The sequence below is a fragment of the Flavobacterium sp. KACC 22761 genome (genome assembly GCF_034058155.1).
Taxonomy (GTDB): domain Bacteria; phylum Bacteroidota; class Bacteroidia; order Flavobacteriales; family Flavobacteriaceae; genus Flavobacterium.
The window spans coordinates 2,883,574-2,998,916 of the sequence record NZ_CP139148.1; the positions used below are offsets into that span (position 1 = coordinate 2,883,574).

The 115,343-nt window shown below is 33.4% G+C and carries 104 protein-coding genes (1 of these 104 running past the window's edge); 47 read left to right on the forward strand and 57 right to left on the reverse strand.

The window, feature by feature from the left end:
• Positions 1-29 precede the first annotated feature (29 nt).
• From SCB73_RS12460 to trmD, 14 genes are all read right to left on the reverse strand, one after another.
• A complete protein-coding gene (locus SCB73_RS12460; protein ID WP_320566550.1) occupies positions 30-674 on the reverse strand; it encodes a hypothetical protein in 645 nt (214 codons plus the stop codon).
• Positions 675-898: 224 nt separating this feature from the next.
• Positions 899-1,996: a YbjQ family protein gene (locus SCB73_RS12465; protein ID WP_320566551.1), complete on the reverse strand. Its 1,098-nt coding sequence runs from the start codon at positions 1,994-1,996 to the stop codon at positions 899-901.
• 201 nt (positions 1,997-2,197) lie between these two features.
• The gene (locus tag SCB73_RS12470) at positions 2,198-3,289 is read right to left on the reverse strand and encodes a type I restriction enzyme HsdR N-terminal domain-containing protein (protein ID WP_320566552.1); all 1,092 of its coding nucleotides are present in this window, start codon (positions 3,287-3,289) and stop codon (positions 2,198-2,200) included.
• A 149-nt stretch (positions 3,290-3,438) separates the two neighbouring features.
• Positions 3,439-4,095 carry a hypothetical protein gene (locus SCB73_RS12475; RefSeq protein ID WP_320566553.1) on the reverse strand — a complete coding sequence of 219 codons (657 nt, stop codon included), beginning with the start codon at positions 4,093-4,095 and terminating at the stop codon, positions 3,439-3,441.
• A 166-nt stretch (positions 4,096-4,261) separates the two neighbouring features.
• Positions 4,262-4,735 carry a hypothetical protein gene (locus tag SCB73_RS12480; RefSeq protein WP_320566554.1) on the reverse strand — a complete coding sequence of 158 codons (474 nt, stop codon included), beginning with the start codon at positions 4,733-4,735 and terminating at the stop codon, positions 4,262-4,264.
• A 138-nt stretch (positions 4,736-4,873) separates the two neighbouring features.
• Positions 4,874-5,959 carry a site-specific tyrosine recombinase/integron integrase gene (xerA, locus tag SCB73_RS12485; protein ID WP_320566555.1) on the reverse strand — a complete coding sequence of 362 codons (1,086 nt, stop codon included), beginning with the start codon at positions 5,957-5,959 and terminating at the stop codon, positions 4,874-4,876.
• 45 nt (positions 5,960-6,004) lie between these two features.
• Complete coding sequence (locus SCB73_RS12490) at positions 6,005-6,667, reverse strand: thiamine diphosphokinase (RefSeq protein ID WP_320566556.1); 663 nt, start codon at positions 6,665-6,667, stop codon at positions 6,005-6,007.
• A 120-nt stretch (positions 6,668-6,787) separates the two neighbouring features.
• Positions 6,788-7,234, reverse strand: a complete 447-nt coding sequence (locus SCB73_RS12495) for a DinB family protein (protein WP_320566557.1) — start codon at positions 7,232-7,234, stop codon at positions 6,788-6,790.
• A gap of 14 nt (positions 7,235-7,248) precedes the next feature.
• On the reverse strand, positions 7,249-7,731 hold the full coding sequence (locus tag SCB73_RS12500; RefSeq protein ID WP_320566558.1) for a GyrI-like domain-containing protein: 483 nt from the start codon (positions 7,729-7,731) through the stop codon (positions 7,249-7,251).
• 9 nt (positions 7,732-7,740) lie between these two features.
• Entirely contained in the window at positions 7,741-8,562 is an 822-nt protein-coding gene (locus SCB73_RS12505; RefSeq protein ID WP_320566559.1) for a DUF4249 domain-containing protein, read from the reverse strand.
• 29 nt (positions 8,563-8,591) lie between these two features.
• Positions 8,592-10,976, reverse strand: coding sequence for a TonB-dependent receptor (locus SCB73_RS12510; protein WP_320566560.1), 2,385 nt, complete (start codon positions 10,974-10,976; stop codon positions 8,592-8,594).
• A 152-nt stretch (positions 10,977-11,128) separates the two neighbouring features.
• Positions 11,129-13,351 carry an NADP-dependent isocitrate dehydrogenase gene (locus tag SCB73_RS12515; RefSeq protein WP_320566561.1) on the reverse strand — a complete coding sequence of 741 codons (2,223 nt, stop codon included), beginning with the start codon at positions 13,349-13,351 and terminating at the stop codon, positions 11,129-11,131.
• A 281-nt stretch (positions 13,352-13,632) separates the two neighbouring features.
• On the reverse strand, positions 13,633-13,983 hold the full coding sequence (gene rplS / locus SCB73_RS12520) for a 50S ribosomal protein L19 (RefSeq protein WP_320566562.1): 351 nt from the start codon (positions 13,981-13,983) through the stop codon (positions 13,633-13,635).
• A 220-nt stretch (positions 13,984-14,203) separates the two neighbouring features.
• Positions 14,204-14,878: a tRNA (guanosine(37)-N1)-methyltransferase TrmD gene (gene trmD / locus SCB73_RS12525; protein WP_320566563.1), complete on the reverse strand. Its 675-nt coding sequence runs from the start codon at positions 14,876-14,878 to the stop codon at positions 14,204-14,206.
• A 259-nt stretch (positions 14,879-15,137) separates the two neighbouring features.
• Between trmD and SCB73_RS12530 the strand changes: the two genes are divergently transcribed.
• From SCB73_RS12530 to SCB73_RS12570, 9 genes are all read left to right on the forward strand, one after another.
• Positions 15,138-15,497 carry a hypothetical protein gene (locus SCB73_RS12530; protein WP_320566564.1) on the forward strand — a complete coding sequence of 120 codons (360 nt, stop codon included), beginning with the start codon at positions 15,138-15,140 and terminating at the stop codon, positions 15,495-15,497.
• 613 nt (positions 15,498-16,110) lie between these two features.
• Entirely contained in the window at positions 16,111-16,572 is a 462-nt protein-coding gene (gene tnpA / locus SCB73_RS12535; protein WP_320566565.1) for an IS200/IS605 family transposase, read from the forward strand.
• Between the two features lie 18 nt (positions 16,573-16,590).
• The gene (locus SCB73_RS12540; RefSeq protein WP_320566566.1) at positions 16,591-17,136 is read left to right on the forward strand and encodes an NADPH-dependent FMN reductase; all 546 of its coding nucleotides are present in this window, start codon (positions 16,591-16,593) and stop codon (positions 17,134-17,136) included.
• A gap of 50 nt (positions 17,137-17,186) precedes the next feature.
• Entirely contained in the window at positions 17,187-18,059 is an 873-nt protein-coding gene (locus SCB73_RS12545; RefSeq protein ID WP_320566567.1) for a sugar phosphate isomerase/epimerase family protein, read from the forward strand.
• 15 nt (positions 18,060-18,074) lie between these two features.
• Positions 18,075-18,974, forward strand: a complete 900-nt coding sequence (locus SCB73_RS12550) for an archaemetzincin family Zn-dependent metalloprotease (RefSeq protein WP_320566568.1) — start codon at positions 18,075-18,077, stop codon at positions 18,972-18,974.
• A gap of 2 nt (positions 18,975-18,976) precedes the next feature.
• Positions 18,977-19,318 (forward strand): cupin domain-containing protein, encoded by a 342-nt coding sequence (locus SCB73_RS12555; protein ID WP_320566569.1) that lies wholly within the window; start codon positions 18,977-18,979, stop codon positions 19,316-19,318.
• Positions 19,319-19,451: 133 nt separating this feature from the next.
• Positions 19,452-20,588 (forward strand): MFS transporter, encoded by a 1,137-nt coding sequence (locus SCB73_RS12560; RefSeq protein ID WP_320566570.1) that lies wholly within the window; start codon positions 19,452-19,454, stop codon positions 20,586-20,588.
• A gap of 60 nt (positions 20,589-20,648) precedes the next feature.
• Entirely contained in the window at positions 20,649-21,581 is a 933-nt protein-coding gene (locus SCB73_RS12565; protein WP_320566571.1) for a peptidylprolyl isomerase, read from the forward strand.
• Between the two features lie 100 nt (positions 21,582-21,681).
• Complete coding sequence (locus SCB73_RS12570) at positions 21,682-21,978, forward strand: cytochrome c (RefSeq protein ID WP_320566572.1); 297 nt, start codon at positions 21,682-21,684, stop codon at positions 21,976-21,978.
• Positions 21,979-22,093: 115 nt separating this feature from the next.
• Here SCB73_RS12570 and SCB73_RS12575 read toward each other — a convergent pair whose 3' ends face one another.
• Positions 22,094-22,489, reverse strand: a complete 396-nt coding sequence (locus SCB73_RS12575; RefSeq protein ID WP_320566573.1) for a GreA/GreB family elongation factor — start codon at positions 22,487-22,489, stop codon at positions 22,094-22,096.
• Positions 22,490-22,964: 475 nt separating this feature from the next.
• Between SCB73_RS12575 and SCB73_RS12580 the strand changes: the two genes are divergently transcribed.
• Positions 22,965-23,300 (forward strand): tRNA-binding protein, encoded by a 336-nt coding sequence (locus tag SCB73_RS12580; protein ID WP_320566574.1) that lies wholly within the window; start codon positions 22,965-22,967, stop codon positions 23,298-23,300.
• Positions 23,301-23,468: 168 nt separating this feature from the next.
• Here the strand turns inward: SCB73_RS12580 and SCB73_RS12585 are convergent, their stop codons facing one another.
• The 4 genes from SCB73_RS12585 to SCB73_RS12600 all read right to left on the reverse strand — a co-directional run bounded on the left by SCB73_RS12585 (position 23,469) and on the right by SCB73_RS12600 (position 27,247).
• The gene (locus SCB73_RS12585) at positions 23,469-24,017 is read right to left on the reverse strand and encodes an RBBP9/YdeN family alpha/beta hydrolase (RefSeq protein ID WP_320566575.1); all 549 of its coding nucleotides are present in this window, start codon (positions 24,015-24,017) and stop codon (positions 23,469-23,471) included.
• 19 nt (positions 24,018-24,036) lie between these two features.
• Positions 24,037-24,867: an alpha/beta hydrolase gene (locus SCB73_RS12590; RefSeq protein ID WP_320566576.1), complete on the reverse strand. Its 831-nt coding sequence runs from the start codon at positions 24,865-24,867 to the stop codon at positions 24,037-24,039.
• 163 nt (positions 24,868-25,030) lie between these two features.
• The gene (locus SCB73_RS12595; RefSeq protein ID WP_026728980.1) at positions 25,031-25,399 is read right to left on the reverse strand and encodes a PUR family DNA/RNA-binding protein; all 369 of its coding nucleotides are present in this window, start codon (positions 25,397-25,399) and stop codon (positions 25,031-25,033) included.
• Between the two features lie 69 nt (positions 25,400-25,468).
• The gene (locus SCB73_RS12600; RefSeq protein WP_320566577.1) at positions 25,469-27,247 is read right to left on the reverse strand and encodes an ABC transporter ATP-binding protein; all 1,779 of its coding nucleotides are present in this window, start codon (positions 27,245-27,247) and stop codon (positions 25,469-25,471) included.
• Between the two features lie 203 nt (positions 27,248-27,450).
• On the opposite strand from SCB73_RS12600, the gene SCB73_RS12605 reads away from it, so the two are divergent.
• The 3 genes from SCB73_RS12605 (at position 27,451) to yajC (ending at position 30,021) form a co-directional block, all read left to right on the forward strand.
• Positions 27,451-28,560 carry a Glu/Leu/Phe/Val family dehydrogenase gene (locus SCB73_RS12605; RefSeq protein WP_320566578.1) on the forward strand — a complete coding sequence of 370 codons (1,110 nt, stop codon included), beginning with the start codon at positions 27,451-27,453 and terminating at the stop codon, positions 28,558-28,560.
• 234 nt (positions 28,561-28,794) lie between these two features.
• On the forward strand, positions 28,795-29,706 hold the full coding sequence (gene nusB, locus SCB73_RS12610; RefSeq protein WP_320566579.1) for a transcription antitermination factor NusB: 912 nt from the start codon (positions 28,795-28,797) through the stop codon (positions 29,704-29,706).
• Positions 29,707-29,742: 36 nt separating this feature from the next.
• On the forward strand, positions 29,743-30,021 hold the full coding sequence (gene yajC, locus SCB73_RS12615; protein ID WP_320566580.1) for a preprotein translocase subunit YajC: 279 nt from the start codon (positions 29,743-29,745) through the stop codon (positions 30,019-30,021).
• A 200-nt stretch (positions 30,022-30,221) separates the two neighbouring features.
• Here the strand turns inward: yajC and SCB73_RS12620 are convergent, their stop codons facing one another.
• The 5 genes from SCB73_RS12620 to SCB73_RS12640 form a co-directional block, all read right to left on the reverse strand.
• On the reverse strand, positions 30,222-30,782 hold the full coding sequence (locus SCB73_RS12620; RefSeq protein ID WP_413927830.1) for a YdeI/OmpD-associated family protein: 561 nt from the start codon (positions 30,780-30,782) through the stop codon (positions 30,222-30,224).
• 27 nt (positions 30,783-30,809) lie between these two features.
• The gene (gene pepT, locus SCB73_RS12625) at positions 30,810-32,087 is read right to left on the reverse strand and encodes a peptidase T (RefSeq protein WP_320566582.1); all 1,278 of its coding nucleotides are present in this window, start codon (positions 32,085-32,087) and stop codon (positions 30,810-30,812) included.
• Between the two features lie 118 nt (positions 32,088-32,205).
• Positions 32,206-33,345 carry a formylglycine-generating enzyme family protein gene (locus SCB73_RS12630; protein WP_320566583.1) on the reverse strand — a complete coding sequence of 380 codons (1,140 nt, stop codon included), beginning with the start codon at positions 33,343-33,345 and terminating at the stop codon, positions 32,206-32,208.
• A 108-nt stretch (positions 33,346-33,453) separates the two neighbouring features.
• Positions 33,454-34,440, reverse strand: coding sequence for a DUF6515 family protein (locus SCB73_RS12635; protein ID WP_320566584.1), 987 nt, complete (start codon positions 34,438-34,440; stop codon positions 33,454-33,456).
• An 87-nt stretch (positions 34,441-34,527) separates the two neighbouring features.
• The gene (locus SCB73_RS12640) at positions 34,528-35,733 is read right to left on the reverse strand and encodes an OprO/OprP family phosphate-selective porin (protein ID WP_320566585.1); all 1,206 of its coding nucleotides are present in this window, start codon (positions 35,731-35,733) and stop codon (positions 34,528-34,530) included.
• A 238-nt stretch (positions 35,734-35,971) separates the two neighbouring features.
• Between SCB73_RS12640 and SCB73_RS12645 the strand changes: the two genes are divergently transcribed.
• The gene (locus SCB73_RS12645; protein ID WP_320566586.1) at positions 35,972-37,006 is read left to right on the forward strand and encodes a quinone-dependent dihydroorotate dehydrogenase; all 1,035 of its coding nucleotides are present in this window, start codon (positions 35,972-35,974) and stop codon (positions 37,004-37,006) included.
• Here SCB73_RS12645 and SCB73_RS12650 read toward each other — a convergent pair.
• Positions 36,992-37,708, reverse strand: a complete 717-nt coding sequence (locus SCB73_RS12650; protein ID WP_320566587.1) for a DUF3307 domain-containing protein — start codon at positions 37,706-37,708, stop codon at positions 36,992-36,994. The genes SCB73_RS12645 and SCB73_RS12650 overlap by 15 nt on opposite strands.
• Positions 37,705-38,316: a SatD family protein gene (locus SCB73_RS12655; protein WP_320566588.1), complete on the reverse strand. Its 612-nt coding sequence runs from the start codon at positions 38,314-38,316 to the stop codon at positions 37,705-37,707. The genes SCB73_RS12650 and SCB73_RS12655 overlap by 4 nt, the downstream gene beginning before the upstream one ends.
• 293 nt (positions 38,317-38,609) lie before the next feature.
• Between SCB73_RS12655 and SCB73_RS12660 the strand changes: the two genes are divergently transcribed.
• From SCB73_RS12660 to guaB, 4 genes are all read left to right on the forward strand, one after another.
• Positions 38,610-39,476 (forward strand): beta/alpha barrel domain-containing protein, encoded by an 867-nt coding sequence (locus tag SCB73_RS12660; protein ID WP_320566589.1) that lies wholly within the window; start codon positions 38,610-38,612, stop codon positions 39,474-39,476.
• Between the two features lie 81 nt (positions 39,477-39,557).
• Positions 39,558-40,115, forward strand: a complete 558-nt coding sequence (locus SCB73_RS12665; protein ID WP_320566590.1) for a hypothetical protein — start codon at positions 39,558-39,560, stop codon at positions 40,113-40,115.
• Between the two features lie 62 nt (positions 40,116-40,177).
• A complete protein-coding gene (locus tag SCB73_RS12670) occupies positions 40,178-41,512 on the forward strand; it encodes a DUF5723 family protein (RefSeq protein ID WP_320566591.1) in 1,335 nt (444 codons plus the stop codon).
• A gap of 204 nt (positions 41,513-41,716) precedes the next feature.
• Positions 41,717-43,189 carry an IMP dehydrogenase gene (gene guaB, locus SCB73_RS12675; protein ID WP_320566592.1) on the forward strand — a complete coding sequence of 491 codons (1,473 nt, stop codon included), beginning with the start codon at positions 41,717-41,719 and terminating at the stop codon, positions 43,187-43,189.
• Between the two features lie 52 nt (positions 43,190-43,241).
• Here the strand turns inward: guaB and SCB73_RS12680 are convergent, their stop codons facing one another.
• The 18 genes from SCB73_RS12680 to SCB73_RS12765 form a co-directional block, all read right to left on the reverse strand.
• On the reverse strand, positions 43,242-44,072 hold the full coding sequence (locus SCB73_RS12680) for a hypothetical protein (RefSeq protein ID WP_320566593.1): 831 nt from the start codon (positions 44,070-44,072) through the stop codon (positions 43,242-43,244).
• Positions 44,073-44,127: 55 nt separating this feature from the next.
• A complete protein-coding gene (locus SCB73_RS12685; protein ID WP_320566594.1) occupies positions 44,128-45,270 on the reverse strand; it encodes an FAD-dependent oxidoreductase in 1,143 nt (380 codons plus the stop codon).
• 231 nt (positions 45,271-45,501) lie between these two features.
• Positions 45,502-46,386, reverse strand: coding sequence for a L,D-transpeptidase (locus tag SCB73_RS12690; RefSeq protein ID WP_320566595.1), 885 nt, complete (start codon positions 46,384-46,386; stop codon positions 45,502-45,504).
• Positions 46,387-46,513: 127 nt separating this feature from the next.
• Positions 46,514-46,756: a hexameric tyrosine-coordinated heme protein gene (locus SCB73_RS12695; protein ID WP_320566596.1), complete on the reverse strand. Its 243-nt coding sequence runs from the start codon at positions 46,754-46,756 to the stop codon at positions 46,514-46,516.
• Between the two features lie 467 nt (positions 46,757-47,223).
• A complete protein-coding gene (locus SCB73_RS12700; protein WP_320566597.1) occupies positions 47,224-47,688 on the reverse strand; it encodes a hypothetical protein in 465 nt (154 codons plus the stop codon).
• Between the two features lie 44 nt (positions 47,689-47,732).
• Positions 47,733-48,314, reverse strand: a complete 582-nt coding sequence (locus SCB73_RS12705) for an NUDIX domain-containing protein (protein WP_320566598.1) — start codon at positions 48,312-48,314, stop codon at positions 47,733-47,735.
• 55 nt (positions 48,315-48,369) lie between these two features.
• Complete coding sequence (locus SCB73_RS12710; protein WP_132988549.1) at positions 48,370-49,641, reverse strand: adenylosuccinate synthase; 1,272 nt, start codon at positions 49,639-49,641, stop codon at positions 48,370-48,372.
• 94 nt (positions 49,642-49,735) lie between these two features.
• Positions 49,736-50,194, reverse strand: coding sequence for a Fur family transcriptional regulator (locus tag SCB73_RS12715; protein ID WP_057119866.1), 459 nt, complete (start codon positions 50,192-50,194; stop codon positions 49,736-49,738).
• A 269-nt stretch (positions 50,195-50,463) separates the two neighbouring features.
• Positions 50,464-50,919, reverse strand: a complete 456-nt coding sequence (locus tag SCB73_RS12720) for a hypothetical protein (protein ID WP_320566599.1) — start codon at positions 50,917-50,919, stop codon at positions 50,464-50,466.
• 70 nt (positions 50,920-50,989) lie between these two features.
• On the reverse strand, positions 50,990-53,209 hold the full coding sequence (locus SCB73_RS12725; RefSeq protein WP_132988551.1) for a RelA/SpoT family protein: 2,220 nt from the start codon (positions 53,207-53,209) through the stop codon (positions 50,990-50,992).
• A gap of 185 nt (positions 53,210-53,394) precedes the next feature.
• Positions 53,395-54,183, reverse strand: coding sequence for a TrmH family RNA methyltransferase (locus SCB73_RS12730; RefSeq protein ID WP_320566600.1), 789 nt, complete (start codon positions 54,181-54,183; stop codon positions 53,395-53,397).
• Positions 54,184-54,318: 135 nt separating this feature from the next.
• Positions 54,319-55,404: a phosphoglyceromutase gene (locus SCB73_RS12735; RefSeq protein ID WP_320566601.1), complete on the reverse strand. Its 1,086-nt coding sequence runs from the start codon at positions 55,402-55,404 to the stop codon at positions 54,319-54,321.
• Between the two features lie 109 nt (positions 55,405-55,513).
• Entirely contained in the window at positions 55,514-56,134 is a 621-nt protein-coding gene (locus SCB73_RS12740; protein ID WP_320566602.1) for a hypothetical protein, read from the reverse strand.
• A 39-nt stretch (positions 56,135-56,173) separates the two neighbouring features.
• Entirely contained in the window at positions 56,174-57,505 is a 1,332-nt protein-coding gene (locus SCB73_RS12745; RefSeq protein ID WP_320566603.1) for a DUF58 domain-containing protein, read from the reverse strand.
• Positions 57,506-57,700: 195 nt separating this feature from the next.
• Positions 57,701-58,714, reverse strand: coding sequence for an AAA family ATPase (locus SCB73_RS12750; RefSeq protein ID WP_320566604.1), 1,014 nt, complete (start codon positions 58,712-58,714; stop codon positions 57,701-57,703).
• Positions 58,715-58,755: 41 nt separating this feature from the next.
• Positions 58,756-59,961, reverse strand: coding sequence for a DUF4350 domain-containing protein (locus tag SCB73_RS12755; protein WP_320566605.1), 1,206 nt, complete (start codon positions 59,959-59,961; stop codon positions 58,756-58,758).
• Positions 59,954-60,727: a glycosyltransferase family protein gene (locus SCB73_RS12760; protein WP_320566606.1), complete on the reverse strand. Its 774-nt coding sequence runs from the start codon at positions 60,725-60,727 to the stop codon at positions 59,954-59,956. The genes SCB73_RS12755 and SCB73_RS12760 overlap by 8 nt, the downstream gene beginning before the upstream one ends.
• A 22-nt stretch (positions 60,728-60,749) precedes the next feature.
• Positions 60,750-61,721, reverse strand: a complete 972-nt coding sequence (locus tag SCB73_RS12765; RefSeq protein ID WP_320566607.1) for a stage II sporulation protein M — start codon at positions 61,719-61,721, stop codon at positions 60,750-60,752.
• 20 nt (positions 61,722-61,741) lie between these two features.
• Here SCB73_RS12765 and SCB73_RS12770 point away from each other — a divergent pair, with 20 nt between their 5' ends.
• The 8 genes from SCB73_RS12770 to SCB73_RS12805 all read left to right on the forward strand — a co-directional run bounded on the left by SCB73_RS12770 (position 61,742) and on the right by SCB73_RS12805 (position 69,031).
• The gene (locus SCB73_RS12770; RefSeq protein WP_320566608.1) at positions 61,742-62,491 is read left to right on the forward strand and encodes an RDD family protein; all 750 of its coding nucleotides are present in this window, start codon (positions 61,742-61,744) and stop codon (positions 62,489-62,491) included.
• 240 nt (positions 62,492-62,731) lie between these two features.
• Entirely contained in the window at positions 62,732-63,580 is an 849-nt protein-coding gene (locus SCB73_RS12775; protein WP_320566609.1) for a hypothetical protein, read from the forward strand.
• Positions 63,581-63,591: 11 nt separating this feature from the next.
• Positions 63,592-64,011, forward strand: a complete 420-nt coding sequence (locus SCB73_RS12780; protein ID WP_320566610.1) for a PH domain-containing protein — start codon at positions 63,592-63,594, stop codon at positions 64,009-64,011.
• Positions 64,012-64,062: 51 nt separating this feature from the next.
• On the forward strand, positions 64,063-64,665 hold the full coding sequence (locus SCB73_RS12785) for a trimeric intracellular cation channel family protein (RefSeq protein WP_320566611.1): 603 nt from the start codon (positions 64,063-64,065) through the stop codon (positions 64,663-64,665).
• A 7-nt stretch (positions 64,666-64,672) separates the two neighbouring features.
• A complete protein-coding gene (locus SCB73_RS12790; protein WP_320566612.1) occupies positions 64,673-65,617 on the forward strand; it encodes a GNAT family N-acetyltransferase in 945 nt (314 codons plus the stop codon).
• 76 nt (positions 65,618-65,693) lie between these two features.
• Positions 65,694-66,794: a DegT/DnrJ/EryC1/StrS family aminotransferase gene (locus SCB73_RS12795; protein WP_320566613.1), complete on the forward strand. Its 1,101-nt coding sequence runs from the start codon at positions 65,694-65,696 to the stop codon at positions 66,792-66,794.
• A 4-nt stretch (positions 66,795-66,798) separates the two neighbouring features.
• Complete coding sequence (locus SCB73_RS12800; protein ID WP_320566614.1) at positions 66,799-68,298, forward strand: O-antigen translocase; 1,500 nt, start codon at positions 66,799-66,801, stop codon at positions 68,296-68,298.
• A complete protein-coding gene (locus SCB73_RS12805; RefSeq protein ID WP_320566615.1) occupies positions 68,285-69,031 on the forward strand; it encodes an acyltransferase in 747 nt (248 codons plus the stop codon). The genes SCB73_RS12800 and SCB73_RS12805 overlap by 14 nt, the downstream gene beginning before the upstream one ends.
• A gap of 124 nt (positions 69,032-69,155) precedes the next feature.
• On the opposite strand, the gene SCB73_RS12810 is transcribed toward SCB73_RS12805, so the two are convergent.
• Positions 69,156-70,058, reverse strand: coding sequence for a glycosyltransferase (locus SCB73_RS12810; protein ID WP_320566616.1), 903 nt, complete (start codon positions 70,056-70,058; stop codon positions 69,156-69,158).
• 233 nt (positions 70,059-70,291) lie between these two features.
• Between SCB73_RS12810 and SCB73_RS12815 the strand changes: the two genes are divergently transcribed.
• The 3 genes from SCB73_RS12815 to SCB73_RS12825 are packed head-to-tail and all read left to right on the forward strand — an operon-like array spanning position 70,292 to position 72,889.
• Entirely contained in the window at positions 70,292-71,389 is a 1,098-nt protein-coding gene (locus SCB73_RS12815) for a glycosyltransferase (RefSeq protein ID WP_320566617.1), read from the forward strand.
• 4 nt (positions 71,390-71,393) lie between these two features.
• On the forward strand, positions 71,394-71,798 hold the full coding sequence (locus SCB73_RS12820) for a sugar 3,4-ketoisomerase (protein ID WP_320566618.1): 405 nt from the start codon (positions 71,394-71,396) through the stop codon (positions 71,796-71,798).
• Entirely contained in the window at positions 71,795-72,889 is a 1,095-nt protein-coding gene (locus SCB73_RS12825) for a glycosyltransferase family 4 protein (RefSeq protein ID WP_320566619.1), read from the forward strand. Before SCB73_RS12820 ends, SCB73_RS12825 begins: the two co-directional genes overlap by 4 nt.
• A 151-nt stretch (positions 72,890-73,040) precedes the next feature.
• Here the strand turns inward: SCB73_RS12825 and SCB73_RS12830 are convergent, their stop codons facing one another.
• Positions 73,041-73,925, reverse strand: coding sequence for a glycosyltransferase family 2 protein (locus SCB73_RS12830; RefSeq protein ID WP_320566620.1), 885 nt, complete (start codon positions 73,923-73,925; stop codon positions 73,041-73,043).
• Entirely contained in the window at positions 73,925-74,608 is a 684-nt protein-coding gene (locus SCB73_RS12835) for a cell division ATP-binding protein FtsE (protein ID WP_320566621.1), read from the reverse strand. The genes SCB73_RS12830 and SCB73_RS12835 overlap by 1 nt, the downstream gene beginning before the upstream one ends.
• A gap of 308 nt (positions 74,609-74,916) precedes the next feature.
• On the opposite strand from SCB73_RS12835, the gene SCB73_RS12840 reads away from it, so the two are divergent.
• The 12 genes from SCB73_RS12840 to secDF all read left to right on the forward strand — a co-directional run bounded on the left by SCB73_RS12840 (position 74,917) and on the right by secDF (position 96,206).
• Positions 74,917-77,934 carry a tetratricopeptide repeat protein gene (locus tag SCB73_RS12840; protein ID WP_320566622.1) on the forward strand — a complete coding sequence of 1,006 codons (3,018 nt, stop codon included), beginning with the start codon at positions 74,917-74,919 and terminating at the stop codon, positions 77,932-77,934.
• A gap of 104 nt (positions 77,935-78,038) precedes the next feature.
• Positions 78,039-78,902, forward strand: coding sequence for a PhzF family phenazine biosynthesis protein (locus tag SCB73_RS12845; protein WP_320566624.1), 864 nt, complete (start codon positions 78,039-78,041; stop codon positions 78,900-78,902).
• Positions 78,903-79,045: 143 nt separating this feature from the next.
• Complete coding sequence (locus SCB73_RS12850; RefSeq protein WP_320566625.1) at positions 79,046-80,797, forward strand: TonB-dependent receptor; 1,752 nt, start codon at positions 79,046-79,048, stop codon at positions 80,795-80,797.
• 127 nt (positions 80,798-80,924) lie between these two features.
• Positions 80,925-81,455 carry a GNAT family N-acetyltransferase gene (locus SCB73_RS12855; RefSeq protein WP_320566626.1) on the forward strand — a complete coding sequence of 177 codons (531 nt, stop codon included), beginning with the start codon at positions 80,925-80,927 and terminating at the stop codon, positions 81,453-81,455.
• 62 nt (positions 81,456-81,517) lie between these two features.
• Entirely contained in the window at positions 81,518-81,967 is a 450-nt protein-coding gene (locus SCB73_RS12860) for a hypothetical protein (RefSeq protein ID WP_320566627.1), read from the forward strand.
• A 630-nt stretch (positions 81,968-82,597) separates the two neighbouring features.
• Positions 82,598-84,274, forward strand: a complete 1,677-nt coding sequence (gene asnB, locus SCB73_RS12865; protein WP_320566628.1) for an asparagine synthase B — start codon at positions 82,598-82,600, stop codon at positions 84,272-84,274.
• Between the two features lie 315 nt (positions 84,275-84,589).
• The gene (gene asnB / locus SCB73_RS12870; protein WP_320566629.1) at positions 84,590-86,197 is read left to right on the forward strand and encodes an asparagine synthase B; all 1,608 of its coding nucleotides are present in this window, start codon (positions 84,590-84,592) and stop codon (positions 86,195-86,197) included.
• A 219-nt stretch (positions 86,198-86,416) separates the two neighbouring features.
• Positions 86,417-89,161, forward strand: coding sequence for a M16 family metallopeptidase (locus SCB73_RS12875; protein ID WP_320566630.1), 2,745 nt, complete (start codon positions 86,417-86,419; stop codon positions 89,159-89,161).
• 148 nt (positions 89,162-89,309) lie between these two features.
• Positions 89,310-89,747 carry an IS200/IS605 family transposase gene (tnpA, locus tag SCB73_RS12880; RefSeq protein WP_320566631.1) on the forward strand — a complete coding sequence of 146 codons (438 nt, stop codon included), beginning with the start codon at positions 89,310-89,312 and terminating at the stop codon, positions 89,745-89,747.
• A gap of 270 nt (positions 89,748-90,017) precedes the next feature.
• Entirely contained in the window at positions 90,018-91,958 is a 1,941-nt protein-coding gene (gene gyrB, locus SCB73_RS12885) for a DNA topoisomerase (ATP-hydrolyzing) subunit B (RefSeq protein WP_320566632.1), read from the forward strand.
• Positions 91,959-92,070: 112 nt separating this feature from the next.
• The gene (gene mdh / locus SCB73_RS12890) at positions 92,071-93,006 is read left to right on the forward strand and encodes a malate dehydrogenase (protein WP_132988579.1); all 936 of its coding nucleotides are present in this window, start codon (positions 92,071-92,073) and stop codon (positions 93,004-93,006) included.
• A 227-nt stretch (positions 93,007-93,233) separates the two neighbouring features.
• Entirely contained in the window at positions 93,234-96,206 is a 2,973-nt protein-coding gene (gene secDF, locus SCB73_RS12895) for a protein translocase subunit SecDF (RefSeq protein ID WP_320566633.1), read from the forward strand.
• 461 nt (positions 96,207-96,667) lie between these two features.
• On the opposite strand, the gene lgt is transcribed toward secDF, so the two are convergent.
• The 7 genes from lgt to SCB73_RS12930 all read right to left on the reverse strand — a co-directional run bounded on the left by lgt (position 96,668) and on the right by SCB73_RS12930 (position 102,830).
• Positions 96,668-97,600, reverse strand: coding sequence for a prolipoprotein diacylglyceryl transferase (gene lgt, locus SCB73_RS12900; protein ID WP_320566634.1), 933 nt, complete (start codon positions 97,598-97,600; stop codon positions 96,668-96,670).
• A gap of 66 nt (positions 97,601-97,666) precedes the next feature.
• Complete coding sequence (gene yidD / locus SCB73_RS12905) at positions 97,667-97,906, reverse strand: membrane protein insertion efficiency factor YidD (protein ID WP_035649040.1); 240 nt, start codon at positions 97,904-97,906, stop codon at positions 97,667-97,669.
• 20 nt (positions 97,907-97,926) lie between these two features.
• The gene (gene cysS, locus SCB73_RS12910) at positions 97,927-99,405 is read right to left on the reverse strand and encodes a cysteine--tRNA ligase (protein ID WP_320566635.1); all 1,479 of its coding nucleotides are present in this window, start codon (positions 99,403-99,405) and stop codon (positions 97,927-97,929) included.
• 55 nt (positions 99,406-99,460) lie between these two features.
• The gene (locus SCB73_RS12915; protein ID WP_320566636.1) at positions 99,461-99,850 is read right to left on the reverse strand and encodes a four helix bundle protein; all 390 of its coding nucleotides are present in this window, start codon (positions 99,848-99,850) and stop codon (positions 99,461-99,463) included.
• Between the two features lie 37 nt (positions 99,851-99,887).
• Complete coding sequence (gene folE, locus SCB73_RS12920) at positions 99,888-100,559, reverse strand: GTP cyclohydrolase I FolE (protein ID WP_320566637.1); 672 nt, start codon at positions 100,557-100,559, stop codon at positions 99,888-99,890.
• Between the two features lie 168 nt (positions 100,560-100,727).
• Positions 100,728-101,480: a hypothetical protein gene (locus tag SCB73_RS12925; protein ID WP_320566638.1), complete on the reverse strand. Its 753-nt coding sequence runs from the start codon at positions 101,478-101,480 to the stop codon at positions 100,728-100,730.
• A 153-nt stretch (positions 101,481-101,633) separates the two neighbouring features.
• A complete protein-coding gene (locus SCB73_RS12930; protein ID WP_320566639.1) occupies positions 101,634-102,830 on the reverse strand; it encodes a pyridoxal phosphate-dependent aminotransferase in 1,197 nt (398 codons plus the stop codon).
• A gap of 123 nt (positions 102,831-102,953) precedes the next feature.
• On the opposite strand from SCB73_RS12930, the gene SCB73_RS12935 reads away from it, so the two are divergent.
• From SCB73_RS12935 to SCB73_RS12955, 5 genes are all read left to right on the forward strand, one after another.
• Positions 102,954-104,279 (forward strand): PDZ domain-containing protein, encoded by a 1,326-nt coding sequence (locus SCB73_RS12935; RefSeq protein WP_320566640.1) that lies wholly within the window; start codon positions 102,954-102,956, stop codon positions 104,277-104,279.
• Between the two features lie 151 nt (positions 104,280-104,430).
• The gene (locus tag SCB73_RS12940; RefSeq protein WP_320566641.1) at positions 104,431-107,067 is read left to right on the forward strand and encodes a T9SS type B sorting domain-containing protein; all 2,637 of its coding nucleotides are present in this window, start codon (positions 104,431-104,433) and stop codon (positions 107,065-107,067) included.
• 30 nt (positions 107,068-107,097) lie between these two features.
• Complete coding sequence (locus SCB73_RS12945) at positions 107,098-108,027, forward strand: PorP/SprF family type IX secretion system membrane protein (protein ID WP_320566642.1); 930 nt, start codon at positions 107,098-107,100, stop codon at positions 108,025-108,027.
• A 10-nt stretch (positions 108,028-108,037) separates the two neighbouring features.
• On the forward strand, positions 108,038-110,170 hold the full coding sequence (locus tag SCB73_RS12950) for an OmpA family protein (protein ID WP_320566643.1): 2,133 nt from the start codon (positions 108,038-108,040) through the stop codon (positions 110,168-110,170).
• Positions 110,171-110,317: 147 nt separating this feature from the next.
• Positions 110,318-110,800, forward strand: coding sequence for a hypothetical protein (locus SCB73_RS12955; protein WP_320566644.1), 483 nt, complete (start codon positions 110,318-110,320; stop codon positions 110,798-110,800).
• Between the two features lie 127 nt (positions 110,801-110,927).
• Here SCB73_RS12955 and SCB73_RS12960 read toward each other — a convergent pair whose 3' ends face one another.
• Positions 110,928-111,308 (reverse strand): DUF1573 domain-containing protein, encoded by a 381-nt coding sequence (locus SCB73_RS12960; RefSeq protein ID WP_320566645.1) that lies wholly within the window; start codon positions 111,306-111,308, stop codon positions 110,928-110,930.
• A gap of 270 nt (positions 111,309-111,578) precedes the next feature.
• Here SCB73_RS12960 and SCB73_RS12965 point away from each other — a divergent pair, with 270 nt between their 5' ends.
• Positions 111,579-114,212: a valine--tRNA ligase gene (locus SCB73_RS12965; protein WP_320566646.1), complete on the forward strand. Its 2,634-nt coding sequence runs from the start codon at positions 111,579-111,581 to the stop codon at positions 114,210-114,212.
• 196 nt (positions 114,213-114,408) lie between these two features.
• Here the strand turns inward: SCB73_RS12965 and SCB73_RS12970 are convergent, their stop codons facing one another.
• The gene (locus tag SCB73_RS12970; protein ID WP_320566647.1) at positions 114,409-115,032 is read right to left on the reverse strand and encodes a GyrI-like domain-containing protein; all 624 of its coding nucleotides are present in this window, start codon (positions 115,030-115,032) and stop codon (positions 114,409-114,411) included.
• Positions 115,033-115,136: 104 nt separating this feature from the next.
• Positions 115,137-115,343 carry the 3' portion of an APC family permease gene (locus SCB73_RS12975; RefSeq protein ID WP_320566648.1) on the reverse strand. 1,107 nt of this gene lie beyond the right edge of the window, so the window shows 207 of its 1,314 coding nt (coding positions 1,108-1,314); its start codon lies off the right edge, out of view; the stop codon is at positions 115,137-115,139.

Genomic DNA, 115,343 nt, shown 5'->3' on the forward strand with positions numbered 1-115,343 from the left:
GTAGTGGCTGTTATGTGTCGCTTTTCTTGTCATTTATAATAATAATACCAATTACTTTCGTAATTCTTGTCAAAGTTTTCTTTACTGTCAATAAAAACCTGAATATCATTCCTATTGAAGTAATTAAACTCGTCAAATGGTTTTACAAACTCATAATACTTGTCAGCCCACATTTTTTTGATTTCAGATCTGTCATATTCTTTTACCTTTTCATCTGTGAACATAAAAAAGGTTGGAATGGTAAAGCCAATCGAGATTGTCCAAATATCTTTATTATGAAATGAATTAATGAACTTGTCTGTCTGTTCTTTTTTAATTTTATATGTCGCCTCAATTTTGGCAATAGGTTCAAATGCACCATAAACTACAAATACATTATCTGTCAAATAAATACCGTTGTTGTTTGAGTTTAATATTTTTGAAATTAAGTTATTGCTTTTGGAAAGCCCTTGTTGGTTGATTATTTCAGCAAACTTTTCTCCAATAGCTTTTTGTTTTGTTTTGTCAAAATATGAAATGCCTTGAGTTAAAAATTTACTCTTCTCTTTCTCAAACTCAAAACAAATCTGAATTCTTGGCGTCTTGTTGTCTAATGTGTCGTAGATAATGTTAATTGTTTTTACTTCATAGGTTTTGTCTATCCACTCAGCAAGGGGCACAAATTCTGCTTTCATCTTTTCAGTCCCAAGGATAATTCGCTTTGTCTGTATATATTCTTTGTCAGATGGTAAAATCATATTGCAGTTGTTGTTCTAAAGTGACACATAACGTCCCCGCGCTACAAGCAGTTTGGGATTAAATTAAAACCATTCTTCGGATTTACCAAATCATCCCAAATACAAAACCATTTTCCATTAAACTAATTGCCCAAATCCGTTGTAGTAGCTGTTGGGCATCGTTATTTTATATACTCGTTTATTAGTTCAATTTTTTGGTCAATATATTTCACAATTTCTGTTGGTTTCATTTCTGATTCTTTAAATCCAAAAATATTATTGTTACAACTTCCGCAATATTCTCCAATTTCAACTGATTTATTTCCGCATTCACAATTCCAAACATCTTTTTCTTTTGAAGACAAAAGTTGTTTTTTAGTTGTTATTTCTCCTCGTTCTTTAAAAGTAGAATGAATAAAATTTTTGGTTTGATTGAAGTTTTCAATATCATTCTTGTCATAGAATGATTTGTCATAGGTTGCTATTCTTAAACCAATTTTTTGCTTTTTGAAATCTGAATTTCTAAGTAAACTCATATTTTTTTCATAATCAAATAGGTTTAATTCCTTGATTACTTTAGATAAATATAAAGCGACTTGCTGATTGGTTTCGGTTTCAATTTTATCGTAAAGTAAACTTACTCTTTGGGTTTCTTCCAAAGCATCTATATAACTTGTGAAATTTTTATGAAACACATTATAAGAATCTGGCATTGATTGAAAGTTCTCAATTAAGTGGGTATACCTTTTTAATATGAATGGAAAAATTTCTTGAACCTGATTCGAAGTTATAAAACTCCAAATTTCATCATCATAATCTAATTCTCCATTTTCAGCTCTTTCAATAATATTTTTTCTTTGTCTTAAATTGTTTATTCTTTCAACACCAACATTTTCAAACTTTTCATTTGTATTTGATAATGAATTTAATTTTTCGTCTTTTTCAATAATTACTGCTGTTCCGATTGCAGTTAACATAAACATTGATTTTCCCTTTCCTGATATTTCATCCATATCAATATTTAAACCTATAACACAATTTCCACCAATCTCGTGTGCGTTGTATTTTATTCTCTCTATTGCTTCATTATAAAGTGAGGATAATTGTTTTTGATATGAACTTGAACGACCTCCGAAGACATCTGTTAATCCTCCTAAAAAATCGCTAAATAAATTTGTACCTGCTACGATATGAGCTGAAACTGGTTTTAGATGTTTTTTAATTTTTAAGCCATCTGCAGAAGAAGTTGTTATTACTAAAATGTCTTTAGGATTTGCCATAGTTTTGTTTTTTTGTTTTCTTATTTAGTACGATTGGTTATAATGATGCCCAACGTCCCCGAGCTACAAGCAGTTTGGGATTAAATTAAAACCATTCTTCGGATTTGCCAAATCTTCCAAATACAAAACCATATTTAAATTAAGCCAATTACCCAAATTGCTTGTAGCGTGTGTTGGCAGTAGGCTTTTTGTAGATTTCGTTTATACTTCTTCAATTTTAAATCCTTGCTTTTTAGCCAAATTAACAATATTATCAATATTGAATTTTCCCCATTCAGTAGAGACAACAAATTTTACATTATCACTACTTGTTAAAATGTTTTTATCATCAATAAAGTGTCTTTTATTCGATTTATTAGCATATTTCGTTTCTACTAATTTAAGCTCATTAATCACACCTGTTGAGCCTTGATATTCATCAAGAAAAATATTTTTAAGATTACTGAAACTTGAAGGATTTTCTTTTAAATAAGCTCGAACAAATTCCAACACAAATTTATTTTTTGCAAGTTTTATTCCTGATTCGTTTATAATGTATTTTGTTTTATCCCTTGCACTTAGAGTTTCAGAATACTGTTCGTATTTAGTTGGTGGAGTTTTTATAATTTCTGAAACGATTGCGTTTTTTGTTGTAATTTTTAAAGCTAAACCTTGCAATACATTATCAATTATTTCGCCATCATATTCTTTTTGTAAATCCTGCTTTATTAATTCTAATATTTTTAATTCGTAATCTGGTGATATGATTTTATTCAACAATACTTTTTGTTCATTCTTTCTATTAATACTTTTAAGAATGTTTTTTGTAAAGTTATTTAATGCATCGTAATTAAAATTCTCTTTATTAAAAAGTTCCACAAACTTAATTCCTTTCTGACTATCTTTTTCGAAATCAATAGTTTCAAGCAAAATAGGGTCATCATATTCGGTTAAGTCTCCATCATAAAATATTTGTATCATTTGACCGATTAAAATTCCATATTGAAGTTTTAATTGACGCATGTAAGAAAATAACTGTTGTTGAAATTTAGTGTTTAGAGGAATACTTGGTTGTTTAATTTCAATTACAAATAAGTTTCTTTTTTCTACTGAATTTACAATAATGTCTGGGATGATTCTGTTTGATGCACCAATTGCAAATGAAGGACGAATTTGCAAATCTCCCGAATATTCTTTCCAATCCAAAACTCTTAAAGCTTGAATTACATTTAGTTCAAAGTCATTTTCGCTAATTTCTGCTCTTATATTTTCGGAAAGCAAAAAGCATATCTCATTCCATTTTTCGTTATTCATCTCTTCAGTTTTTTTAAGCTTACTACCAACGTTCTGGTACTACAGCGGGTTTGGGACTAAATTAAGTCCATTCTTCGGATTTGCCAAATCATCCAAATACAAAACCAACTTTCCATTAAGCCAATTGCCCAAATCCGTTGTAGTAGCTGTTAGTGGCTGGTTTTTCTGAGTTTGTTATTTAATATATGCTTAATTATTCCTGTTCCAATTAGATAAGGACCTTCATTAAATTCAAATTTCATTTTTTCTTTTAATTGTCCTGCAAAATATTCAACACCAAGAATTTTAATTTCAGCTTCTACAGTTTCACCAGGGAAAACGATATTTCTTTCAATAAATTTCTGGTAGCCTGTAGTTTGCATTTCAGCAAAATCAAATTTTATACTTGGTTTATAGCCAGAATGTGCTGGAGTTTTTCTGCCTCCATCTTCAGTTTTTCTATAATTTAAAATTGCGATAAAGTCGGCATCACTACTTTCAATTTCCGCTTGGTTATTATGGAAATAATCATACGCATAACCTTCTATTTCGCCTCCTGCAATTTCATTATTCTCTTCATCCAATAGTTTATATGCGTGTTGTTCATGACCAATACTTGCTTCTCCATCTAAACCTAAAAGTATTGTATAAAAAGTGTCTGTTAGCAAAACAGAAATTAGATGTTTTAATTTTTCATTATTTTCTGCATCAAGATTTAGTTGATTTATTAATGATGAAACATAAGTCTCATTATTTCCGCTAAATGCAGAATTAATTGTCAACTTTCTTTCTAAATAAAACCCTTTTACAAATTCTTCTGATGTCATTTCTTCTGCTTCTTTTATGGTAAACTAGCCACTAACGTTTCCGCGCTACACGCAGGCTGGGATTAAAAATGCGTAATCTTTCGGTTAAAACCTAATTTTTCAAATACAAAACCATCTTTAAATTAAACCAATTGCCCAGCTTGCTTGTAGCGTGTGTTGGCAGTAGTTAATTTTCTCTTATTGCTTTAATTCCGCTGTATTTCTCCAATTTTGAAATAATTTCAGCGTCAAATCTATTTTCAATTCTTTCTTTTTCATCAACACTAAAGTCTTCTTCTTTCAGCCACTTATTATGTCTTTTAGTGAAAATGGAACGAATGGCTAATATAGTTGGTCCATTTTCATCTTGTTTTTCATTTCCGTCCGTAACAAATGACACATAATACATTTCTTCAGGCTCTGATTGAAAATAAAAAATCCTCGTATCCAAAAAGTCATAACCTCTTTTTTTCCAATTATCATACTCTTTCCATTTCTCAGGAATTTCAAGTTCAGCATTTTTATTGAACAAAGTATCAATTGCTTTTTCAATATTCTTTTTGGGTGTCGCAAAATTTCTGCTATCAAAACCACCCAAAGTTCCGTCACAACTAATTAACAAATAACCGAATAAAAGAATAAAAAAGATTTTAATTTTCATATATTTTCTCAATTCTGCGGGTTAATTACTGCCAACTAGTATATATGTATGACAAAACCATACAAAGCCACTAAATTTTGGGTAGATATGTATGATAAACGTCGTACTTTATTTTTAAATCAAATATATGATAATTCTTTATAATTCATCAAAGGGACTTTTAATTTGTTGAATGTTTTTAGTACTTACATGCGTATAAATTTCAGTAGTTTTGCTACTACTATGACCTAATAATTCTTGTATATAACGCAAATCAGTTCCGCTTTCTAATAAATGCGTGGCATAGCTGTGGCGCATCCAGTGAAGGGTTACTGGTTTTGTATTGCCAACTTTTTGAAGAGCTTGTTTCAAAACACTTTGTAAGCTTTGTTCTGAATACTTTTCTCCAGAACTTTGACCTTCAAACAGCCAAATGCTCGGTTTGTATATCGTATAATATTCTCTAAGCATTTCTAATATTTTAGGGGATAAGGGCGAAATTCGGTCTTTTTTGCCTTTAGCTTGTTTAATAATAACAATTCCTCTCTTAGAATCAATATCAGCAGGTTTTAAATTTAGAAGTTCACTTCGGCGTAAGCCACAACTATAAATCAATGAAAGCATTGTTTTGTGTTTGATGTTAGAATGTGCATTCAAAATCAATTTTATTTCTTCTTTACTCAAAACGTTAGGTAAAATTTTTGACCTTTTGGGGCGATGAATTTTGTCAATTTCAATTTTAGTTCCGCATACTGTAGTGAAAAATAATTTCAAGGCATTGACGATTTGATTTTGATAAGAAGAAGAAAGGTTGTTTTTAAGAATATATTCGTTGTTGTAAATTAATACATCCTCATTGGTAATTTCGGAAATATTTTTTTCTCTATAAAATATCAAAAAAGATTTTAAAGCTTCGGAGTACGTTTTGATAGTGTTTGGACTGTATCTCTTAGAAGAAAGCCATTGAACGAATTTTTTTATTTGCTCAAAACCCTTCTCCGAAGGAAAAGAATGAGAAAGAGGAATTAAATGAAATTTTACCCTGTTTTCAGTCGTGTCAGGGAGATGCCAAACGCCTAAAGTTTGACTCCAACGCGAACCTGCCAACTTTTTTATTCGAGTTATTAATGCAGCATTTTTTTCAAAATAAACTGCAATTCTTTTTTCTTTTTTATGGATGATAATTTTAGCTTCCCAATTCATAATTATACAATTTAGGTTACTAAAGTAAGAAAAAAGCTTCATTTTTAAAAGTACAACCTTGGAATCAACATGCTCAAAAGTTAAAATTTAATCAAAACATTCCATCATTAAAAGATCGCCTTCGCGATGTGATATCATTACAAGTCCGTCCTGTTCAACAGAATTACTGCTCCCAGTTCTGTAGCCCATTGTAAGCGTATCGTTTTGCAATTCGTATTTTAAATTCGTGGAATAAATACCATTTACGGTACCAATTGGAATCAGCGAAATTGGAGTTTGCGCTGTGTACCATTTCTCAAATTTTCGTGGCAAAAGAAATATTTTTGAATGATCATCGAGAATTACGATTTTAAGCGAATCACGATGACGAACAATATTCGTGAGGTTTGTAATGGTATGATCAGCACGTTTTCCTGTTGCCCAAACCACATTTACAGCTGGAATTCCTCGTTCAACAAGATAATCGCAAGCTTTTTCAAGATCAGTTTTGTCTTGATCTTCAGTATGAACAATTTCAATAGGATATTGTGATGTTCTGTAAATTTCGGGATCAAACCCACGATCAAAATCGCCAAGAAGCACATCGACTTTTATGCCCAATTCAAGAACTCTTTCAATAGCAGAATCCAGAACAACAACCAATGGCGACCATTCCAGCAATTGTCCTAATAGTTCAGGACTGCAGGCAGCTCCATTGGCAATAATTAAAGCAGGTTCCTGATCGTCGCGAACTATATGATGTGATGACATATGGGTATTTTTGATTGTGATGCAAAGGTAAGGTTAGAATTTTAGATTTTAGTTTTTTTTGCCACAGATTAGATGGATTAAAAAGATTAATCCATTTAATCTGTGAAATCTGTGGTCTAATTAAAAATCCAGCAATCTTCTGTGGTAATTAATTTGTCCTAAGTGATACGCCAAATGTGTTGCAAGGTGAACCAAAAAGAATCCTGTTGTCATTTCTTTTTCGAAAACAATCTGCGGATAAATGGCTTCTAAATCAGTTTCTGTTAAAGAATCTAAGGCATTGTTTACGACAATTAATGTTTCCTCAATTTTTTGAATCAATTCTGCCTTAGGGATATCTTTTAAAGAAAATTCTAATGGGCGATTTCGTACATAACCAGTTTTTCCAATTTCTGCACCAATAAATGTATTGATATTTCCGATAAGATGAAGGCAAAGATTTCCAGCCGAATTTGAAATGTTTTTGTCAATTTTCCAAAGATTGCTTTCGTTTTGATACGATTCGATTTCAATTTTTAATTTGTTGAGATCGCGCTCAAATAATGATTTTAGGGTTTCGATCAGCATGATTTTATTTTTAGTTAAGGTCTGTTTTTTATTGGAATCCAGATTTCTTCTTCAGAGTCGGGATCGTCTTTTTTGTATTTTTCATCCATTACGGCAAAATGAGGTCGATCGTCAACAGTATATTCAGAATTTGGAAGCCATTCTGCAAAAATAGAATGGTATGTTTTATGACCTTCGCTTGCCGGACCTTTGTGAATAAAAACAGCATAAATTCCTGTTGGGATTATTAGAGTTTCCATTTCTTCGGGTATTACAGGAAAGTTTTTTACTTCAATAGCGGCCCACTTTTGAAAAGTTTTACTTGCATCAAAATTGTCAAAATACCCATTTGGGAAAACCTCTAGAGAATATAAATTAGCATCGACTGTATTTTTTATTTCCTTTCTTCTGGGCATAAAACTGCTCCACAATTGAAAGGTTTGATTTTCCATAAATGACATTATGATATATTTCCCGACTAACTTTTTTTCGGTTAAAATTTTAATTTGGGCTTCCATTTTGGTGGTTTATTTTATGGTGTATTTTTTAAGATCGGTTTCACTCAATGAAAAATATCCCAACGGATAATTTTCTTTATTTGTGCTATTTATGATATTTCCTTTTACAGTTGCCGGAGGGGATTGAAAAGGCCCGCCAACATTGCTTCCCGCAATGCTTACGAGAATATTCATATAGTTGTAGTACTGTTTTGAGATTCCAATATGCGTTATTTCAATTTCATCGCCAGATTTTAATTCGTCATCATCGGAAAGACTGAAAAATTCGTTGCCTTGAAAAAATTTATCTTCATCAACATAATAATTGGATTTGATTTTATTCGAATAAACATATTTGTACAAATAGAAATTATCAGCATCTGCAGGATCATTAAAGTAAGCCTTGATTTCGATATCTTTTCCTGTAAAACCGCCTTGATTGTTTTGCTCAATATGTGTAATAGGTGCCACAGATTGCATGGTTTCAGTTGCTGTGTAAGTCTGCCCGTTTGTGATTACAGTCAAAGTATATTCCTGATTTAAAACCGGTTTGAAATTGGTGCAAATGTAGCGGCCAGATTTTGGGACTTCTATAAAATTAAATTGTTCATTAGCGCTGTTTTTTATAAAAATCCTTGCGCCAGAAACTGTCGGAATTACATTTTCAAAATAACCCGTTGTAGTGGTTAATTTTATGGTTTGCTGTCTTCCAGTTGTACCTTTTTGCCAATTAATTGCGGCTTCAATCACTAATTTTGGAGGTGCAGTATCTAGCTCGACATCAACAACTTCTTCACAACTTGTAAAGAAAATCGAAACAAAAATGATCAATAATAAGGCAACTTTTTTCATAGTTTTCTTTTTTTAACAAAAAGTGATATTTAAAATCTAAAATTATAACTCACCGCAGGAACAATTCCGAAAATTGATGTTTTGACTGCTTCATTATCGCCTGTATCCGTGTTTTGGCGAAAATTGATTGAAGCTGCATTTTTGCGATTGTATAAATTATAGATGCTAAAAACCCATTCTCCTTTCCAGTTTCGGTCTTTGTTTTTTCTAGGAGTCAAAGTCGCCGAAACATCTAAATGATGATAAGCTGGCAAACGGTTTTCGTTTCTCAAGCCATAACTCGGAACCGTGATTCCTAAATATTGATATTGTCCGTTCGGGTAAGTGACCGGCATTCCCGACTGTAAAGCAAAGTTAGCACCAAACGACCATTTTTCGTTTAAATTATAAGCCGAAGTTATGGCTAAATTGTGTGTTTTGTCATAAGCCGAGCTGTACCATTGGCCATTGTTGATTCCAGTTTCTTCTGGAGTTCTGCCCGGCGTCTGTTGTTCTGATTTTGATAAAGTATAAGAAATCCATCCGTTGAATTTCCCTTCGTTTTTCTTTACCATGATTTCCAAACCATAAGCGCGCATTTGCCCGTTTAAAATTACTTGTTCAATAGCATTATTTGCTATTAAATCGGCTCCATCAATATAGTCGAGTCGGTTTTGAATTTCTTTGTAATAGGTTTCAACTTCTAACGAATAAGCACTGTTTTTAATATTTCTAAAATAACCTAGCGCCACCTGATCAGCAATTTGAGGTTTGATGTAATTGTCGCTCGGCATCCAAACATCAAGCGGAGTAGGTGATGAGGTATTTGAAATCAACTGAAGATATTGCGCCATTCGGTTGTAACTAGCCTTTATCGCTTGTTCGTCGTTCAATTGATACGAAACAGAAAAACGAGGTTCTAGATTATTATAGTTTTTGATTGATTTGTTTTTACCATAATATTCGGTACCAATAGGCGTCGCTTTTTCATAAATCTGCATATCAGTATTGAAAATTACTGGATTGTTGTTTTCGTAAAGATTTACAGAAGAAGGTCCCAAACGATAAAACAAACTGTATCGCAATCCGTAAGCAATTGTGATTTTTTTCGAAAGCTGATTTTCGGCATCAATATAAATAGAAGGCTCAAAAGCATATTTTTTATCCAATTGATCTGGATTAATTCCTGATTCTGGATTGCTTGGTTTAATGGTTCCGGGGTTGAATTTGTAATAAATTCCGTTTAAGCCATAGCTCAATTTAAATTTATCTGAAATGTAATGTTTGAAATCGTATTTGATATTGTAATTCTGAATTCCTGAATCCCATTTGAAGCCAACAAAATCAAGATCCAATCCGTAATAATAATCGCTGTAAATTAAAGATAGATTCGAAAACAATTTATCAGAATACAAATGATTCCATCGCAAATTTAAAGTAGAATTTCCGTAAATATTCGTAAAGCTTTTATTTAAACTGAAAACATCGCGCCCAAAATATCCTGATAAATATAAACTGTTGTTGTCGTTTAATTTATAGCTCAATTTGGTATTCAAATCATAAAAATAAGCCGAATTGTCTTTTTGGTCTTCAGAAAGTTTTAGAAATAAATGGGCATAAGAAGCGCGTCCGCCAATTAAAAAAGAACCTTTGTCTTTTACCAAAGGACCTTCAGCTAAAAGTCGGCTGGAGATTAATCCAATTCCTCCGTTTACATGAAACTCTTTGCTGTTTCCATCTTTTTGATAAATATCCAAAACAGATGAAGCCCTTCCTCCAAAGCGCGCTGGAATTCCGCCTTTATAAAGTTTTAAATCTTTGATAGCATCCGGATTAAAAACAGAGAAAAAGCCAAAAACGTGCGAAGAATTAAAAATAGTTGCTTCGTCTAATAAAATCAAATTTTGATCAGCACCACCACCGCGAACATTAAATCCAGACGCGCCTTCGCCAGCATTTGTAACACCGGGAAGCAATAAAATAGATTTTAGAACATCAACTTCTCCCAAAACTACGGGCATTTTTTTGATGGTAGCAATGGAGAGCTTGTTGGCACTCATTTCGGGCGATTTAATATTTATTTTGCCTTTGTTTTCCTTGATTACAACTTCCTGTAATTCCTGACCTGCGCCTTCACTTAGGCTAAAATTCATTTTGGTATTTTGATTTAAAAGAACGGTTTGTTGCAATGTTTGATAACCTACATAACTGATTTCGATTTGATGTTCTCCTTTCGGAATTGTCAGCGAGTAAAATCCGTATTCGTTTGTGGTAGTTCCAATTTTTAAAGAAGGAATATAGACATTGACAGCAATTAAGGTTTCATTGCTTTTATTATCTTTTATAGTGCCGCTAAGGGTGAATTTTTCTTGAGAATACGATGTAAACGCAGTTAGAACTAAAAAAATAAGTATGCCAATCTTTCGTATAATCATCTTTTTTATTTTGGTTTACATAGTTAAGAATTCTTACTAATATATTAAAACGAATTGGTTGTTAAATGTTAGTTAAGATAAACAAAAAAGACAACCGTGTGAGGTTGTCTTTTTTTATTTATTTGCAGCAGCACATTTGTAATGCTCTGAAATTATTTGATTTTAGCAATAATTGCATTGAATGTTTCGCTAGGACGCATTGCTTTGCTTACTAATTCTGGAGTTGGTTGGTAATAACCTCCAATATTCTGAGCTTTTCCTTGAGCGCCAATTAACTCTGCATCGATTTTAGCTTCATTAGCTTCAAATTCAACAGCAATTGGAGTAAAGATCGCTTTCAATTCAGCATCTTTAGTTTGAGCAGCCAAAGCTTGAGCCCAGTAGAATGCTAAATAGAAGTGAGAACCACGGTTATCAATTTGACCCACTTTACGAGCTGGCGATTTATCGTTTGCTAAGAATTTATCGTTTGCTTGGTCTAAAGTTTCAGATAAAACAATCGCTTTAGAATTATCTAAAGTTTGTCCTAAATGCTCTAAAGAAGCACCAAGAGCTAAAAACTCTCCTAATGAATCCCAACGTAGGTATCCTTCTTCTGTAAATTGCTCAACGTGTTTAGGGGCAGAACCTCCAGCACCAGTTTCAAACAATCCACCACCGTTCATTAACGGAACGATAGAAAGCATTTTTGCAGAAGTTCCTAATTCTAAGATTGGGAATAAATCTGTTAAGTAGTCACGTAAAACGTTTCCTGTTACAGAGATAGTATCTAAACCTTTGATGATTCTGTTTAAAGTAAATTCTGTAGCAGCAACTGGGTTTAAAATACGGATATCTAAGTTTGTAGTATCGTAGTCCTTAAGGTATTTTTGAACTTTTACGATCAATTCTCTATCGTGTGCTCTGTTTTCGTCTAACCAGAAAACAGCAGGAGTGCTAGATAAACGAGCTCTGTTTACAGCCAATTTAACCCAGTCCTGAATTGGAGCGTCTTTTGCTTGACACATTCTGAAAATGTCATTAGCTTCAACGTTTTGCTCCATTAATACAGTTCCGTTTGCATCAACAACACGAACAACACCGTCACCTTTAATTTGGAAAGTTTTGTCGTGAGATCCGTATTCTTCCGCTTTTTGAGCCATTAATCCAACGTTAGGAACACTTCCCATTGTTTTTGGATCAAAAGCACCATGTTTTTTACAGAAATCAATAGTTGCAGTATAAACTCCAGCATAAGAACGGTCTGGAATAACCGCAAATGTATCTTGTGCTTTTCCTTCTTTGTTCCACATTTGTCCAGAAGTACGGATCATTGCTGGCATAGATGCATCAACAATAACATCAGAAGGAACGTGTAAGTTTGTAATTCCTTTATCAGAATTCACCATTGCCAAAGCTGGCCCGTTAGCGATAGCTTGATCGATAGCAGCTTCAACTTCTGCTTGCTCAGGTCTTCCAGCAATTTTAGCATAGATATCACCTAAACCGTTTCTTGTATCAACATTTAATTCAGCGAATAAAGAAGCGTATTTTTTGAAAACATCTGCAAAATATACTTCAACGATAGCGCCAAAGATAATTGGGTCAGAAACTTTCATCATTGTAGCTTTTAAGTGCACAGAAAGTAAAACTCCTGCAGCTTTAGCTTCAGCGATAACATCAGCAGCAAAAGCTTTTAATTTGCTAACACTTAAAACTGAACTGTCAATGATTTCTCCAGCTTTTAATGGCGTACTTGCTTTAAGAACAGTTGTAGTTCCGTCTTTAGCAACAAATTCGATTTTTACATCATTTGCTTCAGCAACAGTTAATGATTTTTCACTTCCGTAAAAATCACCGCCTGACATTGAAGCCACTTTAGTTTTTGAGTCAGCAGACCAAGCACCCATTGAGTGAGGGTTTGCTTTTGCAAAGTTTTTAACTGCTCTTGGAGCTCTACGGTCAGAGTTTCCTTCACGTAAAACTGGGTTTACAGCAGAACCTAATACTTTTGCATATTTTGCTTTAATTTCTTTTTCAGTGTCGTTTTTAGGATCTTCAGGATAATTTGGAACATTGTATCCGTGAGATTGTAATTCAGCTATAGCTGCTTTTAATTGTGGTACAGATGCTGAAATGTTTGGCAATTTGATGATGTTAGCTTCTGGTTTTGTAGCTAATTGACCAAGTTCAGCTAATGCATCTCCTGTTTTTTGAGCATCTGTCAAGGATTCAGGAAAGTTAGATAAAATTCTTCCTGCTAAAGAGATGTCTCTTGTTTCAATAGCGATACCTGCTGTAGAAGTAAACGCCTGCACAATTGGTAACAAAGAATAAGTCGCTAATAATGGCGCCTCATCAGTTAAGGTGTAAAAAATTTTTGAATTCTGTGTCATTTTTTTTTTTTTTTATAATCGTGTCGTCAAAGGATGACGATATGAAAAGTATAGTCGGCTCAAAACGAGCGGAGCAAATATAATAAAAACAGTCCGAAAACGGTGTAGTTTTATTTTGAAAAGAAGGATTTATCAGATTGTTATTTCGCGGGTATTAAATTGTCAAATCGATGATTTTGATATTAAAAAATTACAGTTTTGATAGTTGCTGAAATAAAGACATAAAAAAAACTCGTTTCAAATGATATGAAACGAGTTTTTTATAACAATTAGATAAATGATTATCTTCTTTTATCTTTAATCTTAGCTTTTTTACCAGTAAGTTCTCTGAAGTAGAAAATTCTAGCTCTACGTACGTGACCTTTCTTGTTGATTTCGATTTTTTGCAAAGCTGGCAAGTTTACTGGGAAGATACGCTCAACACCAATAGCTCCTGACATTTTACGAATTGTAAAAGTTTCTGTGTTTCCAGAACCTCTTCTTTGAATAACAACTCCTTTAAAAAACTGAGTTCTTGTTTTTTCACCCTCTTTAATTTCGTAGAAAACAGTGATTGTGTCTCCAGCTCCGAAATCTGGGAAATCTTTTTTAGCAACGAATTCGTTTTGAACGAATTTTAATAAATCTGCCATGATAATGTAAATTATAGTTTTATTTCGAACAACATTCACGGATCTCGCCAGAGGTTGGTCAAATTCGGGTGCAAATGTAAAAAATAATTATAAATTATGAATTATAAATTGTGAATTATTTTTTTGAGTCATAAAGCCGAAAGTCATAAAGTCTTAATGTTTTAAGAATGAAGCTAGTAAATGCTTGACTTTATGACTTTCGACTTTAAAAATTTTAAGACTATTCAAGTAAATCTGGACGTCTATTTTTAGTATGTTCAAAAGCCATGTCTTCGCGCCATTTGTCAATTTTGGCGGCGTGACCGCTGGTTAAAACTTCTGGCACTTTCCATCCTTTATAATCGGCAGGTCTTGTGTATATTGGTCCTGATAACAAATTATCTTGAAAACTGTCTGTCAATGCTGAGGTTTCGTCGCTTAAAACACCAGGAATCAATCGGATTAATGCATCAGATAAAACGATGGCGCCCAATTCTCCGCCAGACAAGACATAATCGCCAATTGAAATTTCCTTTGTAATAAAATGATCTCGAACTCTTTGGTCAACCCCTTTATAATGGCCGCATAAAATAATAATGTTTTTGTACATCGACATTTTATTTGCCATTTTTTGATTCAAGGTTTCGCCGTCAGGTGACATATATATAACTTCGTCATAATCGCGCTGACTTTTTAAATGCGTAATGCAGTCGTCAATTGGCTGAATTGTCATGACCATTCCAGCACCTCCGCCAAATGGATAATCATCAACACTTTTTTGTCTGTTGGTGCTATAATCACGCAGATTGTGAAAATGTACTTCGACCAAACCTTTGTCAATGGCACGTTTCATAATCGAAGCTTCAAACGGACTTCTTAATAATTCAGGTAAAAGTGTAATAATATCGATTCGCATTTCTCTTTTTCAAAAGTTTGGGTGCAAAGATACAAAGTAAAAATGGAGAAATTTTGAAAAAAGAAAATTCAAAAGTATTGTTTTAGGATTCTTACAGATGAATTTTTGGTTTTGGTTTAATCATTTGTTTGTTAGGTAAATAAATAATAATTATATAACATTAAAAAGTTTTTATGTAAGAATTAATATTTAATTTTAATTAGTATTACATAATTTTTATTTATAAAAGTAATGCCTTAAATCTAAAATCAATGATCTAATGAAAAATATAGTTTTATGGTTTGCTGTAATAATGTTATATGCATGCTCAAGTTCGAAAAGTACCGGAGATAAATGGATTGGAAAAACCAAACAAAATTTGGTAAAAAGCTGGGGAACTCCAGTACGGACATTCGATAATGCAGCTAATGGCGAAATTCTAGTTTATGCAGATCAGGTTTTTGAAAAAGATAAAGATCATGATTCAAGAATGGCCGGCCCAATGTATTGGAACTATATTTATATGTATGTTGATAAAACCGGAAAAATATCTTCTTTCAGAAATGAGAAACAAAATTATTCTCCACAATCTATAGATTCCAATAAATTGGCGGGAATGAATTTGTTGACGGTGAAATAAATATAGTCCCTACGGGACAAAATTGCTTTGTGATACTATTTTTTTTCTACCAACATTTTGTTCCTAACGGAACGTATAGTTTTTTGTAATTATTTCTTTTTGAAATAAATATGGTCTAGTACCTAACGGGACAACATTGCTTTGTCGTAATACTTTTTTCTACCAACATTTTATTCCTAACAGAACATCTTTGTTGTCGCCTTTTTTGCCAAATATTAAGTTTCCTTTGAAGTTTTTTGATTGATCTGTTGGAAATCAAATAAATTTATTAAAAGATAATTCTTTCTTTTTTATGTTTACAACGATATGATTATTCCGCTAGGAATAAAATGTTGGTAGAAAAAGATAACGGTTTACAATAATGTCCCGTAGGGACTGTATTTATTGCTGCCAACATTTTGTTCCTAGTGGAACATCTTTGTTGTCCCCTTTTTTTACCAAATATGAAGTTTCCTTTGAAGTTTTTTGACTGATCTGTTAGAAATCAAATAAATTTATTGAAAGATAATTCTTTCTTTTTTATATTTACAGCGATGTGATTATTCCGCTAGGAATAAAATGTTGGTAGAAAAAAAATAACGGTTTACAATAATGTCCCGTAGGGACTATATATATGGCAAATACATATACACAAATACATATTCACTTTGTTTTTGCGGTCAAGTATAGAAATGCAACCATACACAAGAATTGGAAAGAGGAATTGTATAAGTATGTTTCAGGAATTATTAAAAACAATAATCATAAGCTTCTGGCTATAAATGGAGTCGAAGATCATATTCATATTTTAATTGGAATACGACCTGCACAATCGATTTCTGACTTAATGAAAATTGTAAAACAAAATTCCTCAAAATGGATCAATGATAATAATTTTTTTAATTATCATTTTGAATGGCAAGAAGGATATGGTGCATTTTCACATAGTAAATCACAGTTGAATGCGGTTGTAAATTACATTCAGAATCAAGAAGAACATCATAAAAAGAAAACATTTAGAGAAGAATACATTAATTTTCTTGAAAAGTTTGAAGTTGAATATGATGAAAAGTTTATTTTTAAAGAATTAATCTAATTTTTTTTAATCTGAACAATGTCTCCTCAAAAAATAAAAATCTTTGCTATTGTTGGTAGTACAAGAAAAAAATCCAGTAATTATAAAATACTGAAATACATTTCAGAAAAAATAAATCCACAATTTCAAATTGAAATATTTGAAGAAATAGATCGATTACCACATTTTAATCCCGATTTAGATCAGGAAACTCCTCCACAGAAAGTTACTGAATTCAGAAATAAAATTAGTCAGGCTAATGGAATTCTAATTTGCACGCCCGAATATGTTTTCAGTTTGCCAGGAACTTTGAAAAATGCATTAGAATGGTGTGTTTCTACAACTATTTTCTCTGGAAAAAGAACCGGTTTGATCACTGCATCGGCTTCTGGAGAAATGGGACATGAGCAACTTTTGCTTATTATGAAAACCGTTGAAGCTAAATTTGATAATACTATACAGCTCTTAATACAAGGTATTCGCGGAAAAGTTAATGATGAAGGAAAAATTGTAAATATAGCGACCGAAGCAGCTCTGGCATCTTTTATTCATAATTTTGAAAATCAATTTTTGAGCGAATTGTAGCGCGTTTCAATAAAAAGAGTAGATTTACTTTTAGATTTTTTAAAATTAAAATGGTAACCAGAAGAAACTTTATTATAAACACAAGCTTGGCTGCAGCCGCAGTTTTAGCCGCTCCATCATTAGCTTTTACTATGAACAAAAAAGAAATTGGATTACAGTTATACACTTTGCGTGATGAATTGCCAAAGGACGTAAAATCAACTTTAGAGAAAGTCGCAAAGGCAGGTTACTCAACCGTTGAAACGTATGGTTTTTCTATGAAAGATCAATTTTGGGGATTATCGCCAAAAGAATTGAAAAAGATTCTCGATGATAATAATCTAAAGGCAGTGAGCGGACATTATAATTTAGGCAGCTTTTTATACGATGGAAATACGGATGAGCTTGTTGCAGCAATTGAAGCTGCTAAAATCTTAAAGCATGAATTTTTGACCGTTCCGTGGGTCGAGGAGCATTTTAGAAAAAGCATCGAAAATTATAAAATAATAGCAGCGCGTTTAAATGAAGCAGCAAAAATGTGCCAAAAAGCTGGCTTAAAATTAGCGTACCATAATCATGATTTTGAGTTCCAAAAGCATGATGGCATTACAGGCTATGAAATTCTGTTGAAAGAAACAGATAAAGATTTGGTTTATTTTGAGTTGGATTTGTACTGGGTGGCACGATCTGGAAATGATTCTTTAAAATTATTTAAAGAAAATCAGGGACGTTTTAAAATGTGGCACGTAAAAGATATGGACAAAGCAAATCAGGCGCTGAACACTGAAATTGGTTCAGGATTAATTGACTTTAAGCCTTTATTCAAAGAAGCGAAACAATCTGGAATGATTCATTTTTTTGTAGAGCAAGAAAATAATTATGTGCCAAATGCTTTTGAATCTATAAAAACGAGCTGTGATTTCATTTCAAAAAATATAATTTAATTCGTAGTTGATTTTATGAAGAAACTTCTTTTTCTCGTTTTTCTTATTCTGAATGCATGCCAATCCAATAAAAAAGAAAATCCCGAGTTAAATCTTCCAATAGATCCTTATTTTACAGAAATTAAAACAAATGACGTAAAGCTTGGCGAACCTGTTTTTGGTGACTGGTTGTATTCACATCCAGAAAAAGGGCAAAGTTTTGAGCAATTCATGAATACAAAGCATGTTGTCCCAACGAAAGAAGAAAATATTATTTATTTACAGCCTATAGGAAAATTTGATAAACAGCAAGTGAAACAAATTGAATTGGTTCGTCAATATTTAGAACTGTTTTTTCAGTTGAAGACGAAAGTTTTAAAAGAAGTTTCAAATGATATAATTCCGAAAAATGTCAGAAGAAAAGGTGATTTGGGTCAGGAACAATTTTTGGCAGGTTATATTTTAGACAGTGTTCTAAAGAAAGAAAAACATGAAAAAGGCATTGCTTTGATGGCAATAACAGAAATGGATTTGTATCCAAAACCAGAATGGAATTATGTTTTTGGGCTAGCATCTTACAGAGATAAAATTGCAGTAAGTTCGATTCACAGATTGTACGATAAAAGAGTAGAAGGAGCAGATTTCAGTTTGTGTTTAGAGCGATTATTGAAAATTTGTTCTCATGAAATTGGGCATATGTTTGGTTTGCATCATTGCATTGAGGCCGATTGTGTCATGAATGGAACAAATAGTTTATCCGAAACAGATGAGCATACGCTCCGATTGTGTTCGGTTTGCCAAAGAAAACTGAATTCTGGATTCAAATATGATAATGAAAAAAGGCTGAAAGAGCTGGAGCAATATTTTAAAGAGAATAACTTGGCAGAAGGCCAGGAATTGATGAAAAAAGACATTGATAAAATTAAAAATAAATAAAAATGGCAACGAGCAAAGAATTTATAAAAGGAGACGAAATAGAATGGGAAGTAGTTGGTGAAGGAATAAAAAGAAAAATACTTGCTTTTGATGACCGAATCATGCTTGTAAATGTTCGCTTTGAAAAAGGAGGAATTGGAGTTTTGCACGATCATTATCATTCTCAAGTTACCTATATCGCGAGCGGAAAATTTGATGTAACAATCAGCGGTGTAACGCAAACATTAAAAGAAGGAGACAGTTTTTACATTCCGCCTCATGCTGTTCATGGCGTTGTTTGTCTAGAAGAGGGGATGCTTACAGATGTTTTTAGTCCTGCACGAGAAGATTTTTTGAACTATTAAAAGTTTAAAAAATCACTATGTTCTGTTCAATAAGTCATTTAAACTTTGAAAATTTATAGTTTTTTTAAAGTCTTGCTAAAGATTAGATTGGTATTTTTGCACCATGAATTTATCTAAAACAAATGTCCTGTTTATGGCAGTTTGCACTGGTCTTATAGTTGCAAATCTGTATTACTGCCAGCCTTTGATCGTATTAATTGCCAACGAATTTAAAATTCCCGAAGCAGATGCTGGAACGATAACTTATTTAACTCAGGCAGGTTACGCTGTAGGGTTGTTTTTTATGGTGCCACTTGGAGATAAAATCGAGCGAAAAAAGCAAATTTTAATGACCACTTTTGCTTCTGTAATTGCATTATTAATTGCAGCTACGGCAAAAAGCTTTTTGATTTTGCAAATTGCTTCCTTATTAATCGGAATTACTTCGATTGTGCCTCAACTTATTCTGCCTTTGGCGGCCTCTTTAAGTACGCACGAACAGCGCGGAAAAGTCATTGGAACCATCATGAGTGGTCTTTTGGTCGGAATTTTGCTTTCGCGAACATTAAGCGGCTTTATTGGCCAAGTTTTGGGTTGGAGATCAATGTTTTATATCGCTGCCGGAATTTGTCTTTTGATCTTTTTTGTAATTCAGAGCAAATTTCCAGTTAATAAACCACAGTTTCAAGGAACTTACGGACAGTTGATCCAATCCTTGTTTACGCTTATCAAAACACAGCCTGTTTTGCGTGAAGCAACTGCAATAAATGTTTTCAGTTTTGCCCAGTTTGGTGCTTTCTGGACTACAATGGTTTTATTGCTTTCTGGCGAACCGTTTGGTTTTAATAGTGCTACAATTGGTTTATTCGGAATTGTGGGTGCTTCTGGAGCTTTGGCTGCGCCTTTGGTTGGAAAAATTGGAGATAAAGGAAATTCAAGAATTGCAGTTGGTTATGGATGTTTGTTGATTTTAATCAGTTTTTTGATTTTTTATTTTTCGATCGAAAGTGTAATCGGAATTGCAATCGGAATTGTGTTTATTGATATCGGAATCCAAGGTGTTCACATTTCAAATCAAACGCGAGTTTATTCTTTATTGCCAGAAGCCAGAAACCGATTAAATACCGTATTTATGTCGTTCAGCTTTTTAGGAACCGCTGCAGGATCAGCATACGGATTATTGCTTTGGAAACTTGGCGGATGGCACGCTGTAGCAATAGGCTGTATGCTTTTATCACTAATGTCATTGGCCGTTTACGGACTTACTTATAAATCAAAATCTAAAAAATAGAAAGACAAATTGATATAAAATTAATTTGTAAATTTGCATTCAAATAAAAAAAATACAATAATGGAAAACGGAATATACGCTAAATTCAATACTAGCAAAGGTTCGATTTTAGTAAAATTGACACATGATTTGACACCAGGAACTGTAGGGAACTTTGTGGCTCTTGCAGAAGGAAATATGGAAAATAAAGTAAAACCTCAAGGACAAAAATTCTATGATGGATTGAACTTTCACAGGGTAATCGCTGACTTTATGATTCAAGGTGGGTGTCCTAAAGGAACTGGAACTGGAGATCCAGGTTATAAATTTGATGACGAATTTGTTTCAAGTTTAAAACACGATCGTCCAGGAGTTTTATCTATGGCTAACTCTGGTCCTGGAACTAACGGTTCTCAATTTTTCATCACTCACGTTCCAACTCCTTGGTTAGATGGAAAACACACTGTTTTTGGACATGTTGTTGAAGGACAAGATATCGTTGATGCAATTGCTCAAGGTGATGCTTTAGAGTCTGTAGAAATCATTAGAGTTGGTGAAGAAGCTGAGAAATGGAATGCAATCGAAGCTTTTATTTCTTTGAAAGGTGCTCGTATGAAAAGAGAAGCAGCTTTAAAAGCAGAATCTGAAGCAAAAATGGAGCAATTAGCTGCTGGTTTTGATAAAACTGAAAGTGGTTTGCGTTATAAAATGATCCAAAAAGGGGAAGGTAAAAAAGCTGAAGCTGGAAAAACGGTTTCTGTTCACTACGAAGGTTCTTTAGAAAACGGAAAAGTTTTTGATTCTTCTTACCCAAGAAAAAAACCAATCGAATTCAAATTAGGAATTGGACAAGTTATCGAAGGATGGGACGAAGGTATTGCTTTATTGCAAGTGGGTGACAAAGCGCGTTTTGTAATTCCATCTGATTTAGCTTACGGACCATCGGGAGCGGGAGGAGTAATTCCACCACACGCAACTTTGATTTTTGATGTTGAATTAATGGACGTAAAATAAGATTTAGGAGCAATTTAGTATTGTTTTAAATAATGATCCCATACGCTGCGGCGTATGGGATTTTTTTATATTTACTTAAAATAAAAACAAAACCAAAGCGATGAAATCAAAAATCTTAACTTTAACCGCAGCAGTATTACTACTGGCTTCATGCGGTACAAAAAAAGCTCCAGCGGTTGCTGCAGATGCTCCAGCTAAGCCAAAGGAGTTGACTCCTGAACTTGCTGCAGGTAAGAGTTTATACGAAAACAGCTGTGCAAAATGTCATAAGTTGTACGAACCAACGAAATTTACAAAAGAAGAATGGCAACCAATTTTGGTTCGCATGCAGAAAAAAGCAAAGTTAGATGATACTAATATGGCTTCAATAACAAATTATATTCATTCGCAATTGTAATAGTTTGCGATTGGGAAAAACATAAAAAAAAACTATTCAGTATTAGTATTGAATAGTTTTTTTGTTTTCAAACAGCTATAAAAAAACACCTTCACAATTGGAGGTGTTTAAAAAGTTATGAAGCGAATACTTCTGAATTGTCAACAGCAATAACCTTTAAAGTTTTGATTCCGGCAGGCAATTCCCAATCTACTTGGTCATTTTCCTTGAATCCAATAATGGCAACGCTTAAAGGCGCAAGAATTGAAATTTTCGATTGCTTTAAATCAGCAGAAGAGGGTAAGACAATCTGTATTTTCATTTGCTTTTGAGCCTTTACATCTTCAATAGTTACCAAAGAATTGATTCTGATTACTGAAGAATCGAGTTCGCTTTCTTTACTAATTACAGCGCGATCCAATTCCTGTGAAAGCTGATTCGCTTCTTTGGTATTGGTTGAATTCTTGCTTTTTGATATCAATTCTCTTAAAAATTGATAATCTGATTTGCTAAAAGTGGGTGTTGGTTTCATATCTGTTTGAATTTATTGTTATACGTTTTCAGTGGCTTTTCTTCTTAAATAAGTAAAGTAAAATATATTAGAGCTTTCGCGAAGGCTAAATTTTTGAAATGCTTTAAATATGGAAAAACAAAAAAATACCCGACCAAAATTGATTTTTGTCAAAGTAAAAATGTTTTAATGTTGAGGTAAATCCTCCGTCTGAAAGAAGAAAAGTGAAATAGACGGAGGCCTAATTAATAAAGGCCTTACTATGTGAAATAAATACAGCAGAAAGCGGTCTTCTTCTAAAAGAAAACAGCAAAGCAGAAACTGTAAATATTGTTATAGTGCTCACAATGAGTTGTTTTGTTGAATTTACAAAGATACAAAACTTTTTTTAATACGTAAAAGCTTTGTTTTTATTTGATGGCTAAAATAAAAAATGCTATTGACTAGGCAGAATTAAGTACAAAATTGATAGGTTTGTAAATAAACAATTTTCAGAATGGATTTAACTTGGAACGAATTTGAAAGAACCGATATGCGTGTTGGGACAATTATAGAAGTAAATGATTTTCCCGAAGCTAGAAAGCCTGCTTTTCAATTAACAATTGATTTTGGTTCAGAAATAGGAATTCGAAAATCATCAGCGCAAATTACAAAACGATACAAAAAAGAAGATTTGGTAAATCGCCAAATCGTGGCGGTCGTGAATTTTCCGAAGAAACAAATCGGGAAATTTATGAGTGAATGTTTGGTTCTCGGCGCAGTAGGCGAGGAAGGAGACGTAATTTTATTGGCTCCGGATTTTAAAATAGAAAATGGGCTTAGAATAAGTTAATGTTTAGTTGTCAGTGTTCAGATTTTTAGTATTCAGTTTTTGGCCTCTGTGGGCAATTGATTTCAATTGTCATCCTGAATGAAGTCGAAGGCTCGTTTACGACAAAAGGGCTTCGACTTCGCTCAGCCTGACAATCGGTAAACTGAAGACTAAAAATCTGAACACTGATCACTTTTCAATATTTGCGATCAACTGATTCAGAATCACTTGTCCTTCTTCCCAATATTTTAAATCAGAATCAGAATTGATGTGGCCTTGCTGACCAACGTTTACAAAATCGCTTCCCCATTTTTTCGCAAAATATTTTTTTCTTTCAAAAGAGGCGTAAGGATCGTTTTCGCTTGCAACTACAATTGATGGAAATGGTAGTTTGTAAATTGGCATTGGTGAAAAATTTCTAATAATGTCTGGTGTGTGTTCCGGTGAATCAACATCTGCGGGAGCGACCAACAAAGCGCCAATTATATGTTTATTCGAATTAGTTTCTGCCCAATGCAATACCAATGAGACCGCAAGACTATGCGCAACTAAAATAGTTGGATTTTCAAGTTTTGAAACTTCTTCATTTAGACGCGAAATCCAATCTTCGCGAAGCGGTTCGTTCCAATTATCTTGCACAATTCGAATTGAATTATCGAATTTTTTGTGCCAAAAAGTCTGCCAGTGTTTCTCTCCAGAATCTCCAAGTCCTGGTAAAATTAATAGTTGTGTGTCCATTGCCGTGGATTTTATATTATTATTTTTTGGTTTGTTTTTCTTTTAAAATGCGGTTTACTTCATTAACGAGCAACGGAAAACCAGGTTCTGTCATTCCATGTCCATAACCGTCTAATTCGTAAAGTTTCGTTTGTGTATGGCCAACCAATTTCATCATTCGGGCCATATAAGCGTTTTCTTCATAGCGTCCTAGCATTTCCAGTTCACGATCTCCTGTAATCAACAAAAGAGGCGGAGCATCGGCGCGAACGTGATATAAAGGGGCAAAAGCATCTATTGTAGGCTGTTTTTCCGGAATTCCGTTTTCTCGTCTAATCTCAAAATGCGTAATACATTGTCCGCTGAACGGAATAAGTCCGGCAATTTTATTGGCATCGATTCCTTCTTTTTGAAGCCATTTTTTATCCAATCCTATCATTAAAGCCAAATAACCGCCAGCCGAATGTCCTGAGACGAAAATCTGAGAAACATCGCCCCCATAACTGGCTATGTTGTTAAAAGTCCACGCTATTGCAGCTGCAGCATCTTCAATTGCTTTTTCTGCTTTTACTTTCGGCGAAAGCCTATAATTAACGCCGATAATGGCAAATCCTTTATTTTTTAAAGCTTCGGGAATTTCTTTGTTTCCGCCTGTCAATCCGCCACCGTGAAACCACACGATTGTTGCAAAACCTTTAGTGTTTTTTGGATAATAAATATCTAGAACACATCTTTCGTTAATATAGCTGTCTGTTTTATTTGTTGTTGTGTTGTAGTATTGAATATTTGATTTGGTTTCGTATTCTGTTTTTTGCGAAAATGCTGAAAAACTGATCAATACAAAAGCGAGTAGAGAAAGTAATTTTTTCATTTTTGATTAAAAAGTAAAATGTTAGCAGTAAAATGTAATTTATGAAAGGAATGTGAATCCTGCATCTCACATTTTGCATTTCACATCTGAAAAATAAATATATAAAAAAAGTCCAAAATGCTATACAAATTGGACTCGTACTTTCTAAAAAGTTATTTGGAGACTAAATATCGTCAAAATCAATATCGGTAAAGCTTGATCTTTGTGTTTCAGCTTTATCAGAACTGTATTCTTTCTTAAAATCTTTTTGGTGTCTTTCAGAGATTACTTCTTCGCCTTTGTGGTTCAAGACGTATGAAGTCATTTCTTCTAGTATTTCAGCAAAAGCACTAAAATCTTCTTTATACAAGTAAATCTTGTGTTTTTTAAAATGAAAAGAACCATCTTCTTCTGTGAATTTTTTACTTTCGGTAATTGTGATATAATAATCGTCAGCTTTTGTAGCTCTCACATCAAAGAAATAAGTTCTTCTTCCTGCTCGTAATACTTTAGAAAAAATCTCTTCTTTTTCTAACATGTCATTTTCTCTCATAATACGTTCTATCATTTTTTGGAATTAATAGTACTCAAAAATCATAAAAAATTATCTATTACACAACAATTAAAGTAATTCTTTTTCCGAAAGTTGTTTTAAATATAACGATGAATAATAGCCGTCTTGATTTATTAATTGATTATGAGAACCTTGTTGAATAATTTTGCCATCTTCCAAAATGATAATCTTGTCTGCATTTTTAGCCGATGATACTCGGTGGCTTACTATTATTGTAGTTTTATTTTTACAAATTTCAAACAAGTTGCTTAAGATGGTTTCTTCTGTCTCAGTATCAACTGCAGAAAGGCAATCGTCAAAAAGCAAAATTGCAGGATCCTTTATGATGGCACGTGCAATAGAGACACGTTGCTTTTGTCCGCCCGAAAGTGTGATGCCTCGTTCGCCCAAAATAGTATCGTATTGTTTGTTGAATGCTATGATATTGTCATGAACCACAGCATTTTTAGCAGCTTCAATCACTTCTTCATCAGTAGCATTTTCATTGCCAAATTTGATATTGTTTTTTATAGTATCAGAGAATAAAAAAGCATCTTGAGGCACGATACCAATATTGTTTCTGAGGTCATTTAAGTTCAAACTGCTGATCTCATTTTGGTCAATTGTAATTCTTCCTTCTGTGACGTCATACAAACGTGAAATCAAAGATAAAATCGTCGATTTTCCAGAACCAGTTTTTCCTAAAATGGCTAATGTTTCTCCGTTTTTTACTGAAAAAGTTACGTTTTTTAGTGCTTCAATATTGGTGTCTTCATAAGTGTAGCTCACATTTTCAAAAGCAATTGAACCATGAATTTCAGATGAATTTGGATTGTTGTTTTTGATTTCTGGCTCCAATTTCAAAAATTCATTCAAACGTTTCTGAGATGCTTCGGCTTCTTGAACCATCGACGAAACCCAGCCTAATGATGCCACTGGCCAAGTTAGCATATTTACATATAAGATAAACTCGGCAATTGTTCCAATATTCGGGATGCTTCCATTAATGTACATTACGCCTCCAAAATAAATCACAACCAAATTGCTAATCCCAATTAAGGCAATCATCAAAGGCCCAAAAAGCGATTGTACTTTGGCCAAATCCAAACTTTTCTTTTTGCTTTCATCAGCCAAATCAATCATATTGTTTTGATGCTGATTTTCTAAAGAATAGGCTTTTATTACGCGAATTCCTGAAAAGATTTCCTGCGTAAAACTGGAAACTTTTGATAAATATTGTTGGAAAGTCGTGCTTCGTTTGTTGATTTCAGAGCTTAATTTGAAAATGCAATACGATAAAATTGGCAACGGAAGAATTGTGTACAAAGTCAAAAGTGGCGAAACGTTATACATATATATAATAACGATTGCAAAGCGAATGAATGTATTGATAGTGTACATTACAGCCGGCCCGACATACATGCGAACTTTTGAAACATCTTCAGAAATTCGGTTCATTAAATCTCCAGTTCGGTTTTGTTTGTAAAAATTCTGTGAAAGGATTTCATATTGCTTGAAAACTTCATTTTTTAAATCAAACTCAATATGGCGCGACATTACAATTAAAGTTTGACGCATTAAAAAGGTCAGGAATCCTGCTACAATGGCACTTCCAATGATTAAGAGTACATTGTGAATCAAATCTTGTTTATAAAATTCTCTAATAATGGCTGAATTTTGGTCTGCTTCAGAGAGTTTTAGAAAGCGTTCAATCACATCAAAAGAGTGGCTAACCAATTTTGGTGTAAATAAAAAGAAGATTTGTGCGATTATTGTGATTAAAATTCCAAAGGAAAAACTGAATTTATATTTGATGAAATATTTGTTTAAATAGCTTAATTCTTTCATTTTTTTAAGAAATGTGATATTGAATTGATTTAAAATTATGAATTATTGTTAATTAAAATTATAATAATTTGCAATTAAATCAAAACAATTATATTGTAAAATTGTTATTTTAAAGATAAAAAATTAGCACATGTGTATTTTTTAATTATGTTTGAGAAGTCTTTTTGACAAATTCATAATTTTAACTAATTAATACTAGCGCTATGGATGCAACTTTCGCAACTGGAAAGGAACTTCAAAAAATGGATCCTGTTTTTGGTCAATTATCTTTTGACGATCACGAACAAATTGTATTTTGCAATGACAAAGATACAGGTTTAAAAGCAATTATTGGTATTCATAATTCGGTTATGGGGCCAGCTTTAGGAGGTACTAGAATGTGGAATTATAACACCGAGTGGGAGGCATTAAACGATGTTTTGCGTCTTTCAAGAGGAATGACTTATAAATCTGCCATTACTGGACTTAATATTGGTGGAGGTAAAGCGGTTATTATTGGTGATGCTAAAACCCAAAAAACGCCTGAACTAATGCGCAAGTTTGGAGAATTTGTTCATTCTTTGAGCGGAAGATATATTACAGCTGAAGATGTTGGAATGGAAACAAAAGACATGGACACTGTAAGAGATGTTACACCGTATGTAACTGGAATTTCTGAAGAAAGAGGCGGATCTGGAAATCCTTCGCCTGTTACAGCTTACGGAGTTTATTTAGGAATGAAAGCAGCTGCTAAAAGCCAATTTGGTTCTGATGTTTTAGACGGCAAAAAAGTTTTGGTTCAAGGAATTGGACACGTAGGTGAAGCTTTAGTTGAATATTTGACTAAAGAAGGTGCACAGGTTACGATTTCTGATATCAACGAAGAAAAATTATATGAGGTAGCTCAAAAATACAACGCAACTATTTATACAGGTGAAGATTTGTATACTGCTGATGTTGATATTTATGCGCCATGTGCAATGGGGGCAATCATTAATGATAATACAGTAAACAAAATCAAAGCTAAAGTTATTGCTGGTGCAGCCAACAATCAATTAGCAGATGAAAATGTTCACGGTGCAAGATTGCAAGAAAGAGGAATTTTATATGCTCCAGATTTCTTGATCAACGCAGGTGGAATTATCAATGTTTATGCTGAACTAGCTCATTATGGTAAACCAGAAATTATGGCTAAAACCGAAAATATCTATAACACTACGTTAGAAATTATCGATTATGCTGTGAAAAACGGAATTACAACGCATAAAGCAGCACTTACAATTGCTCAAAATCGTATTGACGCAAGAAAAATTGAAAACGCTGCTAAGAAATAATTTTTTTAGTTTACAGTCTCAGTCTCAGTTTTCAGTTTATCTGGAAACTGAGACTTTTTTATTTGATTCTTAATATATTGTAGTAAATTGTGACTGCGACTGCAAACTGTGACTAAAAACTACCACTTTTTTACGAAATAATTTTAAAATAAGCTTCGAAAGTTATACTTTTGCAGACTAATTTTTAAATGTTCTTACAAGGTGGTAAATAGAAGACACATACGCGTTAAAGTAATGCAATCCATTTATGCAATGCATCAAAGCGGTTCTGATAATATGGAAAAAGAAGAGAAATTTCTTTTTTACAGCATAGACAATATTCAGGACTTATACCTTATAATGCTTTCTTCATTGATTGAAATTTGCAAAAAAGAATCTGTTTTTTTACATCTTTCAAGCAAAAAACATCTTGCAACTGCAGCAGAACGTAACCCAAACGAAAAATTTATCAAAAACAAAATTTTTCAACTTCTTGCCGAAAGCAATTCTCTTAGCATCGCTCTAGAAACTCGTAAAATCAATAATTGGTCATTAAATGATGATTATATTATTTTGCTTTTGAATGATATTAAAGCAAGTGATATTTACAAAAAATACATGAGCAACAACGTGAATACATTTGAAGAAGACAGACAATTTATAATTGATTTGTTTGAAAATGTTATTGTTCCGAATGAAAAATTATACGAATATCTAGAAGACGACAAATTAACTTGGGTTGATGATATTCCTGTTGTAAATACACATATTATCAAACAATTAAAAGCAATCAAAACGGAAGATCCGGATGCTTTTAGAGTTCCGAAACTGTACAAAGATGTTGAAGATAAGGATTTTGCAAAAGACTTATTCAGGCGTACTGTTTTGAATGAAGCAGTTTTGGCAAAAGAATACGATGACAAAACACCAAACTGGGACAGCGAGCGTATTGCAGAAATTGATACTATTATTTTGAAAATGGCCATTTGCGAATTTTTGAAATTCCCATCAATTCCTGTAAAAGTAACTCTTAACGAATATTTAGAAATTGCAAAAGAGTATTCTACACCAAAAAGCAGTATTTTTATCAACGGAATTTTAGATAATCTGGTAAAAGAACTTACGGCTAATAAAAAGATGGTAAAAGTAGGACGAGGATTAATGTAAAATAAATTAATAATCAATAATTATAAAATATAAAAAATGGGAAATTACATGTTGTATCTTCAGCTTGGTCTAATGGGAGTAATTATTTACTTATTTATGTTTAGACCAGCTCAGAAAAAAGCAAAAGCAGAAAAAGAATTTAAAGAAGCTTTAAAAGTTGGAGATAAAGTTGTTACTATTGGAGGAATTCATGGAAAATTAACTGAATTAGGCGAAACGACAATTGTAATTGAAACAATGTCAGGAAAATTGAAATTAGATAGATCGTCACTTTCAATTGAAAAAACGGCTGCTTTGAATGCAAAAAAAGCTTAAGGTTTTAAATTCCAAAAAAAATAGTAAATCCCAAATTCCATCCCGAAGCCTCGGGAGAGTTTGGGATTTTTTTGTGTAATGAAATTTGCCTGCAAAGTTTGTTGAGCAATAATAAGCGAAAACCTTTGTCAAAGTTTTAAACTTTGACAAACGTCTCTAAGTATTGGAATTTGGAATTTCCTAATTTGGAATTTCAAACGCTACCTGTATTTATCATTCAATCCAATATTTCCTAGAATCATCGGAATCACTTTTTCGATTCTTGAAATTTTGGTTTTTTCCTGTTTTGCAGTTTCAATATATTCTAAAAACTCATATTGTTTATAAGGAGAAAACTTTTCAAAAGCTTCTTTTAAAGCAGGATTCTGATTCATTTCTTTATTCAAAAGTTCAGATACAATAGCTTCTTTTTTGGAAGGTTTTATAACTTTTCCTTGTTTTTCGTTTTCGATTGCTTCTTTTATGTATTCCAAAATAACCGTTTCGTCTATCTCTTCTTTTGACGAAAATCGCCATTGGCGCAACGATTTTGTTACATCTTCCTGCGCATTTATAAGTTTCTTTTTTCCATCTTTTAAGAAAACGCCATTAAAAAACCATAATGCAAAATAATCTTTAAATCCTCCAATTCCGACCACATTTTTCTTTTCATAAACAAAAACCGGACCTCCCCATTTTGTAGTTTCCGTCAGTTCCGTTTTGTCAATAATGGCTTTCAGGAGAATCAATTCTTCTTCCCATTGTGCGCCATATTTCCACATGCCTTTATTTTCAGATTTCGTTTCCAATTATTTTCTTTTTTTAGAATTTTCAGATTGGTCAAAAATTCCTGGTACAGCAGTCAGTTCAGCAATTTTTACGATTACATCAGTCGCTTTTTGGATGCTTTCAGCAGGAACATATTCATATTTTCCATGGAAATTATGTCCGCCAGCAAAAATGTTCGGGCAAGGCAATCCCATAAATGATAATTGAGATCCGTCAGTTCCGCCACGAATAGGTTTGATGATTGGTTTGATATTTAATTCTCTCATTGCTTTTTCTGCAATATCTACAATATATTTTACAGGCAAAACCTTTTCTTTCATATTGTAATATTGATCTTTTACAACTGGAATTACAATATCTTCACCGAATTTTTTGGCATATTTTTTATTGAAGCTTTTCGCAATCTTGAAAATAAGTTCTTTTCGTTTTTCGAATTTTTTCTTGTTGTGGTCGCGAATAATCAGTTCCAAAACTGTTTCTTCGATATTTCCTTTAATATGATGAACATGAAAAAATCCTTCATAACCTTTAGTTTCCTGCGGAGTTTCTCCTTTCGGAAGTTCATTGATAAACTCGTTTGCCAAAAGCATTGAATTGATCATTTTTCCTTTTGCATAACCCGGATGAACGCTTTTACCTTTGAAAGTAATTTTGGCTCCAGCCGCATTAAAATTTTCATATTCTAGTTCGCCAATCTGGCTTCCGTCCATTGTGTATGCCCATTGCGCGCCAAATTTTTCAACATCAAAATGATGTGCGCCACGGCCAATTTCTTCATCTGGAGTAAAACCAATTCTGATTTTTCCGTGTTTGATTTCTGGATGCTGAATTAAATATTCCATTGCAGAAACAATTTCGGTAATTCCAGCTTTATCATCAGCTCCTAATAAAGTTGTTCCGTCGGTTGTAATGATGGTTTGGCCTTTATATAACAGTAAATCTTTAAAGTAATTTGGAGATAAAACAATGTTTTTCTCAGCATTCAAAACAATATCTTTTCCGTCGTAATTCTCAACAATCTGAGGTTTTACGTTCGCGCCACTAAAGTCTGGCGAAGTGTCAAAATGCGAAACAAAACCAATTGTAGGAACTTCATGCTCAACATTGCTAGGCAAAGTTGCCATAATATATGCTTTATCGTCAATTGTAACCTCTTGCATTCCAATAGCTTTTAGTTCCTCGACTAATTTATTGGCAAGATTCCACTGTTTTTCTGTACTTGGTGTTGTTTGTGAATTTGGATCTGATTCAGTGTCAATTGTTACATAACTGATAAAACGATCTATTATATGTTGCATTTTTTTGTTTTTTTAGCAAATATAGAAATTTTTTTCTCCCAGAAAATTTAGCTTTCAATATCTGAATTAATAAAAAAAGGGATTCATTATCGAATCCCTTTTTAATATTTTAAGTTTGTTATTTGCTTTTTACGCATCTAAAACCAACATGGTTTGCAGCAGATCTGATTTCGCCTTTTCCTCTTGTTCCCACCATATAGCGCGTGCAGTATTGATCTGTACATAAAAATGAGCCACCTCGATGAACTCGTTTTACCTCAGATGGATCGCTAGGATCATAATACGCACTTGGGCCTTGCGGATTTTTTGTTACTTCGCCACCTTCGGCCAAAGTTTTGTAATAATCCACACTATACCAGTCGTTGACCCATTCCCATACATTTCCGGCCATATCATACAAGCCATAGGCATTTGGAGCAAATTGTGCGGTAGGAGCAATTCCTTTAAAGCCATCTTCGCCAGTATCGCCGTCTTTTATAGGAAAGTGGCCTTGATAAATGTTAGCCTGAAATTTTCCATTAGGTTTTAACGAATTTCCCCAAGCGTAAAGATTTCCGGTTTTACCTCCACGAGCTGCAAATTCCCATTCTGCTTCAGTTGGAAGTCTTTTTCCTGCCCATTTTGCGTAAGCAGCTGCATCTTCATAGACTACATGTACCACGGGATATTTTTCTTTTCCTTTAATAGTGCTCTGTGGTCCTTCTGGATGTCTCCAGTCGGCACCTGGTTCATAGCGCCACCATTGCAGAAAATTATTTAAATTAACTGCTGAAGGTGTAGGAGTAAAGACAACAGAACCTGTAACTAAATCTTCTTCATTTGCCGTTGGGAATTCTTCTTTTGTTGGTTTTTGTTCGGCAACCGTTACATAACCAGTTGCTTTGACAAATTTTTCAAATTCTTCGTTCGTTACTTCAGTTTGATCCATATAATAACCATCAACATAAACACGATGAATAGGAGCGGCATCTTTTGTAACGCCTTTTATGCTGCATAAGCTTTCGTCTTCAACATTTGATCCCATAGAGAATTCGCCACCTGGAATCCAAACCATTCCCTTTGGCGCTTTTCCAGCTGGTTTGTTTTTATTTTCAATTGTCGGAAGAAATGCCGATGCTTCATTGGTATTTGGAGTTTCAGCACAATCCATTGCGACCGCTTTTTCGTGTTTTGGAACTACTAATTTAGTGTATCCATACGCAATCGAAATGATCGAAATGGTCAATATTGCAAAAATCCAGTAGGTTTTATTTTTCATTGTAATCGTTTTTAATATATGATGGTTGTAATAGCGTGATAAAATTATAAAAATAACAATAAATAAGTCTATTTATTTTATAGAATTTATAGGGTAATTTGTTTTTAATTATTCTTTCTCCACCGAAACAACTTCATATTTATCTTTTCCGTCAACTTGAACAGGTTGATAATAGGTTTCTCCAAATTTCACATATTTTGCGTCGCCAATAGTTACTTCCTCTCCACCTTCAGGCAATTTATCGACTACAGTTCCAGCGGTTGGTGCAACTACAGTATATTTTCCACCATCTTTTTCGTAATAAGTTCCTCCATAATAATAATTATTAACGGTCCCTGTGTTGACTGTTTCTGCTCCACTTGGAATATTATTTACAGTACCACCAACAGGCGCCGGGACGGCTGTATAGCCTCCGCTAGTTGAAGTGTACCAAACTCCTTGATCATAATGATATTTTTCGTTTTGAACACTAACAATAATAGCTGTTGTTGCTAAGGTAGCCACGAAAAATCCCCACGGATGCCAAACTGGCCCCCAATAAAAAGGTACATAAGGACGTGGATAATATGGATGATAACAATTATATCGATAACCACCATATACATAAGGTGGGCGAGTATATGGTCTATACCCTGGTCTTACAACTGTGTTACGATTGTTGCGCACATGAACACTATTGTTGACGTTAATATTAACATTATTTCTGTTTCTGTTGACCGTATTGCCACTGATATTAGTATTTCTGTTTCCAGAATTATTAATACGGTTGGTGTTGTTGCTTCTGTTGTTCACAGTTCCGTTATTACGGATATTGTTATTATTTGTCGAAGGATTAATTCTAGTACCTCCATTATTTGCTCCTGGCCTAGTTGTATTAGCGGGTCTATTTACTTGAGGTCTGCTTGCAGTTGGTCTAGACTGCATTGCTGGACGCGCTTCTCTTGTTGGTCTTGCTTGTCTTGTAGCTCCACCGCCTCCAGCTCCGTGAAAACCGCCACGGCCACGCTGTGCAAAACCATCCATTGAAATCATAAAAAGCGATGCAACGAAAAACAAACAAACCGTTTTTCTAATTGTTTTGGTTATATTTTTCATTTTCAGAGTTTTAGTTTTATAAAGTTATTAAAAAAAAAGATTTATGGTGTAAAAATTAACTATAATTCATTTGAAGGAGTTTCTAAATTATAACGAAATGTCCCATTGAATCCTAAAGCGCCAGCCTTGTTGCAGAGGAAGCGTTTTGTCTTGAAAACTAAAGTAACTTACTTCAGAAGTCAATTTGTTTTTATGTCCTTTAAAAAACCAGTTAAAAGCTACAGTGGATTCATCTTGTCTGTTTTCTCTAATTGAATTATCAGGTCTGTATGCCGCATGACGGCCTGCCATTTCTAAATGTTTTGGCCACCAATCAAATGCATTATGAAAAAAATAGCCTGCTTGAACGTAATATCCTTTCATAATAGTGGTGTCGTCATTGTTTATTTTGTCGATGATTTCTTTGTTGTGCAATTCGCTCTGCCATGAAAAGCCGCGATACATAAAAGCGGTTTCAAAATTCCATTGGTTGACTCTATACTGTCCCGGAAGCCCATTTTCAAAACCTTCTAAAGATCCTCCGCCAGATTGTGAGAATCGAGTATACGGGCTTCGGTTTGTTAAACCTGAAATAGCGATAATTGGAGTTGGTTTTTCGTGAAATTCTAAATCACTGCCTTCAAAATCTAGAAATCTTCCTAGAAAATTCCATTGAGCACGTCCAAAATACATTAAATTTCCGTCATCATTTGCCGTATTCCCTCGTCCGGTTCCAGTAAGTGCGGCGGCCCAATAATTAAAATCTGCAATTCCGGTGCCTTTAAGATGTCCGTAAACTTCAACTCCCATTTGCCTGTCAGCAGTAAAAGGACGGTTTATTAAAGATCGGTCAACGGTTTGTTGTTCACCGCTGCTTATAAAACGTTCTCTTGTATATTCGACTTTCCATTGGCCGGCTTTAAAACTGAGCCATTCCCATTTTTCAATCATAAGTCTGAAATCCAACAAATTGGACTGACTTAATTCATACTCCCAATAATATTTAAGCCAAGGATGAAAAGCGTGTCCTCCAACTTTTAATCGGGCTCTGTTGATTTTAAAAGTTGTTTTTGCTTCCTGACTGTAATCGTCATAAGTTAGAGGATCTGTATCATTGGGAGTAGAAAATCGGAATTGGAGTCTGCTTTGTAATTGAAAAAGAAATTTATTGTCTCTGGTTCTTAGCTCGATTCCTTTGGAACCATAACTAACATTGATTAGTTTCGTTGTGTCTTTTTCTAGTTGAGCATTAGAGCAAATGGGAATGAAGAACAATAAAAATGCAGGCAGGTATTTTGTGATTTGGTTAAACATATGCTTGATTTTATTATTGATTCTTTTTTATTTATCAAATTTTTGAAATGAATATTATGGAAAAAATTTCTTCAGTATTTCAAAATTAAATAGAAAAGACTTTAATAAGTTTAATATAAAGTCTGACTTTGTTTCATTTTATAACTTGAAACGTTTTATAATTTGTTTTCTATAAAAAAGCACCTTTTTAAACTATAATATTTAAATTTGCACCCGAAAACAACACAACAAAATTCTTATGTATAAATTGATAATTCGCCCGATACTTTTTTGGTTTGATCCTGAAGAAGTGCATTACTTTACTTTTTCATTTGTAAAATTCATTTCAAAAATCCCAGGAGTTTCGTCAATTATAAGAGCCATTTATGAAGTAAAAGATGCTCGATTAGAGCGAGAAGTTTTCGGAATCAAATTCAAAAATCCGGTTGGACTTGCAGCAGGTTTTGATAAAGATGCGAAGCTTTATAAAGAACTTGGAGATTTTGGTTTTGGTTTTATTGAAATTGGAACTGTGACCCCGGTTGGTCAGGAAGGAAACCCAAAGAAACGTTTGTTTCGTTTAAAAGAAGATCAAGCTATTATTAACCGAATGGGATTTAATAACGGCGGTGTTATTGAAGCTGTAGAACGTTTGAAAAAGAATTCGGGAGTTTTGATTGGTGGCAACATAGGAAAAAATAAAGTGACTGATAATGAAGATGCAGTTAAAGATTACATCATTTGTTTTGATGCCTTATTTGATCACGTAGATTATTTTGTGGTGAATGTAAGTTCGCCAAATACACCAAATTTAAGAGCTTTACAAGACAAAGAACCTTTGACAGCTTTGTTGCAGACTTTGCAAAACAGAAATGTTGAAAAACAAAAAACAAGTACTCAAAAAGTAAAACCAATTCTTTTAAAAATCGCTCCAGACTTAACAGATGAACAATTATTAGATATTATTGATATTGTAAAAACAACGCAGATTGCGGGTGTAATTGCAACAAATACTACAATTTCAAGAGACGAACTGCAATCTGCAAATCAATCAGAAACAGGAGGTTTGTCTGGAAAACCATTGACGAAACGTTCGACAGAAGTGATTCGTTTTCTTTCAGAAAAAAGCAATAAAGCGTTCCCGATTATTGGAGTAGGAGGAATTCATTCTGCTGATGATGCCATCGAAAAACTAAATGCAGGTGCAAGTTTAGTGCAATTATACACGGGATTTATTTATGAAGGCCCAGCGCTTATAAAAGCAATCAATAAAAAAGTTTTAGGACAATTGTAAAAGAAGTGTCTGGATGATAAGTCCGGCCACGATTGCAATTCCAAAACTGATTAAAGTTCCAATCATTACATATTCAGTAAGTTTTCTGTCCTTGGCTTCTTGTAAATCTCCGAATCTAAAAATACATTTTGCTGCCAACAGAAATCCGATTGCTTCAAAATGGTTCGTTAAAATAAAACAAACAATAAGAAGACGTTCTAATATGCCAATGTAATTTCCTGCATTGGCAAGCGAATTGTCCTGATGGCTGTTTTGACTTTCAGGGCTCCAGATTGAGATAATAGTTTTGATGAAAATTGAGATAGGTTTTGTTACCAATAAAAATCCTGTCAGCAAAATCCAAAATTCATTGTCTTGCCAAAAATAAATTATGTTTTTATTTTGATAAAGAAGCACAACAGCAATTAGAACTAGAATATGCGCAATTTGGTCAACAACAAACCAAGTGCGTTTGGTTTTCTTTTTCTGAAAATTTAGTTTGATTAAATCAATGATACCGTGTGTAATAGCGATTAAAATTGCATATGGAATAAATGCGATTTCCCAAGCGAGAATTGCAGCCAAAACTCCGTGAAGCATAATATGAGCATATAAGTAAAGGCTTTTATGTTTTTTGATTTCCTTGTCAGCAACCCACGAGTTTGGTTGCCAAATAAAATCACCTAATAAATGCGCTAAAAGAAGTTTTACGAATAAAATCATGGGGCAAGTTGTTTTATTTGTGTTCTAAAATATCGATCTAAATTTAGGACTAAATCAAATTGGGCGCGCTTTTGTCTTCGGCTTACGGCGGCTTGATTAATGCCTAGTTTCTGGCCAAGCTCTTCTTGAGACAAATCTGGATTTTCAATTGCCAAAGCAACAAACTCAGCAGATTGTACGAGCCAGCTATCCATAAAAGTCAAAGCCAATTGCAACATTAAATTCATTTTTTCATCAAAATCTGAATCGCCTGTTCGCATAGCTAAAGTGACTTTCTGTTTTTTTAAAGTTTCAAAAAGTTCCCCAGAATGTATAAATGCAGAACCATTGCTTTCAGAGATTTTTTCAGCATTGTGTGTTTTGTCTCCAAAACCAATGCTCATACGGGCATCAGATTTTATGGCTCTCAAACGAGCTTTTACTAAAATGGCGGTCAATAAAACATCTTCTGGATTTTTTACTTCGATTTGAAATTCATCTCCGCGATAAATTTCCCACTGTTTGGGCGTAACGCCAAGTGGACTCAGGATTTTTTTTAAATCATCGACCCAATGATTTGATTGCTGTTGTCTTGAACCAATAATATCGCCTGTAATTACACTAGTCATAACCAAATATAATTAAAAATTATAAACTTTGTATTACAAATATAAGTAATATTTTTTGTTATTACGCTTTTTAGTAATATTTTAAAATATTACGTTTTTATGTAATAATATTTGAGATTACAATTTTACGTAATAATCTCCCCAACATATTGTAGAGATGCAAGGTAGTGCGTCTCTACAATACGCGATGTATAAAATTCTGTCTTAACAGGTTTCAAAAAAAAATAGAAATATCACATAATTTTTATTTCTTTAAAAAAGAAACTAACTTAGCATTTACAAAAGAAAAAGTTTTGAATAAAGAAATCAAGATTATCGAATGTCCCCGTGATGCTATGCAAGGCATCAAGGATTTTATTCCAACAAAAAACAAGGTTACTTATATTCAGGCATTGCTTCGAGTAGGTTTTGATACTATTGATTTTGGAAGTTTTGTGTCTCCAAAAGCAATTCCGCAAATGCAGGATACAGCCGAAGTTTTGGCGCAGCTTGATCTTTCGCAGACTTCGAGTAAATTACTTTCCATAATTGCCAATACGCAAGGCGCAGCTCTGGCTTCAGAATTTGAATCTATCCAATATTTAGGATTTCCTTTCTCAATATCTGAAAATTTTCAGATGCGAAATACGCATAAGACCATTGCAGAATCTTTGATTACTTTAGAAGAAATTCTTGAAATTGCCGATAAAAAAAATAAAGAAGTAGTAACCTATCTTTCAATGGGTTTTGGAAATCCTTATGGCGATCCGTGGAATGTTGAAATAGTAGGCGAGTGGACAGAAAAATTAGCAGGAATGGGCGTCAAAATCCTTTCGCTTTCAGATACTGTCGGAAGTTCGACACCAGAGGTTATCACTTATCTTTTTTCAAATTTAATTCCGAAATATCCTCAAATTGAGTTTGGCGCGCATTTGCATACTACTCCAGATAGTTGGTTTGAGAAGATTGATGCTGCTGCAAAAGCAGGCTGTGCCCGTTTTGATGGTGCAATTCAAGGTTTTGGAGGCTGTCCTATGGCGACAGATAAGCTGACAGGAAACATGCCTACAGAAAAACTGGTTTCTTATTTTACAGCCAATAAAAAAATCACCGGACTTAATTCTTTGAGTTTTGAAAGTGCTTATAATGAAGCTTCAAAATTATTTGGGAAGTTTCATTAAAAAAAATCCTATATTTACTTGACAAAGCAATAAAAACAATATTCCCCAGTTGTTTACTATTATCTTAAAATTCTTTCAAATATGAAATGTAATTGCATCAATAGTATTCTAAAGATTTTTGCAGTAGCAATTTTGTTTTTTTCATGCTCAAGCGATTTAGATTTTGATCAAGTAAATGATTTGAAACTAGAACCCGTCTACGTTGCCAATCTCGTTTATTTTGATATTCCTGCAAATCAGTTAATTGCTGATGGTGGAATACAGATTGCCTATGATTCCAGAAATTTTGATGTTTTCAAAAAACAGTTCCTCAGAGATTATTTGTCAAAAGCTGAATTTGATGTAGAAATTGAAAACAATATCGAACGCGGTTTTGTAATCAACATGGTGCTCCTGAATTCCCAAAATCAAATTCTTACGACTTCATCTTATACTGTGCCCGCTTATAAGGGAAGTCCAAATATTATTAAATATCCTACTGAAGTTTTTGAAAATCAACGATTAGAGCTTTTAAAACAAACCGAAAAAATAGGTTTTGTTGTTTTAATGACGGCTGGAGCTCCGTTAGATGAAAATAGTGTTGGGAATTTAAAGTTACGATCAAGTGCAACAACTTATTTTGAAATCGGGGTGAAATGAGGATGAAATATTTAATTTTAGGGCTTCTTTTACAGTTTTCTTGTTTTTCTCAAAATAAGGAAATGTTGTACAACTTCACATCAATTCCCCAATCATCATTAGTAAATCCTGGCGCTGATGTTTCCTATAAATATTACTTCGGATTTCCCGTATTGTCTGGCGTATCATTAAATGCTGGATCGAGTAGCTTTTCGGCTTATGATTTATTTGCAAATAATGGAGTCGATTTTAATCAAAAAGTAAGAGACGTTGTCAATAAATCTTCTCGAAATGACAAAGTAGTTACCAATGAACAACTGGAAGTGTTTTCTGGCGGGTTCAGAGTAGGAGGTAGGGAAAGTCGTTCTTATATTTCTTTTGGTATTTATCAAGAGTTTGATTTTTTTATGTATATGCCAAAAGACTTGGCAATATTAGCTTTAGATGGCAATCGAGATTACATGGGAAAAGCTTTTCACTTGGATGATTTAAATGTCAAAGCCGAAGTTCTTTCTGTTTTTCATGTAGGATTTCATAAAAAAATGAATGACAAATTAGTACTTGGTGGTCGAGCGAAAATTTATTCCAGTGGTGCAAATGCAACTTCTGTTCACAATTCTGGTTATATATTTACAGGACAAGAACCAGGCACACCCAATCTATATACTCAAATTATTTCTTCAAATTTGGAACTTAAAACTTCTGGATTAGCTCCTTTTACGAAAGATGAATACGACGGAAATATTGCAAGAGATATTGCTCACAATACTTTTTTTAATGGAAGCCTAGGTTTAGGATTAGATGCAGGAGTAACATATTATCCGAAAGAAAATCTTCAGTTTACTGCCAGTATTATTGACCTCGGATTTATAAATCAGTCAAAAAATATTGAAACGCTTACCTATAAAGGCACTTATCAATATCAAGGCGCAAATCCAGATTTTACAAATTCAGATGATCCAGAAAATGTTTTTGACGAATTTAAGAAAGCAATCCCGAGAGATACTTTGTATGATAAATACACCACTTGGCGCCCTACAAAAATATATGCTTCTGCCGAATATGCATTCGGCAATTCCAGATCAAATGCTGATTGCAATTGCAAAGGACAAGTAAAAGAAAGATATCTAAATGCTGCAGGAATTCAGTTTTTTGCTATGACAGCACCCAGAGAACCACTCGCCGCAGTTACTGCTTTTTATAAACGAAGTATTTTCGAAAAATTAGATCTGAAAGCAACCTATACAATTGATGCATTTTCAAGCACTAATATTGGTCTCGGGCTTTCGGGAACGATTTGGAAAGTAAATATTTATGCTCTGGCAAATAATGTTTTAGAATACAAAGATATTTCAAAGGCAAGCAGTGCTGCATTCCAAATCGGAATCAATTTTGTTTTCCAAGATCAAGAAGAATAAATTCCAAAAAATAAATCTCAAAAAATAAATCCCAAATTCCAAGAACAATACTTCATTTTCGGTTTGTATTGGACTTTGGAATTTAATTTTTGGAATTTCAAAACCGTAAGTGTTTTCTTGTAAATACAAATTTATGAATTAGTTAGTATTCAAGTTAGCAATTTATTCACTATATTTGCACGCAATTCAACTAGAAATTGCACCATGATAGCACACAACTCCAAGATTATCGGCGAAGGTTTAACTTACGACGATGTATTATTAGTACCTAACTACTCGAATGTGCTTCCTCGCGAAGTGAGTATCAAATCAAAATTTTCAAGAAACATCACATTAAATGTTCCGATTGTATCTGCAGCTATGGATACAGTGACCGAAAGCGCAATGGCTATAGCTATGGCACAAGAAGGTGGAATTGGTGTTTTACATAAAAATATGACTATCGAACAACAAGCAGGAAAAGTTCGAAAAGTAAAACGTGCAGAAGCTGGAATGATCATTGATCCAGTTACTTTGCCAATGACTTCAACAATTGCAGATGCAAAAAATGCCATGAAAGAATTCGGAATCGGTGGTATTCCAATTGTTGACGAAAACAAAATTCTTAAAGGAATTGTAACCAATCGTGACTTGCGTTTCGAGAAAAACGGAGCAAGACCAATCGCTGAGGTAATGACAAGCCAAAACTTAGTAACAGTTTCTGAAGGAACGTCATTACAGCAAGCAGAAGTTGTGTTACAAGGTCATAAAATCGAAAAATTACCAGTTGTAAATGCTCAAAATGAATTAGTAGGTTTAATTACTTTTAGAGATATTACAAAATTAACTCAAAAGCCAATCGCAAATAAAGATTCTTTTGGTCGTTTGAGAGTTGCAGCTGCTATTGGAGTTACTGGAGATGCAGTTCAAAGAGCTGAAGCTTTAGTTGCAGCCGGTGTAGATGCAATTATTATCGATACAGCACATGGACATACAGAAGGTGTGGTAAATACATTAAAAGAAGTAAAGGCAAAATTTCCTCAAATTGATGTGATTGTTGGAAACATCGCTACTCCAGAAGCTGCTAAATATTTAGTAGAAAATGGTGCCGATGGTGTAAAAGTTGGAATCGGACCTGGTTCTATTTGTACTACACGTATCGTTGCAGGTGTTGGTTTTCCTCAATTTTCGGCAGTTTTAGAAGTTGCAGCTGCTATCAAAGGAACAGGAGTTCCAGTTATCGCTGATGGTGGAATTCGTTATACAGGAGATATTCCTAAAGCTATCGCTGCAGGTGCCGACTGTGTAATGTTAGGTTCGTTATTAGCAGGAACAAAAGAATCTCCAGGGGAAACTATCATTTTTGAAGGAAGAAAATTCAAATCTTACCGCGGAATGGGATCTGTTGAAGCAATGCAAACAGGATCAAAAGATCGTTATTTCCAAGATGTTGAAGACGACGTTAAAAAATTAGTTCCAGAAGGAATTGTTGGACGTGTTCCTTACAAAGGTGAATTGAACGAAAGTATGCTTCAATTTATTGGAGGTCTTCGTGCCGGAATGGGATACTGTGGTTCAAAAGATATTCCGACTTTGCAAGAAACTGGGCGTTTTGTTAGAATCACTTCTAGCGGAATCACTGAGAGTCATCCACATAATGTTACAATTACAAAAGAAGCTCCAAATTATTCTAGATAATTTGAGTTTTGAAATAAAACAAAAGGCGTAAGAAATTAATCTTACGCCTTTTTTATTTTTTTGAAATTTTACAAATTTGTTTAAAATCGCTTTTTGATTTCAGTTGCAAAGAAAAATCAGTATGTTTTAGGCCGAGGCTAAATTCCATATCTAAATTATTTTCAGTCATAAAATGATTCGGAATGTCATAAATCAGGTTTCCTTTTCCTTTTCCAGTTCCACTTGTTTCAAATCTGTTGTCTGACATTTTGATTGTGTAGGTTTGTACAATATCAAAAAAAGCATTTTTTGAATCCATACTTTTTAAGGTGTACGTTGTCGTAATCACCATTTCAAAGCTAATTCCTGCTATTGGTATAACTAATGGGTTGTCTTGACTAAAGGATTCCCCAATTTTTAGTTTTTTTTGTGGCAATAGTATTTGCGAAAAGGTGCTTTGCACCATTTGAAAAATCGTATTTTTAAGATTCTCTTCCATACCTTCGGCAACAATAGAATCCATCTTAGGCATTGTATTTAAAGAACTTTTTCCGTACAAAAGCGTACCACTCGGAATTATAGATTTTCCATTTGCATCAGTAGATTTTAGGTACTCAATAGTAATCGGAAAATTTCCATCTGTACCCATTTTCCCAGTTTTAGAAACCGTTTCGACATTAAAAATGGTTTTTATTTTTGTTGGATTTTCATTTCCGTTTTTCTTTAATGCTTCTAGAAATTTTTCTGATCCGGAATAAGCGATTTCATAATCTGAAGAATTAGTTGTGTTTTGATTATAAATGGTTTCGGGAGCATAACCTGCTTTGAAATCTAAAACTTGATTAGCTTGACCATAATTTAAAGCCGTCGTACAAATAAAAAAGAGAAGGAATATTTTTTTCATTGTTTTTTATACAGTTTTTTCTGATTATTGCAAGCGAAGGTAAGAAATTAAACCTTTACTCAACTCTACTGCTTAAAATATCTTCGGCAGTTATGTCAGAATGCAATAAATCTTCCATTTTTTTAGTCATTCTTTGGGCTTCTAAAGCGTAACCAAACATTTTTTGCTCATAATCAGCGATAGCTTCATCGATTGTTTCAAATTTTCCGTTAGTTAGATTTTCGGTTAAATGAAAAGCATCGTATAATCCCATATTTACGCCTTCGCCAGCAAACGGTGGCATTAAGTGCGCGGCATCTCCAACTAATGTGATATTTGTATGCGATTTCCAAGGTTGTTCCAAAGAAAATAATCGCAAAGGCAATCCTGAAAATTCAGTAGAAACAGCAAAGAATTTTTTGTAATCATCGTTCCAATTTTTAAATTTTTCGTTTAAAAAAGAAATCACGGCTTCGTCATTTTCAAAATTGATTCCGTGGTTTAAAACCCAATCTTCATCTGCTTTAAAAGAAACCCCAAAATGCAAAGAACCATCACCCATAGTATGTGTGTAGAACATTTTTTGTTCGCCCATTGCCATGACATTTCCGTTTCCGTATTTCGGTTTGAATTCTGGATAATCTTGATCTGGATTTGAAATTTCGCCTTGAATAATATACGTTCCAGAAAGTTGAGGTTCTTGATCACTGACAAATTTTCTCGCATTTGAACGTCCACCATTGGCAACAATTACAAAATCGGCAGTCGTTGTTGTGCCATTTTTAAATTCTAAAATATATTGATTTTCAGATTTATCGATATTGACTAATTGGCTGTCCCAAATTACTGTATTCTCTTTAAGATTTTCCAGCATGATTTTTCTTAAATCATTTCGATCAATTTCTGGACGCGAAAAAGCATTTGTTTCATCTGGCATTTCATCAGAAGTTATATTTCCATGCATATCAGCTATTTTTTCGCCAGTTGGACGCGCATATTTGTAGAATTCTTCCATTAATTCTGCTTTCTGAATTGCGTATTGTCCAGAATCAGAATGAATGTCGAGCGTTCCGCCCGATGTGCGTGCAAATTCATTAAGATCTCTTTCATAAACTTTTACATCCGCGCCATTGACCTGTAAAATTCGTGCAGTTGTAAGTCCGACTGGTCCTCCGCCAATAATGGCAATTTTTTTATTTTCTATAAGTGAAGTTTTCATTTGTCTATTTAAGTTGATTTGTATTTAAAATTTCTGGAACGTAATCAAGTTCAAGAATTCGATACAAAGATACAATAATAAATGAATGTTTATTCATTTATATAAAAAAATATAAGAAGTGCTTCCTGAGACAGACGGAAATATGTTAAAAATGATGTGAAGAAAAGACTGCAATCGAAATAAAAAAGGCCGCATAATTTTGCGACCTTTTGATGTGAGAAATATATTTTTTTAAAGTGTTTCTGTTTGTTCTGCTTCTCTAAGTTTTTGATTGTCTAATATTTCTTGTAGAAACGGTTTTGTTTGGTTCTCAATTTCTGATTCTGAAATATTCAAAGCTTTCGGGTCAGTAGCTAGTTGTAGCCAAGGTTTTGTTCCATCAAAATTATAACTTCCAAAAACTATGACTGGAGTTCCTTTTACTTTTACGTTTTCTCTGTCTTTCAAAATCCATTCATCGGCAAATTTGTAAAGGTATTTGGCATCTTTTTCCTGAAGTCTTAAACAAGAATGCGACGCCGGATAACCCGGTAATTCATATTGGTGAAAACCAACGCCAAGTTTGTTTTCGATGTTGAAATTCCATTTCAAATCCCATTCGTCATTGAAAGTGCTTGTGGTTTGTTCGGCTTTCCAATTGGTAAAAAATAATCCGGTTGGAGTAGGATCTTTTTTTCTTCCCATGTTTGTTGGACCGGTATGAACCAATTCGCCACTTTCATAAGCAGCAAAAGCTTGAGTAGGATAGGAGAAAATAATGATTTTTGACACCTTTTCTAAAGCCGAAACATGAAGTGGAAAAGGCATATAAAACACCAAATCACCAGTAAAATCTGCCGGAATCACAACGGAATCCAGTTTTTTGAAATTAGCTTTATCCGTTCTGTTTAAAGCATAAACGATGTCCATTTTGTTGCTGTCGGCTTCGTTGGCTTTTAGCCATTCTTTGGTATTTTGAATTTGATAAGAAACAGCTGATTCGGGTTTCTTATATTCGATTTTTTTTGTCGTTTTTTTATTCTCCGTTAGATTTACAGTTTCGCTTTTTTTGCAAGAACCTAATAAAACCAACATCAATATAAGTAGGGCATTTGCTGTATAATATAACTTTTTCATAGGTCTTGTTTTTATGAAAATAAAGTTATAAATCAATCAGGAAAAATGCTTTACATAATTTTTAGAATTGGTTTCGGGATTCTCATTTTAATATCAAAAGAATAAGATTTTTGTTATTTGAAAAACGTTATTTCCTCCAGTAATTATTGGCAGCGGCAATAGTGGCAAATTCAGTTGCTACAGTTTGCCCTACAGCAATAAGCATTGCGGCATCTTCAGCATAAATCGGTCGTAATTTTTCTCTAATTGCAGCATCTGGTTGCGTGATTTTTATGATTAAGCGCGCCATTTTTACGGCTAGCTGACGACCTTCTTCTGGAGTATTGGTAATCAGTGAATCATTCGGAACTAATTGTACTTGATCAGACATAATTATTTTATTTTTTGGTTATTATTCTTCTTATAAAATTAATTAAAATTCTGTTTATTTTGAAATTAAATTAACTGATAATCAGTTGTTTGGTTGAAATAAATAATGTTTCTAAATTAGCTATTTGTAATGTTTTAGTATTTGCTTAAAATTTTATTTCTGGTCAATTATTTTTATAATATAGTCCAATTGAGCATTCTTTTCTGCATAAAATCTTTAAAAGTCTGTTTGGTTTCATAATCTGGAATTATTCCAAAAAATTGAATTTGATTTTTTTGGTACATCCTGATCCAGATTTACAATAGAAAACTGAAATTTAATTTTAGTTTGCTAATTCATATACACTATAAGTAAGGCATTTGCTGAATAATATAACTTTTTCATGGGTTATATTTTTATGAAATAAAGTTATAAATCTATTAGGAAAAGTACTTACATAATTTCTTGAATTTCGGGATTTTCATTCGTTAAAGATTTATTTGATATTGTATCCTTTTTGTCTTAATAATTTTATTTAGTTCCTCAAGTGTAAGTAAAACATAATTTGAAGATTCTGAATGCAAGGAAATGAAACAAAATTTATATTTAGAACCAAGTTGAGTGGCTAATGAGAATTCGCTTTCTGTTGCCCCAAAGAAAAATCCAAAAGGTAAGTTAGTTAATTTTTTCTTGGTTGTTTTTAATTCAATAAGAGTGATATCTTCAAGATTTCTTATTTCTATTATTTTTTCAAGATTTGTATGTCCAGGAATTAAAATTAAATCGAATGCTCTTGAATATTTTTTATCTATTCCTAGCAATTCTAATAATAACTTTCTACTTTCTTTATCAGGTTTTATGAAATTTGAATTTGAAGCCACTAAAAATTCAAGTGCTTCATTTTCTGATTTATTATTGCTTATAGTAATTGTATAAGAGAATTTATTTGCCAATTTTTCTTTTTTCTTTTAAAATTAAAAAAAAAACTTTTGAAATGTTATATAAGCCCTTTTATTTTAGCATGTTGCAACAATATAATAGTTTTAGCATCAGAAATCTCACCCGATTCAATCATGGTATAAGCTTCATCAAAAGTATATTCTAAAACTTCGATATTTTCCTGTTCTGAATCTAGTCCGCCACCTTCGCTAACCTTCATGCTTTCATTGTATTCTCCAACAAAAAGATATAAAATTTCAGTTACAGCGCCCGGAGACATATAAGTTTCAAAAACTTTTTGAACTTTAGAAATGCGATATCCCGTTTCTTCTTCGGTTTCGCGAATAATTGCTTGCTCAGGATTATCTTGGTCTAAAAGTCCTGCGCAAACTTCAATCATCATTCCGGTTTTGTTTCCGTTAAGAAAACTTGGCAAACGAAACTGACGCGTTAAAATAACTGTTTTTTTTGCCGAATTATATAATAAAATTCCAGCGCCATTTCCACGGTCATAAACTTCGCGAGTATGCGTTTGAAGTGCGGCATTTTCTTTTTGATACGTAAAGGTAACTTTGTTTAAAATGTACCAATTGTCTGATAATAACTTTGTTTCTGTAATTTTGATTTCTGGATTTTTCATGTGGCGAATAATTTTGCATAAAAAAACGCTCTGATTATCAGAGCGTTTAAGTGTATTATTTTGTTATTGTTTGTTTTCTGTCTGGTCCAACCGATACAATTTTGATTGGCACTTCGATTTCTTTCTCAATAAACTCAATATATTCTTTTAGCTCAATTGGCAATTGATCGTAAGTTGTCAAACCCGTTAAATCTTGTTTCCAACCTTTAAATTCTTTGTAAACAGGAGTAACATTTTCTGGCTCGATGTTGTATGGGAAATGAGAAATGTTTTGGCCTTTATAGTTGTATTCTGTACAAACTTTCAAAGTTTCAAAACCAGAAAGTACGTCACCTTTCATCATCATCAATTGTGTTACACCGTTAACTTGAACGGCATATTTTAAAGCTACTAAATCTAACCATCCGCAACGTCTTTGTCTTCCTGTTACAGAACCAAATTCGTTACCTACTTTTGCCATTGTAGCACCAACTTCGTCAAAAAGTTCAGTTGGGAAAGGTCCGCTACCTACACGTGTAACATAAGCTTTGAAAATTCCGTAAACTTCTTTGATTTTGTTAGGAGCAATTCCTAAACCAGTACAAGCTCCAGCAGCAGTAGTATTTGATGAAGTTACGAAAGGATAAGTTCCGAAATCAACATCTAATAAAGATCCTTGAGCTCCTTCGCAAAGAATAGATTTACCCGCTTTTTGAGCTTGGTGCATGTATTCTTCACTGTCAATGAAATCTAATTTTTTCAATTCTTCGATAGCTTCAAAGAATTCTTTTTCAAGTTCTGCTAAATTATATTGAATATTAACATCGTAAAAAGCGATCATAGCTTCGTGTTTGTCAGCCAAGGCTCTGTAACGATCTTTGAAATCTTCTAATTCGATATCTCCAACGCGTAAACCATTTCTTCCCGTTTTGTCCATATAAGTTGGTCCAATTCCTTTAAGAGTAGAACCAATTTTTGCTTTTCCTTTTGAAGCTTCAGAAGCTGCATCAAGCAAACGGTGCGTTGGCAAAATTAAGTGCGCTTTTCTAGAAATGATTAATTTGCTTTTGATATCAAGGTTGAATTTTTCCAAACCTTCAATTTCTTTTTGAAAAACTACAGGATCAATTACAACACCATTTCCGATGATATTTACTGAGTTTTTATGAAAAATTCCAGAAGGAATAGTTCTAAGTACGTGTTTAATTCCGTCAAATTCTAATGTATGTCCTGCATTTGGTCCTCCTTGAAAACGTGCAATAATATCATAATTTGAGGTAAGTACGTCAACAATTTTTCCTTTACCTTCATCTCCCCATTGTAAGCCTAGTAATAAATCTACGGTCATTCTGTTTTAATTTGCGTTGGGACAATCTAAGTCGTCCTACTGATTAATGTAGTTAATTTTCTTTTTTTTATTTTTTGAATAATTCCTTTCTGGATTATTGTTTTTCCTTTTTGTTTCCGTAGAAATAAAGTGAGTGATTGGTAATCTCAATATCAAATATTTCTTCGATTGTTTTTTTGATGGTTTGAATCCTTGGATCACAAAATTCAATTACTTCGCCAGAATCAGTCATGATGATGTGATCGTGCTGTTTGTCGAAATACGACTTTTCGTAATAAGCCTGATTTTGTCCAAATTGGTGTTTTCTAACCAAAGCGCAGTCTAACAATAACTCAATCGTGTTGTATAAAGTAGCTCTACTCACACGATAGTTTTTGTTTTTCATTTTAATATAAAGATTTTCAATATCAAAATGTTCTTCGCTATCGTAAATTTCCTGAAGTATAGCATAACGCTCAGGAGTTTTGCGATGCCCTTTTTGCTCAAGATACATTGTAAAAACATTTTTTACAATTTCTTGATTCTTAGTGTTGTCAGTTGAAATAAGTGTCATATCCGGCAAAGATAATTTTTTATTTTTAATCAATAAAAGTTTCGGCTTTAAAGTTTAACGTCCAAAATCACATCAAAGCAGTAAAAATGCAATAATTACAAGGTTTAACAGTCGTATGTTTTGGAGAATCTAAAAAAACTTAATTAACATAAATATTTTTAATTACAATAAAATTAACAAATTCCTATTTGCTTTTTGTCATGTACATATACCAATTCCATTCCCAGTTTTTTCCGTTGTCATCAGACATTGCCTGGCTCCAGATTGGATTATCTTGCTCTTGCATCCCAACGAAAAACCTGAAGTACATTTTTTCCTTCATAAACATCTTTTGAAAAAAAATGCCCAACTTGGTTTTCAAATGAGCCCACAACGGGTTGGTCTAAAACACCTGTATTTGAATCTGACCAATAAATGCTCCACAATTTGGTTTTTGGATTAAATAATCTAACCGTCATTCCTTCAAAAGGTTCTCCATCAAAAGTGGCTAGAAAATTATCAATATTCCCAATTCCGTTAAGAATTTTATACATTTCCTGAGTCGATGGAAATTCAATCCATTCGCTACAGTTTACCAGTCTTTGTTTTAATTTTTTATTTCGAATGAAAGATTTTCCCTGAAAAAAATCAAAATCATCTTTTGAAGAAGATTGCGAAGCGACAATGATAAGTTCTCCGTTTTTATCAAACTTTATTTCAGGAATTTCTAAGATTTCATCTTCCATAAAAAACTTTATTTAAGTAGTTATGATATTGTATTTCTTTTGACTTTAAGACTTTAAACTTTCGACTTAATTATGTTCTATATTCTCTCGTTACTTTGTCAACACCATCAATTTTTTTAATGGCATTAATCATTTTTTTCAAAATAGTATTGTTTTTAACAATTACGGCAACCTGTCCATGAAAAATTCCAGCATCGGTACTCAATGAAATACTTTGAATATTCACGTTCATATTGTTCGAAATTACTCGTGTTAATTGATTCGTAAGCCCTAAAACATCCATTCCGGTAATATTGATAATGGCTTTGAATTCTTCCTGGGATGAATCAATCCATTTGGCGCTCATGATTCGGTACGCATAATTGGACTGCATTCCAATTGCGTTCGGACAATCTTTTTTGTGGACTTTTATTCCTTCGTTAATCGTTACAAAACCAAAAACATCATCGCCTGGAATAGGGTTGCAACATTGCGAAAGCTTATAATCCAGTTTATCATGTTCAGTTCCAAAAACCAGCATATCGTAATTGCTGCTGATGACTGGTTTGTGAATATCTTCGTCTGCGGTATCTTTATTTCTTTTGATTTTATTTTTAAAGAAATTGATGAACGAATTACTTTTTTGTGCTGCGTAATCTTTTAATTGCTGATTTTCGATTGCACCAATTCCAACTCTGTAAAATAAATCTAAACTTGTTTTTAGCTTAAAGAAGTTAACAAGCTCGTTTGTAACTTGCTCGTTAAGCGTAATTTTTAAGTGTTTTAATTTTCTGGTAAGAAGTTCTTTTCCTTCTTCGCCGATTTTTTTAGTATTCTCGTTGAGAACGTTTTTGATTTTATTTTTGGCGCGTGAAGTCGTTACATATTCCAACCAGTTCACCGTTGGTTTCTGGCTTGCCGATGTAATTACTTCAACTTGATCACCACTTTTTAATTCGTGATTTAGCGGGACTAATCGTCCGTTTACACGCGTTCCTCTGGTTTTGATTCCAATTTCAGAATGAATGCTGAAAGCGAAATCAAGTGAAGTGGCACCTTTTGGAAGCGATTTTATTTCTCCTTTCGGCGTAAAGACGAAGATTTCTTTCGAATACAAATTCATTTTGAAATCTTCCACAAAATCAACCGCATTGGTTTCAGGATTTTCCAAAGCTTCGCGAAGCAAATTCAACCAAGTATCTAATCCGCTTTCTTCGGTTGCTCCGTTTTTGTATTTATAATGTGCTGCATAACCTTTTTCGGCAATTTCATCCATACGCTCGCTTCGAACCTGAACTTCGACCCAGCGTCCTTTTGGGCCCATTACTGTGATGTGAAGTGCTTCATAACCAGTTGATTTTGGAGATGAAATCCAGTCACGCAAACGGCTCGGACTCGGTCTATAATGATCAGTTACAATGGAGTAGATTTTCCAAGCAATGAATTTTTCATCGTGAGAATCAGACTTGTAAACAATTCTGAGTGCGAATTTGTCGTACACTTCGTCAAAACTCACATTTTGAGCACGCATTTTTCGGCGAATCGAATAAATAGATTTCGGACGTCCTTTTATGATGTAATCGATATTTTCAGCATCAAGAGATTTTTTCAAAACATCCGAAATATCTTTGATGTAAGCATCTTGCTCTTCTTTTGTTTCTCTGATTTTGCTTACAATGTCATTGTAAATAGCTGGTTCAGTATATTTTAATCCTAAATCTTCTAGTTTGGTTTTAATGTTGTAAAGTCCCAAACGATGGGCTAGAGGAGCATAAATATAAAGTGTTTCTGATGCGATTTTGGTTTGTTTGTACTCCGCCATCGAATCCATGGTTTGCATATTATGAAGACGATCAGCCAATTTGATCAAGATTACACGTACATCATCATTCAATGTGAGGATCATTTTTCTAAAATTCTCGGCTTGCATTGAAGCATTCAAGTCTTTTTGAACCAATGAAATCTTAGTCAAACCTTCAACCAGCTGTGCGACTTTTGGGTTAAATAATCGCTCAATTTCTTCAACTGTCATTGGTGTATCTTCGACAACATCGTGCAGTAAGGCCGCGGCAATAGAGGTCGCTCCCAGACCAATTTCTGAGGCAACAATTTTTGCAACTGCAATAGGATGAAAGATATACGCTTCGCCAGATTTGCGTCTTTGTTCTTTGTGAGCATCGACAGCAACATCAAATGCTTTCCGAATTAGTTTTTTATCGGCTGGGGTTAAAGTTTGGTAACTTATTCGAAGTAATTCCTTGTATTCCTGCGCAATTGCTTTGTTTTCTTTCTCAATATCTATTTCTATCATAACGGCATATTCAAGTACTAAAAATACGCATTAGTTTGAATATACGCAAGGCTTTTCAATTGTAGATTTTAGATCTCAGATTTTAGATTTTTTCATGAAAGAATTTGGCTTCGACTTCGCTCAGCCTGACATTGAAAAAGATCTGATCCAAAAAAGAGCGAAGCGATTTTTTGAAAATCTAAAATCTAAAACCCTCTCTGTCTTTTCGCTTCAAAAATTAAAATTGCTGCAGCGACAGAAACATTCATGCTGTCTATTTCGCCTTGCATCGGGATGATGATATTTTGGGTGGCAGCATCACGCCATTCTTGCGTTAAGCCAGTTGCTTCGGTTCCAACAACCAAAGCAGTTGGGATAGTAAAGTTTTGAGTATGATACGAAGTTGAGTTTTGCAACGTCGCACTGTAGAAATTGATTTTTCTTTCTTTCAAAAAAGAAATGATTTCTGTGGTGGTTCCAGTTGCAATTTGATTGGTAAAAAGACACCCAACACTAGAACGGACAATATTCGGGTTGTATAAGTCGCTTTTAGGATTGGCAATTAAAACGGCGTCCAATTTAGCAGCATCTGCTGTTCGCAAAACAGCTCCAATATTTCCTGGTTTTTCTAAAGATTCTACAACTAAAATCAATGGATTTTCAGATAGTTCTAAATCGGATAATTTAAGGGATTTAGTTTTGGCTACAGCCAAAATACCTTCCGTTGTATCACGATAAGCCAGTTTTTGATAAACTTCTTTGTTGATTTCTATGATTTGAAACGGAGAAGAAATTAGCTTGTTGATTTCTGATTCAGAAACCAATTCAGGTAAAAATAAAACGGTTTCAATTTCATAACCGCCTTTTATGGCTAGCGAAATTTCACGTAAACCTTCAATTAAAAATGTTCCGGTTTGTTTTCTAGCCTTCGATTTTTCTTGAAGTAAAACCAAAGATTTGATAAACGGATTTTGAACTGAAGTGATTTGTTTCATTTTTTAAAGGCTCAAGGTTGCAAAGAAGCAAAGGTACAGAGTTTTTTCAAAAAAGTTGTTTAATGTTTGCCACGAATTACACTAATTTCCACAAATTTAAATTAATGTAATTCGTGTAATTCGTGGCGGAAAAAACTATTTCTCAAAAACTTCTTTTATCTCTTCATTAACTGGATGATCTGTTGTGAAGTTGTAACCTAGAATTTTTGCTAATGTTTGTGCAAATTGTTTTTGAAATAACTGTGATTCCGTTTTGATTTCACCTTTTGGAGAAATTTCTGGCCCCATTGCAGCAAACCAAATTTGCGATGCGCCTTCAACATCAGAACCGTGATCTGTCCATTGTTTTTTTACTTTGTCGCCACGGCCGTGATCAACGGTTATAAATAAAGTGGTTTTGTTTTTGTACTGCGGATCATTTTGCACAAAATTCCATATTTCTTGAATCCATTTGTCTACTTGGTTTGCGGCGTCCAAGTACGAACGATATTGGCCATGATGCGCCCATTCATCGGTTTCTCCGTAAGCAATATAAAGTACTTTTGGCTTTTTTGTTTTAAGCTCATCCATTGCTTGATAATGTGTAAAAACATCAAGACATTCATCTTCATGAAATGGCTTATAGGAGTTGTCACGCATTTCATTTAATAATTTTTGAGATGCAGTCGGTTTGTTTCCGCCAACTTTGTCAAATGCAGAAATTACTGGAAATCCGCTTCTTTCTTCGTTTAAAATTCGGTCAAAAGCGTCCCATGCGCCAAATGCTGCAACTTTTCCTTTAAGTTTTGGTTGCTTGTTCAAAAACTCTAAAACATTTACATTCGGATTTGCCTTATAACCGTTTGAATTTACAGCTACATCAACATTTCCGGTCATAATTTCGCTATATCCAGGATAACTAAACCAATACGGATTGGCAACATCAACTTTATTTCCAAGCTCTCGATTGCCATAAATTTGCCCTTTCGAAGCAATTTCCGACCAGAAAAATGGCATTAGATTTTTTCGTGAAACTTTAAAATCAGAATTAGCATATTTTTTATAAATGTAAGCGCTGTCGCCTTGATTGAATTTTTTGTCATTTGCAATTGCCTGATCTACACCTTTAAAAACTTCCTGCCATCTAAAGCCGTCTGTTGTGATGATGATAATGTTTTCTGTTTTTTGGGCTGAAGCTGAAAATCCTGCTAAAAAGAGTAGAATTAAAGATACTTTTTTCATTTTTTTTGAGTTACAAAGGTTCAATGTTTTTTCAATATTCTGGAATCTAATTTACGAACTATATATCTTAGGATTACTCTTTTTTCATTTTCTAAACATAAAGATTTCGTTAATCTTCAATAGTTAAGAAAATCAGGAAAAATTCATCTAATTCATATTGTTTGTACCATTTTTCAATGTCTATGTATCCTTTGGTAACTTCACAATATCCAAGTGCGCCTTTTTCTTCATTATCATTTGGAGGAGTAATTAAAGCAATTTGAAATTCTTTTCCAATTTGAATTTCGATTGGTTTTTGATCAGAAATCTCACGAAGAGAAAATGTATTGTCTTTGTACTTTTTATTTACATCAAAAATATTTTTGTTATAAGAATTTGAAAACGCAAATGTGATTTTTTCATTGCTTAGAAGTTGTTGAGCAACAATTGAAAATTTAAAATCTTTGCCAATTTTTGGATTTTCATTTTTTTTGGTATCTCTAGCAACTTTTTCAATTTCAAGTTTTCCTTTTTTGTATTTTCGGATTACAATCTTATAATTCTTTCCGATTAATTTTTCAGAATTTGTAAAAGTTAAATCAATTTTTTCTATTCCCTGAAAAGCTTCTAAAATAAATTCTCGCGATCCCATAGGAGGCATGTCTAATTTAGAAATCATTTCAATTTTGCTCTCTTGACCATAAGAATATGACATCAAAAATGTAAAAATAAGAAGGAATGCTTTTTTCATAATATCATTTTATTTTTTACAAATAACGTTTTACAGCTTCTACAAAATCCCTCTCGCTTTAATTTCCAAATACTTATTAATAGCATCGAGAGTTAAGTTTTCTGGCTGCGTTAAAACCGAATGGATTCCGTATTTCTTTAATTCATTGACAATTAATCGTTTTTCAAACATGAATTTTTCAGCGATTATTTTGTCGTAAACTTCTTGAATCGTATCGGTTTTTTTGTTGATGATCGAATTTAGTTCGGTATTTTGGAAAAAGACAACAACTAAAAGATGGTTTTTTGCAATTCCTTTCAAATAAGGCAATTGGCGGTTTAAACCATCCATTGTTTCGAAATTGGTATATAAAATAATCAAACTTCTTTGATTGATGTTTTTCTTGATATCTACATACAATCGACTATAATCGCTTTCGAAAAAATCGGTTTTGATGTTGTACAAAGATTCAAGGATTTTTTGCATTTGCGAACCTCTTTTTTCTGCAAAAACTCTATTTTCTACTTTTTTAGAGAAAGAAAAAAGTCCAGCTTTGTCTTGTTTTTTCAGAATCACATTAGATAAAACCAAAGTCGAATTGATGGCATAATCGAGTAAACTTAAACCATCAAAAGGCATTTGCATTACGCGTCCTTTGTCAATCGCCATATAAACCGATTGCGATTTTTCGTCCTGAAATTGATTGACCATCAAAGCATTTTTCTTTGCAGTTGCTTTCCAGTTCAGCGTTCGCAAATCATCGCCTTGAACATATTCTTTAATTTGCTCAAATTCCATTGTGTGGCCAATTCGGCGGATTTTCTTGATTCCGTATTGATATAAATTGTTTGAAAAAGCCAACAAATCGTATTTTCTTAATTGGATGTAAGAAGGATACGTTGGAACCATTTGATCGTTATTAAACGTAAATCTTCTCGAAATTAATCGCAAAGGTGAAGAAACATAAATGTTTAAATATCCAAAAAAATATTCGCTACGTTCTGTCGGGCGCAAGTCATAACTGATTTCTTTTTGTTGGGAAGCTTTTACAGTTTTGATAATTTTAAAATCACGAACTTGAAATTGAAACGGAATCTCATCAATTATTTTTACCGAAACTGGAAACGTATAATGATTTTTCAGAATCAAATTTATCGGATTTAAATCTCCATTTGATAATTTTTCAGGAGTAATTCGATCTGCCTCAAATCCTGTTCTGGTCAAATATAAAAGTAAAATATCAAGAGCCAAAAATGTGATCAAAACCAAAACTCCAAACCAAACCGCATTATAAATATTCGGAAAAATAAAAGCACAAACAAACAGTCCTATTATGCCCGTTAGCACATAGAAAAAGAAGTTGTTGAGATATAGACTTTTTATAAACTTCATTTGTTTTGGTTCAAGTTTTTTAAAATTTCAGGTTTCAAGTTTGTCAGATTGAGCGGAGTTGAAGACCATCTTTGTGTCCTTCGACTTCGCTCAGAGTGACATGCATTTTGAGCAAATTTTTCGAATTTTAAGTTATACGTTGTCAGGCAGAGCGAAGTCGAAGCCATCTCACATTTTACGATTAACAATTCACAATTATCTAGGAATCTCGACGGTTTCAATAATTTGCTTGATAATTTCAGAACTTGTAATTCCTTCCATTTCTCTTTCTGGCGCTACGATTACACGATGTTGTAAAACCGGAATAGCGGCTTCTTTGATATCTTCTGGAGTAACAAAGTCACGTCCGCGGATGGCAGCAAAACCTTTAGCGGCATTCAAAATAGCGATTGAAGCACGAGGAGAAGCACCTAAATATAAAAAGGCATTTTCTCTTGTATTCACTACAATTCGGGCAATGTATTCCAATAGATTTTGTTCTACTCTGATTTGTTTTATCAAGGCTTGATATTCTTTGATTTCTGCAGCAGAAAGCACCGCTTTTATAGCTTCTAATTTGCCATGATTTTCTAATAAATGCTCGCGCTGAATAATCAGGATTTCTTCATTTAATTTTGGATAATCAATTGCGATTTTAAATAAAAAACGATCTAATTGCGCTTCTGGCAAGCGATAAGTTCCTTCTTGCTCAATTGGGTTTTGAGTTGCGATTACTAAAAATGGCGCCTCTAATTGGTATGCCGAACCGTCAATTGTAATTTGGCGCTCTTCCATAACTTCAAAAAGAGCGGCTTGTGTTTTTGCCGGCGCACGGTTGATCTCGTCAATTAAAATTAAATTAGAAAAAATAGGTCCTTTTTTAAATTCAAATTCTGAACTTTTTAAATTGAAAATTGAAGTTCCTAAAATATCTGACGGCATCAAATCTGGTGTAAACTGAATTCTGCTAAAATCAATATTTACCGTTTTTGCTAGCAATTTTGCGGTGATAGTTTTGGCAACTCCAGGAACACCTTCCAACAAAACATGGCCATTTGACAAAATAGCAACCAAAAGCTGGTCGACCATTTTATGTTGCCCAACGATTACAGTTTCTATTTCCTTTTTGATGGCATTTACATGCTCTAAAAGTGGCGTTAAGTTTATTCTGGTTTCAAAATTCACATTTTCGTTTGTGATTTCGTTTTCTGTGATGCTATTTTCGTCCATGTCTTGGTATGTTTTCTTATGGTGAATTTCGGTTAAAAATACTAATGTATAACTTTTTCGATTGCATTATTAATTCGGATCAAATCTTCTTCAAGACTACCGTGATAACTTTTTCGATGTTCATTAATCAAAAAGACAAGCTCTTGAATGTCGGCAATGTTTTTTCCTGTTTTGTGTTGCAGTTTTTTAATAAAATCATCGTCAAGCTTTGTGGTGTCAATCAAATATTCGTTTCGCATTTTTTCAAGGAAAAAAATGATTTTTTTGTCGATAATATTCGTGTGATCACCTTCTTGATAATATAAATTTCCGATTGTTTTAGTAAAATCAACTGTTAAATTTGCCAATGGCTTCACGATCGGAACAATGCGTTGTTTTCGTTTGGCATTGAAAATAATGAAAATTAGTATTCCAAATATTCCAAACAAATAAGCCCATTTTAATGCTGGCTGACTAAAAATATAGCGCAACGGAGAACCTGAAACCGTTTCGTTGTTTTGTCCTTTTGTGTACCAAAAAACATCTCCTTTTGGAATCTGAGACAACAAATTTTCAACATATTGATAGTGATTATTTCGTAGCAGATGAAAATTTGTAAAAGCCGCAGGTTGCGTGTGCAAATAAAAAGAACCGCCGTTGTAATTGACTTTTATAAAATTGATATGCTTTTCATTTTTTGCTGTGCTTTGATAACCCAAAACAGTAGTTTCAGCCGTATCAATTTTAGAAAAATAATCCTCAATAGCTTGTTTAAAGATGTATTTTTTCTTGCTAGCCTTTGGATTTGCCATCCAAATTGTCGTATTATGAACAGGCTTCAAATCATTTTTAACTGTCAGATTTAAACTGTCTAACAAAATTTGTGGAAAAGTTCGCATGCTTAAAAACGCACTATTCCCACGCGACACAAAGTAAAAAAGCTCTTTTACAGATTGCTCGTCAATATCGCCGTTGTTGGCAATATTCATAAAAGTGCCTTTTATTCTGTAATCTTCAACTAAAGTATCTGGATTGTATTTTGAATCTAAATATTCGTAAGGCGTTACGGTTGAAATTCGTTCAACTTTCTGATTTTTTAAAACCTTATTGATTTCTTGATTAAATACAAACAGTCCGTACGGGATTTTGTCGTGTACAGAAAAAGTAGGTCGCCAGTCAATTGGTTTTGGCTCTTTTTTGCCAGTAAGCAAAATCAAGCCAAAAATAAAAACCAGAACTCCTAGGTAAATTTTTATAGATCTATCCATGGTTAAAGGTTTTTATCGCTTTTTTAAATCGGTTTTCGGCTTTCAAGAAAATGGGTTCATTAATTTCAAATTCACCGTACCAAATGTAATTGTACAAATAAGATAAATAAGTGAATTCTTCTTTATGAACCGGACTTTTGATTTCATATAAATAATCCGAATTGGTTTTTTCAATATCCCATTCGATGTAATTATTTTGTGCCATAACTTTTAGCAGCCACAAATAATAATATCGAATCGCAATTCTTTTTTCACCAGAATGAATATTTTCTGCAATCAGTTTTTCAAAATCCAAAAGATGAATATTCTTTTCTATATCAGAATAATAGATGTTCTTTTTTTGTGAATTTTTGCCAAAAATCCATTGTCCTTCTTTATTGATTAAAGCTTTTACAATCAAGAAAATAACAACAATAACTAGTAAACCTGCCAATACTTTAAAAAGAATCGCTACAAAATTTACTGACGATTTATGATCGCTGAAAGTGAAAATTTTACTGAATAAGCGGGCAAGCCATTCTAGAAAATCATCCCAGAGGGTTTTTTCTGGTGGTTTTACTTCATAAACAAAGTCTTCGCCTTTGTAGCGTTCTTTGAATTTTTTTTCAAAAGTTTTAGGTTCAACTGTTGCCGAATCGATTTGGATATCTTTCTCGGTATATTTTATCGAAGCCATTTTTGGCGGTTCTTCAGTAACAAGAGAATCTTGTGCATTTGAAAAACTGCAGCTGAAAACAAAAAGTAAAATGAAGAAAATTTTATTCATTATGGTTTCCGATTAAGTCAATTTAGGCTGGTAATTGTTGTGTTTTTTTGTGGACGATAAAAGGATAAACCAAATAATAAAATGAAATTATTCCTAAGGTAAATAATATAATAAAACCACTTAGCCAATTTGGCATATCAATAGAATATCTTGTAATATAACCTTCTAAAAAACCTGCTGCAATGGTAAAAGGAAATGTACTTAAATAAATTTTGAAACTATTTTTGAAGCCAATTTTAAACGAATTAAGTCTTGAAAACGTCTTTGGAAACAAAATAGAAGCACCTAACATAAATCCGCAGGCAGTTTCGATTACAATTCCGAAGATTTCCATCGCTCCGTGAATCCAAATCCCTCTAACACTTTTCCAGAAAACGCCTTGCTCATAAAAGAAATATTGAAAAGAACCCAACATAATTGAATTCTGCATGCTAATGTAAAAAGTTCCAATTCCGGCAATAATTCCAAAAAAGTAGCATTTTGCACCCACAAAAAGATTGTTTACTGTGATGGAAATAAAACTTCCCCAATTGCTTCCAGAACCGTAAACAGCCATTGGATTTCCTTTTTTAATGTTTTCTAAAGTTTGATTGACATAATCATCGCCAAGAATAAGACGAACAAAATTTGGGTCATATTTTGCAGAAATCACTCCGATAGCAACAGTTACAAAAAATAAGATAAAGGCATAAATCAAATAACGCCTGTATTGATAGACCAATAATGGAACTTCGGTTACAAAAAACTCGAGAACTCTGTTTTTTTCGGTTCTCTTGGTTTTGTAAATCTTTTGATAAATCTGCGATGCAAGGTGATTTAAGTAAATTACAGTTTTACTTTTAGGATAATACGTTTGTGCATACGACAAATCATTCATCATTTGAATGTACAAATTAGCTAATTCGTCAGGATTTTTTTTAGCTTTACCAAAAATAGCTAGCTCAAATTCCAGCCATTTTTCTTTATTTTGTTTTATGAAGGCGATTTCTCTCATTGCACGCTAAAATATAAAATATGTCAGAATTATCTATTAACACAACACAAAATGTCAAAATAAATTTTATATCGGCTTCGGTAGGAGAGCGGTTAGGTGCTTATTTTATTGATTTAGGAGTCAAAATTGCCTACATTTTGGTGGTGTGGTTTGTCTTTTTTAGTTGGTTGAAACTGGGCCTTATAATAGATAATTTAGACAGTTGGTCAGAAAGAGCTATTGTGTTATTGTTTGGTATTCCACTTATATTTTATTCCCTTGCTTTAGAAAGTTTTTTTGAGGGACAATCGATCGGAAAAATATTGGTGAAGATAAAAGTCGTTAAAATTGATGGCTATCAAGCGGGATTTGGCGATTATTTAATTCGCTGGTTTTTTGGAACAGTTGACTTTTTTATTCCGCCATTTTATGGGTTGGTGGCACTGATTACCGCGATTTCAAATAGTAAAACGCAACGTCTTGGAGATATGGCGGCAGGAACAGCCGTAATTACACTAAAAAACAAAATCGATATTAGTCATACAATTTTAGAAGATATTGGAACAGCTTATGTGCCAACTTATCCACTGGTGATTAAATTATCGGATAATGATATGCGAATTATCAAAGAGACTTTCAAAAAAGCGGCTGCCAAAAATGATTTTGAGATTATTGGAAAATTAGTCGCCAAAATTGAAAGCGTTACCGGAATTAAAAATCAATCTGGAAACAACAGCGATTTTATTCGTGTGGTTTTGAAAGATTATAATTTCTATACGCAGAATATGTAGCGTTCTAAGTTTCTGAGTTTCTAAGTTTCTAAGCTTGTTCTTAGATTCGATTGCTTTTTACATTATCTATTATTATAAACTTTGCGACTTGACGTCTTTGCGAGATTTTTTTCTAGTTTTTCAGTTTACAAAGTTCCCATAACTTTGATTTGGATTTAATTTTTTAAATTTAACAAGTTTAATATTTAGAAAAGGAGTGACCGAAAAGCCTAAGAGTAGGAAAACTTAAGTGTAAATACCATGAAAATTAAGAAAGCTGCCACGTTATTACTATTATTTTTTGTTTGTGTTTTTTCTTTCGCTCAAGGCGGAAAAAAATTAGACAAAATCATAAAAAGAGATTACACAATTATTGAGGGTACAATTTCTAAGATATCTGATAAAACTGTCGAATATTCTTTGCCTGGCGAAACTCTTTTAATAGTTCTTGATGTTTCTCAAATTGCTCGAATCGATTTTGCCAGCGGACGCTCCCAAACTTTTGATGTAACACCATCAAATTCGGTTTCTGATAATTCGGGACAAACTATTATTGCTGGCGAAATGAAGCCAAATACAATTGCAGTACTTCCAGTTCCTTTTTTAAACTCAGATACACAGCAAAGTTCGGAGGAAATGGCAAAATTTGGTCAAAACGATATGTATAACAAATTATTGGATAAATCTGGAAATATTGCACCGCTGACAGTGCAGGATTTAAGAACAACCAACAGTTTATTGAGCAAAGCAGGAATAGATTATCGCAATATTGATTCAACCCCAATTGAAGATCTTGAAAAAATATTAGGCGTTGATAATATTGTTGCTGCAAAAGTTTCGTTTACAATTGGAACCGGTACAACTGCAACTACTTACAACAGCGGAAACGCAAAAGTGAGCAACAATAATAAAAAAGTGACTACAAACGATTATTCGACTACAACTGCAAATAATCAGCAATATTACTATTACACCGTTTATTTTGATATGTACAAAAATAGGTCAAAAATATACTCTCAAACGCGCAAACCATTTTTAGCCGTTAAAGACAGCTGGATGGAATCTGTTCAGTATTTATTGAAAAGAAGTCCAATTTACGTTAAAAAATAAGAAAGTAAAAAATGGTAAAATTTAAATCTAAAATTGACCTGTGGTTGGTTGCGTTCTTAATTTTAATTTTCGGATTCCAGTTGGCACACTTCGTACAAGTTCAAAAATGGGTTAGTTTTATTTTTATGCTTTCTGTAAGTGCTTTTATTGTTCACTTGTTTGCAACTACTTTTTATGAAATAGAAAATGATAAACTTAGAATTAAATCGGGTTTTCTGGTGAACTCTTTGATTGAAATTAAAAATATAAAAAAGATTTCTGAAACTTTTAATGTTTTGAGTTCGCCAGCACTTTCGTTGGACCGACTAGAAATTTTTTATGGAAAAAACAATTCGATATTAATTTCTCCAAAAGACAAAAACGGATTTTTTGAAGCCATAAAAAAAATAAACCCGGATGTAGAAATAGTTTTAAAAAATAAGCAGAATTAAGGACAACCTTTGCACCTTTGCAACTCTGAACCTTTGTAACTCAATAAAAAAATGTTCCACATATTAGATCTTATCGGTACAATGGCTTTTGCCATGTCAGGCGTTTTAACGGCAATGCATAAAAAACTGGATCCGTTTGGGGTTTTTATTATTGCATTTGTAACGGCCGTTGGTGGCGGAACACTGCGTGATGTTTTGATTGGGCGCACTCCTGTGGGCTGGATGCGTGATATGCAGTACGTTTATGTGATTATTATTGGTTATTTTTTGGCTATAATTTTCAGAAAAAGCTTTGACAAACTTCGAACTTCTTTGTTTCTTTTTGATACAATTGGTCTTGGTGTTTTTACATTAATTGGTTTAGAAAGAGGACTTATAACAGGACTTCATCCCGTAATTTGTATTGCGTTGGGAACCATGACAGCTTGCTTTGGAGGCGTGATCAGAGATATTTTGTGCAATGAGATCCCAAATGTTTTTAGAGAAGAAATCTATGCAACAATCTGTATTTTAGGCGGAATCGTGTTTTTTGGTTTACGAAAAATGAATCTTAATGACGACATTTTATATTTGGTTACTTCATTGGTAATCATTGTAGTCCGATTGATGGCAGTAAAGTACAAATGGCACTTGAAAGCATTCGATCATAAGTAATTTGAAGATGATATTTACCGTAAAAAAATACGATCAAAACGATTATCAGCTCTGGAACGATTTTATCGCTTTGGCAAAAAATGCCACATTTTTGTTTCATCGTGATTTTATGGAATATCATAAAGACCGTTTTGAAGATTTTTCGCTTTTAATTTTTGATGAAGAAAAATTGCTCGCTGTTTTGCCCGCCAATAAACAAGGAAATTCGGTTCATTCACATCAAGGACTTACTTATGGAGGATTGATTTTTTCTTCCAAATTAAAAGCCGAAAAAACAGAAATGATTTTAGATGAAATTCTGTCTTTTCTGAAGGAAAATAAAATTGAAACATTTCATTACAAGCCAATTCCGAATTTTTATTTTTCGAAAGGAAATCAGGAAATGGATTTCTTTTTGTTTAAAAGAAATGCTATTTCTGAACGAAAAGAAATGAATCTGGCCGTTAATCTGCAAACGCCTTTAAAGATTTCCAAAAGTAAAATGAAACATTTCAGGAGAATTGAAAATCTTGATTTGGATATTGTTGAAGAGAAAGACTTTAAGCCTTTTTGGAAAAATGTTCTGGAACCAAGATTGCAGGAAAAATTCAATGCAAAACCAGTTCATACTTGCGAAGAAATTACCTTTTTAAAACAGCGATTCCCAGAAAAAATAAAACAATATTCAGTTTATCAAAATGACGAAATTATTGCTGGAATAGCTATTTTTGAAACTGAACATGTAGTGAAATCACAATATGGAGCGACTTCTGAAAAAGGAGAAAAAGTAAGAGCTTTGGATTTTCTTTTTATCAATTTGATTCACAAATACAAGCGAAAAGGAAAACACTTTTTTGATATGGGAATTGTCAATGAAGATAATGAAAGCGGTTATCATCCAGGTCTTTTGAAACAAAAAGAAGAATTAGGTTGTAGTGTTTATAATCAGGATTTTTATAAAATCGATTTATAATACTAGACCTAACAGGTTTTTAAAACCTGTTAGGTTCTATGGAACAACCAAACTCTTAAAAATCTACTAAATAAATATGATACCATTTTTAGACCTAAAAAAAATCAACGAACCGTATGAAACTGCTTTTCAGGAAAAACTGAAATCGGTTTTAGAAAACGGCTGGTATATTTTAGGAAAGGAAGTCGAAATTTTTGAAAAGGCTTTCGCCGAATACAATCAAACGAAATATTGCATTGGAGTTGGGAACGGATTTGATGCTTTAGTTCTAATTTTTAAAGGCTATATTGAATTAGGAAAACTCAAAAAAGGCGATGAAGTCATCGTTCCTGCAAATACCTATATTGCCAGTATTTTGTCAATTTTACAAGCCGATTTGATTCCGGTTTTTGTCGAGCCAAAACTGGAAACTTACAACATAAATCCAGATTTAATTCAGGAAAAAATCACTCCAAAAACAAAAGCCATTTTAGCTGTTCATCTCTACGGGCAATTGGCAGAAATGGAAAAAATCAATGAAATTGCAGAAAAAAACAATCTTCTTATTGTTGAAGATGGCGCACAATCTCATGGAACAATCAACAATCAAAAATCAGCAATCAAAAATCTTAAATCAAGCGTAGCGTATAGTTTTTATCCTGGAAAAAATTTAGGTTGTCTTGGCGATGGTGGTGCGATTACAACAAATGATTCGGAGTTGGCAAAAGTGCTTTTTTCGCTTCGAAATTATGGTTCAGAAAAAAAATATTACAATGAGTTTATCGGTGTAAATTCCAGATTAGATGAATTGCAAGCTGGATTCTTAAGTTTAAAATTACCGAATTTAGATGCAGATAATCAAAAAAGAAGATTAATCGCAAAACGTTATTTGTCTGAAATTAAAAACCAAAAAATAATCTTGCCTTTTTGGGATTTATCCGAAAATCATGTTTTTCATTTATTTGTTATTCGAACAGAAAACAGAGAAGCTCTGCAAAATTATTTAGCTCAAAATAGTATACAAACGGTTATTCATTATCCAATTCCGCCGCACAAACAAAAAGCATTTTTGGAGTGGAATAATTTGTCGTTTCCAATTACAGAAAAGATTCATAACGAGGTTTTAAGCTTGCCAATAAGTCCGGTTTTAATAGAATCTGAAATCGATTTTATTATTGAAATTTTAAATCAATATTAAAATCGTGTCGGATAAAAAATCATATCAGCAAATTTTAAAAACGACTTCGCTTTTTGGAGGCGTTCAATTTTTTTCGATTTTAATTTCGGTTGTTCGAACGAAGTTAATTGCTGTCTTTATTGGTCCCGCCGGAATGGGAATTATTGCATTGCTCAATTCGACTTTGGGTGTTTTAAGCAGTATTTCCGGTTTCGGAATTGAGACTAGTGCTGTAAAAAGCATTTCTGAAAATTATAAAAACGACGATTTAAAAACGGTTTCCAAAACCATTCAAATTGTAAAGAAAATTGTGTTTTTTACGGGAATTTTTGGAATGTTTTTGACTTTAGCTTTTTCAAAAATTTTGAGCATCATAACTTTTGGAGACTCCAGTCAAACCTTTTCTTTTGCAATACTTTCGGTTACCATTTTGCTCAAGCAATTGAGCTCAGGACAATTGGCCGTTTTACAAGGTTTGCGATCTTTTAGACTTTTGGCGAAAGCCAATTTATACGGCAATTTATTCGGACTTCTTTTTTCTATTCCGTTGTATTATTTTCTAAAAATCGATGCTATTCTTCCAACAATTATAATTGCTTCGTTGTCGGCTTTGATTTTTTCATTTTACTATTCAAATAAAGTAAAAATCGAAAAGGAAAAAATAGAAAATTCTGCCGTATTTTTAGAAGGGAAATTGATCGTGAAGTTGGGTTTTATGCTGACAATCAGCAGTGTTTTAACGCTTTTGTCAACGTATTTGGTTCAAATTTATGTTGGAAAAATTGGAGGTTTGGATCAAGTTGGTTTTTACAACGCCGGATTTACTTTGTTGAATTCCTATGTCGGAGTTATTTTTACCGTAATGAGTACTGATTATTTTCCAAAATTAGCTTCTATAAATTCGGATAATGAAAAAGTTAGGGAAAGTGTTCAGCAACAAGCTTTTATTTCCGTTTTAATTATTACGCCAATTATTGTTTTGTTTCTCACTTCCAGTTCGTTGATCATTAAACTAATGTACACTTCAAAATTTGAAGTCATAGTTCCAATGATTTGCGCCGGAATTCTCGGAATGTTATTTCGCGCCGTTTCTTGGTCAATGGGATTTGTTTTGATAGCAAAAGGCGACTCAAAAATGTTTGTAAAAACGGCCATTGGTTTCAATATTTTATCCGTGATAATGAATATTGGAGGCTATTATTTTTATGGATTAGAAGGTTTGGGAATCAGCTTTTTCCTGTACTTTTTATGTCATTTTATCGGACTGAAAATCATTACCAAAAAGCGCTATGATTTTTATTTCGAGAGAGAATTTTATCAGCTTTATTTTGTTTGTTTTGGTATTTGCGCAACTTCATTTTTGTTGCGATTTATCGAGAACGAGGTTTTAAAATATAGTTTGTTTTCGCTCATGATTTTAGTCTCTTTTGGTTTTAGTTTTTATGAAATCAACAAAAAGATGAATTTAAGCGAAATATTTACTTCATTTGTTCAGCAAAAAAAAGGAAAAAATGATCCGGAATAGTTACAGAAAATACAAGTCATTTTATCAAAAAATCAAGTTTTACTGGTCGGTAAACTGGACAAAAACGCTGTATTTTAATTTCAAGAAATTTCCTTTTCAAACCGCTAAAAAACTTCCGGTTTTCTTTTACAAAAGAGTAAAATTTACTTCAATTTCAGGTGAAATTCAAATCGAGGGAAAAATCCAAAAAGCAATGATTGGTTTTGGACAACCTTATGAATTAAACACCGTTCATCGTGGCATTGCCGAAATCAATATTCAAGGAAAACTAATTTTTAAAGGGAAATTTCAATTTGGTAAAGATTATTTTCTTTTTGTTGGCGAAAATGCGGTTTGCGAATTGGGAAATATGTCTTCAATGGCTTCAAACGCAAAATTGATTTGTCTCGAAAAAGTAGTTCTAGGAGATTATGCTCGTTTTGGCTCTGAGTGTCAAATTATAGATACTAATTTCCACGATTTAATAGATACGCAAACAGGCGAAAAACTTCAAAAATCGGCACCAATTTTAATCGGAAATTTTAATTTTATTAGCAACAGAGTTTCAATTATGAAAGGAACTCAAACTCCTGATTTTTGCACTATTGCCTCAAATAGTTTGTGTACAAAAGAGTATGCTTCTTTGGGCGAAAATATTTTAATTGGTGGTGTTCCTGCTCAATTAATAAGAGAAAATGTTTCGCGAGATTGGCAAGGCGAAAAACAACAATTAGACGATTTTTTGACGATTTAAAAAATGGGACGCGGATGACACAGATTCGCTAAAGCGAAAACGCGGATTAAAACGGATTTTTTTAAAAGCATTCATCAAAAAAAATCCGTTTTAATCCGCGTTTTTACGAAGTAAATCCGAAAAATCAGCGTTCTATCATAATACGAAGACGTTGTTTAATTTCTAGTGAAATATATAGGAATAACAACTTAAAATTCGAAGTTTTATAGGCCAAAATCATTTCAAAATGAATACGTTTTAAAATTGCTTTATGTTCCTCTTTTGTTCGGTTTAGCAGAATTGCTTTTTTGATAATCAGATATGTGGAATGATTTATTTTTTTTGCTCGGGCATCATTTTTAAGAAAAAAATGCGTTCCTAAAGAATTTGAAGCAATACGTTTTTGAATCAAAATTTCATCAATATAATCAACATCATATTGGCGTGAAGCCCGAATCCACAAATCCAAATCTTCATACGCCAGATTTTCATCATAACCATTCAAATCATCAAAAACCGATTTTTTAACCATTGAAGAAACAGAGCAAATACTATTTCCACCTGAAATTACGCTTAAATAAATATCGCCGGTTTTCCTTTTTTTGATTGTTTTTTTCGCGGCATCTACAGCAAAATAATACGAATCATGAGCACCATTTTCAGTAATCAATTCGGCATTTCCATAAACAATTCCGAGGTTTTTAAATGCGGTTTCTTGAAAAGCTTTTGTTTGCAATGAAACACAATTTAGCATTAAAACATCATCACAAGCCAAGTCGATTATAAAATCGCCTTTTGCCAATTTTAAAGCTTTATTGAAGGATTTTGTACTTCCTAAATTCGTTTTGTTTTCAATAAATCGAATTTGTGGATAATCAATCAGAAATTTTTTAATTGTTTCTTTAGAATTATCAGTGCTAAAATCGTCAACTACAATTACTTCAATAAACGAATAATCCTGATTTATTGCCGAAGTCAAACTTTCGACAACAAATTTTTCCTGATTATAGCACAAGCAAATAATAGTTACTAATGGATTATCGTACATATTGGTTTTTGAGTATTTGTCTAATTTTAAATGAGTAAATTTCTTAATCTCGCAAAGACGCGAAGTCTTTTTTTAAGTTTTTTAAAATAAAACTTTGCGACTTCGCGACTTTGCGAGCAATTTTTCGTTGCTGAAGAAAAAAAACTTAAAAATTATCCCGCAAACATAGGACTCATTTTTTATGTTTCTATGTGTTAAAAAGATATATTTGGTACGAAAATAAGAAATCACGAATGATATCGACTCACAAAAAAAAGAAAATTGCTTTAATTGGTTACCGTCTGAGCGGAGGCGGAAGCGATAAAGTAATGGCAAATTTGTCCATTTTTTTTCAGCATAAAGGTTTTGAGGTCGATATTATTATTGTTTTAGATGAAGTCAGTTTTCCGTATTTGGGGAAATTGGTGAATTTGGGCTTGCTGAAGAATAAATCAAATGGAATTTTTAATAAAATTAAACGTTTAAAGGCTTTAAAAAAGTATTTGAACGAAAATCATTTTGATTTTATAATTGATTTCCGTTTCCGAACGAAAGTTATTCAGGAGCTTATTTTAGCCCGATTTATCTATAATGCCAAGACCATTTTTACCGTTCATAGTTTTTTGATTGATCATTATATGCCTAATAATTCATGGTTGACGCGATTAATGTACAATCATTGTCTGGCAAATGTGGCGCTTACAGATGAAATGAAAACGCTGATCGAGACAAAACATAAATTGCAAAATGTGGTCACAATTCATAATCCAATTTATTTGGAAGAAATTGTGAAAAAGCAAATTGAAAAAATAGACATTGCATTTGATTATATAATTGCAATTGGACAATATGAAAACGAAATAAAACAGTTTGACAAACTGATTTCAAGTTATGCAAAATCTGATTTGATTGAGAAACAAATCCATTTGGTGATTGTTGGAAATGGTGACGAATCAAAACTTCAAAAAGCAATTTCAGATCATCAAATTCATGATTTTGTACATCTTTTAGGGTACCAAAATAATCCCTTTAAATATTTGAGCAAGGCTAAATTTTTAGTTTTAAGCAGTAAAAATGAAGGTTTTCCGAATGTTATTTTAGAAGCTTTGGCTTGCGAAATTCCGGTTGTTTCTTTTGACTGTGATTTTGGACCGCGTGATATGATTTCTTCTTTTGAAAATGGAATTTTAGTCGAAAATCAGAATTGGGAAAAAATGACTGAAGCTTTAAATTTATTGATTTCCAATACAGATTTATATCAAAAATGCAAGCAAAATTCGCAGAATAGTATCGATCCATTTTTATTGGAAAAAATTGGACAGCAATGGTTAAATTTGTTGCAGGAACATTAAATATATGACAACAGTTCAAGATATTTCATTATTAAAAATTCCAGTTGTCGAAGACTTGAGCGGAAATTTGGCTTTTATTCAAAATGGCGTTTTGCCTTTTGAATTCAAACGCGTTTATTATCTTTTTGATGTTCCGAGTACTGCTTTTCGCGGCGGACATTCGCATATTGAGCAACATGAAGTTTTGATTGCTTTAAGTGGCAGTTTTGAAGTGATTGTAAACGATGGAAAAGACAAAAAAAGTTATTTGCTCAACAAGCCAAATGTTGGTTTGCATTTGCCAAAAGGAATTTGGCGCGAACTTGAAAATTTTTCTTCAGGTTCAGTTTGTCTTGTTTTGGCTTCAGATGTTTTTGAAGAAACCGATTATATTCGGGATTATGAAACTTTTCTGAATTCCAAAAAATGAAACTTCTGTATGTTGTTCCCAAAATAAAAAATGCTGGCGGTGTTGCGCGAGTCTTGGCTGTGAAGGCGAATTATTTTGTCGAACATTTTGGTTATGAAATTCATATTTTATCACAAAATGAAAATGATGAATTGCCGTTTTATGACTTCAATTCTAAAGTTGTTTTCCACAATGTAATCTTAGAAGGAAATGCTTTAAGGTTTTTACAATCCTATAAAAAACAACTAAATGAAAAGCTTAGCGAAATCAAACCAGACATGATTTTAGTTGCCGATAATGGTTTGAAAGCCTTTATTTTTCCGTTTATTGTCAACACAAAAAGACCAATTGTTTTTGAAGTTCACGGTTCAAAATTTATTGAAGAAAAAGCTCAAAAAACAGATTTTATTTCAAAATCAATTCAAAAAAATAAATATCGTTTTAAAGATTTTAGTGTTCGAAAATTCACAAAAATTGTAGCGCTTTCAGAGGAAAGCAAAAATGAGTGGAAAGCAAAAAATACAATTGTAATTCCAAATGCTTCCTGGATTAAAACAGAAAAAAACTCAGATTTAAAAAATAAGAAAGTCATAGCTATTGCCCGATATTCTTATGAAAAAGGCCTAGATCGATTATTGTTGATTTGGGAAAAAGCAGTCAAAAAACATCCTGATTGGATTTTGGATATTTATACAGATGATTTTGATTCTCTAAAAAGCATAGTTGCCGATTTAGGATTAAACTCAAATGTAAATATCTTTGGTTTTGTAAAAAATATTGAAGAGAAATACCGCGAATATTCCATTTGCGCCATGACTTCAAGATCTGAAGGTTTTCCGATGGTTTTGTTGGAAGCGATGGCTTCAGGACTGCCTTGTGTCGCTTTTGATTGCCCAATTGGTCCAAGAACTATAATTACAAACGAAGAAAATGGATTTTTGATTCCGGAAAATGATTATGAAATGTATGTTGAAAAACTTTCTTTTTTAATTGAAAATGAAGAGTCAAGATTGAAATTTGGGAAAAATGCTAAACAAACCTCTGAAAATTATTCTGTGGATAAAGTAATGGAGAAGTGGAGATTGTTTCTAGAAAATATTATAATTGTTTAATTCTTAGTGAGTTTTATTGTTTTTAGTCCCAGCGGGACGCAATATTTATAGAAAAGCAGTTTAGGTTTTTAAGAAAACCCCCAGCGGGGTGATATTTTTAAACGCATAGATTTCGCTCCGCTGGAGCTTTGGAGCAATTCTGAATTATTTGCTATAAATATTTCGCTCCGCTGGAGCTCTGGATTTTCAAAAAACAAAAATATCCCAATTTATAAAGATCAAAAAGAAATAAAGATGGCTTTTCAGAAAGTAAATTCCGTTCGATTTTATTTTGATTTTTTTTGAAAATGAAATTCGAAAAACCGATCAATTTTAGCTTTTTCAAAATTTTAAAAGCTTTAATTATTTTGCTTTCTTGCGAAGAAATTTTTCTAGAATTATGAAGAAAAACTAGGTTTTCCAGCGCCGTTTTTGTTTTGGCTAAAAACACCTCTGAAGTTTCTAAATTCAGATGAAAAGTTGGGTTTTCGATTTGAAAAACTTCGAAATTGTTTCTTTTTAAAACCGAAAAGAAAAGCAAATCTTCATAACCATATTTTGTAATTTCTTCATCAAAAGGGAATTCGAGAAAAACTTCTTTTTTAATCCATAAATTAGAAGTTAAAGTCGAAACAGTTTCTCTTTTCTGACCATAAATCCAACGTAAAAGTTGTTCTTTTTGAGGTTTTTTATCTGCATAAATTATTCCACCAAAAACAATTTTTTCTTCGGAATTTGAAATTGCAGAAATATAGTTTTGGATAAAATTATCCTGCGCAGGAAAAGTATCGCAATCCAGGATTAATAATCCATCGTATTTTGCTTTTTGCGCTAATGAATTGATGTTTTTTCCTCTTCCTAAATTGGCTTCATTGATAAGAAAAGAGCAATTTGAAAAAGAATTAATTTCTTGATTTTTAGTATTTAATTCTGATTGAGAAGCGTCGTCTTGACAAAGAATTTCAAAAGTAATGCCACAGGAATTGCACTGTTTTACAAGTTCGTTAACGAGCGGTAAAACAGCATAATTATAAACCGGAATTAAAATGGAAAGCATTACACGCTTCTTTGCACGACTTCGAAGATTCTTTCATCTTCGCATTTCAATGTTTTTGATGGGAATTTCATCAATAAAGCATAATCGTGGGTTGCCATGATAACGGTTTTGCCAAGAGCATTGATGTTTTTTAATACTTCTAAAACCTCCGAACTTGTTTGCGGATCAAGATTTCCTGTTGGTTCGTCGGCAAGAATGAATTCTGGATCGTTAAGCAATGCTCTTGCAATTGCAACACGTTGTTGTTCACCTCCAGAAAGCTGGTGAGGCATTTTGTTCAAGAAGTCTTTCATTCCAACTTTATTCAAAACTTCGTCGATTTTGTGCTCCATGGCTTCTTTTTCTGTCCATCCAGTTGCTTTCAAAACAAAAAGCATATTGTCTTTTACAGAACGGTCTGGAAGCAATTTAAAATCCTGAAACACAATCCCAATTTTTCTTCTCAAATACGGAATATCGTTCTCTTTTAAAGTTGCCAAATCAAATTCAACAATATGTCCTTCTCCTTCAAGTAAAGGCAAATCAGCATATAAAGTTTTTAAGAAACTACTTTTCCCTGAACCTGTTTTTCCAATAATGTAGATGAATTCGCCATGCTGAACATCCAGATTAATGTGAGAGATGATTTTTCTTCCTTCTTGATATATAGTGACTTCTTTAAGAGACAGTACGGTTTGTGACATAATAAAATTGATTTGATTGGTAAAAGTAATAAGATAACGATTGGATTCAAAATAAATTTCAATCATTTCTTAAGAAAATTTCTAAAAAATGAAATGAAAATTTACACCATATAAGTACTGTAAGTTCATTTTAGTTCATCTACGAAAACATCCTAGCTTATAATAACTTATATAACTTATATGGTTAAAAATCGTTTTTTATTGTGTTCTAAAATATCCTCTGTTAAAGATTTTTTTATAATAAAAGCTGGAAACGTTTCGTTATAAACGGTATAAAATGATAAATTTGAATACTAAATAAAACTAAAATGCGTAGACTTTCCTGGTTCTTTTTACTCCAAATTATTCTTATTTCGACCACGGTTTCGGCACAAAAATCAGCTATATATACTTACGAATTAAAGGATTTTGATAAAGCAGTGGCTTTATACAATGACAAACAATATGCATCGGCACAACATATTTTTGAATATGTAAAAAATAATACGGCGCCAACTGAAGAAGTAAAATCAGATTGCGCTTATTATATCGCAAATTGTGCCATCAGAACCAATCAGCCAAATGCGGATGCTTTGATGGAAAAGTTTGTGGATGATTATCCAACAAGCACCAAACAAAATCAGGCGTATATTGAAGTTGCACAATATTTCTTTGAGCAAGGAAATTATCCAAAAGCTTTGCAATGGTTTGACAAAGTAGATGAAAGTTACATGAGCAAATCGGATTCGGATAAATTTAATTTCCAAAAAGGATATAGTTTTTTCAATGCCAAAAAGAAAAAAGAAGCGACAACGTATTTTAATAAAGTCGTAAACTCTCCTGAATACGGCTCTCAAGCCAAATATTATTTAGGATTCATGGCTTATGAAGGCGATGATTACAAAGAAGCAACCAAATATTTTGACGAAGTTTCGGGCGAAGAAAAATACAAAGAAAAGCTTTCGTATTATCAAGCCGATATGAATTTCAAATTGGGTAATTTCCAAAAAGCAATTGATTTGGGCCAGAAAGCGATGGCGAAATCAAATGAAATTGAAAAATCGGAACTGAATAAAATTATTGGAGAAAGTTATTTCAATTTAAAGCAATATGGAAAAGCGATTCCATATTTAGAGCTTTACGCAGGCAAAAAAGGAAAATGGAATAATACCGATTTTTATCAATTGGGTTATGCTTATTACGAGCAAAAAGACTACGAAAAGGCGATTTCTCAGTTCAATAAAATTATTGAAGGAAAAGATTTTGTGGCTCAAAATGCCTATTATCATTTAGGTTTAAGTTATTTGAATACTGGCAAAAAACAAGAAGCTTTAAACGCGTTTAAAAATGCTTCTGAAATGGAATTTAATGCTCAGATTCAAGAAGATGCAGCGTTGAATTATGCAAAATTGAGTTATGATATTGGAAATGCTTATCAGACTGTTCCTGGAATTTTGCTTGATTTCTTGAAAAAATATCCAAATAATTCTAGTCGAGCTGAAGTTGAAAAACTTTTAGTTGACTCCTATATTTCGACAAAAAACTACAAAGAAGCTTTGGCTTTATTAGAAAAAAACAGAACTGCTGAAAATAAAGCGGCATATCAAAAAGTTTTGTTTTACAGAGGTTTGGAATTGTATAATGAATCGAATTATACAGAAGCAGGAAAGATGTTTAAAAGTGCTATTAGCGAACAAAAAACGCCTGAATTTACGGCGCGTGCTACTTTCTGGAAAGCAGAAACAGAATATCTTTCAGATGATTTTAAAAATGCTTTGTTGACATACAAACAGTTTGCTGGACTTCCTGCAGCAAAATCTACCGAAGAATATAAAAACATCAATTATAATATTGGATATACGTATTTCAAGATGAAAGAATATGATTCGGCAGCAAGTTCATTTCAAGCTCAGATTGATAATTCGCCTTCTGATAAATCGCGATTAACGGATTCGTATTTGCGTTTGGGGGATTCTCGTTTTGTAAATTCGAAATATTCTCAGGCAATGGAAGCGTACGGAAAAGCAATCGATGCAAAAGGAGTTGATGCTGATTATGCACAATTTCAAAAAGCACTTTCATATGGTTTTATGTCAAAAAATGATCAGAAAATCAATGAGTTGAACAACTTTTTGAAAATGTATAAAAAATCAGAATATCGCGATGATGTTTTGTTTGAATTAGGGAATACGTATGTTGCCGACAAGAAAAATGATTTGGCAATTAAAACCTATGATCAACTGATTTCGGAATATCCAAATGGCTTGTTTACTTCAAAATCGATCTTAAAACAAGGTTTGATTTATTACAATTCAGATCGCGATGAATTGGCTTTGGCCAAATTCAAAAAAGTTGCAGCGGAGTTTCCTAAAACGCCAGAAGCTTTAGAGGCAGTTTCAACAGCAAGATTGATTTATGTTGATTCTGGAAAAGTAGATGAATATGCAACTTGGGTGCGTAGTTTGGATTTCGTTTCGGTTACAGATGCAGAATTGGATAATGATACTTATGACGCCGCTTACAAACAATACAGCCAAAGCAACAGCAAAGCCGCGATTACTGGTTTTGCAGGTTATGTGAGCAAATTTCCTTCGGGATTGCATGCTTTAGAAGCAAATTTCTACTTGGCTCAATTGTATTATGCTGATGGTTTGGAGACAAAATCGATTTCAAACTATCAATATGTAATCGGACAGCCACGAAGTGAATTTAGCGAACAATCATTAAACAAATTGGCGCAGATTTATTTAAAAACAAAAGAGTGCGACAAGGCGATTCCGGTTTTAGTGCGTTTGGAAAATGAAGCGGATAATTCTCAAAATAAAAACTTCGCGCAAGCTAATCTGATGAAATGTTATTATGACAAAAAAGATTATGACAATTCGGTTATTGCCGCTGATAAAGTATTAGAAAATCCAAAAGCAGATGCAGGTGTAAAAGCAGATGCGCAAATTATTGTGGCGCGCGCTGCCATGCAAACAGGAAATGAAGACAAAGCAAAAGCAGCTTACGCAAAACTTTCGACAACTTCAAAAGGAGAATTAGCCGCAGAAGCGCTGTATTATGATGCTTATTTTAAAACCAAAGAAGGAAAATTTGATGCATCGAATGTTGCAGTTCAAAAACTGGCAAAAAATTATTCGGCATACAAATATTATGGAGCAAAAGGATTGGTCTTAATGGCGAAAAATTTCTACGGATTAAAAGACAGCTATCAAGCAACTTACATTTTAGATAACGTAATCAACAATTTTACAGATTATCCAGATGTAGTTGAAGAAGCAAAAAGAGAATTGAGTGCAATTAAATTAGAAGAATCAAAAACGAATTCGTCTATTAATAAATAAGAATAAAGAGAATAGAATAAAGAATATAGAGCATAGATTGGACGACAAAGATTGTAAGTCTATTTTCTTTATTCTTTCCTCTATTTTCTAAAAAGAAGAAAGAAATGAGTTTACCTTTTTATATAGTTGATGTTTTTGCCGATAAAAAATATGCCGGAAACCAATTGGCAGTTTTTTTGGATGCAGGAAATTTAAGTACAACAGAAATGCAAAATATGGCTCGCGAAATCAATTTTGCCGAAAGCACTTTTGTGACCAAATTGGACAAAGAAAACAACAAAGCTGAAATCAGAATATTTACTCCGGCGCATGAAATGCAGTTTGCGGGACATCCGATAATTGGCACTTCATGGGTTTTGATGAATAAGATTTTTGATAATGCACCGGAAGAAATTAAATTGGAAGTTCCGATTGGACCAATTGCGATTCATAAATCAGACGATTTGATTTGGTTAAAAGCGGCTCAGCCAAAGTTTTGGGATGTTTTTTCGAAAGAAGACTTCTCAACCTTCAGCAATCTGACATTAAGCGATTTTGAAAATCAGTTTCCAATTCAAGAAGTGACAACTGGAAGTGCTTTTGTAATGGTCGGATTAAGCAGCAAAAGAGCACTTGAAAATTTGGTTTTGGATAAAGATAAGACTGACAAATGGCTCAAAAATAATTGCAAAACGGATCATCGAGGTTTGTATTTCTACTATTTAGAAGGATCAAAACTATTTAGCCGAATGCTGTGTATCGAACACAATCAATTGGTTGAAGATGCAGCAACAGGAAGCGCGAGCACTTGTTTGCAGGCTTTTTTGCTGAAATATCATAAACCGGATATTGAATTGACAAATTATCAAGGAGATTACATTAACCGTCCATCTGAAATTTATTTTAAAGGAAAATTAGTTGGAGAACAATTTGATATCAAAATAGGAGGAAAAGCCCAGTTTGTAGCCAAAGGAGAGTGGGAAGCATAAGAATTAAAGAATTGATATAATTAGAAAATTAGATAATTGTGAAATGTAAAATGTAATATGTTTTAAGTGAAAGGCAAGTTGTTGATCATCTCGCATTTTACAACTTACATCTTACAATAGACATTTTACAAAATAAAAGAAATATGAAATTAAACTTCCGAAATAAAATCATCGTCTTACTGCTTTTGTTTGTTGTTCAGCTTTCGTTTTCTCAGAAAAAAAATGAAAACATCGGAACTGAAACAGTCAACGTAGTAAAGCCATATTCGCCAACAGTATCAGATGCTTTTAAAGTGAAAGAAACTCCTTCGCTTGACGACAGTGGCAATCAGCCGAAAGAAACTATTAAATATAGTATTTTGTCGGTTCCGGTTGCGTCAACTTTTACGCCTTCAAAAGGGAATGCGCAAGCGGTGGATAAATCTAAAAAAGAACGTTTGTTCAATAATTATGCAACGCTTGGAGTTGGAAATTATGGAACTCTAAATGCTGAATTGTTTGTAACGCAGGATTTAGGAAACAATGATTATGTGGCTGGAATGTTGCGCCATCATTCATCGCAAGGTGGGATTAAGGATGTAAACTTGAATGATGAGTTTTACGATACGGCAGTAAATGTTGGTTATGGAGTAATCAATCGCGATATGTCTTGGGGAGTTGATTTGGGGTATCAAAATCAGCTTTACAATTGGTATGGTCTTCCAACTGATTTTGGAATGACTCTGCCACCGCAAACGCAGGAAGATTTGATTAGAGGAATCAACCCAAATCATTCCTATAATACAATTTCATTAGGTGGAAATGCAGAATTTAATGAAGGTGTTTTCAGCAAAATTGCAACTCGATTTACGCATTTCTCAGATAGTTTTTCTTCTTCAGAAAATCGTTTTTACTTAAAACCAACTTTCAAAGTCGATGTAATGGATCAAGCCATAACTACAAATGTTATTATTGATCATGTGAGCGGTTCGTTTGAACATAATTATGCGCGAGATAATACCGAGCCATTAAAATATAGTTTGACAAATTTTGGGATTGAGCCAAGTTTTGTGATTCATGAAAACGAATGGACTTTGGAATTAGGAGCGGGATTATTTTATGGTTTAGATTCTGAAAACAGCGGCAATAAATTTTTTGTTTATCCAAAAGTTAACGCATCATATAAATTAGTAGGTGATTTGATGATTTTCTACACGGGTGCAAACGGAAGCTTGAATCAAAATTCGTATGCCGATTTTGTGAGCGAAAATCCATTTTTGTCTCCAACTTTAAATATGAGGCCAACAAGCAATCAATATACTGTTTTTGCTGGTTTAAAAGGGAAGTTGGCAAATAATGTGAGTTATAATTTAACGGGTTCTTATTTGAATGAAAAAGATAAAGCATTGTTTAAAAGCCAAGATTACACAGAAGATTTTTCAAATCAGAATTATGCTTTCGGAAACTCTTTTGATGTAGTTTATGATGATGTGAGAACTTTCCGTTTCTACGGAGAATTAAAAGCCGATTTCTCTCAAAATGTTTCTTTTGGAATTAATGGAACATTCAATAGTTATAAAACAGACGGTTTAGAAGCTTGGAATTTGCCTTCAATGAAATTAAGTTCAAATCTTGACGTTACTATTACGAAACAATGGTACGCAGGTTTAAATGTGTTTTATGTTGGAGAACGTAAAGACATGCAGACAAATCTGGATTTGGGTGTTGCTCCATCTGTGGTGACTTTGAAAAGCTATTTTGATGCCAATGCGCATTTAGGATACAAATACAACGAACGTTTGACTTTCTTTTTAAAACTGAATAACATTGGAAATCAAGCTTACGAAAGATGGCTGAATTATCCTGTTCAAGGATTCCAGGTTTTAGTGGGAGGAAATTATAAGTTTGACTTTTAGGAAGATTTTGCCGTAAAGGCACTCAGTCCCAGACTCACTTTAAATCTGGGACTTTTTAGCCATGATTTCATGAGTTTTTTGGAGTAAACTCGTGTTTTCATGGCTAATTTTTTATAATTTTATTTTTATGGATATTAAAATAAGACAAGAAAGAAAAGACGATTTTGAAAGTGTTTTTCGATTGATAGAAAAAGCCTTTGAAAAAGAGAAATACAGCGATCACAAAGAACAGTTTTTGGTAGAAAGATTAAGAAAATCTGATGCTTTTATCCCAGAATTGTCAATTGTAGCCGAAGCTGAAAACAAAATTGTCGGAAATATTTTATTTACTAAACTGCGAATAAAAAGTGAATCACAAACTTTTCAATCATTAGCATTAGCGCCAGTTTCTGTTTTGCCAGAATTTCAAGGAAAAGGAATTGGTTCGAAACTTATATTGCACGGACATGAAATTGCAAAAATTTTAGGATATAAATCGGTTATTTTATTAGGACATGAAGATTATTATCCAAGATTTGGATATGAACTTTGCGAAAAATACAATATTAAAATGCCCTTTGATGTTCCAGCTGAAAACTGTATGGTTCTCGCACTTATTCCTGAAGGGTTATCAGGAGTTAGCGGAAAAGTAATTTATCCAAAAGCTTTTTTCGAATAAAAATTGAATAAAGAAAAAACCTTAGCATCTTTGCATCTCAGAATCTTAGTACCTTCAAAAAAATGACTTTCAAACAAAAAATATATTCCCATTATCTCCAAATGGTTCAGGACCGAATTGATGTCTTCAGAGATATGATCTCAAATTTGACTGAAGATTCTAAAAACGACGCCAAAGGTTCGGCTGGAGATAAACACGAAACGGCATTGTCTATGATGCATATCGAGCAGGAAAAATTGACAAATAAGCTAAAAGAAGCAATCGGGCAGAAGGAAATTTTAGATAAAATTGACCCTGCAAAAACGACCGAAAATATTGTTCTGGGAAGCTTGGTAAAAGCAAACGGAATTTATTTATACGTAAGTGTTGCACTTCCAAAAATTGCAATTGACGGAATTAATGTAATTGCGCTTTCTCCGCAGTCTCCGCTGGGAAATCATTTAATGGGAAATAAAGTTGGGTTTCAGTTTGAAATTAATAAGACACATTATATTATTGAGAGTGTTGAGTAATTTATTTTTCAAGTATAGTCCCTACAGGACAATTTTACTTTGCGCGTATTTTTTCTACCAATATTTCTGCGAGATATGATTTTTAAGATTTAAATAAAAACCTGTTTTGTCTTCGAGTGAACTCCGTTAGGAGTTAAATATTGGTAGAAACACAATCAACCCAATACAATTGTCCCGTAGGGACTAAATCCACTACGTTTTTGTTATTTTAAAGACAGAAAAACCGTACTGGTAATTCTGCATGAAAATTCGCCAATCTTTGTCTAGTCCCAAGTTTGATTTCTCTTCTGAGACTTCGGGATCGAAATGACAAGATTGAACATAGAATAATATCTGAACAGCTTTTTCTTTTGTTGTTGCGAATCTTTCATGTATATTTTTAAAACTCAAAATTTAATTCAAAAAATTAGATTAAACTTTCAATTTTAAAGCGGTTTTTGGCTCAAAATTGAAAATTTCAAGTTTAAGCCTTTTTTTGATCTTAAAATTTTGCATTTTATATGTAAAATTAAATATTTGGTTTAAAATTGTAATTGAAATAAGGATTTGTGTTTTTCAATTGTAACTAATATTTCATCTTTGCCTTATCAAAATAAAATTTCAGAATAAAAAATATTAAAATATAGAATTATGTGCGGAATCGTATGTGCCTTTGATCTAAAACAAAAAGCCGAAACTTTAAGACCTCAAGTATTAGAAATGTCTAAAATCATTCGTCACCGTGGACCAGACTGGAGCGGTATTTATAGTAATGATAAAGCAATTCTTTCGCATGAGCGTTTGGCAATTGTAGATCCAGCTTCGGGAAAACAACCTTTATTTACAGAAGACAAAAAGTTGGTTTTGGCTGCAAATGGCGAAATTTACAATCATAGAGATCTTCGCAAGCAATATGAAGGAAAATACAACTTTCAAACAGAAAGTGATTGCGAAGTTATCTTAGCATTATACAGAGAAAAAGGAGTAAGTTTTGTTGATGAATTAAACGGAATCTTTGGATTCGCGATTTATGATGTTGATAAAGATGAATATTTTGTAGCTCGTGACCATATGGGAATTATTCCATTATACATTGGTTGGGATCAGCACGGGACTTTTTATGTGGCTTCTGAGTTAAAAGCTTTAGAAGGATATTGTACAAAAATTGAATTATTTCCTCCAGGACACTATTTGTCTAGTAAAGATGGAGAATTTGTACAATGGTACAAAAGAGATTGGACAGAGTATGATGCAGTAAAAGATAACGAAACAAGCATTCCAGAAATCAGAAAAGCGCTTGAAGCAGCAGTTCATAGACAATTAATGAGTGACGTTCCTTATGGAGTTTTACTTTCGGGAGGTTTGGATTCTTCTATTACTTCAGCTGTAGCGAAAAAATTTGCTCAAAAACGTATTGAGTCAGATGATACTACAGATGCTTGGTATCCACAATTGCACTCTTTCTCAGTTGGTTTAGAAGGTTCGCCAGATTTAGCGGCAGCAAGAAAAGTAGCAGATCACATCGGAACAATTCATCACGAAATCAAATTTACAATCCAAGAAGGTTTAGATGCAGTTCGTGATGTAATTTACAACCTTGAAACTTACGACGTAACTACGGTTAGAGCTTCAACTCCAATGTGGCTAATGGCGAGAGTGATCAAATCGATGGGAATCAAAATGGTTCTTTCAGGAGAAGGAGCAGATGAATTGTTTGGAGGATATTTATACTTCCACAAAGCACCAAACGCAAAAGAATTTCACGAAGAAAACGTTCGTAAATTAGGAAAACTTCACATGTACGACTGTTTACGTGCAAACAAAAGTTTAGCGGCGTGGGGAATTGAAGGACGTGTACCATTCTTAGATAAAGAATTTATGGATGTTGCAATGCGCATCAACCCACAAGATAAAATGATCAACAAAGAGCATCCAATGGAAAAATGGGTTGTTCGTAAAGCTTTCGAAGATATGCTTCCAGAAAGTGTTGCTTGGAGACAAAAAGAGCAATTTTCTGATGGAGTAGGATACAGCTGGATTGATACTTTGAAAGAAGTGGTTGCAAGAGAAGTTTCGGACGAGCAATTGGCAAACGCTAGATTCAAATTCCCATTGCAGACGCCAACTTCAAAAGAAGAGTATTACTATCGTTCAATCTTTACAGAACATTTCCCAAGCGATGCAGCGGCGTTATGCGTTCCTCAAGAGGCAAGTGTGGCTTGTAGTACTAAAATCGCTTTGGAGTGGGATGAAGCTTTCAAAAACTTAAATGATCCATCAGGAAGAGCGGTTGCAAATGTTCATGATGACGCTTACGTGAAAGCATAAACAAGTTAATTTATTAGATTTAGTATATATTTTTTCGAAAAACGTTCTCAATTCAGAGGACGTTTTTCTTGTCTTAAATTTAAGTTGTAACATTTCAGATAGTTACGAATTGTTTTTGGCAATTTTTAGGCTTTCTTTTTTATATTTGGCATTCGCCGAAATAAAGTTAAATGCCTGATATTATAATAAAATTGTAAAGAAAAAACAGAAAATAATATTTAGTTTTGCGACAGATTATAAAGTATAATCGTTTTTGCAGCTAATTGGCTTCATATAGTGAGTTTGAAGAAAATATTAAGTAAAAAAAATTAGAATATGTCTGGATTATTGGCCGTTATAGGCAAAGGAAAAGATCCTAAACTCGTAAAAGAGCTTTCAGCGAGAATGTCACATCGAGGCCCCGATGAGAGTGATGTTCATATTATGGACAACGGAAGCGTGCTTTGCCACGAGAGTTTATCAATTGTTGATTTACAAACAGGCAAACAGCCTATTCAGGGAACAAATCGTGCATGGGTGATTCATGATGGTGAGATTTATAATTATGAGGAATTAAAAAACACCGTTTTAAAAGAGCACACATTCAGAACCAATTCAGATTCAGAGGTGATTGTGCATTTGTATGAAGAATTTGGCTATAACTTTTGCAACAAACTTGATGGAGATTTTGCTTTTGTAGTAATCGACGGAGACGATTATATCGCAGGAAGAGATCCTATCGGGGTGAAACCATTATATTATGGATTGGATGAAAGAGGAAGGATTTATTTTTCTTCTGAAATGAGATCAATTGCAGATCAGTGCAAATCATTTTCGACCTTTCCTCCAGGACATTATTATACCGCAAAAACTGGTTTTGTAAAATATTACCAGCCAGAATGTGAAGATCATAAAAAAGCTGTTGAGAGTCTAGACTTAGGCTTAATTCGTGAGAGTTTGATTGAATCTGTTCGCAAGCGTCTGCTTAGCAATGTTCCGTTGGGAGCTATCTTATCTGGCGGTTTGGATACTTCTTTGATTTCTTCAATTGCTTCAAAACTTTTGAAAGAAAAAGGAGAAAAATTACATACATTTTCGATTGGTCTAAATGCTGATGCACCAGATAATATTGCAGCAAGAAAAGCGGCCGCATTTTTAGGAACTGATCATCATGAAATTCATTTTTCTTTAGAAGAAGGAGTTCAGGTTCTAGAAAAGGTGATTTATTATATAGAAACGTACGATATTATTTCTGTTCGTTCTAGTGTTCCAATGTATTTGTTGTCAAAAGCAATTGCAGATCAGGGAATAAAAGTGTTGCTTTCAGGTGAAGGCGCCGATGAGATTTTTGGTGGACATTTATATTTTAGAAATGCTCCATCTACAGAAGCATTTCAGGATGAGACTATAGAAAGAGTACAAAAGCTTTTTACTGCCGATTTATTGCGTGTAGACAAAACGACAATGGCGCATGGTTTAGAAGCTAGAGTTCCGTTTTTAGATACATCATTTTTAGATGTTGCCATCCGAATCAAACCGGAAGAAAAACAGCCAAAAACATATGACGGCATCGAAAAATATATTTTAAGAAAAGCATTTGATACGACCGAAGATCCGTATTTGCCAGCCGAAGTTTTATGGCGTCAAAAAGAGCAGTTTTCAGATGGAGTGGGCTACAAATGGGTTGACCAATTGATTGAATACTGTGCAACACAAGTGACAGACGAGCAATTGGCTGGTGCGAGTACTGAGTTTCCGTACAATTCACCAACAACAAAAGAAGCGTATTTGTACAGGTCGATTTTTCATAAATTCTACCCACAGGTAAGCGCCGCACAAACAGTGAGAAAATGGATTCCGAAATGGCAAGATAATCTTGATCCAAGTGGAAGAGCAAATGCTGCACACGTAAAAGTGCCTGGAGTTGAACTTTTGAAATCTTAAATTTCAATTTAAAAGAAATTCTAAAAACGATAAAATCTTAAAAACGAGACAACTTAGTAATTGTCTCGTTTTTTTGTTTTAATTCTTTAATATTTATAATAGGAGTTTTACGGGATTCCGTAAAATATTAAAAGTAAGTTAATAAGGGATTTCTGTTTAGGAAAAATATTATATTTGATTATACCAAGAATAATATAAATTCAAACCATTTATCAATCTATGAAAAACCTATTACTAAGCGGAATTTTATGCTGCTCATTAATTTCGATGAGCTCGGTTTATGCACAAAAATCAGTGGCGCCTAAAGACACACCTAAATTTATTACCAATGTCGAAGGTGTCAAAGAATATTCTTTAAAAAATGGATTAAAAGTTTTGTTGATTCCTGATGCTTCACAAAGTAACATGGTGGTCAATATTGTTTATAATGTAGGTTCTAGAAATGAGGGTTATGGTGAGAAAGGAATGGCGCATTTGTTGGAGCACATGCTTTTTAAAAGCACCAAAAATCTGGGAGATATCAAAAAAATGCTTTCAGATAAAGGAGGAAATGCCAACGGAACGACTTGGATGGATAGAACAAACTACTATGAAATTTTCCCTTCAAACGATGAAAATTTAAAATGGAGTCTTGAAATGGAAGCAGACAGGATGATAAATGCTACTATTTTGCAGACTGATCTTGATAAAGAATTTTCTGTAGTACGAAATGAGTTTGAAATTGGAGAGAATAATCCAGACGGAGTTTTGCAGGAACGCATTCTTTCAACTGCCTATCTGTGGCATAATTACGGGAACAGTACAATTGGAAGCAAGGAAGATATTGAAAGAGTAAAAGCAAATACGCTACGTGTTTTTTATGAAAAATATTATCAGCCAGACAACGCGACGGTAATTGTTGCTGGTAAATTTGATGAGCAAAAAGCGCTGCAATATGTTGGTCAGTATTTTGGTGCAATTCCAAAACCAAAAAGAGTTTTGGATAAAACCTATACCATTGAACCAGCTCAAGATGGCGAGAAATACGTAGAGCTAAAAAGAGCTGGAGACAGCAAAAATGTAGGTGCTTTATACCATACTGCATCTTACGCAGATAAAGATTATGCTGCGATTGATGCTTTAGGCGAAATCTTGACTGCTGATCCATCAGGTTACTTATATAAAAGCTTAATTGAAACGCAAAAAGCATCTAATGTTTACTTTTGGCAACCTACAGTCAGAGATGCGGGTTATATTTATTTTGGAGTTTCGGTTCCTAACGACAAAGATGTAAAGGAAACCAAAGAAATTGTTAGAACTGAACTTGATAAAATTGCAACAACAAAATATACAGATCAGGATGTAAGCAGGGCTCAGGCAAAAATTATGAAGCAACTTGATGCTGTAAAAAATAATACAATTTCGTATGCTATAAACATGACCGAAATTATTGGAGCGGGCGATTATAGACTTGGATTTTTGTATAGAGATGCAATTGAAAAATTAACAAAAGAAGATATTCAGAGAGTTGCTGAGAAATATTTTAGAGCAAATAATAGAACCGTTGGTGTGTTTATTCCTTCTAAAGATGAAGTGCGTGTAAAAACAAATGAATATACAGATGAGCAGTTAGTTGCTTTTACTAAAGATTACAAAGGAAAAGCTTTAGAAAAAGAAGCGGCACCTTTTGAAGCTTCTATTAAAAATCTAAAGCAAAATTTGGTTGAAGGAAAATTATCAAACGGAATAAAATACGGATTAATTAAAAAGGAAATCAAAGGTGGAAAAGTTAATGCTAGTTTTAAATTTCCAGTTAGCAATGAAAAAGATTTAGAGGGCAAAACTGATGTAGCTGGAATTCTTGCTCAATTGCTAAAAACAGGGACAAAAACGCAAACTAAAGAGCAAATTCAGGATCGCTTAGATAAGCTGAAATCATCTGTTAATTTTAATTTTTCAAGACAAACTTTATCTTTAACTATCAGTACTTACAAAGAAAGCTTTAAAGAAGTAATGGGAATCGTAGCTGATTTATTAGCTAATTCAACTTTTCCAGAAAATGAATTGACTAAAACGATAGCTGAATATAATACATATTTAGAGGCTAATTTGAATGATCCACAGTCGGTTGCATTTACTGAAGTTAATAGACAGACTACAAAATATCCAAAAGAAAGTATTTTCTATACACCGACTATTCAGGAACAAATGGATGCTTTTAAGAAGATCAAGCAATCAGAAATTGTTGATTTTTATACGAATATTTTAGGTGGAAACAATGGTATTGGAAGTGTGGTTGGTGACCTAGATCCAAAAACTACAGGAGAAATTCTTGAAAGTACTTTTGGGAAATGGAATTCTAAATCGAAATATGAACTTGCATTGCCAACTTATTTTGAAACAACCAAAGAGGATAAAGATATCATAACGCCAGATAAAGAAAATGCCGTTGCTTTAGGTAGAATAAGCTTTAAAATGAAAAGAAATAGTGCTGATTATCCTGCGTTTGTAATGGCAAACGAAATATTAGGAAGTGGAGGGTTTTTAAGTGCTAGAATCCCGATGCGTTTAAGAGAAAAAGAAGGTATTAGCTACGGTGCAGGTTCGTTTATCGATGTGCCAATTACAAATGATGTTGCGGCTTGGAGTTATTATGCATTCTTAAATCCGACGAAAAAGAATGCTGTTGAAACGGCAGCAAAAGAAGAAATTGCAAAAGCTTTAAAAGATGGATTTACAGCTGAAGAATTGAAATCAAATTTAGTAAGCTGGCAAAACGAAAGAAAAACAAGATTAGGAACTGATTATACTTTGATGGAATTGACCAATACTTATCTTCAGTACGGAATTCCATTAGAAGATTACGATCAGCTTGAGGCTAAAGTAAAAGCGCTTAAAGTGGAAGAAGTAAACAGTGTTTTGAAAAAATATCTTTCTCTTGATAAAATGAGTTCAGTTTACGCTGGAGATTTTAATAAAAAATAAAAACAGAAAATTCCAAAAAGCTAAAATCCAAATTCCAAGTTTAAAATTGGAATTTGGATTTTTTTTTTATTGGTCTCAGATTTGGGTTAAAAACCCTGCAATTTATTGCAGTACTTTAGTAATGCGAAAAAATCTTTATCTTTAATTTATGGCTACAGAATTAAGAAAAGGTTCGCACACAGTAAGCAGATTAACATGTCATGTTGTTTGGGTTACGAAATATAGGTTTAAGGTTTTGAAAGGTGATATCCAAAAGCGCTGTCGTGAACTTTTGATACAAATATGCGAAGCGGAAGGGATAGAAATTTTGAAAGGAGTTGTGAGCGCAGATCACGTTCACATGCATATTGAGTATGCGCCAAAGCAAAATGTAAGTTCAATTTTAAAAAGTTTCAAAGGTCGTACTTCAAGGAAATTGCAAATGGAGTTTCCAGAACTTCACGCACGTTACTGGGGACAACATTTTTGGGCAAGTGGTTATGGAGTTTGGAGTACAGGAAATATAACTGATGAAATGGTAAATGAATATCTGGAGCATCATAGAAGGAAAGATAATGATGATGATTCAAATTTCATTCTTGAATGAAATAGAAAAAGGGACTTTCAGTCCCTCGTCAAACAAACCTCTGCACTTTCAGTGCAGAGTGGTTTAGTCTAAAGTATAGTATTTGGAATTTTAGTAATTAGAATTTGTGAAGTTGAAATTTAAAATTGACTTTTTGTCCCGATTTTTTGATTTTTCAGACAATTGTGTTAATAACTTAAGCGCTTTAAATGGGATTTTAACGGATATATAGTTTGCGTTTTTATATATTTGCGTGTTAGACAATAATTACATTTTTTTAGAATAAATTATATGAGCGAAGAAATCAAGAAGAACAATTATTCAGCAGATAGTATTCAGGCATTAGAAGGAATGGAGCACGTAAGAATGCGTCCATCTATGTATATTGGAGATGTAGGGGTTCGAGGGCTACATCATTTGGTTTATGAAGTTGTTGATAACTCTATTGATGAGGCCATGGGAGGATATTGTGATACAATTAGTGTTGCAATCAATGAAGACGGTTCAGTAACAGTTGAAGATAACGGTCGTGGTATTCCAGTTGATTTACATAAAAAAGAAGGAGTTTCAGCACTTGAAGTTGTAATGACTAAAATTGGTGCTGGAGGTAAATTCGATAAAGATTCTTATAAAGTTTCTGGAGGTCTTCACGGAGTTGGGGTTTCGGTTGTAAATGCACTTTCAGTCCATATGAAATCTACTGTTTTTAGAGAAGGAAAAATCTACGAACAAGAATATGAAAGAGGAAAGGCTTTATATCCTGTAAAGCAAATTGGAGAAACAGAGAAAAGGGGAACACGCCAGACTTTCTTTCCTGATGATACTATTTTTCAGCAGACTACAGAGTTTTCATACGATACGCTTTCAGCTCGTATGCGTGAGCTTTCTTTTTTAAATAAAGGGATTACTATAACGTTTACCGATAAAAGAGAAGTTAATGAAAAAGGGGAATTCAGAAGTGAAGTTTTTCATTCTGACGAAGGTCTTAAGGAATATATCCGTTATTTAGATGGAAACCGTGAGCCAATTATTTCTCACGTAATTAGCATGGATCACGAAAAAGGTGAAATTCCAGTTGAGGTAGCCTTGATTTACAATACAAGTTATACTGAGAATATTTTCTCTTATGTAAATAACATCAATACACACGAAGGAGGTACGCATTTACAAGGTTTTAGAAGTGGTTTGACAAGAACACTTAAAAAATATGCCGATGCTTCTGGAATGTTGGATAAATTGAAGTTTGAAATTTCGGGAGATGACTTCCGTGAAGGATTGACGGCTATTATTTCGGTAAAAGTTGCGGAACCTCAATTCGAAGGACAAACAAAAACTAAACTTGGAAACAGAGAAGTAGTTTCTCCGGTTTCTCAAGCGGTTGGAGAAATGCTTGAAAATTATTTGGAAGAAAATCCAAATGATGCAAAAATAATTATCCAGAAAGTAATTTTAGCAGCTCAGGCACGTCACGCGGCGAAAAAAGCACGTGAAATGGTGCAGCGTAAAACTGTTATGGGCGGTGGTGGATTGCCAGGAAAATTATCTGATTGTTCAGAACAAGATCCAGCAAGATGTGAGGTTTACCTTGTCGAGGGAGATTCGGCTGGTGGAACAGCAAAACAAGGACGTGATCGTAATTTTCAAGCCATTTTGCCGTTACGTGGTAAAATCTTGAACGTCGAAAAAGCGATGCATCATAAAGTATTCGAAAACGAAGAGATTAGAAATATTTTTACGGCTTTAGGAGTAACTGTAGGAACTGCAGAAGATAGTAAAGCGCTAAATCTGGAAAAACTAAGATATCATAAGGTAATCATCATGTGTGATGCCGATGTCGATGGTAGCCACATTTCTACCTTAATATTAACGTTCTTCTTCCGTTTCATGAAAGAATTAATTGAAGAAGGTCACGTTTACATTGCAGCGCCACCTTTGTATTTGGTTAAAAAAGGAAACAAGAAGGAATATGCGTGGAATGACGTTCAGCGCGATCAAGCAAACGAAAGAATGGGAGGAAGTGCCAACATTCAACGTTATAAAGGTCTTGGAGAGATGAATGCGGAGCAATTATGGGAAACTACAATGGATCCAAATTTCAGAACTTTACGTCAAGTGAATATTGAAAGTCTTGCTGAAGCTGATCAGGTTTTCTCTATGTTAATGGGGGATGAAGTGCCACCTCGTAGAGAGTTTATCGAGAAAAATGCAGTTTATGCAAATATTGACGCATAAAATAAAAAATTAATAATTTCAATTCGTTTAATTGTTTAAATTTACTAGACAATTAAACGAATTGTCTTTTTAAGGAATAGACAAATATTAATAACCGATAAAGTAAAAAAATATGAAAGTTACCATTGTAGGAGCAGGAAATGTTGGAGCTACCTGTGCAGATGTTATTTCTTATAGAGGAATTGCAAGCGAAGTAGTACTGTTGGATATTAAAGAAGGTTTTGCCGAGGGTAAAGCGTTGGATATTATGCAATGTGCCACAAATACAGGTTTTAATACCAAAGTTTCAGGTGTTACTAACGATTATTCTAAAACTGCAGGAAGTGATGTAGTAGTGATTACATCAGGAATTCCAAGAAAACCAGGAATGACAAGAGAAGAATTGATTGGCATTAATGCGGGAATTGTGAAAACAGTTGCTGAAAATGTACTTAAATATTCTCCTAACACTATAATTGTTGTTGTTTCAAATCCGATGGATACAATGACGTATTTGGCTTTAAAAGCGACAGGCTTGCCAAAAAACAGAATAATCGGAATGGGAGGGGCGTTAGACAGTTCTCGTTTTAGAACGTATCTTTCACTAGCGCTGGATAAACCTGCAAATGATATTTCGGCGATGGTAATTGGAGGGCACGGTGATACCACTATGATTCCGTTAACTCGTTTGGCATCTTATAATGGAATACCAGTTTCGCAATTTCTTTCAGAAGAAGTGCTTCAAAAAGTAGCGGCTGATACTATGGTTGGCGGAGCGACTCTAACAGGTTTGTTAGGAACTTCGGCTTGGTATGCGCCTGGAGCGTCTGTAGCTTACTTGGTAGATAGTATTTTAAACGATCAGAAAAAAATGATTGCGTGCTCTGTTTTTGTAGAAGGCGAGTACGGACAAAACGATATTTGCATAGGGGTGCCTTGTATAATTGGTAAAAACGGGGTCGAAGAAATTGTTGATATTAATTTAAATGAGCAAGAAAAGGCGCTATTTGCTAAAAGTGCAGATGCAGTTCGTAGCATGAATGATGCCTTAAAGACGATATTAGTATAATAAAAACGATAAAAAAAAGAAAAGGCTGCACTTTTGCAGTCTTTTTTTTGAGATTTAATTAATAAATTAATTGGTTAATATTTTCGTTAATTATATATTTGCTCGGTTTAAAAAAAAATTGGTAATTCGTGATCTCGTATTTTTGTTTTAAAAAATCATGTCAGGGCTTATTTTATCAGGATTTAAAACAAAAACAAATAATAAAACTTAATTAATTTTTAGTAATAATGCAGAATAAAGGACTTATTAAATTTTTCGCAATTCTATTTGCATTGGTAAGTATTTACCAACTTTCTTTCACTTTTGTGGCAAATAATGTCAAAGGTGAGGCTAAAGCTTTTGCAGGAGATAATCCTGATAAAGAGCTAAAATATTTAGATTCTATTGGTAAAGAGAAAGTATTTGATCTTGGTTTTACTGATTTTACTTATAATGAAGTAAAAAACAAGCAACTTAATAAAGGTCTTGACTTAGAAGGAGGAATCAACGTAATTCTTCAAATTTCTATTAAAGACGTTTTGAAAGGTTTAGCAAACAACTCTAAAAATCCAGTATTTAATAAATCATTAGCTGATGCAACTGCGAACTTAGAAGGAAATAAAACCTATTTAAATAAGTTTTTTGAAGCTTTTGAAGCAAATTCAAATGGAACTGTGAAATTGGCTTCGCCAGATATTTTTGCAAACAGAAGTTTACAAGGAGAAGGCGGGATTGATTTTCAAATGACTGATGCGCAAGCTCAAAAAGTAATTAAAAGAAAAGTTGACGAGTCTGTAGAAAGTGCTTATAAAGTATTAAGAGAGCGTATCGACAAATTTGGTGTAACACAACCAAACATCCAAAAATTAGGAGAAACAGGAAGAATTTTAGTTGAGCTTCCAGGTGCTAAGGATGTTGATAGAATCAAAAAATTATTGGGTGGAAAAGCACAATTAGAGTTCTGGGAAGCTTTCAAAATTGAAGAAATCGGAAACTTCTTGGTAGCTTCTAATGAGGCTTTGAAAAAGACTGAAATCAAAAAAACAGAAACTAAAGCTGTTGCTAAAGATTCATTGAATGCTTTATTGACTGATGCTAAAGATTCTGTAGATACAAAAAAAGGAAACAATCCATTATTTGACAAAATGATTGGTCAAGGTGGTGGACCAGTTTTAGGATATTTTGCTCCAAAAGATACTGCTACTGTTAACGCATATTTCAAAAGATCAGATATTAGAGTTTTATTGGGTGCTGACCAACATTATGCAAAATTTGTTTGGAGTAAACCAACTACTTTAAAAGATGCTAAAGGAAAAGAAGTTGAAGCTGTTGAATTATATGCTTTAAAAGGAAACAGAGACAATGCACCAGCTATGAGCGGTGGTGTTGTAACTGATGCAAAAGATACTTTTGACCAATTAGGAAAACCAGCTGTTTCTATGCAAATGAACAGCCAAGGTGCTAAAGTTTGGGAAGAATTGACAGGAAGAGCTTTCTCTCAAAAAGGATATATCGCTATTGTATTAGATGATATCGTTTATTCTGCCCCAGGTGTTACTAGCGGACCAATCGCTGGAGGAAGATCTGAAATTACAGGATCTTTTGATGTTGCTGAAACTAAAGATTTAGCGAACGTATTAAATGCAGGTAAATTACCAGCTTCTGCAGATATTATTCAATCAACTGTTGTTGGTCCATCTTTGGGTCAGGCTGCTATTGATGCAGGAACAATTTCTTCTGTATTAGGTTTCTTATTAGTTTGCGTTTGGATGGTATTCTATTATGGTAAAGCGGGTTGGTATGCAAACCTTGCATTATTATTGAACTTACTATTCTTATTCGGAATTATGGCAAGTTTTGGTTTCGTATTAACGTTACCAGGTATTGCAGGTATCGTATTAACATTAGGTACTGCGGTAGATGCGAACATTATTATCTATGAAAGAGCGAAAGAGGAATTGCGTGAAGGAAAATCATTATCTGAGGCAGTTACTGCTTCTTATGGATGGCATGGTGCAATGCGTTCTATTATTGATGCTAACGTTACTCACGTTTTAACTGGAGCTATCTTATTCATCTTTGGAACAGGACCAATTAAAGGTTTTGCCTTGACATTGTTAATCGGTATTGTGACTTCATTGTTTACATCGATCTTTATTGCTAGAATTTTTATTGACAGAAATATCGCTGGAAAAGCTGATTTGACTTTCTGTACAAACATTACTAAAAACTGGTTTACTAATTTCCACTTTGACTTTATCAAAATCAAAAAATTCACTTATATCTTCTCTTCAATTGTTGTTGTAGTAAGTTTAGTTTCTATCTTCTTCGTTAACGGATTAGATGAAGGTGTTGATTTTGTTGGAGGTAGAACTTTCCAAGTTAAATTTGAAAAGCCAATTGATGCAACTGCAGTTTCGGATGAATTATCTGCAGCTTTCGGAACTCCGGTTGAAGCTAAAGTTTTAGGTGATGATGATCAATTGAAAATCACAACTAAATATAAAATTAAAGAAGATGGTGTTGCTATCGATGAGGAAGTAAACCAAAAATTATACGCTGGATTACAGAAATATTTCCCAAATACTACTTACGATAAATTCATCAACTCTTTTGATGGTAAAAAAGTAGGGGTATTGCAAGCTTCTAAAGTTGGAGCTTCGATTTCTGAGGATATCAAAACGAACTCTTACTGGGCGGTTCTTGGTGCAATGGCAGTTATTTTCTTATACTTAATGGTTTCTTTCCGTAAATGGCAATATTCATTAGGTGCGATTGCAGCGGTTGCGCACGACGTAATCTTTGTATTAGGAATCTACTCTTTATGCTATAAATTCATGCCTTTCCACATGGAAATGGATCAGCACTTCATTGCTGCGATTCTAACAGTAATTGGTTACTCTATGAACGATACTGTAATTGTATTTGATAGAATTAGAGAGTTTATCATTGGAAACCGTAAAGGAACTTTTGAAGATATCGTAAACGCTTCGATTAATACTACATTATCAAGAACATTGAATACTTCATTAATGATGATTATCGTATTGTTGACAATGTTCATCTTCGGTGGTGAGTCAATTAGAGGATTTATCTTCGCTATGTTGATCGGTATTATTGTAGGTACTTACTCTTCATTATTTATTGCTACACCAGTATTGGTGGATACAATTTCAAGTGATGATAAGCATTCAATTGAAGACAAACACAATAAGGCTTAATTAAAACCTTATTTTTAAATAGAAAAAGATCCAGTGAAAACTGGATCTTTTTTTTGTGCCATAATAATATTTGAGTCTTTTGTTTTTAAGTAGAATTGTATCTGTAAGTTTAGATTAAAATACCGCTAAAAGAGATTTGTTTTTCTTCATTTCCAGTTTAAATTGGATTTGATCAAGGGTTTAAATTTGGTTTGGCGGAAAGAACTTTTGAAAACAAATACTTCTTGTCTAGCCCCGATGGAAGTGGTATCCTTTTTCCTGCTTCTTTAGCAGGGAAAAGATATAGCGGACAGCGGGACGTTGTTTCTTTTGAAAGAATAAATTTCTGCTTCTGATAATTCGATAAGTTGAAGAAGTTGGTCGGATTTGATATGAATGTAATTTTTTAATGAGGAATTCTTAAAGCAAAAAAAAAGCCCAATATTTTTAAATATTGGGCTTTTTTGTAATTATTTGATTTTTTAAGATGTTGCTAAAGGATTTCTTTGTGCTCTAATGATAAAGAAAAGACCGATTATGATAAATGGTATGCTTAACCATTGTCCTGTTGAGAATAGGCCTAATTCGCTCTCAAAACCGCCTTGGCTTTCTTTTACAAACTCAACGATAAAACGTACAACAAATAAAAGTACTAAAAACAACCCGAAAAGGTAGCCAGATTTAAGTCTTGCATTTGTTTTCCAGTATAAGAAGTATAAAATTGCAAATACAAAAATGTAGCAAAATGCTTCGTATAATTGAGTTGGGTGTTTAGCTGGGACTTGAGCTAATAAATCAGCAAATTTTGGGTCGTGCGCGATTGCGTTGTAAGCTTCTTTTGGATTTGTAATTCCAGTTTTTTGTACAGCATCATTTTTGCTAAATGTATCGTGCAAAAAACGAATTCCGAAAGCAGATGTTGTTTCGTGTCCGATAATTTCTGAATTGAAGAAATTTCCAAGACGTACGAAAATTGCACCGCTAGCAACCGGAATAACAACACGATCTAAAATCCATAATAATGGACGTTTTAAAATCATTTTGCTATAGAAATACATTGCAACGATAATTGAGATTGCTGCGCCATGACTTGCTAAACCTTGGTAGCCTGTGAATTCAAATTTTGGTTCAAATCGGAAAGGAAGAATGATTTCTAATAAATGATTTCTGAAATATTCCCAATCGTAAAAGAAAACATGTCCTAAACGCGCGCCGGCTAAAGTAGCAAGAACCGTCCAAACAAATAAAGAATCCAATTTGTCAAGCGATTCGTTTTCGCGTTCGAAAATCTTTTTCATTAGGTACCATCCTAAACCAAAGGCAATTACGAACATTAAACTATAATAGCGAATCATAAAAAATCCTAAATCGATTCCTTCTGAAGGATTCCAAACCATGTTTAAGGCGTGTGTCATGTAATATTGTGTTTTGTATTAATTGTAAAAATAAATATTTAAAGCAGAGTTCCTCTTTATAAAAAGTTAATGTTTGTGTGAACATTTCTTTTCTGGAACGGGATCATAACCGGTTCTTCCCCAAGGATGACAGCTCAAAATACGCTTCATTCCGAGATAACCTCCATAAAATAATCCGTGTTTTTGAAGAGCTTCGATCATGTAGCTGGAACATGTTGGCTCAAATCGGCATGACGCTGGTGTAAAGGGCGAAATGGCGGTTTGATAAAAGCGCACTAATAAAACAAATGGAGTGATGGCTTTCATGGGTTTATGAAATGACTTTTTTAAATAGAAAAGCTGGTGCCTTCTTTTCCGTCTTTCAATTGAATTCCTAAGGCAATCAATTGATCACGGATTTGGTCTGAAAGCGCAAAGTTTTTATCTGCTCTGGCTTGATTTCTCATTGCGATAAGCATGTTTACAACGCCTTCTAGTTTATCGTTATTGCTGTCAGAAGCTTTTTCGTCGCTTAGGCCTAAAACATCAAAAACAAAAGCATTGATTGCAGTTGTAAAGGTTTTTAGATCTTCGGCAGAAATAGTTTCTTTTCCATCTTTCAATAAATTAATATAACGAACGCCTTCAAATAAATGAGCAATTAAAATTGGCGTATTGAAGTCGTCATTCATGGCATCGTAGCATAATTGTTTCCATGCTCCGAAGTCAATAGAGCTTGAATTTCCTGCAGCAATATTTGGCAATGCATCAAGCGCTTCCATTAATCTTTTGTATCCTTTTTCCGCGGCAGTAATGGCATCATCAGAGAAATCCAAAATGCTTCTATAATGTGCTTGCAACATGAAAAAACGAGTTACTGAAGCTGAAAATGCTTTGCTCAAAATGGTGTTGTCTCCGCTTAAAATTTCTCCTGGCAAAATATTATTTCCAGTAGATTTTGCCATTTTCTTTCCGTTTAGGGTAAGCATGTTGGCATGCATCCAGTAATTTACCGGAGATTGTCCTGTGCAAGCTTCATTTTGTGCAATTTCGCATTCGTGGTGAGGGAATTTTAAATCCATTCCGCCTCCATGAATGTCAAAATGATTTCCTAGGTATTTAGTGCTCATTGCGGTACATTCTAAGTGCCAGCCTGGAAAACCGTCGCTCCAAGGTGAAGGCCATCTCATGATATGTTCTGGTTCAGCTTTTTTCCAAAGTGCGAAATCCTGAGGGTTTCTCTTGTCAGATTGTCCGTCTAGATCGCGTGTGTTGGCAAGCATATCCTCAATATTTCGGCCACTTAAAATTCCGTAATTATTGGTTTCATTGTATTTTACAACATCAAAATAAACTGATCCGTTGGCAACATAGCCAATTCCTTTATCAATAATTTTTTTGATGATTTCGATTTGCTCAATAATATGTCCAGTTGCTGTTGGTTCAATACTTGGCGGCAAAAAGTTGAAAGCTTTTAGAATGTCATGAAAATCGACCGTATAGCGCTGTACCACTTCCATAGGTTCTAATTGCTCTAAACGTGCTTTTTTAGCAATTTTATCTTCACCTTCATCAACATCATCTACAATATGTCCTACGTCGGTAATATTTCGAACGTAACGAACTTTATAATCCAAATGAAGAAAGTATCTGAAAATTACATCAAAAGACATAAAAGTTCTCACATTTCCTAAGTGAACATTGCTATATACTGTTGGTCCACAAACATACATTCCAACATTTCCTTCATGGATTGGTTTGAAATCTTCTTTTTCACCCGAAAGTGAATTGTATATTTTTAGGGGCTGACTGCTATATAGTGGCATATTTTTTTAATGTTTGTTGTTTATTGTTTTTGGTTTATTGTTTTGGCCGAAAATGCTATTTGAATTTAAGTCCTTTTATTTCGCAATTATTTAAATAGTTCATCATTGCTCCAATTTTATTTTTAACCAATTCTATGCTTTCGTTTAATTTCAAGTGTTGTTCTTCACTGATCAATTTTTTGTCAAATGCTCTGTATGATTGTGATTTTACTTCTCCGGCAGAACCCTTCGCAATACTTAAAAAATTGATAAATTCTCTGTTTCCATTTCGTTCAAAACCTTCAGCAATATTATCCATGATAGAACCTGAACTTCTGTCAATTTGATCTTTAAGTGAATAGTTTGTTTTTAAGTTTGTATTTTGAATAAGGAATTCAATTTGTTGGCAAATTGTTCTTGCTAATCTCCAAATTTCTAAATCTTCGAATTTTTCTATTTTCGCCATGTCAACAACAAACTATTAACCAAAAACAATAAACTTTTTAAAATTGAGTGTCTAGTTTGATATAATCTAAGAATTCTCTTTTCGTTTGAGGGTCTTTGAATTTTCCGCCGAATTCAGATGTTACTGTACTGCTTTCGATATCTTTAATTCCGCGAGAGTTTACGCAAAGGTGTTTTGCATCAATAACGCAAGCCACATCTTCTGTTCCTAAAGCTTTTTGAAGTTCTTGAACAATCTGCATTGTTAAACGCTCCTGTACCTGAGGTCTTTTTGCATAATACTCCACGATACGGTTCATTTTTGATAAACCAATCACGCGTCCGCTGGAGATATAAGCTACGTGAGCACGTCCAATGATTGGCAATAAATGATGTTCACAAGTAGAATAAACAGTAATGTTTTTTTCTACCAACATTTCTCCGTATTTGTAATTGTTGTCAAAAGTTGAGGCTTTTGGCTGTTTTGCAGGGTTTAAACCGCCAAAAATTTCTTTTACAAACATTTTAGCAACTCGGTTTGGAGTTCCTTTTATGCTGTCGTCTGTTAAATCCATTCCAAGAGTCTGCAGAATGCTTTCAACATCTTTTTTAATTTTCTCTATTTTTTCTTCATCAGTGATATCAAAAGCATCCGCTCTAAGAGGGTTTTTTGCATTACTGCTGAAATGATTGTCACCTATTTCGTCTAAAAAATCTTCGTTGTTTATCATTAAAAACTACTATTATAATGGGTATATCTTTTTAAGGCGGTAAAGATAATTAATAAATGGGAAACCTTTTCTATGGTTTTTACTATTTAATTGCTACTTTTTGGATATAATCTAAATTAATGCGGTTTAAATGTATTTTGGTCCAACGTTTTTCTCTATACATTTTTATTAATTGAAAAAAACGGCATAAGTACGTATGAAATCAATTGAGAAATCTGCAAATGCAAATTTGTGGTTCTCGGTGTTTTCTCCAGTAGGGAATTTTTTCATAGACTGATATTTGGTTATTTCACTTTCTGGATTTGTAAATCCGTAATTATAAGCAGTGGCATAAAATCTAATTTTTTCTTGAGTGTTTTTGAAACCCATATTTTGATATTTATACTCAGCCACAAACCAGAATATTTTTAAATATCGCAATTGCCATTGAAAATTTTCTAAGCGAGTTATTCTTTCTTTTCGTGCTTCTTTTTCATTTTTATTTTGGATGATAATCCAATGAAAAGATTTTAGACTTTCGGTGCTAGCAATGTAATTTTCTAAGTTTTCTAAAAAAGAAGGTTTCATTTGAAAGTAACCCGTTGAGAAATCAGATGCTTCTTTTCCGTTATTTACATATAAAACTCTGTTTGAGGTGGTTTCTAAATAATCAGAATAAGAATCATATCTAATAATTTCTGGAAACGCAATAGATAAAATTTGTGCTTTTTCGGTTGTATTGAGTTCTATGTCAATGAATTTCTTTTTCTTTTTTAATAACGAAAAAGCACGATTCATTTCTTTACGATAATATCCGATGCCTTCGCTTTTGAAATTAAAAGCAAATAGGATTTTAGAATTAGTATTTGCATCTGTACTATTTTTATTTGTAGCAGATGTGGGTATTAGAAATAGAAATAATATTGCAATTAACTTTTTCATGTTAAAAGTCTTTAATTCTATGTCTAAATTACTAATAAACTGAGTATTATAAAGGCTGTCTCGGAAGTTATTTTTTAAAAAAAACATTGCAAAAAAAAATCTGTTTCAACATATATGTCAAAACAGATTTTAGATTAAGTTAGTTCAGTTTTTTTATCTTTTATTGTAAACTAAAAGTGCTTCTTTTAAAATATTTACAGCAGCAATCAAGTCTTTTTTGTTTAAAACATAAGCAATTCGTACTTGATTAAGCCCCATTCCTGGTGTGGAATAGAATCCTTTTGCAGGAGCAACCATAACAGTTTCTCCATTTAAATCGTAGCTTTCCAGAAGCCATTGCGCAAAATCATCTGAATCAGCGATTGGCAATTGTGCGATGCAGTAAAATGCACCTTTTGGTTTGGTAACAATTACACCTTCAATTTTATTCAATTCAGCAATTAAAGTATCACGGCGCTCTTTGTATTCGCCAATTACTTCGTCAAAATAGCTCTGAGGCGTGTCTATTGCCGCTTCACAAGCAATCTGTTCAATAGTTGGCGGACTCAAACGCGCTTGTGCAAATTTCATTACAGTTGCTAAAACATCTTTATTTTTAGTAACCAAACAGCCAATTCTCGCGCCACACATACTGTAACGTTTTGAAACAGAATCGACCATAATTACGTTTTGCTGTACATCTTCTAAATTCATAACAGAAAAATGTACATCAACACCGTCGTATAAAAATTCGCGATAAACTTCATCGGCAATTAAATACAAATCGTGTTTTTTAATTAGATGAGCCAGCTGTTTAATTTCAGTTTCAGAATATAAATATCCAGTCGGATTTCCAGGATTGCAAATCAGAATGGCTTTTGTTCTTGGTGTAATCAGTTTTTCAACTTCTTCAATGCTTGGCAATGCAAATGCAGTTTCAATTGTAGAAACAAGTGGAACTACAGTCGCGCTTGTAGACGAAGCGAATGCGTGATAATTAGCATAAAAAGGTTCCGGGATAATGATTTCATCTCCAGGATCTGTAATTGTGGCCAGTGCAAAAAGTAAGGCTTCAGAACCACCAGTTGTAACAATGATGTCTTCTGTGTTAACGTTTACATTTTGGCGCTGGTAAAAATGAGCTAATTTTTTTCTATAGCTTTCATATCCGGCAGACGGACTGTATTCTATAATACTCAAATCAATATTTTTTACCGCCTCGATGGCCACTTCCGGTGTCTTGATATCCGGTTGACCAATGTTTAAGTGATACACCTTGTGTCCTTTTTTCTTTGCTAAATCAGCAAAAGGAGCCAGCTTGCGTATCGGAGATTCGGGCATGTTTCTTCCCTTGTGTGAAATTGTTGGCATGAGTATAAATTATTGAAGTGCAAATTTGCATATTTTTTTCGAATTTAACGTAAACATTATGGGGTGTTATGGAAATGTAACAATTATCAATATTTTTATTAATTTTATATTAAAATATTATCAATGAAAAAATATTTCATGTTGTTTTTTGGGCTTTTGGTATCTTTCACTATTCAGGCTCAAGATGATTTTTTGATTCAAAGCCATAGCAGTAGGATTACTATTCCTTTTAAATTGATAAATAATCTCGTTTTTATTCCGATAAAAGTAAACGGAATAGAACTGAATTTCTTATTGGATTCTGGTGTTGAAGAAACAATTTTGTTTAGCATGGATGAGAAGAAGGAGGTCAGTTTTAATAACGTTGTTAAAATAAAACTGAGAGGTCTAGGAAGCGAAGATGAAATAGAAGGACTAAAATCAACGAATAATGTTTTTGAAACACATGGTTTGAAATCAGATAATCATTTAGTTTATATAATATTAGATCAAAATTTTAATTTGTCATCTCATATTGGAATCCCGGTTAACGGGATTATTGGGTATAAATTTTTTAAGAATAATTTAGTCGAAATAAATTATTCTAAGAAAAAAATCTACGTTTATCCAAACAATGATGTTATTAAAGAAAGATTAGACAAAAAATTTAAAGCGATTCCAATTACAATCGAAAGATCCAAACCTTATATTACTACAACTGCAGTGGTCGATAGTGTGCAGATTTCGGCTAAATTATTGGTAGATATTGGTAATAGTGATGCTTTTTGGATATTTGAGAATGATAAAATAAAATTGCCTAAGAAAAATTTTCCTGACTTTTTAGGAAAAGGCTTTAGCGGTGATATTGAGGGACATCGTGCTAAAATTGCGAAATTTTCGGTTGACGAATTTGACTTTAAAAATCCGATAGTTGCGTTTCCTGATTCAAGTTCGATTCGAAATGTAAAAATGGTGCCTGGACGAATTGGCTCAATTGGAGGTGAAGTCTTAAAACGTTTTACGATTGTTTTAGATTACGCAGATCAAAAGCTCTATTTAAAAAAGAATAATAAATTTTCGGAACCCTTTACCTACAACAAAAGCGGGATAACGATACAACATAATGGTTTGCAGTGGGTACAGGAAACAGTGCACATGGAGACAGTTCAAGTCGCCAATGCGCTGTCTGATGTGAGTTATGATGCAAAAAAAGATGATAATTTCAAGTACAAATTTTCATTAAAACCAGTATATGAAATCGTGAATATCAGAAAAAAATCGGCGGCTGAAAAATGTGGTTTAAGAAAAGGCGATATTATTATTAGTATAAATAACGCATTGCCCTACAAATATTCGCTACAACAAATCAATAGCCTTTTGAAATCTGAAGATGATGTTTGGATTACGCTTGAAGTAGAACGTGAAAGCGTGGTTTTGAAATTTAGGTTTAGACTTGAAGATGAGTTGTAATTGAGATATTTAAGAAAGTTTTTTTGTGTCATAATAAACAGATTCACTATTTTTGGAACGCAAGCACACTTTTGTGAAAAAATAATTGTTAAATTGCCTTAGTGCATTTAATGGTGTCAGTTATAATGCTTATTTCCAAAAAAACATATTTATGGTCGAAAAATACATTAAATTCTTACGAATCTCGTTATTTTTTGTTTTTTTATCTTTTATTCCTACTACAATTTATGCGCAATGTGCGGGTCAAGACGGAACATTAACCGTGTGTGATATTCCGGCCGCCAGCAGCAAATCAATTGATTTATTTAGTTATTTAACAGGTTCGCCGCTTAGTGGAGGAGTTTGGACAGATACTGATAGTTCTGGCGGATTATTAGATCCTGACACTGGAATTTTAAATGCACAATTAATTCGTACCAGTGGTGTTTTTCGCTATACTTATACTGTTGAAGGAATTGGGCTTTGTCCAGATAATAATGCGGTTGTTACGGTTACAATTGGAGGATATTCTGGTGTAACCTCTCCAAATGTTTCGGTTTGTAGTGCAGTTGGCGAATTTAATCTTTTTTCTGCTTTCAATGGGCAATATTTAGGACCGCATTCTAATGGGAAATGGCATAACGACACAACAAATCATGATGAAGAAAAGCCTGTTATTAATGTGAGTGATATGGCAGGAACTTTTCAATACACTTACACGATGCCTGCAAGAGGAACTTGTCCAGCCATGTCATCGACGGCTATAGTTACGATTTTTAAAGCACCAAAATCGGGTGATGCGAAACTTTTAAAATTATGTGCAAGCAATGGACTATCAGCATATACCGACTATGATTTGTTTAACTCGATTTCAGGTCAAGATCCAGGAGGCACATGGAAAGATAATAGCAATACTGGTGAATTAACTTTTGTGGGAGATCATTCTATAAATATTCAGCGTATTTTTAATAATCGAGGCGCCGGAAACTATAATTTTACATACACTGTAAAATCTACTAACCCAATTTGTTCAGATGAACAGACAATGATTAGGATAGCATTAGAGCGAAAACTTGATTTTACAGGGGCAAAACTTAGAGTTGCTGTTAACAATATTTGCGAAACGGAAATTCCTACCGCTACATATACGGCAACCATTACAAAAGGACCTGCAGCTATTCCAAACGGAGATTATAATGTTTCGTTTAGTGTTTCTGGCCCAAACGGAGGTAGCGAAACTTTGCCAGCAAATTTTATTAACGGTGTTTTGGTCTTTCCGTTGAAATCAGATTATTTCCAACGAGTTGGCAGTTATACCGTTACAATTACAAATTTGTACGAGTCGGGTAGCACACGTGCATGTCAAAATATCATCAATAATCTTTCAGAAACTGTAAATATATATCCGATACCCGATTTAGCAGGTGCAAAAATCACTCCTATAATTGCCTGTCAAAACACGGCAACAGAAGTCAAAATTACTGATGCTGTAAAAATTGTTGACGGAACTTATGATATTCTCTATAATGTTTCGGGAGCCAATAATGCATCATCACAAACAGCAACAGCGACTTTTTTAGGAGGAAATGCAACATTTAGTATTCCAGCAATTTTAAATTCGCAAAGTGGAAATGGTACAATCAAAATTGTAAAGATTACGCATACAGTTTCGGGTTGTACAAATTCGGCAAATATTGATGGTAACATTACCGTAAATCCTTTGCCTAATGTAGCAAATTTAAGAATCCAAGTTCCAACAGTATGTTTTGGGTCGGCTTTAACAGCTTCAGTTTCTGGTTTAGGAACTTTAACAAATGTTACAGTATCGTATTCGCTTTCAAACAGCAATGTTGCTCCAGGGCAAACAATAGTTTTGTCTCCTGTAAGTGGTAATGCTAGTTTTGTAATTCCAGCAGCTTTACTTCCAAATACAGGTTCAACAACGATTAAAATTGAAAATGTGAAAAATAATGTTACAGGCTGTGACAGCCCCGTAACTTCGGTATCGACAGCGTTTTCAATAAACCCGATTCCAGCAGCTCCAGTATCTACAGATCAATCATTTTGTAAGTCGGAAGGTGCCATTATTGGGAATTTAGCACCGAGTGGTCCGCAATTTAAATGGTACAATTCGCCAACAATGACAACGCCACTTCCAAACACCTATCTTCTTAAAGACGAAACATTATATGTGACCGAAACAACTTTGTCATGTACTTCTGCCGCAACTATGATTAAAGTGACTTTAAGAGATACTCCTGCCCCAGAATTAAATACAGACGGGCAAAATTTCTGTGGATTAGATGCACCAACTATTGCTGATTTATCAAATAATACAAATGTGTCTTCGTCTGTAGCTTGGTATGATGCGCCAAAGGGTGGAAATCTTTTGCCTTCAACGACAGCTTTAGTTGATAAAAGGATATATTATGGATTTGATTTTTCGTCAAGTGAAAACTGTCTTTCTTATGATCATCTTGAGGTGACAGTATCATTAACAGATTGTCCTGTCGTGCCACCAGATTTCTTTATTCCTGATGGATTTTCTCCAAATGGCGATGGGGTAAATGACACTTTTGTAATTCCTAATATTGACTTTTTATTTCCAGATTATTATCTCCAAATTTTTAATAGATATGGAAATAGAATGTACGAAGGATTTAAAGACAAAGCAGGTTGGGATGGTACCAATTGGCAGACAGGCGGATTTGCACATGGAATAGCGCCAAATGGAGTCTATTTTTACACACTCCAGTTTAATAAAGGCAATAAACCGCCAATACAAGGACGCCTTTATTTAAACCGATAATTCCTTTTGCACTATTTTAATATACTTCAAATGAAAAAAATAATACTCTTTATAACTTTTCTCTTTTGCTTTACTACTGTTTCAGCGCAACAGGACCCCGAATACACGCATTATATGTATAATATGAGTGTCGTGAACCCTGCGTACGCAACTGGAACTCCTTTGATGATGAATTTTGGAGGATTATACAGAACACAGTGGGTTGGAGCAGTAGGAGCGCCAAAAACCTTTACATTTTTTGGACATACAGCTTTATCAGAAAAAGTTGAAGTAGGTCTTTCATTTATTTCTGATGATATTGGTGATGGCGCAAAAAAGGAAAATAATATCTACGCAGATTTTGCTTATGTATTGAATTTAGGAGGAAAAAATAAGCTTTCGCTGGGTTTGAAAGCTGGAGTATCATCAATGCAAACTAATTTTAACGGATTTAAATTTAGTGATCCCGCAACTGATTTTGCTTTTTCGGAAAATATAAATGCCACAAAACCTAATATTGGTGTTGGAGCGTATTATTTTAGAGATAATTTGTATGTCGGATTTTCTGCTCCAAACTTGATAAAATCTAAATATATCGAAGAAAAATCGGGAGTTAATGCTTTTGGAGCCGAAGAAATTCACATGTTTTTTACCGGAGGATACGTTTTTCAAATTAATGATAACCTAAAATTAAAACCCGCCTTTATGTCAAGATTTGTAAAAGCAGCCCCTGTTTCTATTGATTTGACAGCAAATGTTTTGTATAACGAAAAGTTTGAATTTGGCGCGGCATATAGGATCGATGATTCGGTAAGTGCTTTGTTCAATTTTAATGTAACACCTTCCTTGAGAGTAGGTTATGCTTATGATTATACAATTTCAAATTTAGGTCAGTTTAATTCGGGAACGCATGAAATAATGCTTCTTTTTGATTTGGATTTATTAGGGAAAGGATACGATAAATCACCTAGATTCTTTTAAAATGAAAAATATGAAAAAACTACTCGTTATTATATTCGTATTTTCAATACAATTTATAGGCGCTCAAAACAAAGATTTGGCAAGAGCCAAACGTTTCTTTGATAAAACATACTACAGCGAAGCCATTACTTTATATGAAAGATTAGCCGAAGAAAATCCTTCGCAAGAAGCGATTAAAAACTTGGCGGATTCGTATTATTATACCAACAATTTAGTAAAAGCGCAACGTTATTACCGACTTTTATTTCAGAATTATAATAAGGATTTGAATCGCGAATATTATTTTAGATATGCGCAAACTCTAAAAGCGACAAACAGTTATGATGATGCAAATGCGGCTCTAAAACAGTATTATGCTTCTTCCACTAATGGAAAAGATTCAATTTATTTTAAAAATGAGCTGAAAGAACTTGAAAATGTTTCGGCCATTGGAAATCGATTTGAGATCAAAAATCTCGGAATCAATACGCCAAATTCTGAATTTGGAGCAATTCCATACAATGGGAAATTAGTATTTGCAGCTGTTAAGTTAAAACCTGGATTGTTTGACAAAAAATTCAAATGGGACAATGAAACGTATTTGAACTTAGTTTCGGTTCCTTTGAGTGAAATTAATAATGCAGAACCAAACATTGACTATTTTTCAGACGAATTAAAAACAGGCATGCACGAATCAAATGCTGTTTTTACTAAAGATGGAAAAACGGTTTATTTTACGCGCAATAATTCAAAAAATAAAACCAAAAAAACAAACGACCAGAAAGTTTCGAATCTTCAAATTTTCAAAGCGGAATTAATTGATGGAAAATGGAAAAATATTACCTCGCTTCCGTTTAATAGTTCGAATTATTCAACTGAACATCCTGCGCTTAGTGCGGACGAAAAAGTGCTCTATTTTGCTTCGGATATGCCTGGATCTGTAGGTTCTTTTGATATTTATTCCGTAAACATAAACAAAGGCGCTTTTGATACGCCAAAGAATCTAGGTTCAATTATTAATACCGACAAAAGAGAACAATTTCCTTTTGTTTCGGCAGATAACAAGCTTTATTTTTCTTCAGATGGACATTTAGGATACGGATCGTTAGACGTTTTTGTTTCTGAAATTAAAGGAAATGAATATACTGAACCAGTAAATATTGGATTGCCCTTAAATTCTAATTTGGATGATTTTTCGTTTACAATAAACTCAAATATAAAAGAAGGATTTTTTGCATCCAACAGAGAAGGAGGGAAAGGAAGTGATGATATTTACCAATTCAAAGAAACCAAAGATTTGATTGTTGAAGACTGCAAACAATTTATTGCAGGAACAATTACAGATGTTGATACCGGTTTGCCTCTTGAAAATGCAACAGTAATGTTGCAAGATGCTTCTAAAAAGACTTTAAATACGATTTCGGTCGCAGCCGATGGGAAATTCAGTTTTACGGTTGCCTGCGAAAGTTCCTATACAATTGTTGCTTTCAAAGAAAAATATACCAATGAATCTAAATCATTAGAAATCGGAAAAACCAGAAATGCGACAAACGATGGTTCATTGGCACTAAAATCTTTAGAAGCAATTAAATTAGAAGAACAACAAATTGCCGAAAAAAGAAGAAAGCAAGAAATTCAGATAGAACAAGAGAAAAAAGAAAAAGAAGCACTGGCGATTATTGCATTAAATGAAGCGGCAAAAAAAGCCAAAGCGGATGAAATAAAAGCAGCAGAAATCAAGAAAAAGGAGAAAGAAACTGAGATTTTAAAACAAGAAAAAGATGTTGTAAAAGATGATAAAGACCGATTGATCATTAAAACCGATCCAATTTATTTTGATTACAATATGTGGTATATTCGTAAAGAATCGAAAGTCGTTTTAGGTCGAGTAGTTGCTTTGATGAACAAATATCAAGGAATGGTTATTGAAATTGGTTCGCATACAGATTCTCGCGGAAACGCAAAATTCAATGAAGAATTATCTCAAAAAAGAGCTAATTCTACGAGAGAATTTATAATTCAGTCGGGAATTAGTGCTAGCAGAGTTTCGGCAAAAGGTTATGGAGAATCTGTTCCGATTATAAAATGCAAAACCGACGATGCTTGTTCAGAAGAAGATCATGAGTTGAACCGTAGATCAGAATTTGTAATCAAGAAGTTGTAATTATAATTTTAATGTCGTTCCAATGTTCTGTATAGCGCATTGCAGTGCGTCTAATGAATTGGGATATTCATCATAAAATAAATAAACAAGAAGCCTTTTTTTTGGCTTCTTTTTTTTTATTTTTATATGAAATTAAAAAATTCAGTTATGAAAAAAATAGTGTTGTCTTGTATGCTTTTGTCTTTTGTTGGACTTCAAAGCTGTAAAAATGAGGAAAAACAAAAAGCCGAAGCAGCTGCTAAAGCTGAAGGTGAAAAAGTGGTAAGTACAGAATGTTATAAAGCAATTTATGAAAACGATACTTTAGACTTAACGTTGAATAACCTAAAAAATGGAAAAATTGCCGGTGATATGATCATGAAAGTAGCTTCGTCACCTGTCAAAAAAGGTGAAATTGCTGGAGAGTTTCATGGCGACACCTTGTTTGTAGATTACACTTTCGTGGATGGAACAAATAACAATGCAAAATTCAAAAACCCGATGGCATTTTTAAAACGAGACAAAAAGCTTATTTTAGGAAACGGAACAATGCAAACTACAATGGGCGTAACGTATTTGGTTAAAGATAAACCAATCGATTTTGATCGCGTGAAATATAAATTTGATGCGGTTGAATGTGAAGCAAAATAAATAAAGACATTTTTATATTAGACCCGACAGGTTTTCAAAACCTGTCGGGTCTAATTTTTTTAAGGATATAAAAAAGCCGTTTCTAATTCAAGAAACGGCTTTGGTTATTTTTAGATTTTAAAAATTCTTATAAAACTTCACCTTTGATTTTTAAGGCAACTCTTCCGTCAGGATAATTGACAGCGTTGGTTTCAACAGTAATTGTTTTACGAATTGGGCCGGTAGCCATATTATACTTTACATCAATTTTTCCTTTTTTTCCAGGCTGTATCGCTGCTGCAGGTTTAGTCACCACAATAGAACTCACCGTTGATTCTGCGCCAATGATCATCAGTGGTGCATCTCCAGTATTGGTGAATTCAAAGGAGCGAACTCCATTATCACTTTTCGAAATTTTTCCATAATCAATTGTATTATCTTGGGCTGCAAATTCAATTTTTGGGCCGTTTTGCGAATAACCGATTGCGCTAAACAATACGATTGCAATAAAAGAGGCAACATTTTTCATTTGAAATTGTTTTTAATTGTAAGTAAATATACATTCTTTTAATTAACACACAAATTAATAATTCGCTTTTTATAGTGTCTTTAATTATTTACTTTTGCTGTCAGTTATAATTACAAAAATTGAACCAAAGTTTCGTTTATTTGTTTAACTGTTTAATCGTTTAATTGATTGGGATTGAGTTTAGACATGCTAAAATTCCAAAAAAAATAATGATTAAACGAATTAACGATTAAACGATTAAACAAAAAATAAACGATTAAACATATATAAATGACAATTCCAGCACAATTTGACGCTAAGACGATTGAGAGTAAATGGTATGATTACTGGATGAAAAACAACTATTTTCATTCAGAACCAGATCATAGAACACCGTACACCATTGTAATCCCGCCGCCAAACGTCACTGGAGTCCTTCACATGGGGCATATGTTGAATAATACGATTCAGGATGTTTTAATTCGTAGAGCGCGTCTTAAAGGTTTCAACGCTTGTTGGGTTCCGGGAACAGATCACGCTTCTATTGCAACTGAAGCAAAAGTGGTTGCAAAATTAAAAGCAGAAGGAATCAATAAAAATGATTTGACTCGTGAAGAATTCCTAAAGCATGCTTGGGAATGGACAGATAAATATGGCGGAACAATCTTAGAACAGCTTAAGAAATTAGGGGCTTCTTGCGATTGGGAACGTACCAAATTTACGATGGATCCAGATATGTCTGCATCTGTAATTCGTTCTTTTGTTGATTTGTACAACAAAGGTTTAATCTACCGAGGATACCGTATGGTAAACTGGGATCCGGAAGCAAAAACTACGCTTTCTGACGAAGAAGTAATTTACGAAGAACAGCAAGGAAAATTATTTTTCTTAAAATATAAAATCGAGGGAACTGAGGAATTTTTGACCATTGCTACAACGCGTCCAGAAACTATTTTTGGAGATACCGCAATTTGTATCAATCCAAACGATGAGCGTTTTACACATTTGAAAGGTAAAAAAGCGATTGTTCCAATTTGTGGCAGAGTAATTCCAATTATCGAAGACGAATATGTTGATGTTGAATTCGGAACAGGATGTTTGAAAGTAACGCCTGCGCATGATATGAACGATAAAACGTTGGGTGAAAAACACAATTTGGAGATCGTTGATATTTTTAATGAAGATGCTACATTAAACAGCTTCGGATTACACTATCAAGGAAAAGACCGTTTTGTAGTTCGTAAAGAAATCGAAAAAGAATTGGAAGAAATCGGAGCTTTAGCAAAAACAGAAATCCACTTAAATAAAGTAGGAACTTCTGAAAGAACAAAAGCCGTAATCGAGCCAAGATTATCTGACCAATGGTTCTTGAAAATGGAAGAATTGGTAAAACCAGCTATTAAATCGGTTTTAGAAACAGGAGATATTAAATTGCATCCGAAACGTTTCGAAAACACTTATGCACATTGGTTAAATAATATTCGCGATTGGAATATTTCTCGTCAATTATGGTGGGGACAACAAATTCCGGCTTATTATTACGGAGATGGAAAAGAAGATTTTGTAGTTGCTGAAAATATTGAAGAGGCGCTAAAATTAGCACAAGAAGCAACAAACAATAAACAATTAACAACAAACGACCTTAAACAAGATGTTGACGCATTAGATACATGGTTCTCATCTTGGTTATGGCCAATGTCTGTTTTTGGTGGAATTATGGATCCAGAAAGTCCAGATTTTAAATATTATTATCCAACGAATGATTTAGTAACAGGTCCGGATATTTTATTTTTCTGGGTAGCGAGAATGATTATCGCAGGTTACGAATATGCAGGTGAAAAACCATTTACAAATGTATATTTGACTGGTTTAGTTCGTGATAAACAACGTCGTAAAATGTCTAAATCATTAGGAAATTCTCCTGATCCTTTAGATTTGATCGATAAATTTAGTGCCGATGGAGTTCGTGTAGGATTGCTTTTAAGTGCTTCTGCAGGAAACGATATTATGTTTGATGAGGAATTATGCAGTCAGGGAAAAGCGTTTTCAAACAAAATCTGGAATGCCTTTAAATTGATTAAAGGATGGGAAGTTTCTGAAACGATCGCACAGCCTGAATCATCAAAAGTAGCAATCGAATGGTATGAAGCGAAATTACAGCAGACTTTAGTTGACATCGAAGATAATTTTGAGAAATACAGAATTTCAGATTCTCTTATGGCTATTTATAAATTGGTTTGGGATGATTTCTGTTCTTGGTTCTTAGAAATGATTAAACCTGCATACCAACAGCCAATTGACAGCGTAACTTTCGCGAAAGCGATCGAAATGTTAGAAAACAACTTGAAGTTATTGCATCCATTTATGCCTTTCTTGACAGAGGAAATTTGGCAGTTAATTGCTGAAAGAACTCCTAAAGAAGCTTTAATTGTTTCGACTTGGCCAGAAGTAAAATCGTTTGACGCAAAATTAATTGCTGATTTCGAAAATTCAATTGAAGTAATTTCTGGAATTAGAACGATCAGAAAAGACAAAAATATTCCGTTTAAAGATGCAATTGAATTAAAAGGAATCAACAGCGAAAATGTTTCTACTTATTTTGATTCAATCATAACAAAATTAGGAAACGTTTCTGCTTTCGAATATGTTTCTGAAAAAGTAGACGGCGCATTGTCTTTCCGTGTAAAATCAAATGAATATTTCATTCCAATTACAGGAAACATTGACGTTGAAGCAGAAATTGCAAAACTGACAGAAGAATTGAATTATACAAAAGGATTCTTGAAATCGGTTGAAGCGAAACTTTCAAATGAGAAATTTGTAAACGGAGCTCCAGAGAAAGTTCTTAATTTAGAAAAACAAAAACAAGCTGATGCTTTAGCAAAAATTGCTACAATCGAGCAGAGTTTGGCTGGGTTGAAATAAGAAATATTTCTTTTATAAGCAGACCTAACAGGTTTTTAAAACCTGTTAGGTTTTTTTTTCGCCACTAATTCACGAATTATTTTAGAATCTATTCGTGAATAATTTGCAAATTATTGCTTTACTCAACGATTAGAAAAATAATTCGTGAATTGCTTCGCCTGTTCGCTTTCGTTCGAGTCGTGGCTAATAAAAAGAGCTATTTTACAGGTTCTCTAAGTATTGTTTTTAATTTCTCGGGAGCTGTTTTACGAAAGTCTGAAAGATAAATTTCATGATGCAATCCATTTTGTTGCAGATTGTTTTCAGTGCTAAATTTTAGAATTTTTTTTAGTGTTTGCGGTTCTGTATCAAAAGGACCAATATGAAGAACCTGAATTACTTTACCTTCTTCCATTTGAAAGAATTCAATTGTTTCGGCCAATGCATTTTGCTTTTTGTTGACCGCAATGGCAATAGCTTCTTCGGTTTGTTCTTTCGTAACGAAATTGGGCATTCTAATCATGATTCTGTAATTCCATTCAGCGCGAGGTATTTTCAGCGGAGCTTCATCCATTGAGATTGATGCGTATTTTTCGTTATCAAAACTCCACAATGCTTCTAGTTTTGGAACAACAAAATCGTTATCCATTGCTTTGTGCATAAATTTAATGACATACGCCGTGGTGTATAATGCTTGAATTTTTTCTGAAAAATCTTTTCCAGAAGGATCGCCTTGACCTGTAAGCGATATATAATTCGCTTTTTCTATAAAGACAATTTCAGGGTTGATCTTGGCATTATAGTAGGTTTTGTCTGTTTTGGTTAAATCTAATTTGCTCATCTTTTTTGTGTTTTGTTATGCAAATTAAATGGCATGAAGTGACAACGTTATGTCAGTAGAAATTCTGTTTTTGAATTATATTGTAGAATATTTCATGTAAAGTATTAATTATTCTTCTTCAAAAGCAAAAACAAAGGATAAGAAGCGATCGCAATACCTACAATTATAATAAAGCTTTTTGGATCGCTGTAAATAAATCCTCCTAGTAATGCAATAGAAAAAATAATCGCTAATATAGTTGACCACGGATACCAAAAAGAACGATAAGGTCTTGGTAAGTCTGGTTCAGTAGTTCTTAGTTTTAAAAGCGA

What these genes read in the sequence shown, in the direction of transcription:
- SCB73_RS12725 (WP_132988551.1), bottom strand. Translation starts at nt 53,209, where the DNA reads ATGATAGAAATAGATATTGAGAAAGAAAACAAAGCAATTGCGCAGGAA.
- guaB (WP_320566592.1), top strand. Translation starts at nt 41,717, where the DNA reads ATGATAGCACACAACTCCAAGATTATCGGCGAAGGTTTAACTTACGAC.
- SCB73_RS12555 (WP_320566569.1), top strand. Translation starts at nt 18,977, where the DNA reads ATGGCAACGAGCAAAGAATTTATAAAAGGAGACGAAATAGAATGGGAA.
- SCB73_RS12685 (WP_320566594.1), bottom strand. Translation starts at nt 45,270, where the DNA reads ATGAAAACTTCACTTATAGAAAATAAAAAAATTGCCATTATTGGCGGA.
- trmD (WP_320566563.1), bottom strand. Translation starts at nt 14,878, where the DNA reads ATGCGAATCGATATTATTACACTTTTACCTGAATTATTAAGAAGTCCG.
- SCB73_RS12925 (WP_320566638.1), bottom strand. Translation starts at nt 101,480, where the DNA reads ATGAAAAAGTTAATTGCAATATTATTTCTATTTCTAATACCCACATCT.
- SCB73_RS12500 (WP_320566558.1), bottom strand. Translation starts at nt 7,731, where the DNA reads ATGGAAGCCCAAATTAAAATTTTAACCGAAAAAAAGTTAGTCGGGAAA.
- SCB73_RS12560 (WP_320566570.1), top strand. Translation starts at nt 19,452, where the DNA reads ATGGCAGTTTGCACTGGTCTTATAGTTGCAAATCTGTATTACTGCCAG.
- SCB73_RS12475 (WP_320566553.1), bottom strand. Translation starts at nt 4,095, where the DNA reads ATGACATCAGAAGAATTTGTAAAAGGGTTTTATTTAGAAAGAAAGTTG.
- SCB73_RS12770 (WP_320566608.1), top strand. Translation starts at nt 61,742, where the DNA reads ATGTCAGAATTATCTATTAACACAACACAAAATGTCAAAATAAATTTT.
- SCB73_RS12580 (WP_320566574.1), top strand. Translation starts at nt 22,965, where the DNA reads ATGGATTTAACTTGGAACGAATTTGAAAGAACCGATATGCGTGTTGGG.
- yajC (WP_320566580.1), top strand. Translation starts at nt 29,743, where the DNA reads ATGGGAAATTACATGTTGTATCTTCAGCTTGGTCTAATGGGAGTAATT.
- SCB73_RS12670 (WP_320566591.1), top strand. Translation starts at nt 40,178, where the DNA reads ATGTTGTACAACTTCACATCAATTCCCCAATCATCATTAGTAAATCCT.
- SCB73_RS12855 (WP_320566626.1), top strand. Translation starts at nt 80,925, where the DNA reads ATGGATATTAAAATAAGACAAGAAAGAAAAGACGATTTTGAAAGTGTT.
- SCB73_RS12745 (WP_320566603.1), bottom strand. Translation starts at nt 57,505, where the DNA reads ATGAAGTTTATAAAAAGTCTATATCTCAACAACTTCTTTTTCTATGTG.
- SCB73_RS12945 (WP_320566642.1), top strand. Translation starts at nt 107,098, where the DNA reads ATGAAAAAAATAATACTCTTTATAACTTTTCTCTTTTGCTTTACTACT.
- SCB73_RS12635 (WP_320566584.1), bottom strand. Translation starts at nt 34,440, where the DNA reads ATGAAAAATATAACCAAAACAATTAGAAAAACGGTTTGTTTGTTTTTC.
- SCB73_RS12620 (WP_413927830.1), bottom strand. Translation starts at nt 30,782, where the DNA reads ATGTGGAAATATGGCGCACAATGGGAAGAAGAATTGATTCTCCTGAAA.
- folE (WP_320566637.1), bottom strand. Translation starts at nt 100,559, where the DNA reads ATGATAAACAACGAAGATTTTTTAGACGAAATAGGTGACAATCATTTC.
- SCB73_RS12765 (WP_320566607.1), bottom strand. Translation starts at nt 61,721, where the DNA reads ATGAGAGAAATCGCCTTCATAAAACAAAATAAAGAAAAATGGCTGGAA.
- mdh (WP_132988579.1), top strand. Translation starts at nt 92,071, where the DNA reads ATGAAAGTTACCATTGTAGGAGCAGGAAATGTTGGAGCTACCTGTGCA.
- SCB73_RS12590 (WP_320566576.1), bottom strand. Translation starts at nt 24,867, where the DNA reads ATGAAAAAATTACTTTCTCTACTCGCTTTTGTATTGATCAGTTTTTCA.
- SCB73_RS12515 (WP_320566561.1), bottom strand. Translation starts at nt 13,351, where the DNA reads ATGACACAGAATTCAAAAATTTTTTACACCTTAACTGATGAGGCGCCA.
- SCB73_RS12955 (WP_320566644.1), top strand. Translation starts at nt 110,318, where the DNA reads ATGAAAAAAATAGTGTTGTCTTGTATGCTTTTGTCTTTTGTTGGACTT.
- SCB73_RS12665 (WP_320566590.1), top strand. Translation starts at nt 39,558, where the DNA reads ATGAAATGTAATTGCATCAATAGTATTCTAAAGATTTTTGCAGTAGCA.
- SCB73_RS12645 (WP_320566586.1), top strand. Translation starts at nt 35,972, where the DNA reads ATGTATAAATTGATAATTCGCCCGATACTTTTTTGGTTTGATCCTGAA.
- SCB73_RS12575 (WP_320566573.1), bottom strand. Translation starts at nt 22,489, where the DNA reads ATGAAACCAACACCCACTTTTAGCAAATCAGATTATCAATTTTTAAGA.
- SCB73_RS12495 (WP_320566557.1), bottom strand. Translation starts at nt 7,234, where the DNA reads ATGCTGATCGAAACCCTAAAATCATTATTTGAGCGCGATCTCAACAAA.
- SCB73_RS12840 (WP_320566622.1), top strand. Translation starts at nt 74,917, where the DNA reads ATGCGTAGACTTTCCTGGTTCTTTTTACTCCAAATTATTCTTATTTCG.
- SCB73_RS12565 (WP_320566571.1), top strand. Translation starts at nt 20,649, where the DNA reads ATGGAAAACGGAATATACGCTAAATTCAATACTAGCAAAGGTTCGATT.
- SCB73_RS12915 (WP_320566636.1), bottom strand. Translation starts at nt 99,850, where the DNA reads ATGGCGAAAATAGAAAAATTCGAAGATTTAGAAATTTGGAGATTAGCA.
- SCB73_RS12935 (WP_320566640.1), top strand. Translation starts at nt 102,954, where the DNA reads ATGAAAAAATATTTCATGTTGTTTTTTGGGCTTTTGGTATCTTTCACT.
- nusB (WP_320566579.1), top strand. Translation starts at nt 28,795, where the DNA reads ATGCAATCCATTTATGCAATGCATCAAAGCGGTTCTGATAATATGGAA.
- SCB73_RS12570 (WP_320566572.1), top strand. Translation starts at nt 21,682, where the DNA reads ATGAAATCAAAAATCTTAACTTTAACCGCAGCAGTATTACTACTGGCT.
- tnpA (WP_320566631.1), top strand. Translation starts at nt 89,310, where the DNA reads ATGGCTACAGAATTAAGAAAAGGTTCGCACACAGTAAGCAGATTAACA.
- SCB73_RS12875 (WP_320566630.1), top strand. Translation starts at nt 86,417, where the DNA reads ATGAAAAACCTATTACTAAGCGGAATTTTATGCTGCTCATTAATTTCG.
- SCB73_RS12655 (WP_320566588.1), bottom strand. Translation starts at nt 38,316, where the DNA reads ATGACTAGTGTAATTACAGGCGATATTATTGGTTCAAGACAACAGCAA.
- SCB73_RS12465 (WP_320566551.1), bottom strand. Translation starts at nt 1,996, where the DNA reads ATGGCAAATCCTAAAGACATTTTAGTAATAACAACTTCTTCTGCAGAT.
- SCB73_RS12630 (WP_320566583.1), bottom strand. Translation starts at nt 33,345, where the DNA reads ATGAAAAATAAAACCTACTGGATTTTTGCAATATTGACCATTTCGATC.
- SCB73_RS12805 (WP_320566615.1), top strand. Translation starts at nt 68,285, where the DNA reads ATGATCCGGAATAGTTACAGAAAATACAAGTCATTTTATCAAAAAATC.
- pepT (WP_320566582.1), bottom strand. Translation starts at nt 32,087, where the DNA reads ATGCAACATATAATAGATCGTTTTATCAGTTATGTAACAATTGACACT.
- SCB73_RS12845 (WP_320566624.1), top strand. Translation starts at nt 78,039, where the DNA reads ATGAGTTTACCTTTTTATATAGTTGATGTTTTTGCCGATAAAAAATAT.
- SCB73_RS12780 (WP_320566610.1), top strand. Translation starts at nt 63,592, where the DNA reads ATGGTAAAATTTAAATCTAAAATTGACCTGTGGTTGGTTGCGTTCTTA.
- SCB73_RS12815 (WP_320566617.1), top strand. Translation starts at nt 70,292, where the DNA reads ATGATATCGACTCACAAAAAAAAGAAAATTGCTTTAATTGGTTACCGT.
- SCB73_RS12600 (WP_320566577.1), bottom strand. Translation starts at nt 27,247, where the DNA reads ATGAAAGAATTAAGCTATTTAAACAAATATTTCATCAAATATAAATTC.
- SCB73_RS12950 (WP_320566643.1), top strand. Translation starts at nt 108,038, where the DNA reads ATGAAAAAACTACTCGTTATTATATTCGTATTTTCAATACAATTTATA.
- asnB (WP_320566629.1), top strand. Translation starts at nt 84,590, where the DNA reads ATGTCTGGATTATTGGCCGTTATAGGCAAAGGAAAAGATCCTAAACTC.
- SCB73_RS12940 (WP_320566641.1), top strand. Translation starts at nt 104,431, where the DNA reads ATGGTCGAAAAATACATTAAATTCTTACGAATCTCGTTATTTTTTGTT.
- SCB73_RS12640 (WP_320566585.1), bottom strand. Translation starts at nt 35,733, where the DNA reads ATGTTTAACCAAATCACAAAATACCTGCCTGCATTTTTATTGTTCTTC.
- SCB73_RS12965 (WP_320566646.1), top strand. Translation starts at nt 111,579, where the DNA reads ATGACAATTCCAGCACAATTTGACGCTAAGACGATTGAGAGTAAATGG.
- asnB (WP_320566628.1), top strand. Translation starts at nt 82,598, where the DNA reads ATGTGCGGAATCGTATGTGCCTTTGATCTAAAACAAAAAGCCGAAACT.
- SCB73_RS12775 (WP_320566609.1), top strand. Translation starts at nt 62,732, where the DNA reads ATGAAAATTAAGAAAGCTGCCACGTTATTACTATTATTTTTTGTTTGT.
- SCB73_RS12460 (WP_320566550.1), bottom strand. Translation starts at nt 674, where the DNA reads ATGAAAGCAGAATTTGTGCCCCTTGCTGAGTGGATAGACAAAACCTAT.
- SCB73_RS12960 (WP_320566645.1), bottom strand. Translation starts at nt 111,308, where the DNA reads ATGAAAAATGTTGCCTCTTTTATTGCAATCGTATTGTTTAGCGCAATC.
- SCB73_RS12540 (WP_320566566.1), top strand. Translation starts at nt 16,591, where the DNA reads ATGTCTCCTCAAAAAATAAAAATCTTTGCTATTGTTGGTAGTACAAGA.
- tnpA (WP_320566565.1), top strand. Translation starts at nt 16,111, where the DNA reads ATGGCAAATACATATACACAAATACATATTCACTTTGTTTTTGCGGTC.
- SCB73_RS12850 (WP_320566625.1), top strand. Translation starts at nt 79,046, where the DNA reads ATGAAATTAAACTTCCGAAATAAAATCATCGTCTTACTGCTTTTGTTT.
- xerA (WP_320566555.1), bottom strand. Translation starts at nt 5,959, where the DNA reads ATGAAGCTTTTTTCTTACTTTAGTAACCTAAATTGTATAATTATGAAT.
- SCB73_RS12595 (WP_026728980.1), bottom strand. Translation starts at nt 25,399, where the DNA reads ATGAGAGAAAATGACATGTTAGAAAAAGAAGAGATTTTTTCTAAAGTA.
- SCB73_RS12860 (WP_320566627.1), top strand. Translation starts at nt 81,518, where the DNA reads ATGACTTTCAAACAAAAAATATATTCCCATTATCTCCAAATGGTTCAG.
- SCB73_RS12755 (WP_320566605.1), bottom strand. Translation starts at nt 59,961, where the DNA reads ATGGATAGATCTATAAAAATTTACCTAGGAGTTCTGGTTTTTATTTTT.
- gyrB (WP_320566632.1), top strand. Translation starts at nt 90,018, where the DNA reads ATGAGCGAAGAAATCAAGAAGAACAATTATTCAGCAGATAGTATTCAG.
- SCB73_RS12810 (WP_320566616.1), bottom strand. Translation starts at nt 70,058, where the DNA reads ATGTACGATAATCCATTAGTAACTATTATTTGCTTGTGCTATAATCAG.
- rplS (WP_320566562.1), bottom strand. Translation starts at nt 13,983, where the DNA reads ATGGCAGATTTATTAAAATTCGTTCAAAACGAATTCGTTGCTAAAAAA.
- SCB73_RS12930 (WP_320566639.1), bottom strand. Translation starts at nt 102,830, where the DNA reads ATGCCAACAATTTCACACAAGGGAAGAAACATGCCCGAATCTCCGATA.
- lgt (WP_320566634.1), bottom strand. Translation starts at nt 97,600, where the DNA reads ATGACACACGCCTTAAACATGGTTTGGAATCCTTCAGAAGGAATCGAT.
- SCB73_RS12715 (WP_057119866.1), bottom strand. Translation starts at nt 50,194, where the DNA reads ATGACACTTATTTCAACTGACAACACTAAGAATCAAGAAATTGTAAAA.
- SCB73_RS12480 (WP_320566554.1), bottom strand. Translation starts at nt 4,735, where the DNA reads ATGAAAATTAAAATCTTTTTTATTCTTTTATTCGGTTATTTGTTAATT.
- SCB73_RS12735 (WP_320566601.1), bottom strand. Translation starts at nt 55,404, where the DNA reads ATGAAAAAAGTATCTTTAATTCTACTCTTTTTAGCAGGATTTTCAGCT.
- SCB73_RS12695 (WP_320566596.1), bottom strand. Translation starts at nt 46,756, where the DNA reads ATGTCTGATCAAGTACAATTAGTTCCGAATGATTCACTGATTACCAAT.
- SCB73_RS12605 (WP_320566578.1), top strand. Translation starts at nt 27,451, where the DNA reads ATGGATGCAACTTTCGCAACTGGAAAGGAACTTCAAAAAATGGATCCT.
- SCB73_RS12650 (WP_320566587.1), bottom strand. Translation starts at nt 37,708, where the DNA reads ATGATTTTATTCGTAAAACTTCTTTTAGCGCATTTATTAGGTGATTTT.
- SCB73_RS12740 (WP_320566602.1), bottom strand. Translation starts at nt 56,134, where the DNA reads ATGAAAAAAGCATTCCTTCTTATTTTTACATTTTTGATGTCATATTCT.
- SCB73_RS12690 (WP_320566595.1), bottom strand. Translation starts at nt 46,386, where the DNA reads ATGAAAAAGTTATATTATACAGCAAATGCCCTACTTATATTGATGTTG.
- SCB73_RS12505 (WP_320566559.1), bottom strand. Translation starts at nt 8,562, where the DNA reads ATGAAAAAAGTTGCCTTATTATTGATCATTTTTGTTTCGATTTTCTTT.
- SCB73_RS12760 (WP_320566606.1), bottom strand. Translation starts at nt 60,727, where the DNA reads ATGAATAAAATTTTCTTCATTTTACTTTTTGTTTTCAGCTGCAGTTTT.
- SCB73_RS12530 (WP_320566564.1), top strand. Translation starts at nt 15,138, where the DNA reads ATGAAAAATATAGTTTTATGGTTTGCTGTAATAATGTTATATGCATGC.
- SCB73_RS12550 (WP_320566568.1), top strand. Translation starts at nt 18,075, where the DNA reads ATGAAGAAACTTCTTTTTCTCGTTTTTCTTATTCTGAATGCATGCCAA.
- SCB73_RS12785 (WP_320566611.1), top strand. Translation starts at nt 64,063, where the DNA reads ATGTTCCACATATTAGATCTTATCGGTACAATGGCTTTTGCCATGTCA.
- SCB73_RS12750 (WP_320566604.1), bottom strand. Translation starts at nt 58,714, where the DNA reads ATGGACGAAAATAGCATCACAGAAAACGAAATCACAAACGAAAATGTG.
- SCB73_RS12830 (WP_320566620.1), bottom strand. Translation starts at nt 73,925, where the DNA reads ATGCTTTCCATTTTAATTCCGGTTTATAATTATGCTGTTTTACCGCTC.
- secDF (WP_320566633.1), top strand. Translation starts at nt 93,234, where the DNA reads ATGCAGAATAAAGGACTTATTAAATTTTTCGCAATTCTATTTGCATTG.
- yidD (WP_035649040.1), bottom strand. Translation starts at nt 97,906, where the DNA reads ATGAAAGCCATCACTCCATTTGTTTTATTAGTGCGCTTTTATCAAACC.
- SCB73_RS12835 (WP_320566621.1), bottom strand. Translation starts at nt 74,608, where the DNA reads ATGTCACAAACCGTACTGTCTCTTAAAGAAGTCACTATATATCAAGAA.
- SCB73_RS12585 (WP_320566575.1), bottom strand. Translation starts at nt 24,017, where the DNA reads ATGGACACACAACTATTAATTTTACCAGGACTTGGAGATTCTGGAGAG.
- SCB73_RS12820 (WP_320566618.1), top strand. Translation starts at nt 71,394, where the DNA reads ATGACAACAGTTCAAGATATTTCATTATTAAAAATTCCAGTTGTCGAA.
- SCB73_RS12705 (WP_320566598.1), bottom strand. Translation starts at nt 48,314, where the DNA reads ATGAAAAATCCAGAAATCAAAATTACAGAAACAAAGTTATTATCAGAC.
- SCB73_RS12680 (WP_320566593.1), bottom strand. Translation starts at nt 44,072, where the DNA reads ATGAAAAAAATATTCCTTCTCTTTTTTATTTGTACGACGGCTTTAAAT.
- SCB73_RS12510 (WP_320566560.1), bottom strand. Translation starts at nt 10,976, where the DNA reads ATGATTATACGAAAGATTGGCATACTTATTTTTTTAGTTCTAACTGCG.
- SCB73_RS12790 (WP_320566612.1), top strand. Translation starts at nt 64,673, where the DNA reads ATGATATTTACCGTAAAAAAATACGATCAAAACGATTATCAGCTCTGG.
- SCB73_RS12795 (WP_320566613.1), top strand. Translation starts at nt 65,694, where the DNA reads ATGATACCATTTTTAGACCTAAAAAAAATCAACGAACCGTATGAAACT.
- SCB73_RS12490 (WP_320566556.1), bottom strand. Translation starts at nt 6,667, where the DNA reads ATGTCATCACATCATATAGTTCGCGACGATCAGGAACCTGCTTTAATT.
- SCB73_RS12710 (WP_132988549.1), bottom strand. Translation starts at nt 49,641, where the DNA reads ATGACCGTAGATTTATTACTAGGCTTACAATGGGGAGATGAAGGTAAA.
- cysS (WP_320566635.1), bottom strand. Translation starts at nt 99,405, where the DNA reads ATGCCACTATATAGCAGTCAGCCCCTAAAAATATACAATTCACTTTCG.
- SCB73_RS12545 (WP_320566567.1), top strand. Translation starts at nt 17,187, where the DNA reads ATGGTAACCAGAAGAAACTTTATTATAAACACAAGCTTGGCTGCAGCC.
- SCB73_RS12730 (WP_320566600.1), bottom strand. Translation starts at nt 54,183, where the DNA reads ATGAAACAAATCACTTCAGTTCAAAATCCGTTTATCAAATCTTTGGTT.
- SCB73_RS12720 (WP_320566599.1), bottom strand. Translation starts at nt 50,919, where the DNA reads ATGGAAGATGAAATCTTAGAAATTCCTGAAATAAAGTTTGATAAAAAC.
- SCB73_RS12970 (WP_320566647.1), bottom strand. Translation starts at nt 115,032, where the DNA reads ATGAGCAAATTAGATTTAACCAAAACAGACAAAACCTACTATAATGCC.
- SCB73_RS12470 (WP_320566552.1), bottom strand. Translation starts at nt 3,289, where the DNA reads ATGAATAACGAAAAATGGAATGAGATATGCTTTTTGCTTTCCGAAAAT.
- SCB73_RS12825 (WP_320566619.1), top strand. Translation starts at nt 71,795, where the DNA reads ATGAAACTTCTGTATGTTGTTCCCAAAATAAAAAATGCTGGCGGTGTT.